This is a genomic window from Rummeliibacillus sp. SL167 (assembly GCF_007896505.1).
GTDB classification, from domain to species: Bacteria; Bacillota; Bacilli; order Bacillales_A; family Planococcaceae; genus Rummeliibacillus; species Rummeliibacillus suwonensis.
In genome coordinates this window covers 115,344-230,686 of record NZ_VCBM01000003.1, presented here as the reverse complement: position 1 = coordinate 230,686, position 115,343 = coordinate 115,344, and the positions used below count along the sequence as shown (strand labels likewise).

Sequence of the window (115,343 nt, the reverse complement as noted above, 5' to 3'; positions counted from 1 at the left end):
GACAACATCTCCATAATGAAGCAGCTCAGTTGAATGGGTGACAACAATGACCGTTTTTCCTTGATCAGCAATATTTCTTAAAATTTCCATTACTTGAATAGAGTTTTCTGAATCGAGAGCTCCAGTAGGCTCATCTGCTAAAATGACATCTGGATTATTGGCAAGTGCTCTAGCGATTGCAACACGTTGCTTTTGTCCACCGCTTAGTTGGTTGGGAAGATGATTTGCATAGCTATCCATACCTACTAGTTTTAGAAGTTCTAAAGCTCTTTTTTTGCTATCAGCAGCATCGTTTAATACCATACTCAATTCCACATTCTCTATGGACGATAAATGAGAGATTAAATTAAAATTTTGAAAGACAAATCCAACCTTTTCACGTCTAAAGTAGGTTAAATCTTTTTCACTGTATGTAGAGATATCTTCATTCTCAAAATAATAAGTACCGGAATCATATGTATCAATTCCTCCAATGATATTAAGTAGAGTAGATTTACCACTTCCTGATTCTCCGACTAGATAAGTTAGAGTGCCAGGTTGAATTTCCAAATTAATATCTTTTAATACTTGAAGTTCATTAGAACCCAGTTTATAAGATTTCTTTATATGTTGTAAGGTAATCATGGATGTTCACTGTGTCCTTTCATCTTTTTAAAATAATTTCTAAGAAGAGGTTAAAAATCTCTCTGGCTATTTATATATCCACTCTAATTTTTCCATGCATTTGAAAAAGTGCAATAATAAGCTTATAGTAAAAGATTACCACTCATCATTTCGACATTGCACCGACAAAATATGTCCTTGCCATTTAGGGATTTTATACTAAAATAATTAAGGTTTTTTGAAATACAACCACGCAAACTTTTCATGACTTTTCTTCCATATTAAAAGACTAAGAATTATAATGCTAAATATAATAAGAAGAAATCCATTATTATAAGCAAAATAAAGCTAATCAAAATATATTTATTTTTCTGCAAATAACTGAATGTAGCTAATATGATTAGTATGATTAAAATTACTAAATAAGAGGTTATTTGTAGAAAATATGTATTGAAATAGTTATTAACTATATAAATAATTAATAAAATGATAAAAAAGAAAAATAAATAATTTTTTTTATTCATTTCTAACTCCTCCTTTACCATCTAACCTATTTTCTGGTTTTAGTATTCCATTTCTGTATAAATATTTGTCTTTTTTTGAGATACTACTTTTCTTTAGAATACTATAAACATCATTAAACGTTAATTTATTATTTAATTTCAATATATTGGATATCATTCCGGTTACTTGGGCTGCAGAAATGGACGTTCCACTATTTTTCTCTTTAAGATCATATATAGAAGTAACATCAATATTTTCACCTTTCACGACAAAATCTATTTCAGGTCCTGTATTTGAAAATTTGGAATGTTTTAATTTAGAATTTACAGATCCTATTGCTAAAACGTTATCAAATTTAGCTGGATAACTAATAGTCCCATTAGGACCATTATTCCCAACTGGAGCAACAATGATTATTCCTTTATTAGTTGCTGTATCAATTGTTGTTTTTAGAGCACTAGAATATTTATAAGAGCTAATACTCATATTAATTACATCCACATCTTGTTTTATAGCCCATTTCACTCCGGATATAACATCTTTTTCAGACCCATTCGAATTCTCATCTAAAACTTGAGCAATATACAATTTTGCATCTGGATTAGCTTTATATATCAAGTTAGTTATTTTTGTTCCATGTCCATTAGAATCATCATATGTATCTTTTGAAATAAATGATGTGCCCTCAGTAATTTTAACTTTACTGTCATAGCTTTTAAAACCTGAGTCTATAATAGCTATTTTAACTATATTTTTTTTTAGTTTCCTCCCTTTTTCCAGTTATTGATAAACATAAGAAAACAGAGACAATAATAATTAGGGACATATTAATTAAAATGTTTTTCATTTTGTTCTTTATTTTAGATGTTCCTTTCTACAACTAACTATTAATAAAAATATGGCATCCAGTATTTAGGAATCCGTAAATACTGGACACCTTGATTGATTCAACCCTTTAATATGGACATTTATTCCAACACTTCATAACCGTACTAAAACCTAAAATTCCTGTAGAATTTACACAGGCATAGCAAGCACCACCTGCCAAACCTGCAAGTGCCGCGGGATTACATACAGCTCCACAAATACCAGCCATAATTCCTATTACCATTAAGCTAACGCCTTTAGAGGCAACACAACTTTGTGTACAACTCCAACGCTTAGCCAAACCTGAACCACTAAATTCCTGATTTTCTATTTGCTTATTTTCGGAAATTTGGTCCATTTGTTCTTCAGCAATTTGATTACCAATTTCTTCTGTTTTATTATCTTTTATTAACTTATCAATGTTTGTATTTATATTATTAGATAGCTTGTCATTAATCCATAATTTCGAATGTATATTATTATTTTCATCTAGAGTACCTTTAACTTCATATACATTATTTAGCATTAATTTTTTATTAAACGTAAAGTTAATAAATTCCACATTATTTACTATACCTTTTTCATTAGTAGAAATTGAATCTACACTTAATGAATATTGAATTTCACCATTTGGCAATACCATGCCTAAAATACTATAATCTGACGGATTATTTTCCTTTACAATGTTTACATTATATTTTTTATTTGTTTGTAATTTTTTATTTAATTCTAAGACGAGTTCATGTTTGGTTTTATCACTTACCTCAAAACTACTTTCTTTTACTGTTTGTGCTTGATTAACTAACTCATCCACTTTTGAAATAGAATCATTTAAGCTAATAGTTTGGGTATTACTTATAGCATTTACAGTAGAATGCGAATATCCAATATTAGCCATCAACAAAATTATTGCAACAAAGACTAAAACTAATTTCTTCATAACATTCTCCCTTTCTATGAATTTTAATCTATTCCATGTACTTGGAAAAATCTTGTTTGCTAGCAATTAAAGCCTACCATACATCATTTCGACATCACACCGACAAAAATTAGACGGTATACCGACAAAAATATGTCGTTGCTATTGTTGGTTTATACTAAAATGATTAAATACGAATAATTGTAAAGATATATTCGGGGGGATAATTTCAAATATGTTGAAATAAAAAAAGACTCTTCAATGTCTGCAAACAGTAAATTAATTAGATAATTTCAAATATGTTGAAATAAAAAGGTATTTGTTCCCCTTTGTCGAATAATTACTATAGAAGGATAATTTCAAATATATTGAAATAAAACTCATATTAATAAAATGGTTTTCCCAAAAGCCGTTAGTCTCCTCAAATTCAATAATATCTTTTATTGGCTTTGAAAGACGCATTATCTAATTTTAAATTTTATAGGAAAGAAACTAGAGGATCTTAGAAAAATGAAACAAAAAGGATAGGTTGGGTAAAGAAAATACTCATAATTCAAATAATTTTTCTATTTTTCTTAGCCTCTGTTTTTATAGTACAAGAAGGAGTAGATTAGTCAATTTTCTCCTATTCAATTATATTTAGTTTCTTATTCACACGTGTTGATTTTACAAAAATTAGGGATACATATTCAGTATAATTTTTGAAAAACTCTGTACTTTTAAGACCATTTATATAGATTGGAGTGGAGGCTTGCTCGAGTCTTCGAAAATGCAAGCGTTTCCTTCGTGCGGTGTGATTCGAGGAAGAAAATTCAACGTCCCGCGGGAAAAGCGAATAGATGAGACCCCGCAGCGTAGCGATTAGAACGGAGTCTAAGGGCGCCATGTCCTGTGGCAACTACTCCGTGACCAACATCCTGTTGCCCCCAGCATCCGCCCACATGAGTCGTGCAAGTCTTCGCTGTAATCAACAAATCCCCCTATTTTCATGGATTAAATTGGATAATCAACACGCTTGTTATTTTTATTAAACTTATTTATATATGATATAATTGGAAATAAAATGTATTAGTTTAATTGTTAAACTTCATACTATGGATCTAATAAGGTAAGTGTCTTTCAGAACTATTATTTTGGAGAATTATTGAAAGATATAAAAAAGGGGTTATTGCCTTGTGATTCTTTTGATCAAACCGAGGATAGAAAAGTAAACCATAAAAAGAGGCGGAAGCCAAAAGGTAACAATCTTTTATAAAAAAACAACAAATCTTTCAGTTGTTTCGGACTAACCGGAAATTTTATTAAAAATAGCTCTTATTACTAATATATGAGGAGGACGGATATAGTATGAATAGTAGTGAAATTGAATGTAAAAGTTGTGGAGGAAAATCATTTGTAAAAGCAACAGATTACATAAACCTCCGCCCGATGAATAAAAAAATGACTATGGGATCTGAGAAAATTTATACAGTCTGTTTAAACTGTGGAGAAGTGGTTTCAATAAAAATTTTAAACCCAAAACAGTTGCAAAGAGATTGATAAGAAGTTTTCATTAGAGAAATAGGCTGAATAAAAGTCATTTTCAAGTAAAATGCAACTTCATTAAAATCCAAGAATGTTGATTTTACAGTATTCTAGGGGAAAGTCCGTATTTAAACAATGCAATATAAATCTCTAGCATCTCCAAGTATGATGATTTTATCAAATAGAAAGGAGGTGCTTTCTATGTCCATCGACAAATTGACTACCGTCCCTGTGACACTCGTGCAATTCCTAAACCTGAACAAGATCTATTCATCACAAACTTCCGCCAATCAAGCTAACTGTATCATTACAATCCATGCATTTTTCGTCAGGAAAACGATGAAAGACAGGGAAAAACACGCAGATTCATATTTTGGAATATTTTATAATATACTTTATTTAGTAAAATATTGATGGAAGAAGAGGAATATATACATTAAATCGTGTTCACAGATTGAAGGCTTTTCGATTTGATGGTCGAATTGAAATCGACAATAAAATGCGATGCGGTCAACTGTGATGGACTAAAAATTAGCTATTCTCTGTGGGTGAAGCTGATATAAATGCAAATGCCATCTATCCAAAAAATTGAAAGATAGATGGCATTCATCGTACGTACCGAAGAGATTCGCCTGTTTTTTTACATTTCGGGCTTACTTCTTGAGTTTTGCTTTTCTTCATTTTTAGACTAAAGTCCGACTTTCTTGACAACCCCTACTAATAGATAAATAAATTTTATTTTATACATTAGTCGCCTGCACTTGAAAAACTTGAGCTTGTAGAAACAGTAGCTGCACAAGTACCTCCTGATGAAAATGATGATGTTGTCGCTGCACTACCGGCTGTTGTGAAACCGGCAAACTCGGAAATATCAATTTGCTCTTCAATATATAAAGTAGTCATTATTTCTTCATTAAGTTTTTCTTTCATATCAGAACTCTCCTTTCTATCCAAATGAAGATGAAGTTGCCGCAGAACTTGCTGTAGAAGCACTACTTCCCAATGTAGAAGCTGAACCAAATGTACTAGCGGATCCCCATGTACCGGCGACTTCGTTTAATTGTTGTTCTTGTTCTTCAATGTATAAGTTCGTGTGTTCTACTTTGATATCATCTTTCTTCTCCAACTTAATCATCCTTTCAATTTTTAGTGCCATTCTCTTAGCCGGCTGTTCCTACGGTAGACACAGTGTTTAAACTTGATCCAGGGCAAGAACCGCTTGAAACTGTACTTAAGGAACCTAGTGAAGCTGCAACTTCATTTAATTCAATTTGCTCTTCAATATAAATTTTCGATTCTTGAATTTCTATAACCTTTTCCTCCATCTCTCATCACCTCCTTTCATAATAAAGTTGTTATTTCAAATATTTGAAGGACTTTTTCGAAACAAAAAATAGTAAAATAAATAACAGAACAAGCACAATTAAATAATTTTCGGTGTTCATCCAAGGTGACTTTGATAATCCTAAAATATACTGTACCGAATCATTTAAAAACAACATTGGATTCCAAATTAAATACTTATAATAGGTTTGTGGGTCATTATCACTGAGAGATACAAATAAGTCTGTCATAGTAACTGAAAATAGAAGTAATAACATGAGTGGCAATAACATACTAGTTGCCATTTTGCCATTTGGAAATAATGTTGAAATTATATAACTTAGTGGGTATAAGGCAAGTAATGTAAAATTGGAAATTAATAAAATACGCATTATATCAGTTAATTCAATTGCTGTAATTGTGCCAAAAGCTAATAAAATCATCGTTAAAAAAATATTAAAAATAATGAAAATACCTAAACCTAAACCCATAAAAAAATCCAAAAATTTAATATCTGTTTTATCTAACCATTCAAAAGCTCGTTCAGTTCGTTTGTCGATTAAATAAACTGTTCCTCCTGAAAATGCCAGTGAGAAAATCGTTAATAAAATAGACATTGAAATAAATTGCCCCCGAATAATAAAGTCAAGTGTTTCTGAATCAATGGATTCCATATTCTTCAAGACAATGGATATAATTAAGAACATAATAGTAGGTAAAATATTTCCGAATACAACACCGATATTTCGCAAAGTCTCCTTAAAATAAATATTGGCTATAGTTAAAATCATTTATATAACACCAGCCTTTTACCAGTTACTACATAGAATAATTCTTCTATTCTAAAGTTACTTGTAATTTTGTATTTTTCTAGTAATTTTTCCAAAGTGTTTGATTCTTTGATAACACCCTCATCTAAAATCGATACTGTGTCGAATAATGTTTCCATTTCGTTCACCTCATGACTTATTACTAGGATAATTTTCTCCCTATCTTTTGTATAATGAGCTAAATATGAACGAAACGCTTTTTTCTTTTTCAAATCTAAATCGGCTAATGGCTCATCTAAAATAACTATTGGTTTATTGAGTAAAATAGTAATAAAAATTGATAAGGCTTTCTTCATTCCTCCAGAAGCATTTTTAATTAGTGTATTTTCAAACTTTTTAAGATCTAACAAGTCATAAAGTTGCTGATCAAAGTCGTATTGTTTAATTGTTTTTTGAAATAGTTTGATGACCTCTTTAATTTTTAAGTATGGAAAAGCTTCAAAATCTTGATACTGAATTGCACAGTCCACATTAGTTTTTTTATCATTATCATTCATTATATATACACGACCAGAATCTACCGATAATTCACCATCGATAATTTTAGTTAATGTAGTTTTCCCTGAACCATTTTCACCTAATAGTAAATGACAATTACTTGAAGAAAGTTGTAAATTTACGCTTTTTAATATTTTTTTTTTATTAAAACTTTTACTGATATTTTCTAAAACTAAATTCATGATTATAATCCTCCTTGAAAGAATTATTATTGAATTGCAAAGGCAAAAAGAGGTAAATGATTCATTTCTCTACTTTGTTGGATTTCTTCTAAATATTCAATTAGAGTTAAACCGGCAAACACCGTTCCTAGAAGTTTTAATTCTGAAGCCTTTAAGCTAAGCTGATGACCAAGTAGTGCACTGATTGCTAACATAAAACGATAATCTATTAATCGATCAAACTCTCTAATAAGGTTCACATCCCACTCGAAGTAAAAAACTCCACTTGCTTGATGCATTTCTTTCTGTAAGTATAGAGTTTCTTCTATATTCAGGTCTGACATTAGCTTACAGCTCTTCTTCCATCCTTGTTGCAAGCGCACATAAACCGAACGTTCTTTTGCTGAAAGCAAGTTTGCTTGATCTATAAAGCAAACGTTCAAAATATGTTGCAAATTAAAATGTTTAATGCATTGTGTTGCATGAGTTGCTAATTCCCCTAGCTGTTCTATTGTTAACTGGCGTTCTTTTACATTAAATAAGCGAAAAGATTTTCGCTTTGAAATTGTATCGATGAACTCCTCTTTTGATAATGGAAATGGCCAATCTTCACTTGTTAGTGTTGGTGATAAAATTGATTCACTGAAATTATTTCTACTCTTTCTTACATACTGTTCATACATTTAGATCACCTCTAAAACAAAGTTAATTATTTCGTTAGAAAGTTCAATACCTAAAAGATGTAGTATTGCTTTCTCATTAAATTGTGTATGGACTTTAATTTGAATATTAGTATATTGTGATAATGACAACATATGTGAAAGTAAAATGCCTGTATTTAAATTTGCAATTTTGAAACTAAACTCATCGTACTTTTCCGCTATGATATCAACATCATTCCCAATAAGAAAATATCCTTTAGCAGATGAAGATTTATTCCCTCCAATAAGTCTTGCGAAATTAGTGATATCATGCATCGAATCATCTAGAAGTTGATAATATGAATCATCATTATTGTGATAAAAATATATACCCTTACCATCGAATGCATCCTCTTCATTATTAACATAGAATAATAAGTTTGAATTAATATTTCCTCCACTAGGAGTAAAACGTTTATACTTGAATTGCTGGTTTTTGTAGCCAACTGTTTTTCGCATGAATAAATCAATTGTATTAGGTACTTTATTGCTTGCTACTACTTTCCATAAGAAGGATATTTGATTATTGGTAGAAAGTTTTAAATTTTTTGGCTTATAGTGCGCTAAGTGTGAAGATGCGTTAATGAATTTGCTTGCAGGAAATTGTATATATTGTTCATATCTAATAAAATGTGGATCTTCATGCTTGTACAATTCATTCTTTATTGAATAATATTTCAGGCCATTCATTTCTCTTTTATAGAAGCCTTCGATTAATGATGTATTTAATAATTTACCAACCTTACGTATGGCATATAAAGTTATATAGTTCAAGAACTCCTCTTCATTCACTTCCTCTGCTATTGAATCTATCTGTAAAGTCTTTATAGCTTGAATATATTGATACGGTAAAATTCCTTTTTTAGAAAATACAGGTCCGATCTGTTGCTTCTCAAGATGAATATAAAACACATCCATATACTGAATAATATTGTTCAGCGAAGATTCTTGAAAATCATTAGCAAAATAAATACATAAGGAATTTTTATTTGACAAATTTTCGATTTCGCTGCTTTCTTGAAGAGTCAAAATACGGATTTTGAATGCTTTAAGCCTTTTTTTTAGAGATTCAATTAACGTTGAATTTTTTCCAATGATGTAAATATAACTATTATCTAAATATTCTTTTAGAGACTTTAAACTATCATGATTTTTATATTTGGCAATATTTCTTAAATAAAAATAATCTGTACGATCTAATAACGAATGGTCCATTTTCTGCATTAAACAACTCTTAACAAATAAAATTTCTAGTAACTGATTAACTTCTTCTTCTGAAAAACAACTTTTTTTATATAATTCTTCTAGAGACATACCCTCTTTTAATAATGGGAATAAATCACTGACAAGTTCTTTAGCTTTTGTTCCGTTTAATCTGAAAGGGCCATCAACACTTCCGGAAATTGTAACAGCTTCTTCCATTATTACAGTGATATTAGGTAAGAATTGTGGCTCAGAGGGAAAATGTACCATTGGATCAGTTAAAAGAAGTGACATATTTTCTCCCACCTTCCATAAAATGTATCAATTCTTCTAAACCGCTATCATGCCTATCACAATTTGGGCAATTTGTATAGCCTGATATTTCTCTAAATACCATACTGAGATAATCAAATGAGAAATTAGCAATGGAGTGATGAAAACTTGGATTTTCAATAAAAGCTTTAAGTTGTTCACAAAATATTGCTATTTCCTCCGGTAGAAAGTATATTTTGGGAAATACATTGTCATTTGAAATTAGTACTTCATACATTTTTGAATGGAAGAAATACTCCTTCATTCGTGCTAATGCACATTCCCAACAAACAATATTCTCCTCTTCTTGTCTCTTAAAATATCCTGGTATCATAATACGATCAATATCCACAAAGATTGGTATTACATCGATACTATGTTTAGATAAAAACTCAGTGCATTGGTTTATTTGTATACCATCGTAAATGATTAACGCAAGATCATCATTTTGTGCTGTAAATTGAGAGTATTCGACTTGCTTTACGTTAAGCTTTGTTCGTTTTAATTCTTCAAAAATAGTATGCTGACTTATTCCAATACCAGAAATTATATAGTTCATAGCTTGTCCTCCGTTCCTTTATTAAGAAAATGGTAAAGGTTCTTTATTTACAAGATTTTCATCATAATAACCATACATTTGGGTAGCAAAGGTTTTTAAACGGTTACTCTTTAAATAACGAGCAGAATAAATAAAGGAAATCGGTTGTAATGAAGGTATCGTTACCTTTACTGCACGCAAATTCTTCTCTCTACATTCACGCGTCGTTAAATCTGTTATATAAACGGTATGACCTTGTTCCTCCAAGCAAGAGAGTAAGTATTGAAGCTCTTCCATATTGGATTGAAAAACTATTTTCTCAGCTGGAAATTGTGAATTTCCGTTTCCTTCCAAAAAAGAAAATTTGTGATCCATTGACTCATGAGCCATTAGTAAGGCTCCTTCATCCACATGATAAAATAAATCATAAGAGCGACTAAGTAGCTCCTCTTGTTTTGGCAAAGAATGTACAAGGCTATAAATAACTGAAATTAACTCTTTTTTAATTTTATGAATGGCTTTTTTGGGACTTATATTTGTTGAGAACATAAATACATTTTTTATTTTTTTAGAATGCCTGGTCTCAGCACGTAAACAAAATGTATGAACACTGTCTATTGTCGATGCTTCATAGAGTGTAGTCCTTCCTAAGAATGGGTTAGCGAATACATTAAGATCTTCTGGATAACTATCTTTAGTCACTTCCTTAAGTGGTCTTTTCAACAGCCAAAATAATGCAATGCCATCACGTTCAATTACTTCATAAATACCGTTAATAACTGCATCAATATAGTTTTGATGAATAGCACAGCCAGTTGAGATCGGGTGTGTAATATTTTCACCTTCATGTTCAAATTGTGTAAATAAATTAATATAAACTTGAGGAATATAACAAACATTATTAATGGTAGCATTATATGATTCACACCATCGAATTTTTTTAGTGCTATTTCCTTGTTGTAAATTACTTTTTGTCTCTCCTTCACTTATTTGAGGAAAGTCATGAAGTGGTACAGCAAGGCCCTTTAATTCCTTTTCAGTCGCTAATATAGTTCGCTTTGTTGGAATGCTATTAGCTAATCGTTCATATGCCTCCATTGTTGCTAAAAACATTGCCTGTTTTGGAGTATCACCTGTCCCAGCACCTGATAAGTTTGAAATTATACCTGGTAATTGAAATTTTTCATTTACTGTTCGATAATGATTGATATTTGTAATGTGTACAATTCCAATATTTGTTTTTTGCATACCTCTAGGTGGTATAAAATTTCGTTTGCTCATAATAAATTTTTCATATTTGTTATCCATATTTTTCTCCTTTATAATAATTTTATTTAATTTAGATTATTTCTAGAATATTCTGATAAAATATTCAGTTCATCTGGAATACTAAATCCACATTTATTGAGTGTCATATGCAGAAACTTAAAGCATAACTCCTTATTTAAATGATGTTCTTCCAAAGAATTTAATGACAACATAACATTCGTAAATGCTGGAATCTCAAGAGTTTCTCTTAATTGCTCAAAAAGTATCCGTTTTTTCTCTTCAGTCTGGAAGCGAACATATCCATCCCAGTATGTTGAATAGTTATAAATAAATTGACTATGATTGCAGTGAAAATAGCATAATAGCTGTTTTATTACATCATTTATATAATGATGTGGTGCAATTTCTCTATTTTCGACTAAAAATTTAGTTAGTTTAACCGAAAATTCTTCATAAATCGATAATGTCTCCATAAATACATTGTATTCTGGATCATAAATCTTTTTTAAAACACGACTATTTATAAATAGAGATTTTATCTCTCTCTCAACACACTCTATTTCAGAGCAACGTACACGTAATCGAAAATGAAATCCTATAGGGTCCAAATATTGAATAAAGAAAAACTCGCTGTATTGAAAATAATTTTGCAAATAATTCAAATTGTCTAAAAATAACGCTCGGTCTTGCGTGTAGATATGATAGCTATACCACATTTACAACGCTCCTTCCGTTGTTAATATGCAAAACTCTTCTACGCGATCTCCTGAAAGTTTTGGTTTTACTTCTTCTATTTCAATAGATTGCTCTTCTAACAATAAGTGTTTCAAAACTTTAACAGATTCTACAGAATATAAGGAAATCCAAATTGGTTTTCTTACTTTGAAATTGACCCATTTTTTCTTGATAAAAAATTCGAATGGCAATTGCTGTTTTGTGAAATATTCCGTAATTGCATAGTAAAAAGTGGTATTAGAAATCTTATCTGTAGTACAAATTGATGACCAGTTTAACTTAGTACAACGCCTTCCGTTTAAACGCTCTAAATTTTCCACATCAATTGTCCAAGGATGAATTAAATGCAATAGATGACTTTTAATACCCGTAAATAAGTGATAAGGGACTGTACCTACATATATTAATTGAATCGGTTTTCCAGCTCGCATAAATGTAATATCATCATCCGTAATTTGAAGTGTTACATCTGAAAAATTGTCTGGCCATCTTAATTTTGGAAATATTGATTTTCCAACATCCATATGATTTGAAATTTCCTCGTCAATCACCAGTTCATAAATTGGATATGATGAGGTAAATAGATTGTTATAATATGTTTTTAAGTTTGTTTTAATATTGTCATCAAATAGATGCCCATAGCGGTGAAATACGCTACCTCCGCCAATATTGAGATTATTTAAAATTAAAGAGTTGTCTTTTTCCTGTTGTAAATAAAGAAGAGCGTTTTTTTTCATTGTTGTCCTAAATGGGCGAGGATTAATTGGCATTTTCGATTTTTTATACTGTAACTTTTCATGTAAATCAATAAGGAGAGACAATACCGTTTGTCCATCATATATCTTCTTGTTCGCAATTAATAATTGATGAAGCATATAACATTGTCTGTTGACAATTATGTAATTATCGAAAATATTTTGAAGAAATTTTTTATCTATCTTTGGAATATTAAAATTTTCTAATGCAATATTATCATGATAAAATAGAGGTAGTTCCTGCAATTTTTCTTCAAAACTCTGTCCATAATAATCACTACTATATTGCTCTATATAACCTATTAACAGCTCTTTTAATTTTTCATAATTTACTTCTTGTATTGATGGTGGATAAAATAATGCTTGCTCACTATCGGTAAAAATTTTTTGTAAAAAAACGTAAAAAGAATTATCATTACTATAATAAAAATTAAAGTCGGGAATAACCAGTCCGTTATTAATTAATAACTCATAAGTTAAGAATGGATGTCGAGTAACATGTTTCTTTACTTGGGCTGGATTTTTGCAATGTTGTATAGATAACATAAATTTAACAATATCTTTTTGGTGTAATAAATCATCTTGTTTTAGCACCCAATCTATATCTTTTAACAAATAATTTTTCTCATAGTAGATAGCTTCTACTCCATTACATTTTTTTATTGGTGGACGTACCGTAATTTGGAGTACTTGATCTAGATTTTCGTTGTGTAAAGATGCCATCAACAGTAAATACTTCACTACATTATTTAACTTTATTTGTTCGATTTCTGCGGGATGATTACTTAAATAGGTAGTTTTCCCTAAGTAACTTAGAGGACTGGTTTTCACAGTTGCACGTTGAATAAAGCGATATCGCGCTCGGTTAATCGATTCCTTTGTGATTTCAGGATTGGTAAGCTGTGCATATGCATCGAAAGCAGTAATAAAAAGTGCTTGCTGAAATTTTATCTGATTTAAAAATGGTTTATAACGATTTACCTTCACTGAAAATGCTTGTTCAACCTTTTTTGTTATCGATTCTACTAATTCAAATATCTCATTATAAGTTCTACATTGTACTTGTATTTGTTTATCGTTTAAATTGTTAACAATTTTTTGTGGGATATTGCGATGCTTTTTTAGCGTTTTTTTAACATTTAGAAAAGCCTTTATCTCTTGTAACTGATTCTGTTCGTAAAGTTTCTTAGTTTTTGCGTGTAACATCTGTAGAAGTTGTATATTATTTTGTTCGAGTTGATTTTTAAAAGACCGCCACTGTGTATACATTTGTAAAGCGTCGTCCCTCAATAATTGCAAGGATTCTGTTTTAAATAAAGTCTCTCGTTTCATACAAAGAGTTTGATTCATTCACTACCACCTCGCATAATCCAAAGCATTACATTTAATGCCGACATAACTATAAAAAATACTAAAATTCCATAAAAAGATATTCCATATATTAACTGTATCAAATGTTCCTTTCTTTTAAGTTTAGCTTTTTTGGTAAGGACTAGCTTAGTAAATTTTACTGATTGGACACGGAAATTAGGTTTTTTTAATATAGAAAAAAGACCAATATAAAAATCTGTTGGAAAAAAGATATTATAATTTAATAAACTCATAGTAGATTGGAGCGATAATACAACTAACCACATAGGATTTTTAGTTGTTATAAAAATACTGATATAAAGTATTATTAGGAAAAAGTCTGCGATATTACCTGCGAAAGCAATATTGGCTCTCTTTATATCATTTCCTGTTGGAATAATTTTGACGTAGCAAATGGGAATAAAATAATACTTTAACTTAAATGATATCGAAAAAACTTCAATATTTTGAAGTCTAGCACTTATAACGTGAAACATTTCATGAATTAAAATAATGCCAATTATAAATATCATAGTCGCTTTTATAAAAGTCTGCTTATCTATCCTAAGCGCTGACATTTCCCTTATAATAGGCCATGCACACCAAATTGAAATAATAGTACCCATTAATCCTAGTGCCATTAACCATAAAGTAATAGAAAGTAGAATTTGCTCTTTTATAGGGTATCGGAATGATATTAATTTATTAATTAAATGCGGTCTCTTATATATAGCTTCATCATAGAATCCAATGGTAGTGAGTGATTCTATTCGTTGTTCAGTTAAACATGCTATTTGTTCCTCATTTAAATAAATATAGTAACCTTTGCATGATTTTCGATTACTTAGAAATATTTTATTATCTTCACAGGATTCTATAATAAAGTTTGGGTTAACCTTCATTTAATAACACCTCTTTTCTGACAAAAGATAGTTAATAATCATAACCATAATTTTTTATTTTTGTCTTTTTTACAAATTTTCATAAATTTTTCCTCTTTTGTTTTCATACCTTCTTAACTTTCTTTTCATGCATTAAGAATTAAATAGAAATTTATGATTAAAGTCTTTTTAAGGTACACCAATAAATATCATATGTATAAACTTGATTACAACATTGGTAATTTTATACTCAATTTTAGTAAAAGTTTAACATCCATCATTCCTACATCGCAACGACAAAATTCAGACGGTACACCGACAAAAATATGTCCTTGTCATTTGGACATTTTGTGCTAAGATATGTAAATAATTATAAAGGTGTATTATTTTTGGTAATAGTATAAGTATACTGAAATAAATTTCGTGATTTCGTCGTTCAATCAATCGAGGATGACATAGAGGATTCAGTGCTAAATACTTTCATTGACTTAGAGATTTTGTGGGAATATTGCATAGATCTAACGTGTAGCGGTATATGACAAAAGATTGGGCAGTTCTACATATACCTCTAGTAAAGGGTTTCGAAAGAATAATGAGTAGATCGATATTTAGCAATAAATGATGGATATCTGGGCTTAAAATTCGTTTTTCAGCCTTTCAAAATGTGATATATCAACTTTTATCTTGCGTAGCGGGCAGTAAGACCCCACCACAAGCTTTAGAGAGAAACGAGAAAATAGGTGGGGGAGGGGATCAACTTCCGCACGCGTCCGATTAGTTCGGGCGGGCAGAATGTTGGTCACTCAGGTGTTGCCACAGGACACAGGACGTGGCATTTTTCACTTCTGTTTCTCTATTAAAGTAATTAATACCATATTTTTCTTGATAAACATTTCAATAAATGGTACAATTTTTAATTTATGTAAGATATACGGGGCTATAAAGGGGATAATTGTATGAATAAAGCTAATGATTTTGAATTTAACTTAAATAAGAATGATTTTGAATTGGACTTTGAAATTTCGTCTGATGCAATGGAAGCAACTGGAGAACTTGAAACGTGGGAAGCAGTTACAAAGCTTGTCACTAAAGTAACTTGTAAAACAAGTTGTACTTGTCAATGCACAATTTTCTGTGGAGCGTAATCTGTACTTATTTACTTAAATAAACACATACTTATTAATAAATAATTAACTTAAAAAATAAAAAAATTCCGTATTTTCTTACATTATTTTTATAATTTATCTAAAATCAATATTGAGGTGGAAAAATGTTAGACAATTTATCTGTAGAGTTAGGTGAATATGCTTCAATTAGATTTCCTAATAAACCAATATACGGTTTTTTCGAATTAGAAAAAATGGTGAAAAAAGGTTTTACTAAAACGGAAATTATAAAAGAGTTATTAAAAGATGAAGATTTTAAAATAAGCTTAAAAACTGCAAGTAATTCACTTTATAATAATTTACATAATTTATCTAAAAAAAGAGAAAATCAGATAGAAAAAATATTTTTAACTGTAATTAAATATTTTATAAGATTTCATACACGTGCAACGCCATTTAGTACTTTTTCAACAGTTGGGGTTGCTAGTTTTAATACTACAAATGAACAATCCATAGACAGAATAGACAATGATCTAATTCAATATAAAATTCGAATTAGTGAGGAATGGTTAGGACAATACATAAATTTAATAGAAAGTGATTCACAAGTATTTAGATATTTAAAATTACAAACAAATGAATTATTATATGAAACAAAAACAGGTTTTTATTTAAGTTATCATACAGGCGGAGGAATTAAAAAAGATAATTCGATCGAAGAAATATATATTAATACACGTGTGTTGATTAACCAAAATTATACAGTTTCATCATAAACCAAACGATGCCTTTCGATGATTTCTTTGAGTGTCAGCCGCCATTCAAAAAGCAAAGCATCACAAAGAAGCAATCGCTGAAATCCTGTGAGTGACAAGGGTTTTCGGTTGATTTGTTTACGAACTTGAACGTACAACCATTTCAATAAAACATACGCAATGAGCGCTGCGAATAGTTGGTTGAACACCGCATTTTTCGTCGTGCCAAACAACACAGGTACGTTTAAATTTTGTTTGATCCAGCGGAAAAACGTTTCAATCGCCCAACGAGACTTGTACATATTGGCTATTTCTTCCGCCGTGACATTCATCAAACTCGTCACCACACGCATTTCTTTTCCTTCATAATCCGTAAATTGAACGACACGATGACGCTTTTGTGTTTGTTTTTGTGATGTACCGATGATGCATGTGAAATCAGCCGTCACGTTAGAACTATTGGTACGACTGCCTTTGAGTGATTTTTTACGACTAAATTGTATGTTGTCTTTCAAACGAAAAACAAAATCTTGCCCGTCTTTTACGTACGAATCCACTTTATCAATCGAAAAATAAGCGCGGTCTCCGACAAGAATAAAGCGCTTGTCTTCGAGTTGTTTACCTATGGGTCCATCATGCTTTAAGCCTGTTGTTTCAACGATTTGAAGAGGCATACCGGTTTCATTCGAGAAGCTAACGTGCAATTTAATGCCGGAACGTTCACCGTGATAAACCGCCCACGGTAAGCGTGTCTTCCCCACCGTAATCGTTGTGGAATCAATGGACAAAAGGGTTTTCGGCATCTTCAAAGACCGTTGTGTAGCACGATTCAACTTCCCAATGAGGACTTCAAAAATGCGCTTGATGATGGCATAATCGAGCGCCTTCATATGCTTAGAAAGGGACGAATGGTCGACGGAAACTAATCCAAAGCTGGCACCTACATCAGCCGAATGTCGTAAGCTTTTCCACTCATTCGCCGCAGCTGCGACAAGATATGAAAGGAGTGTAGAAACGGTGCATTTGCGCGCTGTCTCTGCATAGTTGAATTCTTTTAAAATGGATTGTAGCTCGGTTTCTGAAAGAAAGTTTTGAATCATATTTTGGAACATGGTATGCTTGTTCATAAGAGATTCCTCGTTTCGTAAATGTTTGGTCGTACTTACATTTTACAAGAGGAATCTCTCTTTTTGTCTATATTTAATTGGAATAAAATAGATAATCAACACACCTGATATTTCTCAATATCATCTAAAAGAATGGCGGAGCATCATAGGTTATGTCATGCAAGAAAATGCCATGATAAATGGGACTATTGAAGAAAATCTCACTTATGGCTTAAGTAAAAAATACACTCAAGAAGAATTGGATAATGCTTCAATCATGTCAAATTCGAAAAACTTTATTGATAAACTTAAGAATGGCTACAGCACAATTATTGGAGAAAGAGGCGTCAAATTATCAGGGGGGGCAAAAGCAGCGTATAGCAATTGGAAGAGCATTGTTACGACAACCCAAAATTTTATTATTAGATGAAGCCACTTCTAGTTTAGATAGCGAAAGCGAAAAACTTGTACAAGAGGCAATCGATAATTTAATTAAAAACCGCACTACAATCGTTATTGCACATCGACTATCAACGATTAAAAATGCTGCACAAATTGTTTTTTTAGATAATGGCGAAGTTACAGGTATTGGTACACACTCAGAATTAATGAAACACCATAAAAAATATGCTTCTTTTGTAAATACACAATCTATTAACTAAATAGGAGGTTTTTCAATGATTATTATTGAACTTGTATGGGATTTACTTTACAATTTTTTCACTTCGGTTGATTTCAAAAGTGATGAGAAAAAAATAAAATCTAAAATGAAAAAGATTGGGAAATCACACCCAGCACTTTTAAAAAAATATGAAGAAAATAATCTATTATTTGAAGATGGTGATGTCGCTCAAATCATTTTAGACTCACCTGTTAAAAAAAGAGCCCAAATTGATGAACTCGCTGACAGAATCATTACGCAAATTAATGCTTCTGTACCGAAACATAAGAAAGTATGAAGAAATTTGAAAACTTGAATTTCAATTCTTTTCAATGGAACATTAAAAAAATTACACAAGATTTTAAAAGTTATAATGTTTTAGATTTACATGAAAAAATTAACATTGCAATAATTGATAGTGGAATAGATTACACTCACGAAGAATTTAAAGGGAAAATTGATCATAAAAATTCGTATAATTTTATTGATAACTCAAAAAATATTTTGGATAATAATGGTCATGGTACTATGGTTGCAGGGGTTATATGTGCAGATAAACTAATAAATGGTGTATATCATCAGAGCAATTTAATTATATGTAAGATTACAGATTACTCTCACTATAAATTTAGGTTATTATTAAGAGCTTTAAAGTATGCTATTGATTTAAATGTACATATTATTAATCTAAGTATGTCTTTTCCGATGAAAAAGCTATCAGAAGAAGCTTTAAGTGCTCTTGAAAATATAATCGCTGAGGCGTTTAAGAAAAATATAATTATTGTTATGGCGGCTGGAAACAAAAATTATATTCTTAAAAGAAATAAACTAAATTCGTATCAAAATTTTTTAACTATTGGTTCTACTGATAGGTTAGGGAATAAGAGTACATTTTCTAATTATGGGTATGTAAAGTATTTGGCACCTGGAGGAGAATTTAAATTAGAAACTTTAAATGAATCGATTTTAACTACATATCCTACGTATCTTTCTGACTTTGATGCTTTAAATTCTAATTTGGGTTTACCAAAAGGATATGTACTTTGTTATGGTACAAGTTTATCAGCGGCTCATGTTACAGGAGCTTTGGGGTATATTATTTCATATATATATTCTGTCACAAATACAAAACCTAAGGTAGAGAATATATTAAAATATTTAGATGCTGGAATTCGTGAGGAGTCGAGGTTAGAAGAGTTTAATTATGCAGGAGAAATAAATATTTATAATAGTTTAATGAAAATTTTGAAGTAAACTTTAAAACTTAGATATATTTTGGATCTACGTCAAGTTTCTGGTCACACAAAAGTTTATTTTTTTGTTCTGCGCAACCTCCATTTTTGAGTGTTTCACATCCCAAGTAGCCCGTCAAAGTGAAAAGAGCCTTGACCGCCTACTTGGGATGTGAAGCGAGTAGTTCATGGAAGTTGCGTCCAAAAAATATGGAAGGGGTTATCTCTAGCCTTGATTCTTATGCTGAAAGTCGGCATATCTTTTCGAATTCTTCTGGCGTGAGGTAACCAATTCCACTATGAATTCGTTTGCGATTATACCAACCTTCAATATATTGAAATAATGCGATTCTTGCCTTTTCAAAGGTTGAATATCGTTTTCTATAAATCTCTTCTTTTTTGAGTGTTGCATGAAAAGATTCAATGTCCAAAACGTTGCTGAATTTCAACGAGTTTATCATGCAGTACTCCTTCCTGTTTGATAAAATTATTTAATTCATTGGGTGATCCTTCAAAGTGAGTAAGAGTGCCATGACGCATTAATCGAATATCACTAGGAAATTTATCCAGTGTATTTTGTTCGTGTGAAACAACGATTATTATTTTCTTCTTACTTAAAATGTCAAAAATTTCCTGAACTAAAATAACCGTTTCAAAATCTAGACCTCCAAAAATTTCATCTGCAATAATATAGTCAGTATTTGACGCAATAGCGATAGCAATTTGGATTTTCTTTTTCATACCAAAAGAGTAGGATTCTAGCATTTTATTTTGACTTGGAACTAAATCCAACAGTCTCAAAAATTCTGGTAATAGATTATGCTTGCTGGATTTGTATCTACTTAGTACAAACATTAGCTTTTACAAAAATCCTACCATTCATCATTCTGACATCGCAACGACAATATTCTGTCAGGGTACCGTCAATTTTTTGACGGTGCAACGTCAAAAAATGTCCTTGCTATTTGGGTATTTTGTGCTAACATTATTAAATGTAAATAATTATAAATACATATTGTTTTTTGGAAACAGTTGAAATGCATTGAATTGAACCCATTCACTGTTTGATTTATCGGTAGAATGACGCAGAGAAGTTAGTGTTCATAAAAGCATTCGACTTAAATTTTTTTGGAGGAGCATCGTAGAGATTCACCATCACTCGTTTTAGCTCTATCAATGACTGTGTAAGAGTGATAAGTACACATCAATGGTTAGAAATAATAATGGATATATTGGGTTGAAATTCATTTTTCAGCCCTTCAAAATGGTGTGAGCCATGATATATCAACTTTATAGAGCAACGGAGGGATTCAATGGATATTGTTGTCATACAGAATAAGATTAATTTTTTTTAGAAGAAATCATCCAAAATGATAAAGATCTTGAAGAAGACTTAAAAGTATTAATCTCTAATTATGTGCGCACTAAATCTGTAGAGGAGCGTCCTTTTGGCACTTTATGTGTGCTCCATTTTGAAAGTTTTTCACAGGAGGAAAATTTAGAAATTTATTTAGTGGCTGCTGCCATTGAAATGCTCATACTATCCTTGGACATTGTGGATGATTTACAAGATAAGGATTCTCAAGAAATTTGGATGAAAAATCCTTCTTATTCTTTGAATACCGTTTTATATATGTTGCATAAATGCATGTCGATTATTTTAAAGACATCTTTCAAATACAAACATCAAGCATTAGAGATCATATGCAAATATGTCATGCGTAGTGTAAATGGACAACAACTAGATTTACAAAATGAGGGCAAAAAAGAAGAGGTTTATTTGAAAATGATTGAAGATAAATCGGGCTCTTTGACAACTCTCAGCTGTCTTACTGGCAAAGTATTAGCGGATGGTCACATTGACGATCATTGTATATCTTATAGTATGGCGTTAGGGGCCATACAGCAAATGAACAATGATATGCATTGCTTAAAAACATGGGATGAAAAGAATGACTTCCTAAATGGGCGATTTTCTCTCCCTATACTCTATATTTTAAACAGATATTCCTTTTTCACTGAATATTTGATTAATGTTTATAAGTGCAAAGGAAAATTATTCATACCCTATAGCAACCCTGTAGATATATTTAACAACAGCTTAGCTTTTCAATACAGTAATATTGTAAAGAAAAATTATCAAAATAAAGCTAAACAAGCTTTAGAAATGGTCTCTTTGCCTAAATCTACAAAAGAATATATTTTAAAGTATTTAAAATAATGAAAAGAAAGAGGGATTTGGACATGTTGGAATTAGTTCAATATATTGAAGAAAATAATTTGTTACCATTATTAAGAGAAGAGAAGATTTCACTTATTGGATACGATCAAGAGCAATTAAACGATATTATAAATACCTTCAAAGAAGAAGAACCAACTTCATATGAGAGTATTTGGAGATAAGTATTTATTTGTAGGTCTAGCTGTTTATATATTCTTAAGTAGTTTTATGTTATTACATATGTACCAAACTCCTTATTTTGGACTAGGTTTAGATAAAAGTCATGGTCAATATTTGATTGAAGAACCTAAAAACCCTATTTATGAAGATTGGATGAAAAAAAATAATATACAATCTGGGGATCAATTACTTTCTGTGAATAATCAGAGCGCTCTAAATAATGTGCCAGAGATTAAAAACAACCGAATTATAACAGCAAGATTTATCCTCATTCAAGATAAAAATGGAAAAGAGCATATAGTTAGATATCATTTATTGGATATCCCATATTTTTTATTATTATTAGGCGTATTTCCTACTTTATATGGTATTTTCAGTTTTATCATTGCTATTTATCTTATGCGAAAAAAGCTAGCCCTTCCTTTAATGAGGCATTTAATCTTTCTTTTATTGGTGACTTCTTTAGCTTATATTAGTATAAATTCATCTAGCAGTCATAATAGTAGTGGAATTATCATTAATTCCATGTGCATGATTTTTTGTGTTGTATTATTATGTGACTTCATCATTCGTTATATGGCGTATCTTCAAGAGAAAAAAGTAAATACTGGAGGTACTAAACTTTTTTATGTAGCACCATTTATTCCTGCTGCAATTATATGCTCTATTAAGTTTAAAATGTATGAACCAATCGTTACGCTAACGATTTTCTCTGGTTTCCTAGCTTTAACCATTATTCTTATTTTATATGGATTTCTAATTTTTAAATTGAAGCCATTAAAATTATTATTCATTGGTATCGTAATTCCGTTTTTCCCTATCTTATTTCTTTACGCATTGCCAATAATATTATCAGAGAAGCCAATAGTAGATGCTGAGATTTGTGCATTGTTTTTATTGTTTATTCCTTTAAATATGATTACCTTACATATAACTGAGCGTTTATTTAATTTAGATTATTATATAAGTCGTATTATTTACTATGGATGGATTAGTTTATTTTATGTTATTTGGATCATTATGGGGATATCTTTTTTGGTAGATGTGTCTATTGTTGAATTAATTTCATTAGGAATTTTTATTTTCTTATCAACGATTATTTCATTGTATATAAAAGAACACTTAGATTTTAAAAACAGAAGTGTTTTATTTACGATGAAAGGGAATCATATGCATGATTTATATAAAAATATTCGTATATTAAGCAAGAGTTATACATTGGAACAATCTTTGCAAAATGTAAAGCAAGTTGTGGAAAAATATTTACATATAAATGATGTGACGATTAGACAGACAGACACCTCCTGTGAAGAAGGCCACCTAGTTATTGGGAAGATGATAATCGAAAAAGAAAAGTACACAAGTTTGATTCATTGTGAGCATTCCAATTCTCTATATATTGATATTCCTAAGAAGTCGATTCATCTACAAAATGAACAAATCGTTTGGCTAGAGCTTTTTTATTCATATGTTGATAATTTTCTGACTAGCACGAAAATTATTGAAGAGCTAATGGAGCAATTACAAAAAGTATCTACAAAAAATGATTTTTTACCGGACTGGCTTAAGAAACTTATTTATATACGGGTGGATGAGGAAAAGTATAAAGTGGCGCAAGAATTGCATGACACCATACTACAAAAGCATTACTATATTGCACGGCAATTAAATATGGTTGTATCTTCTCAACCAGAGTTGAGTTCTATCTATCAGCAATTCATCGAAAGTATTACCAATTTACGTATTTATTGCGAAACATTAAAACCTCCACTTCTTGCAAAGCAAGGATTGCAGCCCGCACTTGAACAGCTTGCAAGAAAAATGGCTCTTGAAAGCGAATTTGATTTGGATTATTCTTTTGATCGGCTCTATATAGAAAACGAAGATTTACCATTAACCATTTATCGCATTATTCAAGAGTTATTAAATAATGCTCAAAAACACGCCTGTGCTACGAAGATCATGATTCACTTAGAAGAGCTGGAAAATGAATGTATGATTCACTATGAAGATAATGGTGTTGGATTTGATATAGAGCAGGTGAAAAAGGGCGAAACATTTGGATTGCAAGGAATTCAAGAACGTGTAGAAGCTTTTAATGGTTCATTTGACATCATGACTAAGCGATCAGAAGGAGTTAAAGTGCATATTGTATTTGAGGAGGAGTTTATAAAAAATGATTAGATTGCTTATTGTTGACGATCATCCACTTATTTTAGAGGGGACAAGAACCCTCTTTCAAAACGAAAAAGAAATATGCATATCAACGCAAATCAATCCCCAAAAAGTCATTTCTCAAATAGCAATCGAAAAATACGATGTTTATCTTGTAGATGTTAATATGTCGCTCATTGATGGTCTAACACTAGCTAAAAAAATCCGAGGATATCAACCCCAAGCAGCAATCATCTTATATACAGGTGATGATATTTCCAATTATTATCCATTCGTTTTAAATCAACAAGTGAATGGTGTTTTATCAAAAACGGCTTCCCAAAAAGAATTAATACGAATGGTTTATGAGGTGATGGATGGGAATATCGTCATTTCTAAAGATTTTTTAGACTTTGTGAATCATCAGGTAAACCGTGCTCAAATAAAATTGAATCTATCCAAAAAAGAACAACAGCTTCTAAGGTATTTAAATCAAGGATATACAAATAAACAAATTTCTGAGAGTCTGTTTGTTGCACAACGAACCGTGGAACGTTATCTTCAACAGTTATATTCGCATTTACAAGTTTCAAATCGCGACGAGGCCATACAAAAAATGCATCAAGAGAAGTTACTCGAAAATAAGTAATAAAAGCATTAGAAAAAACAAGCACTGAATAATGTCTGTTTAGGGAAGGGGGTTTAGAGTTGAGGAATCTATTGAAAATTGCTTTAAAAGTTAGCTTTGGTATTTATTTGCACTAGCAGTCATTTTGTTTATGAGTTCAAGGGGATTAGGATTTGCACATGAGTTGACTTTACTTGAGTACATAAAATATAGTTCGAATTTTGTCCCTTTTAAGACAATTAACACCTATATCAATGCTCTTCAAGATGGAACCATGAATCGAGATATCGCTGTTAAGAATTTGTTAGGCAATTTCGTATTATTTTTAACAATGGGAATTTTTCTGCATAGGTTTTGTCCAGCTAACATATGGATCGCAACAGCTAGTGTACCAAGGATAGAGAGAAAATCGCCATATAAAGCAGTAGAAGATAATCCAATATCTCCAGAAGCGATAATGATTGATCCAGTAATGGCTAAACAGACACTGAGTAATCCGATGGGACTTGTCTTTTCTTTAAAGAGAAAGTATGCACCAATCATTACGAAGACGGGCTCAAGCGTTGTTAAAATCATGGAGCTTGCAACCGTAGTATGTTTTAAAGAATCCATCCAAAATAAAAAGTGAAGGCCTAAAAAAATGCCTGAAATAAAAAGCAACGTCCAATCTTTTATTGTTAGTTTTTTAGAGATATGTTTCATTTGCTTCCAAGGTAGAAAGAGGAAAAGAATGATGATTGTGAAGAACAATCGATACATACCTAAAATAGAAGCAGGGGCTTCAGACCATTTAACTAGAATGGATGAAAAAGAAATGGCAACAACACCGATTAATAATGGTATTGTTGGAGAAACAGGTAACTTGTTTTCAGTCATTTAAATCCCCCTCAATAATAAAGGCGATGCTGAAAACACTGCCTTGTTTTATCTAGCTTTAACGGACAGTAAGACACCCACCTCAAGACATAGAGAGAAACAAGAAAGATAGGTGGGGGATCAACTGCCCATAAAAGTCCGATTGGTTCGGGCCAACAAGATGTTGGTTCCTCAGGTGTTGCCACAGGACGTGGCGCTTTTAACCTGAGTTCTTCTAGCTCAGTGGGGGATGAAGAAAACCCCTACTGATGGTTATTTTGATTTTTAATTATTCTATCGTTGTTGATCTTCCATGAAATCCAGATTTTCTTCAATCCCTAATTAATATGATTCCTCTTTTAAGCCATCGATCCTAGTGATCATTGTACTTAGCTTGGAAGACCTTGTAGTATCTTTTTATTTACTCAATTCTAACATATCATGTATAAATTTGACTCCTATATCTACAGGTAAAAGAAAAAGTTCAATTATTAGGTTCATTAAAACCAATCCCCTCAGATATCCAATCTGTAAGAGGTTGTTTTTTATTTTTTAATAAAGGGTACCTAAAAATGCAAAGTTATTTTTAGATAGTGAGTACTAGTCAGCCTAATTAGAATAAAAACCTTCAAATATATGCTATTGTCAGATTTTTTAAGTATCTGGCATAGATTCTGTCATTGACAATAAAATTAAAAACGGGTATTATATTTGAAAATGATAATCATTTACATGATAGAGCAGGGGATGATTCTCCATCTAGTTTATGTTTCATTGGTTACCATCACAAATGAAAACTGAAAGGAATTAGATTACATATGCAAAAAAAACGAAAAGTACCCTTCATACTAATGTTAGTATTTTCAATAGTGGCTATCCTATCATTAGTAGGTTGTTCAAACGATTCATCTAAATCAGATGACAATAAATCTGCTTCTAAAACAGATTCTAAAGCAGCAGATGCTGAATATCCAATTACCATCAAACACGCTTTTGGCGAAACCGTTATTAAAAGTAAACCAAAACGAGTTGCTACGATTCAATGGGCGAACCAAGATGTGGCTTTAGCACTTGGCGTTGTACCTGTAGGTTTCTCGGCAGCTAACTACGGAATTAAGGATAACGACACAGGTATCTTACCTTGGACACAAGAAAAATTAGATGAACTCGGTGCTAAAAGTCCGAACGTTTATCAAGATACGGACGGTCTAGATTACGAAGCAATTGCTGATTCTAAACCAGACGTGATTTTAGCTGCGTACTCTGGAATTACAAAAGAAGATTATAAAAAGTTAAGTGAAATTGCTCCCGTAGTCGCATATAAAGATCAACCATGGGTAACTTCATGGCGTGATCAAGTGAAATACGATTCAATGGGTATGGGTATGGAAAAAGAAGGAGAACAATTAATTAAAGATACTGAAAAATTAATTGCGGATACTGCTGCAAAATATCCAGACATTAAAGGTAAAAAAGCCGCTTTCGGTATGTTCAATACAACAGATTTATCTAAATTCTACATCTACACACCATCAGATCCACGTGGGGAAATGTTAGAAGAAGTAGGGATGGAATATCCTGAAGGTATTAAAAAACAAATTAAAGATGATAGTAGCTTCTATCTTGAATTAAGTGCAGAAAATGCAGATGCATTAAATGATACAGAATTATTAGTTGTATACGGCAATAATACAACATTAAAAACGCTTCAAAAAGATCCTATTTTAGGTAAAGTTCCAGCTATTAAAAAAGGGAATGTTGTTGTCATTGAAGACAATACACCTCTAGCAGCCGCTGGTACACCAAGCCCATTATCAGTCAAATACACAATTGATGACTACTTATCTAAAATCTCAGACGTGGCAAAAAACGTTAAATAATTATGAAAAATATTCCTGAAAAAGGAAATAAGCAAAGGTTACTACCAAAGCATTTAGCAAAGGTAGTAGCCCTTTTGCTCATTTTACTTATTGTTAGTATTGGCATGTCTCTTGCATTTGGTTCTCGTACAATTGGTCTAGAAGGGCTTATAGATGGCTTGTTTCATCCTTCTGTAGAAAGTCATGAAGCAAGTGTTGTGCGGCAACGTATCGCAAGAACAATATTCGGTTTAATTTGTGGGGCAGCTCTCGGTGTATCTGGGGCACTGATGCAATCTGTCACACGAAATCCAATTGCAGATCCGAGTATTTTAGGTGTCAATACGGGTGCATCTTTATTTGTCGTTTGTGGGATTGCTTTTTTAAGCATTCATTCTCCAAGTGAATATATTTGGTTAGCTATTGTTGGTGCGATGTTGACGGCAGTATTTGTCTTCGGAATTGGATCGATGGGAGCAAGTGGCGCTACACCACTGAAACTCGTATTGGCGGGAGCAGCGACGACAGCCATCTTGTCATCACTCGTTACGGCTATTTTAATTCCACGCACGAATGTCATGGATCAATTTCGTTTTTGGCAGGTTGGGAGTGTAGGATCTGCTAACTGGGATTCGGTACATATTTTTATTCCATTTTTCATTGCAGGTATTGTTATTGCGATATTAGTAGCACCTGCATTGAATGCGTTGGCACTTGGTGATGAAGTAGCGACAGGCTTAGGTGTGCGAACAGGAGTTATTCGCATGTTAGCGGCTTTTGCCGGTGTTTTACTTTGTGGGGCAGCGACGGCACTGGCTGGTCCAATCGGATTTATTGGTTTACTTGCTACCCATTTGATTCGATTGGTCGTAGGACCAGATGTTCGTTTCCTGATTCCTTTAGCGGCAGTGTCTGGAGCCATCATTTTATTGATTTCAGACGTATGCGGACGTTTCCTTGGTAGTCCAGGGGAATTAGAAGTAGGGATTTTAACGGCCTTTATTGGCGCACCAATTTTAATATTAATTACAATGAAAGCGAAAATGCGTACAATATGATGAATGAAACGATGAATAAAATTATAAAAGCAAGAAAAAAACGTCGAAATCGCTATGTCGGCGTCACGATCATTTTAGCTATTATTACCATTGTTTTATGCTGTACGATGATGATACTCGGAAATACGATTTATCCGGTAGCAGATGTCATCCACGTTTTACTTGGTGAGACAATTCCAGGTGCCTCTTTTGCCATTAACGAAATTCGATTGCCACGAACAGTAGCTGGGTTATTTGCGGGATTTGCCTTTGGAGCTGGGGGCTATATTTTCCAAACAATGCTACGTAACCCATTAGCTAATCCAAATGTTATTGGGATTACAACAGGCTCTAGTGCAGCTGCAGTTTTTTGCATTATCGTTCTGCATACAAGTAGTACGGTTGTTTCGCTCGCTGCAGTTGTCGGAGGACTCGTAACGGTTGCTATCATTTATGGATTATCAAAAGGAACCTCTTTTTCTATCGGTCGATTAATTTTGATTGGTATTGGTATTCAAGCGATGTTAAATGCATTTATTTCGTATTTAATGCTAATTGGAAAAACGAATGACTTACCGAATGCTTTACGTTGGTTAAGTGGGAGTTTAAATGGGGCAGAACTTGAAATGACGTATCCATTAATCATTGCCGTCGTGATTGTAACACCTGTGCTCATTTATTTTGCGAAACAACTTGAAATGTTAGAGCTAGGTGAGCAAGCGGCGACTTCTTTAGGCGTCAATACGAATAAAACCCGCGTTATATTAATGATTAGTGCGGTATTGATTATCGCTTTAGCTACAGCAACAACCGGCCCAATTGCGTTCATAGCCTTTTTAGCAGGACCTATCGCTCAACGTCTTGTTGGGGTTGGGTTTTCAAATATTCTTCCAGCAGGTTTAATTGGGGTTATTTTAGTGTTAGGTGGGGATCTAATTGGTCAGTTTGCCTTTGAAACCCGCTATCCGGTAGGTGTTATTACAGGGATTATCGGTGCACCATATTTAATTTACTTGCTAATTCGTATTAATCGAAAGGGAGATATTTAATGACAACTCATACATTTGAAACGAAACATATTCAATCCGGATATGACAATAAAACGATTTTAAACGACGTCAACTTATCGATTCCAAGTAATCAAATTAGCATCATTATCGGTGCTAACGGTTGTGGGAAATCAACACTACTAAAAACAATGGCACGTTTAATAAAGCCAACGGGTGGGGATGTGCTATTAGACGGTAAATCCATTCATAAAATGGCACCAAAACAATTGGCGAAAGTATTAGGACTGCTTCCTCAGTCCCCAATCGTTCCAGAAGGCATTACGGTAGCAGATCTCGTCGGTCGCGGCCGTTTTCCACATCAAAGCGTCATGAAGGGCTGGACGAAAAAAGATTATGAAGCAGTAGCAGAAGCGTTAGAAATGATGAATATTACCGAATTTGCAGATCGTCATATCGATGAATTATCAGGTGGTCAAAGGCAACGTGTTTGGATTGCAATGGCTCTAGCGCAACAAACGGATATTTTATTTCTTGATGAGCCGACAACGTTTTTAGATATTACTTATCAAGTAGAAATTTTAGATTTACTCACAGATCTTAATCGAAAATACGGTACGACCATTGTAATGGTTCTTCATGATATCAATCTATCAGCTCGTTATGCGGATTATATTTTTGCAGTGCAAAAAGGACAACTCGTGGCAGAGGGAAAGCCATCTGATATTGTTACAAGTACATTAGTGAAGGATATTTTTGGGTTGGATTGTGCTGTGATCAATGATCCTATTTCAGCTACCCCTTTAGTGGTGCCAAAGGGGAGATATCACGTTAAATCGTAGGTTTTAATGCAAATAGCCTTTACTATCCAAATAATCATCCGAAAAATTTCATAATTTTACCGATAAAAACCTTCAAGTTTGAGAACGAGTATGAAAATACTTAAAAACATGCTTGGGGTTTTTTTATTTTTTTAACCAACACTTATTTCGAGGAAAGCTTATGAACAATTTGGATATTCCAAATCTTAAGAAATTCTTCAGTTTTTTAATAAGAAATTATTAAGATATTCCATTTATACTGATTGTTAAAAAGGGGGAAGATCTATTTGATACATATACAAAATGTCAGCCACACATTTACAATTGGCAAAAAGGGAAGCGAGAAAAAAATTCCCGTATTAAAGAATATTTCTTTTGAAGTTGCTAAAGGAGAGATTATTTCGATTGTTGGGAAAAGTGGTTCCGGTAAGTCGACATTACTCAATGCGGTAGCAGGATTTTTAAAGCCCAAGGAAGGGTCAATTATCATACAAGGCAAAGAAACCACTACACTGACAGAATCAGAGTATGCAATATTTCGTTCTGAGAACATTGGTTTTATCTTTCAAAACTTTCAGCTGATGCCGGGGCTAACGGCTTTCGAAAATATTGAATTGCCGCTGAAGATCCAAGGTATAGATAAGCATAGACGTTTTGAAATAGTGAATAAGATCATTAGAAAGGTAGGTTTGGAAACTGTTTTTGATCATTATCCGAATGAACTGTCAGGAGGTCAACAGCAACGTGTATGTATTGCAAGAGCGCTTATAACAAATCCACCAATCATTTTAGCAGACGAGCCGACTGGAAATTTAGACTCGGAAACAGAACAAGAAATTTTACAATTGATCGCGTTATTAAATGAATCTATGGATATTACGTTTATCATTATTACACATGATGAGGAAGTAGCCAATATAGCACATAGAAAATTTCTTATGCATGATGGTGTATTAAAGGAGGTTGTGCAACATGCTGTTTAGAGATCAAATTGATTTTGTCAGACAACATGTCAAGAGAAACCGTATGCGTGTTTTTACAACCATACTAGCTACAACGATGGGATGTGCCTTTTTAATCGTATTGGCATCCATTGCATTTGGATTACAGGAATCTTTAAAAAATGACATCTTATCTGATAGTGCTGTGACGAAAATCGAAGTTTATGGGAATGATGAAAAAGGCATTGATCAAAAAGCTGTAAAGGCTATCCCAAATGTTCAAGCATTAGTTGAAACAACACAATTCAATGAGCCACTTACGGCAAATGTGAAACTCGAAAACCGCTCCGGATCTGGTGAAATGGTATTTACAAATTTTAAAGAACAACAAAAGGCAAAAATCAAATTATCGGCAGGTACATATCCGACAAAAGCGGATGAAATTATTGTGGGGTATAACTTAGGACAAAACTTACTGACGAAAAAGGAAGAACAGAGTGCGAAAGAGGAAGGGAGGAAGGAAGAAAAAAATAACAAAGGTTACCAGCATTCCTTATTAGGTAAAACGATTTCCCTATCCTTTACACTGGAGAATGAAAAGCATACAAAAGTACGACAATATAAAATTGTTGGGATTGGTGAAAAGCCTTCTAAAGAATGGGCTATGGATACCAGTATACAAGTCAGTGATGCTATGAAAATCAATATTTTAAATGATTATAATGATATTGCTGATAAAAAAGTGCAAGAAAATGACTTTTATAACGTAAGTTACAATGCCTATGCAACTGATATGGAGGCAGTTAAGGGTGTACTGAAAAAGTTAAAAGCGATGAATTTATCTGTCTATTCAGTAACAGAACAATTAGATCAACTTAATGTATTTTTCTTAGCATTAAAAGTAGGGCTTATTTTTGTAGGAACCATTGCAGTGCTCATTGCTTCTATCGGTATTTTTAATACAATGACGATGGCCGTTACGGAACGTACGCGTGAGATAGGCGTCATGAAGGCGATTGGTGCTGGTCCAAAGCTGATTCAGCGATTGTTTATAATGGAAAGTGCGTATATTGGTGTGTTGGGGACGGTTATTGCCATTATTATTTCTTATATCATTAGTTTTTTGGCCAATTTAGCATTGCCGAAAATTTTAGATGCGGTGATATCTGATGGTGGAATTGAAGAGGCAGGAATTCGCTTTTCAACAATTCCTTGGGAGCTTGTAGTCATTGCTTCACTAATTAGCATTGGTGTTGCCGTTCTAAGTGGTTGGCGGCCAGCTCGAAAAGCGACGAAAATAGATGTTATTCAAGCACTGCATCAAGAATAGATGTATTTTAATGATAGATTGAGCCTTTATACAATGGAGATTTTCCTGCTCACGAATGCAAGGGCAGCTTTCATTTGAAATAGAAACTCATTTGAAAATATTAAAAGAGATTGGGGTACAGCCCTTTTAAAATAAACCGCATGAAATCAAATGTAAACATCATGATTTCATGCGGTTTTATTTTTAAGTAGCTATCAACTCATGTCCGCGTGTCTCTTTTTACTTTTGGAAAGCCCTTATCTACCTCGCCTATTTATGTTGGGTAATTCCGTTTACAATTTGAGTAAGTGCCTCTTTGATCGGTGTAGCTGGGCGACCAAGGATTTTTTCGAAATCATGGCTAGCGACATTTAATGAGTCTTGTCGAATACTTTTTTGAATGTCAACAAGGATAGGAATAACAAAATCTTGTATACCAGCAGCCTTCATTATATCGGCGTAAGTGGCATCATCAACTTGTTGAATAGGGACTTCTTTGCCCAATACATCTCCAAGGATAGAAACCAATTCTTCCTGCTTCAAAGGTTTTCCAGAAAGCTCGTAAATCGTATTTTCATGTCCATTACCAGATAATACTGCAGCCGCTGCTTCAGCATAATCTTGTTGTAATGCCCACCCTACTTTTCCATTTCCTGCTGATGTTACCCAAGGAGCTCCTGCTAAGACACCTTGAATGCTTGGGATTTCATTTTCCAAATACCAATTGTTGCGTAAGAAGGAATAAGGAATGCCAGTTTTTTTAATCGCTGCTTCAGTAGGTTTGTGAGCTGGGGCAAATAAATTTTTACTTTCTTGTGCATTCGCTATGCTAGTATACGCAATGAATTGGACGCCTGCTCTTTCTGCTGCTTCTACCGCATTGGCATGTTGGCGGATTCTGGTTTCATTGTCGCCATCCGCAGAAATGATTAATAAGCGGTCAACACCTGCAAAAGCAGAATCCAATGTTTTTGGAACATCGAAATCTCCATGTCGAACTTCTACTCCACGAGCCTGCAAATCCTTCGCCTTTTCTGGATTACGGACACTGACAGCCAGTTGATTTGCTGGTACAGTCTTCAATAACGTCTCTACAACTTTGGTACCAAATTTTCCTGTTGCACCTGTTACTAATAATTTCATGATGATCTCCTCCATTTTTTTATTTCATTTTTAGTCTTAATTTCATATTATAGTCTTAGATGTTTTTTTAAAAGTAGTCATTTTTTTATAACATAGTCGTAAAAATAGTACTATTAAGAAGGAGACGTAGTTATCATGGCACGAAGTCGGTTCATCGGTGATCCCCCAGAGGAACAAATAGAGGTTTGTCCAGTTACACAAGCCCAGGATATCATCGCGGGAAAATGGAAAATCATTATCCTATGGCATTTAAGCAAACAGACAAGAAGATTTAATGAGCTTCAAAGGTTGTTACCTAAAATTTCAAAAGGAATTTTGACAAGGCAATTGAGAGAATTGGAAGAAGACCAAATGGTTCACAGAGAGGTTTATAAAGAAGTGCCTCCTAAAGTAGAATATTCGTTAACACCTTTAGGTCAAAGTTTTATTCCTATATTGAATAGTATGGGCGAGTGGAGCAAAAAACATTTAAAGAGTAGATAAAGTGAAATTTCCATCAGTGGGGTTTTCTTCATCCCCCACTGATGGAGAAGAACTCAGGTTAAAAGCGCCACGTCCTGTGGCAACACCTGAGGAACCAACATCCTGTTGGCCCGAACCAATCGGACTTTTACGGGCAGTTGATCCCCCATCTATCTTTCTCGTTTCTCTCTCAATCTTGAGATGGCGGTCTTACTGCCCGTTAAAGCGGGATAAAGTGAAATTCCACACAATGGAGGTTTTCCATATCTCATTTTTAAATTTGTATTTTTAGGAGTTGAAGAAAATGAAGGATTCAGCCCTTTGTCGTTTTGGGGTATCGATGGATAAAAAATTGTTAACAGAGTTTGATCAATTAGTGATTAATAAAGGCTATTCAAATCGTTCGGAAGCTGTCAGAGATTTAATTAGGGAGGCACTAATTCTTGAGGATTGGAAGGACCCTGAACAATTCGTGGCAGGTTCCATTTTACTGTTTTATGATCACGGGCAAAAAGGATTATTAGAACAGTTAACGGCTATTCAACATCATTATCATCATGAAATATTAGCTACTACCCATTTTCACTTGGATGAGCACAATTGTTTAGAATTGATCATCGTTAAGGGAAAAGCTGGTAGTTTGCAAACATTAAGTGATCAACTAGTTTCGATGAAAGGAGTCAAATACGGTAAATTTACCGTAGCACCAGTAAGTGATCTGAAATAATTATTTAGGCGTGTTGATTATCTAATTTAATCCATGAAAATAGGGGAATTTGTTGATTTCAGCGAAGGCTTGCACGACTCATGCGGGCGAATGCTGAGCCTCCTCGCTACGCTGCGGGGTCTCATCTATTCGCTTTTCCCGCGGGAGTCGAGCAAGTCGCAGCGAAGATCTATATAAATGGTCTTAAAAATACAGAGTTTTTCAAAAACTATGCCAAACAGACACCCCTAATTTTGTAAAATAAACACGTGTGATAATTATTCAACATATTGTCATTTTTCTTTGCGTGTTACGAATCATCTATTTTGTAACACATGTTATAATTATCTTAAACAAAAGGTAATTAAAGATTAACCTCATCAATAGATTTAATCTGTTTATTACCCATCTGTTTTGTAAAGTTTGAATATTAATTATGAAGGAGGATAATGATGCATATTCCAGATAATTATTTGAGTCCATCTACTTGCATAGTCATGGGGGCAGCAATGGTTCCTGTGTGGGCTATTGCCGTACATAAGGTAAAAAAAGAGGTAACAAGAAGTAAAATTCCGATGATTGGTATTGGTGCAGCATTTTCATTTCTTATGATGATGTTCAATGTCCCACTCCCTGGTGGAACAACGGGTCATGCTGTAGGAGGCACTTTATTGGCCATTCTACTAGGCCCCTATGCCGCCTGTATTGCTATAACTGTTGCTTTATTAATTCAAGCATTACTGTTTGGTGATGGAGGAATACTGTCATTCGGGGCGAATTGTTTTAATATGGCTTTTATCATCCCGTTCCTCGGTTATTTTATTTATAAATTTATTAAAGACCGAACTAAAAGTGAAAAAGGTGAATATGTAGGAATCATAGTGGGATCTTATGTTGGTATTAACATGGCTGCATTGGTGGCAGCTATAGAATTTGGCGTTCAGCCACTTCTTTTTACCAATTCACAAGGACAGCCTCTTTATAGTCCTTATCCGTTATCAATATCTATTCCTGCGATGATGATTCCACACCTCTTGGTTGCAGGTGTTGTAGAAGTTCTGTTTACGACTGCTATCTACACTTTCATCAAAAAGGTTTCTCCCGGCACCATATTTGAAGGGGCAAAACAAAAGATTCATACAATCTATGGCTTGATTGTTGCTTTAATTTGTTTGACGCCACTGGGTCTTCTTGCTACAGGTACAGCTTGGGGAGAATGGGGAGCTGACGAAATCAAGAATGTGGTTCATGATGGCAAGCAATTAGGCTATACGCCGGCTGGTATGAAGAACGGGTTCAGTTTTAATGCGATTATGCCAGACTACTCAGTAAAAGGCTTGCCAGAAATAGCGGGATATATATTATCAGCTATTGCCGGAGTCGCTATTATGGTTATTATCTTTAAAATCATTAGTAGTTTTAGTAAAACAAAACCTAAGGACATTTCGAATGAATCATAAGGACAATCAAAGGAACCTACCTGACTGGCTATTAAAAGATGAAAATTATATTCCTCAGTCAGATAAAGATCAGTTTATTGGCAAAAGTATCCTGTCTATATTAAGAATCCTGTCTAAAATAAAGAGCCAAAGTGAGTATAAAACTGATAAATTTCATGTAAATGCAGCTTTGAAGGTTGCATTTACTTTTTTGCTTGTTGTTCTTCTGTCGTTATCAACGAGTTATACATTTATATTTGTGGTAGATGTATATCTGCTTGTCGTTCTCAGTTTTATGGACGGAAAAGAAATGGTCAAAATTTTGAGTGTCAGCTTGGCTATGGCGTTTTTTACATTCATTATTCTCTTTCCATATATACTTTTAGGGAATACTTATACGAGTATGATCATTACTTTGAAAGTACTCTCGACATTGATCGCTGTCAATATTCTATCTCATTCCACAAGATGGAATACGATTACGGGTGCATTAAGAAGATTTTATGTTCCAAATATTTTTATCCTTGTCTTAGATATTACGATCAAATATATTTCCATGCTCGGGGATTTTTCTCTGAATATGCTTTATTCATTAAAGCTCAGATCTGTAGGTAAAAATAATAGTAAATATGGATCGATTGCAGGAATCGCAGGGACAATGTTTATGAAGTCAAAGGAAATGGCTGAGGAAATGTACGCCGCTATGGAATGTAGGGGATTCACTGGAGAATATACGGTTCGAAGCAAATGGAAATTAACCATTGCGGATTTTATGTATATGCTATTAACAATCGGAATGATTGCTGCATTTATTTTATGGGGAAGGATTTAACCTATGATAGATCTAAAAGATGTTTCCTATTCATACGAAGGAATCAATGCCTTGAACAATATCAATCTTCATATTGAGAAAGGTGAAGCTGTGGCATTAATGGGAGCAAACGGCACCGGCAAGTCTACTCTACTGAAATTGATGAACGGGCTTTTGTCCCCAGACCAAGGTGTTTATCGATTCGATCAGGAGGAGATAACGCCCAAAAAGCTTAAAAATACAAAGTTCTCAAAGGCCTTTCATCAAAAAATTGGTTTTGTGTTTCAAAATTCTGATACACAGCTATTTTGTGCGGATGTATACGATGAGATTGCTTTTGGCCCTAGACAGATGGGGATGAATGAAGATGATGTTGAGAAAAGAGTCAATGATTGTTTAGATTTATTAGGTATTCAAAATTTTAAACATAGACAACCTTATCATCTATCAGGTGGCGAGAAACGGAAAGTTGCGATTGCTTGTGTTTTGGCATTAAATCCAGAAGTTTTAGTCCTTGATGAACCGATGAATGGATTGGATCCCAGAACGCAAAGATGGCTGGTTAATTTTCTGAATACATTAAATCGATCTGGAAAGACATTAATAATATCCACCCATAATCTCGATTTAGTACAAGAACTATCCAAAAGAGCCATATTATTTGATGAAAACCACGGGATTGCTGCCGACTTACCAAGTGAAAACTTATTCCAAGAAATCGATCTGCTAAAGGAAATCAATCTCGTTGATGAAAATTATCAACATCATTGAGTGTTGTAAATAATTTAAGGAACGGAGTCTAAGAAAGCCATGTCCTGTGGCAACAATCAGTGGGGGATGAAGAAAGCCCCCGCTGATAAAATTTTCACTTTATTGAATATTTTTCTTCTTTTGGGCAAAAAATAATAGGCCGTATAAGCAACTTAAGGCAATTGTAAAGAATATAAATACATCTTTAATCCCCTTTAAAATGCTGATTTTGTCTTGATATGTGTCCAAAGTTAGCCATTCTGTGACAGGAACAATAGCAGAATAATTGACGATCGCTATTCCAAGTGCTGTGCCAATCACCATTCCTAAATTTCGTAATAATGCTATAGTCCCGCCAATTTCCCCCATTGCATATGCTGGAACGTATTTCATGATCAGATCATAATTTGGAGAAGTTAACAATCCCATGGAAATTCCCAACGTAGCTAAAATGATAAAAATAAAATATAAGGAAGTATTCATAGATATCATTGATAAAATTCCAAATGTTCCAATCATGAGCAATAAAGCCATTTGCACAGATTTAAAGGAGCCAAATCGAGCAGTCAATCGCCCGCTTAAAGGTCCGAATATAGACAAAAATAGGGGATATATCATTAAAAATAAACCGGCAACAGTAGCAGAAGTTTGTAAAACGCCTCTGAAATAAAAAGGAAGTACAACGATAGCTGCAAAACAAGCTGCATAGCTGCCTATAATAATGAAAGAACCTGATTTAACGATAGGATGCATAAACATTTTGATATCTATAAAAGGGTTTTTATTTGTTTTGGATCTATATAAAAACAAAACGAAACAAATGATCCCCAATATAGAAATCATCAATTGATTTCTGTAAAATACACCTTCCCCGATCTCGTTAAGTATATATATAATGCATACTAATGAGACACTGAATATGGATGCTCCCATTAAATCAAATTTACTCTTTTGAGTAGGTGCATCTTTAGGAATAAAAAATATGGCAATTATAAGCACTGTTAAAATAATGGGCAGCTGAATAATAAACAAGGTATGCCAGCTGAACCAACCTATTAATATTCCCCCAATAGGAGCGCCTAAAAAGCCACCCATTCCAACAGCTGTTCCTATTAATCCTAATGCTTGTACTCTTTTTTCTTTAGGGACGTTATCGACAATGATGACCATGTTTACAGACTGCAACATGGCGGCACCGATCCCTTGAATAATTCTCGAGATTAAAAGAAATACAATAGATGTAGATAAGTATGAAAATAGAATACCTACCCCAAACATAACATAGCCCATATTGTGAATATTTTTTCGACCAAATCTATCCGAAAACTTCCCCATTATGGGCAAAAAAATCATGACAGAAAGTAAATAGCCCGTAACAATCCACTGTGAGAGACTTAAAGAAATATTAAGATCTAATGAAATATCAGTAAGTGCAATATTTACTAATCCTGCAGAAAAGTGTGATAAGAAGGATCCTGGAATAACAGCAAGTAATATAGGGTATATCGAACCGTTAATTTTCTTTTTAGAAAGTGTGGAATCCATTCCTAAAGCGTCAATGGTATTCCTCATAGATAATAACACCTCTTTGTCTTAAAAAATACGAATCATTCTATGGATGATTGATATTTTCATTCACTTCTATACTTGAATAATTGATTTATTGGATTTTATCAATTCTTCGATAACTGAATCAGTGTTTGCTACTTCTCCGAAAAAGTCACTGATTGTTTTTAAGGTCATTTCATGTGCTTCTTTTGAAAATGCAGCTGTTCCATCTTCTAAAACAGTTATTTTATAGTCGCGCATAAATCCATCTCGAATAGTACTGTCGACACAAACATTAGTAGCTACACCTGTTATGTACAGATGATCTATTTTTAAGGTTCGTAGTACAGAATCGAGCCGAGTATTATAGAAAGCACTATAGCGATGTTTGTTGACTATGATATCTGTAGTATCTGGAGATAATTGATAAAAATCACTTCCCCAAGTATCTTTACGACAAACACTATTATGTTCTGTATCATTCGATTTTCCTCGAGTTAACCAAACTTCCGAATCTGTAGCATCTTCGTGAATGGTTTGAATAAAGATAACAGGTAATTTAGAATCATGAAATGTAGAGATTAATTTTTTTATATGAGGAATGATACGATCGACACCGGATGTATCTAATCCTTGACTACCTAAAGCACCTTTTTCATCACAATAATCATTTTGGACGTCCACTATGATAAGGGCTGAATATTTGTTTGTGTTTAACATATTTTTCACTCCAGTATCTATTTATTCGTTTTGTTCACAAATTGCATATCTACTAAATCATCATAGGAATAACCTTTTTTATAAATGCCTGTTTTCTTAACAACATCCAATGGTTTAGCAACGGATTCTTTGCTAATAGATCCATCTTTACTCCATAATTTATCTTCATAGGCTCTATCTAAAGCTGCTTGTAAACTTGCTTTATCTGTAGTTGAAAATTCTTTTTGTAATACTTCCATAGCGATATCGTGATCATCATTTACAACTTTCAATGCTTTGACAATTGCATCTACAAAAGCTTGTACAGTTTTAGGTGATTTTTTTATGGTAGATTCTTTGACACTTAAAACTGAATAAGCATAATCCCCTAAATCTGTAAATTTATAAAATGGTTCATTCCAAGCACCTGAATCAAGCCCATTTTTAATTTGAGGCTCGGCTCCATTCGCTATATCTGCTTTACCAGATTTAACGAGAGATACTACAGCAGCTGGATCAGCAGGTTCCTCTAACTTTACATCTTTATTTGGATCTAATCCTATATCCATCAATAGCCATCTAGTCAATGCATTTAAACTCCCACCGTATCGACCAGCAGCAATCGTTTTTCCTTTCAAATAACTTTTCAACTTTTCAGGATCATCTGTTGGTTGTAAATTAAGAGAAGTTGCTCCCATCAAATAGACATTGGCTCTATTCACGACATTTACTACAGACTTGATAGGATCTGAACTTCCTGAATTTCCCATTGCATTAGATTCTGGACCACCTATATTTCCCCAAGCATCACCACTAACAACGGATGTCACATGTCCACCACCAGTAGCAGTCATTACTTCAACATCAAGACCATTATCTTTAAAATAACCTTTTTGAATCGCTAGATATAATGGAAGATAGCCAATTGAATGTACTGGCTCAGCAATTACGATTTTTTTTGAACTTTCTCCTGTACCTTTCGAACTTGAATTTGTTCCACAAGCTGTCAAGCTTATCATCATTCCCAAACATAATAAAGTTATAAGAATTTTCTTTATTTTTTTCATAAAATCGTCCCCATTCTATTTAGACTTAATTCCTTTAGTTAAAATTTTTTCTAAGTATATGGTTGCAAAATACATGGTTGTTGATAAAACAGACAGTGCGACTACGCCTACCCAAACTAAATTTGTATCCATTATTTGTCCAGCATATAAAATCATTCGACCAACGCCGAAGCGTGAAGAAATAAATTCACCTACAATGGCACCAGCCAATGCTAAGGAAATATTGATTTTTAAGCTGTTCACAATCCATGGCATAGCAGAAGGAACAACGACTTTTGTAAATACTTGAATTTTCTTAGCGCCTAAAGAAAATAGCAACTTTTCAAGATCCGGATCGATAGACTTCACGCCGCTATAAGCAGCTATTGCTGTTACGATGACAACCATTAAGAAAGCAAGTACCACTTTTGAAGAAAATCCGATGCCTAGTAAAATAACTAGAACAGGAGCTAATGCTAATTTGGGTACAGCATTAAAAGCGATTAAATAAGGCTCTGAAATGCGAGAATATAGAGGCGACCACCAAAATGATAATCCCAATAAGGCTCCAACGATAGTTCCTAAAATAAATCCAAGTATCGTTGCTCCAGAAGTGTATAGCATATCAATGAATAGATTTCCTTCAGTTAAAGAAATCCATCCTGTTTTTAGAATCGTTGAAGGCTTACTCCAATAATAGGAATCTAAAATACCTAATCGTGTCAGGATCTCCCATAACAGAACAAATAAAATTCCTATAGAAATTTGTCCTATAATGGTTTGTTTTCGTTGCCTTTTTTCAAGGACTTCTTCATCTTCAATTTGGATGCTATTTTCTATTTCATTCGTAGGGCTATTAAAAATAGGTTTTTTAACAGTTATCTCTGCTGGATTTTTCATATTTATACCTCCTCTAGATAATCCTTTGTCTATTGTCTTCTGGATTATCCTCATCTTTAAGTAGTGCCAATAATAATTGTTTTAGCTCTACATAACTTGTAGATGACATCGTTTCTGCTGTACGCGGTCTAGGTAAATCTACTGTAATTTTTGTTTTGAGACGCCCAGGTCTGGGTGATAATACATAAATGTCATCTGATAGATAAATAGCTTCATCAATATCATGTGTAACAAATAAAATCGTTTTCTTTAAATCAGCCCAAATTTGTAATAGCCAGTTTTGCATCATTAAGCGAGTTTGAGCATCTAAAGCTCCGAAGGGTTCATCTAAAAGAATAATTTCAGAATCATATAAAACGGTTCGTAATAAAGCCGCACGTTGTCGCATTCCACCTGATAATTCATTTGGATAATGATTTTCAAAACCTTTTAATCCATATTTATTAATAAGCGGCATGGCCTTTGCTATATTATCTTTGCGCTTGCCACCTTTAACCTCCAAGCCTAATACGATATTTTCTAATATGGTCCTCCAAGGTAAGAGCAGATCTTTTTGAAGCATGTACCCAACATGCCCTGTTTTTCCCATAATATCTTGTCCATCTAATAAAACCTGTCCATAGGTTGGTTTAGTTAAACCAGCTATGATATTGAATAGAGTTGATTTGCCACAACCACTAGGACCAATAATGCTAATAAAACGACCTTCTGGAATTTGCAATGTGGTATCTTTTAACGCTACAAATTCTTTTCCGTTCTTTTTGAATATTTTCGTACTGTGCAAAATTTCTAATTTGTACGGATCCTTCATTCATCCATTCCTCCTCGTGTTATTTTTTATAACATGTGATAAGCTTAGCATAGGCTCTCTTATTTTGAAATTTCATAATTTTTATATATTTTATTCAAAAATCGAATAAGAAAGATAGAATGTTAGATGATAGACAATTTTATTGTGAAAAAATATAACATTAAAAGGGGCGGGGAATATGGACATAAGATATCTGAGCCATTTTATAACAATTGTTCAAGAAGGGGTAAATATGTCAAAGGCAGCTAGAAAATTGCATATTTCGCAACCCCCATTAAGCCAACAAATGAAGATCATTGAAGAAACATTAGGAGTTAAAATTTTTGAAAGAAGGGGGAAAAAGATTAGCTTAACACCAAGTGGGGATATTCTTTATAAACGTGCTATGAATATCGTGAATTTATATGAAGAATTGCAACTTGAAATGTTTGAAATGGGGCAGGGAGTAAAAGGACATCTCACTATCTCTGTTTCTATATTTTATAGTACGATTTTTCAGTCTTCTATCGTATTTGATCGTATCAAAGCCTTTTGCAAGGATTACCCAAATGTCAAAATAAAGATCGTTCATACAGATGGCACTCGCTTGATAGAGAGAATGGAAGCGAAAGAGATTGATTTAGCGATCCTCAACTTGCCGATCCAAGAGGAAATTTTTGATTTCATCCGTTTGGAAAAACAAAATTTTTCATTTATTATGCCTGCTAATTTGGATCATGATCATCATAACGATCAATTGAAGTTTGAAGATATCGAGAAGTATCCTTTGATTCTATTAAAAAGAGATATAGGTTATGGACTTTATGAAAAAGTATTGGAGCATTGTGCGAAATTTGGTTTTGAGCCTAATTTAGTAGCTGAAAGCAATAATATTAATACAATTATTTCAATGGTGGATGCAGGAATGGGTACAACCATTTTACCAATCAGTACTTTAAAGCAATTTAAAAGTAAGAACTTAAAAGTAATGGAATTTTCAGATACACAAATATTTTCTGAATCTGTTTTAATGTATTTAAAAGACCGATATCTTTCCAAAACAGCATCGGAGTTTCTGAAATATTTTTAAAAATGGTGTTTTTATGTGCGTATTCAATTCATATAGACGAGAGTTGATAATAGGGGAGCTTCCCTATTTATATGCACATATTTATCCTGATTTTAGTCAAGTCCTAATACCACCCACTTGGGATGTGAAGCGAATCATTCATGGAAGTTGCGCACCAAAATATGGGTAGGGGTTAATCGTTTGCCTTAGTTATTACGCTGAAAGTCGGCATATCTTTTCGGATTCATCTGGATTAAGATAATCAATTCCACTATAAATCCGTTTGTGATTATACTAACCTTCCATATATTAAAATAATGCGGTTCTTGCCTTTTTAAAGGTTCTTTTTTTTAATTTCTCCCTTAATATCTATTAATAGGCTAATTGTAAAAGCCAATAAAGAAACAATTATCAGACCAAGTGAATTTACAGAGCTTAAAAAATTACCAGCAATAATTAAGTAAACAATAATACTGGAACAAACAATTAATATTGATATAATTATATTCCTTTTCATACATTATCCTCCTTTTTTAATAATATATCATAGATAAATTAATTAGTATATATCATGCTACCGTTGTATATCAATTGAATAATATCTAAAGTGCATTTGTATCAATACAGTATAAAAATAACTTTGTTGAGTAGGTAATTTGAGAAACTGTATATCGAGTAGTATTTATGGGAGCAACCGAATTTTTACGATATTCAAACATCTATTAATTTAAATGGATGAATGAGGAAATCAAGCCATAGAATATAGAAAGTCAGAGGTCAAAGAAGCGTCATATCACGAATGAAACTAACTCCTCAACCAATTGTGGAAGTGGCGATTTTTTTACGATGGCTGTACTGCATTACCAGAGGCTTCAAGGGTTTTTAATAACAATGGTGACATCTGAATTAATACATACTCTAGATTAGCATTCATCAATTTACGGTCCTGGATGTATTAAAAATAAGTGTCTAACTTGATATTGTAATTTTTTATTTCTATTTTTTACCTAATTTTAAAGAATTGATAAAGCCTATTAAAATTGAGATTACACCCAAAATAAAACACGCAATTGCATAATAAGTAAACCTGTAATCTTTTAGAGCAACAGCCTCTATACCATGAACTAATTCAGAATTAGCCGTAAAAATGGCAGTAGAATAGAGGATAATAATACCTACTAAAATAGCTACTCCACCAAAAATAACATATCCTTTTTCCATAGTTTCATCTCCCTTTAAAATTAGTTGTTTATAACTTAGAGTATCTGATCATAAAAATCCTCACTAAAAGGATGTAAAAATAAATTAGATCTTCATAAACCGAATAATTTACCTTTATAGAATAAAAAAATTTAAACTAATTTAAAATCCTAAGTGGAATTTTAAATTGGTTTGGATTTCTAGCTACTGAAATACTTTTGCATTAACCTTCTATTTGGCTAAATGCTAATAAATAAGCCATACTCCATATGATCAATAAAAATGATATAGATAGCCATAAAGTGTTTTTTAAAATCTCTTCATTTTTATTCACCTTTTTTAATATAGATACTAGATTTATACAGAACACAATACTTAAGATAGGCGTCAAATATATTGCGATGTATTGGAATAATGTATACATATTCCCACTCCTTACTCATTAGTTATATTTGTTTAAAGAGGTACTTAAATTTAAACATTAAAACAACATAAACTGAGGCTGAAATTACGAAGATAAGTACAGATATTAAACCGAATCTCCCCTCCGTTTACATTCTCCTTTTTCTATATACTATTATAAACAAAAATGTAAAATACGTTTATTAATATTGGTGTTCTTTCATGCATCTGTGCTGAAAATTATATTTATGTGTATATAAAAGTAGTGATTCAAGGTGATATTTAGTTGCTGAACGAGCTCGGTGAATATTCTAACATTGGGAAGAGGAATTCTCTTTTTTCATTATCTGTATAATTCGTAACCAGTAGTGATTAAAAATTTTATTTATGGATCCCCAATGTAATTACCAATAATAATTACCACACCAATAAATAACAATAAAAGCAGTATTATTACAAAATCTCTTTCTAGTTCTTTCTTTTCTTGTAATCGTTTCCTATAAAGATTTTGAATATATTTATTGTACTTATTTTTCATCATGATTTCTCCTTTCTATACGGTTATTGATAAATATCATCCCTTTATTTCTTTTAATATATCTTTTTCATCACTATAAATGCGTAATTTGTAGTTTGAGCTTTTCATCATTTTCTTAGTAGATTCTTTTGAAAAATATTCCTTAAGGGCTTTTTCCATATTATTTACTTTAATTAGTGAATCTTTGTTATTACCTAATTTGGTATATATTTTAATCAATACAGCATTTTCTTCCTTACTGTAGCTTATGCTTTTGATTTGATAAGTTTTTTTCCCTCCTAAAGCAATATATATATGACTGACGATTTTAGGCCATTGAATATTTTGAGTAGGTTTCACTGTGGTGCTTTTGTTTTTGATACTTATATTCTTTTCCTTCATGGTTTTCTTTTCACTAATGTTGATTTTATAATCATCAATATGTTCCTTTTCTAAGAATTCATGAATCTTAGGTAATAAAACTTCCTTTTTTTCTTCTAAATTAATTTCAGACGGAGTAAGTACAATTCCAAGTGTGAACGGGTTTGGCGATATATTCACACTTTCAAAGTCGTAACCCGATTGCTTTATCAGTTTAATGATATTTATATCTATTCTTGATTGCTTGTCATTATTGATATTAATAGGGATTATCTTTTCTACAAACTTGGCAGCTGTAGAGGAATATAGAGGAGATGTTATGATTAAAAGTAAGATACTCACAACCAGACTTATTTTTAATTTGTTTTTCTTTTTTGTAGGTTTTCTCTTTTTAATAGCAGAAATAATCTTTCCTTTTTGCTGCTCACGAACTTTTGGCTTTAGTTGCAATTCAAAGTGTTCTAAATTTGTATTTAGTTTATTTATATCGTTGGATTTCTTCATAATTGAATCCTCCTCTAACCAACTGTTCTTTTAATTGTTCTAAACCTCTTTTTAAATTTGTTTTTACCTTACTTTCGGACCATCCTAATATACTAGCCGTTTCTTTAGTTGAAAAACCCTTAATTTTTCTTAATAGTATAACTTGACGATAGTCCAATTTAACTTTTTGTAATGCATAGTACAATTGCATTTCGTTTTCATTCAATTGAACCACTTCGTCTGGCAATGGTTGTGTGTCTTGTATATTGAATGTGAGTTCTTTAAAATACTTAAAAATATTTTTCTTTCGAAGATAATCTACAGTCGTATTTTGAGTTATTGTAAAAATCCATGTTTTCAAACTTGATTTCTCCTTAAATTCCCCGTAATTTTTATATGCTTTTATAAATACTTCTTGAAGTATATCTTCTGCTAAGTAGTAATCTTTGGTGTTGAAATAAATATATGTAAATATGCTATTTCCAAATTCTTCATACCAATTTGAAATTTGTTCTTCTAAATCCAAACGATTCATCTCCTTTTATAATCGCTCTATAGTATTAGACGGAATTTACTCGAATCGGTGACAAAAATAAAATGAGGCTGAGATGTAAGTTAAAAACTAATTGATTTTAGTACAAATCCTGAAAATAAAACCGTATGAAATCAAGATTTATAAATCTTGATTTCATACGGTTTTTTAGTTTCAAAAGGGTGTGTCTAAGTTCCATTTTTTAAACCCTTTAACTAATCTAACCAAATGGTATAGACACTTTCTGTTGGATAAAACAATTTACTTAGATATAGTTCAGCTTTTTTATTATCTCCATCAACCCAATCTCTAACATCAAAAACCACCTCATACGCACCTGCTTCATTTTCTAAGTAAAATGACGAAACTACAGATTCCCATGTAGGGCTTTTTTCATATAATTTATACCACCATTTAGAGCCTAAAAGACCTCCATACGGTTGTTCAATATAAATCATTAGATCTCCTCCACCTGAGTGAAAAATTTTAGACTGAGATTTAAATGTGTCTTCTCCAATATAATCCCATTGACCCGCTCCAAATGGAGTTATTGTATTACCAAAAAAGTTGAATTTTTGTTTTTTTAAATAATTAGGATCGTCAGAAATTTTTCTTATTTGTGTCTTGGCTAATGGAATATTTTTATTAATTTCACCTTTTTCTAAATTTACATTATTAGGGGTTTCTTTTAAATTATCCTCCTCAACAGAATCATTATTTGTACTAGCATAAGCGTTATTTGTATTCATCCCTATAAATATAGCAAATGATAGAACAAAAACTAATATTTTTTTATTCATAATTTATACCTCTTTTCATTATTAGAATTATGAGTTTATTATAGTAAAAAGAATATAAAATGTAAAATTTTTTTAAAATTACATATTTTAATGATATAGAATTATTAAGAGTAATTTAAATAAACATTTCAGAATCAATTTCATAAATCATTTTCTTCTTGAAAAACACGAACATTTATTTTGATAATTGTGGAGCGAAGGACAGCGATTCTTCGAAAATGCATGTGTATTTTCTTTGTATGATGTTTATTCGGTGAAGCAAATTCAATGTCCTGCGGAAAAAGCAAGCCATAGCGGAAATCAGCAATACTCTGTACTTTTGTGGGTGAATTTGGATAATCAATACGCCTGTTATGTAAATTTAAAAGGTAATATGTTAAAGGATTTCATCATGAAGTTGGAAGTTTCATCAATCTTATACCAGATGTGGAACTCACCATATGAGTAGTAACACTTTAAATATTTTGTTGGATGCCCAGTAAAGACCGTTGCCTAGTACATATTGTTTTTAAAATAGAAGGAATTTAACTATCGATTATCCAATTATATAAGAGAGATATGCTCGTATAAATTTTAAAAAAATAACTATTCTGATAGACAACCACTATCATTGCAAATTTTACTTGATTCCACTTGAAAAGCAGTATAAAACAAATAGTTTGAAAATTCACTTATTTATCGTGTGACTACTACATTTGTATAAAGAAATCATGATGGCAGAAAACATATACGTATCAATAAGGGAGGAGGATTTGGTAAAGACATTCTGCTGTGTATGTAGGGAGATGAACTTATGAAGCTGACAGCAAGAGAGCAGGAAAAACTAATGGTCGTACTGGCAAATGATTTAGCAAGGCGACGTATGAAGCGGGGATTGAAATTAAATTATCCAGAAGCAGTTGCCATTATTACGTATGAGGTCATGGAAGGAGCGAGAGATGGAAAATCGGTGTCAGAGCTTATGCAATATGGCAGGCATATTTTAAAAAGGGAAGATTGCATGGAGGGGATACCCGAGATGATCTCGGATATTCAAGTCGAGGCGACCTTTCCTGATGGGACTAAATTAGTAACCGTGCATGACCCAATTCAATAAGACTATAGAAGAGAGGGTGGAAGATGATACCAGGTGAATATAAATTAAAACAAGCCCCTATTATTTGTAACGAAGGAAAGCTATCTATTCAAATAGAGGTATTAAATAGAGGAGATAGACCTGTACAGATTGGCTCCCACTTTCATTTTTATGAGATTAATAAAATGCTTGATTTCGATCGGGAAAAGGCATTTGGAATGAGGCTAGATATTCCAGCAGGTACGGCAGTGCGGTTTGAACCAGGAGATAGCAAAGAGGTGCAGCTGATTCCATTTTCGGGCGAGCGTAAAGTGTATGGTCTGAATAATTTGACCAATGGTGTGTTAGATAAGGAGGAATAAACATGAGTTTTAAACTGTCTCGCCAGCAATATGCTGATATGTTTGGACCGACTGTAGGCGATCAAGTAAGATTAGCCGACACAGAACTGTTTATTGAAATTGAAAAAGATTATACCACTTATGGTGATGAGGTAAAGTTTGGCGGCGGAAAGGTAATACGAGATGGGATGGGGCAGCATCCACTAGCGTTACGATCTGAGACAGTCGATGTTGTTATAACGAATGCACTGATTATTGACTATACCGGGATCTATAAAGCGGATATTGGTGTGAAAGATGGCATGATCGCAGCAATCGGCAAGGCAGGCAACCCACTATTAATGGACCATATCGACATAGTGATTGGTGCATCGACCGAGGTCATCGCGGGAGAAGGAATGATTTTAACAGCGGGCGGAATCGATACCCACATCCATTTTATTAGCCCGCAGCAAATTCAAACAGCGACTGAGTCAGGTATTACAACGATGATTGGCGGCGGAACAGGTCCTGCAACGGGGACAAATGCAACGACTTGTACACCGGGAGAATGGAATATACACAATATGCTAAAAGCAGCGGAGGCATTTCCGATGAATATCGGATTTTTAGGAAAGGGGAATTCTTCTGGTAAGCAAGCACTTATTGAGCAAATAGAGGCTGGTGCGATCGGTTTAAAACTGCATGAGGATTGGGGGTCAACAGCTTCCAATATTGACACTGCATTATCCGTTGCTGATCAATATGATGTTCAAGTGGCTATACATACTGATACCCTCAACGAAGGCGGTTTCGTAGAGGATACGCTTCGTGCCATCAATGGACGTGTGATTCATACCTACCATACAGAGGGGGCTGGAGGCGGGCATGCACCAGATATTATGAAAGCTGCATCTTTTCCAAACATACTCCCTTCTTCAACAAATCCAACGAAACCATTTACTGTCAATACCATTGCAGAGCATTTAGATATGCTGATGGTCTGCCATCATTTAGATCCATCCATTCCAGAAGATTTGGCGTTCGCCGATTCAAGAATTAGAAAGGAAACCATTGCCGCAGAAGATATTCTTCATGATCTTGGGGTGTTTAGTATGATCAGCTCTGATTCTCAGGCGATGGGAAGAGTGGGCGAGGTCATCATCCGAGCTTGGCAAACTGCGGACAAAATGAAACGTCAGCGTGGGGAACTTGTTGCTGGAGAAACAAATGATAATGCAAGGGTCAAAAGATATATAGCGAAATACACCATCAATCCTGCGATTACTCATGGAATAGCTGATTATGTAGGTTCGGTAGAAGTAGGAAAATTAGCGGACTTTGTACTATGGCAGCCGGCCTTTTTTGGCGTTAAGCCAGAATTGATTATCAAAGGCGGCATGATCGCATGGAGTGTGATGGGCGATCCGAACGCTTCCATTCCAACCCCGCAGCCAGAGATCTATCGCCCGATGTTTGGCAGCTTTGGACAGGCGAAGTATACGACATCACTTACATTTCTTTCAAAGGCAGCCTATGAATTAGGGATACATGAAAAGCTGGGATTGAAGAAGCGGATCGCTGTTGTCCATAATACGCGCCAATTAACAAAAAAAGATATGAAATTTAATAGTGAAACACCCAATATTGAAGTGGACCCGCAAACCTATGAGGTGAAGGTAAATGGTGAACTAATCACATGTGCACCAGATGCAAAGGTTGCTTTAGCGCAAAGATATTTTTTATTTTGAGGTGATCCAGATGATAATTGAAAAAGTAGTGGGAAATATTCATGAACTCAATAAACCAACAACGCATATCGAACGGATATATGTAAGAAGTGACGATCTGCTAAAGAAAATCCTGCGAGTAAAATCCGATCATGGCAACGAATTAGGCATTCGTCTAAAAGAAGGAATCGTACTAAAGGATGGAGATATTTTATATCAGGACGAAAAAAATACAATCATTATTAGTGTGTTAGCGGATGATGTTCTTGTCATTAAACCCACCAGTCTAACGCAAATGGGTAATATCGCTCATCAGCTTGGCAATCGCCATTTACCCGCACAATTTGAGAATGATGAAATGATCGTTCAATATGATTATTTGGTAGAAAAGCTATTGCAAGATTTAGAAATTCCGTTTGCTCGAGAAAACCGTAAAATGAAGAAAGCCTTTAAACATATAGGTCATGCCCATGACTGATCGACTGTTTCAATTACTGCAAATTTGTGATTCCAATTTTCCATCAGGGATTTTTTCGCATTCCTTTGGGCTAGAAACGTATATTCAAGAAGATAAAATGACCGATAAGGAGTCATTTTTATATGCGTTAAAGCAATATGTTTATAGTCAATGCATTTATACAGATGGTTTGGCTTGCCGATTAGCCTATGAAGCGATTCAAGAAAATCAATTCCAAAAAGTATGGGAGCTTGATCAAGCCTTATATGCATTGAGTGCTGCGAAAGAAACTAGAGAAGGCAATAAACGAATCGGGCGGCAATTAGCCAAAGTGATGAATGCACTTTATGATATCGAATTGCTCCAACTATATGAGTCGAAAATAAAACAAAAAGAACGACATGGTCATAGTGCGATCGTTTTTGCTATTGTGTGCGAGGCGTTGGAAATCGATCTAAAGACAACGCTATCTGTTTATTTATTTACGACGATATCCTCGCTTATCCAAAATGGAGTAAGAGGTATCCCACTTGGACAAACGGATGGACAAAAAATATTACTGGAAATGCAGCCGTTTTTAAGAAAGCAAGCAGAAACGATTTTACATGCAAAAGAAGAAGACTTTGGAGGTTGTGCACCAGGGTTAGAAATCGCTCAAATGAAACATGAACAACTTTCTGTCCGGCTTTTTATGTCGTGAATTATCAAACGAAAGGATGAAAATTATGGGGGAACCTATCCGAATTGGTATTGGAGGGCCTGTTGGGGCTGGAAAAACACTTTTAGTCGATCAATTGACGCGTGCATTAATGAAGGATATCGAGATCGCCGTTATTACGAATGATATTTATACGAAAGAGGATGCCTTGTTTCTGATAAAAAATGGAGCTCTGCCAGAAGACCGCATTATCGGGGTAGAGACAGGTGGATGTCCACATACAGCTATTCGTGAAGATGCTTCGATGAATTTTGCGGCAATAGATGAATTGAATGAACGTCATCCCCATCTAGAGTTGATCTTTATCGAGAGTGGGGGTGATAATCTTGCTGCGACCTTCTCTCCAGAGTTAGTCGACTTTTCCATTTATATCATTGATGTTGCTCAAGGGGAAAAAATCCCGCGAAAAGGCGGACAAGGGATGATCAAGTCAGATTTATTTATTATCAATAAAATTGATCTAGCCCCATATGTAGGAGCAGATTTGGAGATCATGAAAAGAGATACAATTACGACACGTGGCGAGAAGCCGTTTATTTTTACAAACTTAAAGGATGGTACAGGGGTTGCCGAAGTTGTGGAATGGATCCGTCGTGAAGTATTTCTTATGGGATTAGAAGCATGACATATACAGGCTATTTGCAAGTAGAAGTAGGAAATAAAAACGGTAAGTCGATCATGACCAATAGTTTGTTTGATGGGGTATTCAAAATCACAAGGCCTTTTTACTTATCGAGCGGTATGCCGCTTCTCATCTTGATCCATGTTGGCGGCGGCTATGTAGATGGCGACACGTATCATACAGATATGACTGTCCATGAATCCGCTCGCCTTGCCATTACGACACAAGCTTCAACCAAAGTGTATAAATCAAAAAACTTTGGCGTTAGGCAATCGACCAATTATACGTTAAAAAACAATAGTGAATTATTTGTGAAGCAAGATGCATTGATTCCTTATAAAGACGCAAATTTTATACAGCAAACCCATGTACATATGAGCTCTTCTGCTACGTTCTTTTACTCGGATACCATCACGCCTGGATGGGCTGAGGATGGTAGGATGTTTCAATATGAGAGGGTCACATCCAAAATGCAAATCTTTGTTGATGACACGCTTGTTGTGTTTGATCACCTGTTATTAGAGCCAGACGAAAAGTTTGAACAGCTAATGTATTTAGAAGAATATTCTCATATCGGCACACTTTTTTTCATTCACCCCAAGGTCAATGAGCACTTTGTGGAAGATCTTAGAGATAAGCTCGAAGCTTTTTCAAATCAGGCTAGGATTGGCGTAAGTATGTTAAGTGTGAGAGGAATGACCATGAGAATTTTGGCATCCAGCACGACGATCATCGAGAAAATATTTTCAGCTTGCGAAGAGCTGATTGGCGAACGTTTTTATGTGAATGATGTGATCGAGTGGAGAAAGTGGTAATGGGTTCTGGGAGTTGTGGTTTGCACTATAAAAATATTTTCAGCCTTTTCCCCTTATTTTCTAATAAATTTCAACAAATAAGAATATGAAGATATGCCTATGGCGTGAAATGCAATAAATAGATCGTATACGTTGAATGAGATGTTGATATTAACGTTCATGATCCAAAAGCTAACGTTTAGTATATAAAAGCAGGATAAAAAATCATGATCGTATTAAGTGAAGCTTTTATTTGTAGTTGCTTGTGTAAACATGCTATTATATTGATTACATATTAAGGAATTTTTATAAAATATTTATTGAAAAAACAATACCTAGTCCTTGAACAAATAATTTATTGAATCAACAAAAATAATGGTATTTGTAAATTTGGTACAGATAAATTAATTCAGGACAATATTAATGTATCAGTATCCGTTAGAACGGCCAGAAACCATGAAATGAACGGGTCAATTCATTGTTCTAGCGTACTTCAATCAATCGCAGAGCGCCAAAGCGAATCACCTAGCGCATCAACCGACGAAATCAATAGTGACGGGCTTTATCAGGTATTAGAATTATTAACTAGCAAAATGGTGCTATAAGAGATTTAGAAACCAAGTAGGATATGGTTTTAAAAGCGATTGAACACCAGAAGGAAAGCGCTGAGCTTAAGAGTATGCAAGAACAGATGGATACTATGGTAAGACATCAAACAAAGTTAGCTGAAACTGCACCAGATACCAACGCTTTAATGGCTGAAATTCGCAAATTAAATTCTAAGATTGTTGAATTAGAAACATTAGCAACAATCGAACGAAATAAAGGTGGTTTTTGGTCGAGACTATTTAAAAAATAAGATAAAAAAGTCAGGATTTTGGCTAAAGTCCTGACTTTTTATTTTCAATTTACCCTATATTATTTAAATCAATATAGGGAGCTTCAATAATAGCGGTTAATTCATCATCTGTTTAGATGATGAACCTTTTGAATTGTGTTCATTATTCGTCGGAATTGTTCTACTAAATTCCCTTCAAGATGATTTAAATAGGCAAAAAAGAACAGTGATTCTAATTGATCACTGTTCTTTTTATGGTATTTTTTATTTGTGAACAAATGTATAGACTCCTTTTGCTTCACCATTACTAAGCTTAATTGGATTTCTGCAATAAACCGCTCTTTGCTAGACAATAATCCATCCCAATTAGAGTATTTTTTTAGTGTTCCAGATGATTTTCTTTTTGATGGTTTAAATGCTATATAACCTTTATCACCCTTTTTAAGACTGAAAGTATATGTGCTAGTGTCAGAAGCACTGGATACCCAAGTATAAGAGACTCCGGACTTAATAGCAGATTTTTCAGCCGAAAGGTTTACATTAGCACTATAAGAAGATGATACTGTTGATGATACTGATTTAGAAATGCTACATCCTCCTGATGTATTACAGGAAATCGTTGATGTTACTTGGATAGGATCACCAGTGTAAGTAGTAACGGACGACTCAGAATACTTATAATACTCATAGTAATTATCCATTGGAATGACTATTCCATCTGTATTCTTAACGCTACTTGAGTCATCTGAAGTTTCCAGTTCTAGTTCCTCTTTTTCTTGATTCAGGGCATTGTATTCTTCTTGAGTAAGAGGTACAAGGCCCTCTTCAGTATTTGCGTAAGCTGAGATTTCCGCATTGAATTCTGGATCATAAAAAAGTTCTGCTTGTTTTATATCTGTTTTTTCTTCAGCAAAGGCAGATGTAAAACATAAAGATAATCCCAACGCAAACGAGGTAGACACGACCAATCTTTTTATAATTTTTTTATAAATATTCCTCCATTTCAATTTATTGTATTTCAATTTCTATTTTAGATGTTAAAAGGAGGTTTGTACATATTTTTCGTTCGACAAATTTTTATTTATTCTGGATTATATAATAGTACATCCCGGTATCTTGATCTATTTTAGGTTTAACATTTAATTCTGTATCTGTATTTATTGTGAAGTTTGATCCCTCCACTACTCCCATATATAATTTATATTTTTTTTGTCCTTTAATAGTTTTAAAATCAGCCGTTACATTTAAATTTCCTACATTAGGATTGTTTGATTTTAAAATAACTTTTTGTAAGTCTCTATACCATTGATATTGATTATCTTTGCGAATCAAATGAGCAATGCAAATACCTTTTCCATCAGAGTCGTCAAACTTAAAAACTACAACATTCTCATCCTTTAAATCTATAATTTCTAAAATATCGTTTTTTTGAATTTCCTCATATTTTAATCCATAATCTATGGCCTCATCTTGACTCTTAAACCATTTAATTTCTTCATTTGTTTTACTTGTACATCCAGCAAGTAAAAATAGTAAAAATAAGAATATCATTAATTTTTTCATTTCTAAACCATTCCGTTCCATCTTTGACATTACTGTATATTTTCGATGTATCTGTTTTAAATTCCTTTTTTTAAATTCCTTTTTTTAAGTTTCTTTTTAAAAAGTGTACTCTTAAAACAAGATAGGGACAATTTTGATAGCGATACCGTTTCATTTTTGAAACGGTATCTAAATGTATGATTTTAGATACTTTTATACGTTTTTTTGTGTTGTTTTACTGAGTTCTCCTTTTTGATATATAATAAGATGCATATTATGTATAAAATTGGATATAATGAGGAATTTAAATGACCAAAAAAAGAACGTGTAGCCATTGCGTACAAAGGCAGAAATTGAAGATTTTCGGTGGGCGCTCTCCAAATATGCGAGTGCCAGAGATTTGTTTTTATTTAATTTAGGAATTAATGTGGGGTTGCGTGTGAGTGATCTGGTGCCTTTAACGGTCCAAGAAGTGCGAGGGAAAACACATTTAGTGATTACGGAGCAAAAAACGAAGAAAATGAAACGATTTTTGATTCCGAGGGCTACCCGAGAGATGATCGAGGACTATACACGCGATATGAGCCTTTCTGCGTGGCTTTTCCTGAGTCAGAAAGGAAATAGCCAAATAGCCATATTTTCATATTTCCACCACACAAGGCCTATCGAGTGCTTCAGAAGCACTTGGAAGGGACGACATTGGCACGCATACGATGCGAAAAACGTTCGGGTATCATCATTACAAACAACATAAAGACGTGGCAGTGTTGCAGCAATTATTTAATCATTCTGCGCCATCATCCATCACCATGAAGTATATTGGGGTGACTGAGGATGAAGTGGATGCAACGATGGAAAGTTTTTGTTTTAAACTTAATCATTAAAAGATATAAGCGGATATAGTTCATGAGCCCTAAGTAATCTGTTAAATAGAAATATTATAAAAACCTAAACAAAAGAATTTTAATTTATCTTCTTAAAAAATAATAACAATACAAAGGGGATATATGGTTAAATAATATAATAATAGCTATGTTTTACGAAATGAGGTAGGAAATTGTATAGACTCTTTATGAAAAATTTTAAATCTGCTATTATAACTGGAGCTAGTATAGCTTTGTTTGTTCTTATATTAGATCCGTTTTTTCTTAAAAATCAACAATTTTTAGTTCAAGAATCTATTATTCAATCCATGTATCTTTTATTTACACTAATAATTATATGCAGTGGATTATTTTTAATATTTAGTTTCCCTGCAAATTTTATTACTAAAGTATTGAGTGGATTAAACCTAAGTCGTAAAAATAGTAACTACCTATCTTTGCTTCTTCATATGTTTGTGTATATTACTATTTTATATATTTTATTTAAATCTTTATACACAGTAAATATTTTTAAACAAGATAATATTATTTCTTATTTATTTTTAATATATCCTCCTATATTATATTGGGGATTAAATTTATATTTTGAAAAAAATAAATAAATCTTAGACTTTTTATATCTTAAGATTATTTGGATTATTAATTTTATTAAACATTAAGGAAGCGTATCTTTTTCTGATATTAATTTTTCTTTGGGTATTTAAAAAATAAAGAGGTTGGGACAAAAGTATTTTAGCTAATAAATAATCCAAACCATAATGTGAAATTCTATTTAAAATTTCACATTTGTTCGGATTTTCTTTTTATTATAATTTTATAAAGTTCAATTATTCGGCTTTAGGAAAGGTTCATTTAGTTCTGTCCCAGCCTCTATGTCAAGTATGTTTCTATTTTCGCTAAGCATTCTTCAATTATTTCATCCATTTCTTCAATTTGTGCATCTTCTGGATTGTACTTCTTTAACACTTTTAGATTACGTGCTGTCCAATCTAATGATTTAACTTGATCAGTTAAAACCACTCCTGTTATTGGAAAGCCACCGTTATCAAGTGATATTCCTTTTTCTGGTAAAGAAACTTCGAAAGGATATCCTTTCTTTTGATTAGTAATCGGACAAATAGCTGCAAATCCTGTCACTTCATTGAACTCTTTGGGAGATAAAACAATAGCATTTCTTCTACCGGCTTGTTCATGACCAGCTTGTGGGTTGAAGCTTAAAACAATTAAATCTCCCCTTCTTGGTGGCTCTACTGACATTAAATCAATTCACGTCCTTCGATACCCAAATCAATTTTCTTGTGTCGATTTTCAGGAGTTATCTGTGATAATAGTTCTTGCAAAGTGTATTTCTTCCGTGTTTTTTTTGGCTTTAATATGATGATATTTTCTCTTCCAATCACACTTAATTCCATTTCGGAACCTTGGTTGATTCCTATTTTATCAGCAGCATCTTTTGGAATACGAATACCTAAACTGTTCCCCCATTTTTGTGCAGTAACTGTAGACACGTAGTCAACCCCTTTACTTCGGCTTATTTTGTTTTCTAAATGCTCTTCAGAATACATTATATCACCTCCAAGTCAAAGAGTATATACATAGTATATACAATTAAATTGAAAATGATACGCGTTTTAAAAATGTATGATTTTGTATATTTCCATGCGTTTTTTGTGCTGTTTTACTGGGTTTTCCTTTTTATGTATAATAAGATGTATATTATGTATAAAAATGGATGCAATAAGGGACTTAAATGACCAAAAAAAGAACGTGTAGCCATTATGGACAAAGGCAGAAATTGAAGATTTTAGGTGGACACTCTCCAAAAAGAAAGATCATAAGGGACAAATGCCCCAATTCTATTATGGGATTAGGCAAAGTCTAATTTTTCAACGGGTACACGATGTGGAGCTAGCCCCCACATAACAAAATAAAATCGGAACCTAATTTTAATAAAGATTCAATTTTTTATTTTTAAATGTAATTTATGCTATAATTAAATATGTACAGTAAAAATGACAATATTAGGATGAATTATAAAAAATGAAAAAAACACTTATTTTAGGGATGACAACAATGCTATCTTTAGGAGCTGTAGGAGGATCTTTTGGATCTTTAACAACTACTGCTCATGCAAGTGAAAACTCTTCAAATAAAATTACAGAATTACCAAATACTATATAATTTGAAGAATATTCAACTTCAATTTTAGAAGTAGGGTCTTATGTTCATAAAAATGATCAAGGTTTTATATATGTTGATAGTAGTATTTCACAAGATATATATATTAAATATAATGTAGATATGTTAGAAGAATCTTTTAAAAAAATTAATAAACAAGTAGCAAGTGGGCAAGTAATAGTTAATGACGATTTATCTATTACTAATAAAGGTAATATACTTTTCAAAAGGTTATACTTCTAAAAATTATTGGTGGGGAGTAAAAGCTACATATTCAAATGCACAAACTAAATCAGCAGTTTCATCATTAGAGGATGCAGCATTTGATGTAGGAGCTATTGCTGCCGCAACATTTTGGCTTCCTGCAATTGCAGGAGTTACAGGAATTACAGGAGTATATTGTGGAGCCCTTGCTAAAAAAATGAAGTCAAAAAATAAAGGGAAAGGCGTTATTTTAAATATGACTTGGGCTTTAGCATACACAGTTAAATCTAGATAAAATAAAGTTGGTGTTTATATGATATTTAATTTGTTTCTATTATTTTTTGTTATTTTGAGTTTTATATATATCTATCTATTTTATTCTAAAAAAATTAAATTTAAAAAAAGATATATGATAGCGTATCTTTTTCTGATATTAATTTTTCTTTGGGTATTTAAAAAATAAAGAGGTTGGGACAAAAGTATTTTAGCTAATAAAAAATCCAAACCATAATGTGAAATTCTATTTAAAATTTCACATTTGTTCGGATTTTCTTTTCATTATTATGCTAGTGTAAAGAAAAAGGTGACTATTAATCATTGCTGGCGGTTTGTCGCACTATAATGTACAGTCCTTTTTCTTATCAAAGTTTTTCAGGATTCTTCAATGCTGAATTCTAAGAAGGAGGCAGGTGACGGTATGAACAATCACTATATAAAATGGAAACAAGCATTCAATGTAATTAGCTTGATGGTTTGGAGCGTCTGCATTACGGCAATCATTGCTAATTATCAAGCTTTACCTGATCAAGTGCCAAGTCATTATAATGTATTTGGCAAGGCTGATGCATGGGCACAGAAATGGTTTATCTTTTTTATGCCCATATTAGGATTGGCACTTTGGATATTCCTTCATCAATTAGAAAAACATCCAAAATATTTCCATATGCCAGGGTTTGGACCGAAAGCAAATGAAGTACAAGTAGCGAATGTACAGTTAATGGGTAATATCATAAAGAATGAAACACTCTTGTTATTATCAGCGTTTTCATTAAAGGATACATATGTATTACTTGGAAATCGCTTATCTTTAGGGATTTGGGAGATAATCATCTTTCTAGGCGTCTATGTGATCACAATCGTTTTCTTTGTTATTCGTAATGTACGATTAAGATAATGCAATCATAAGATGTTAGCAGCTGTGCTAATACCCTTTTTTTGCAGGATTATTATAGATTGAACTATAAAGCGAGAATTAAAGAGATCATTGAGATGGGAAATGGATGAAAAACGAATCATTGTTTTAACGGCAAATGTTTCAATGACTTGTGCAAACACATAAAAGAAAATGAAAAGATCCAAGTCCGGTTGAACCCCGAACTCAGATCTGAGAAATTGCCCGAAATGATGTGCTTCATCTGATGGAGTTAGACCATGATCTTTGCGCGAACCCTACTTTTTCTCGTTCATTTAAATACAACTGCCATTTAAGGGCGTATCATCAATCATCTTGCTTCGTCGATCTTATCATTTTGCTGTCACAAAATTATTTTGAAATAACGTGGTACCCTTCATACGAATTACAACAATGATGTTCGTATTGGTCTAAGTTAGCACTTTTGTTTTCCACTTGGATGGTCGCATGTTCTAAACCAAAAATATCGTGTAATGCTGTTAACGCTTCCTTTAGAACAACATCATGTTGAGCGCTGGAGATCACTAAATGACAGCTGATCGATGGAAAGTCAGATGTAATATTCCATATATGAAAATCGTGAACGCCTACAACATCAGGTATTTGGAGTAACCTTTCTCGAATCATTTTTACATCTAAATGCTCTGGTGTGCCTTCCATTAGCACATGAACAGCGTCCTTTGATACACCGAATCCGCCTTTTAAAATGATGAGTGCTACGATTAAACTAGCGATCGGATCGGCAATTTTCCAATCGAAATACATGATCAGCAAAGCGGCGATAATAGCACCAATTGAGCCGAGTAAATCTCCCAATACATGTAAGAATGTAGCTCGTATGTTGATATTCTCTTTTGTATCAGCCCTCAATAAAATCCAAGCAACTAGTATATTCACTACGGCTCCAATAGTAGCAACAACTAACATACCATTACTTGACACGCCTTGCGGATTACCGAATCGCTGAAATGCTTCCCACATGATCAATATAGAAATGACGATCAATAAAACACCATTGAATAAAGCTGCTAAAATCTCCATCCGCTGATAACCAAATGATTTTCTGTCATTTACAGCTTTTTCCCCGAACTTAAATGCTAACAGGCCTACTCCCAATGAAATCGAATCACTTAACATATGTCCGGCATCTGAAAATAATGCTAAACTATTAGTCATTACTCCGCCGATAAACTCTATAATCATAAATGCTGTAATAATGACAAAACTCATCAGCAATGCTTTTTTATTTTGCATATGATGTTCCATACATCATCCATCCTCCCAAATTCAATCTCTCCGAATTTAATTGATCCCGCTTTAACAGGCAGTAAGATCTCCATCTCAAGATTTAAAAAGAAACGAAAAAGATAGCTGGGGGATCAACTGACCGTAAAAGTCCGATTGGTTCGAGCCAACAAGATGTTGGTCCCTCAGGTGTTGCCACAGGACGTGGCGTTCTTAACCTGAGTTCCTCTAGTTCAGTGGGGGATGGAGAAAACCCCCACTGATGGAGTTTCACTTTATCGATCTAATGCTTATAGTAAGAAGAAAATGTGGAGAAAGTATGGAAAATATAAAATATGGCACTATTTTTGGGGCTTAGGTAAAACAAATTGGTAGCCTAATCCCCAAACGGTTTTGATAACCTGTATGTCTGGATCCATTTTTTTGAATTTTAATCGGATATTTTTGATTTGTGAATCTACAGATCGTACATCTCGAAAATCTTTATCCGCCCAAATGTGATCAATTAGTTCTTCTCGTGTAAATACGCGTTGTGGCGATGCTGCCAATAATCCCAACACTTCAAATTCCTTTGCTGTTAATGCTATTTCCTGTTGATTGATAGAGACTGTTCTTCGATTGAAGTCTAATACAAATGTGCCATGATTATACGTAATAACACGGTTTGTATCTTGTTCTCTAGGTGTTAGCCCTGTTCGATGTAATAATGCTTTAATCCGCGCTTGTAATTCTAAAAGTTCAAAAGGCTTCTTTATATAATCGTCAGCCCCTAATTTGAACCCTTTCAGTAGATCCGCTAATTCGGTATATTCTGAAAGTAGAATGATGGGTGTTGCAAAACGTTTTCTCACTCTCTCACAAACGGTCCAGCCATCAATATAGGGAAGTGTGACATCTAATAATATCAGGTCAAAATACTGTTCATCTATTATTTTTAAGGCTTGTATTCCATCCTCAACAAGTGTTAGATGATACATTCTTCGAAGGTGGATATTAAGTAAAGTCCTCGTTTTTTCTTCATCCTCTACTATTAATATACGTTTCATATGATTCCTCCTAGCTGTGCAAAAAATATTTCAAAAGGTTTAAGACACTGCACCAAAATTTGTTCTTGACATAAAAAATAGATGGACTATTGATTTCCGCTTCAATCTATATAAATAGAGTTAATAAACTATCAGGCGTGTTGATTATCCAACTTTCCCCACAAAATATAGTGTATTCGCTGATTTCCGCTACGGCTTGCTCGCTTTCCTGCGGGCGAATGCTGGGGGCAAACAGGATGTTGGTCACGGAGTCGTTGCCACAGGACGTGGCGCACTACAATTCCGTTCCTTCAATCGCTTCGCTGCGGGGTCTCAACTGTTCGCTTTTCCCGTGGGACGTTGAATTTTCTTCCTCGAATCACACCGCACGAAGGAAATGCTTGCATTTTCGAGGACTCGAGCAAGCCGCAGCGAAGATCTACATAAATGGAGCTAAAAATACATGTTTTTTTAGAATTTTGTCCAATTTATCGCCTATTTTTTTCCTAATCAACACGCCTGATAAACTATCTTTTACCAATAAATATGCCTATTCATTATGTCAAACACATTTTTTGGCAAAGAACAAGTTTTTAAGTTTATTTATTCATGTAAAATTGAAAGACCTTCTATTTTTTTTACTTATCTTTGAAGATTTCGTTCAAATTTCACATTTGTTTTATATAATGATACTGCTTTTCAATTAGTTTTACCTCTCAATAACAAGCAGCAAGACTCTAGTCACCAGCACAGAGGATAAATAGGAGATAAACTGCCTATATATGCCCATTTGGCTTAGCTAACTTCCAGTGGAATCACTATGGGGCTTATTGGAAATCAATTTTCATGAAAGTGATTTGGTACCAGCTATTGCTGATTTAGGAGAGGGCTAGAAAGGATGTGTGGCATATTGTCAATAGACAACGGAAAATTTTCAAATAGAGCGATAAGGATGAATGGTGATGGCCGATGTCCACAGTGAAAAGTAAAAAAAATAATTTTTATCGATTAACCAGTCTAATTGGTTTGTTCATGCTGTGTATATATGTAATAACCTTATTTCCAAAGGTAGCATCGGCACACGCTTTTGTCATAGAATCAACCCCTGCGGAGAATGAAATCTTATCTACTTCACCATCAAGCATTCGCATTCAATTTAACGAATCGCTTCAAAACGGTTTTCATTCCATTATTGTGTTGGATTCTTTGGGAAAGAAAGTGCCATTACAGAAATCACAGATCAACAAGGAAAATCAAGCAATTCTTGAGACGAAGATAACTAAAAAACTTCCCAAAGGGTCCTATACGATGCAATGGAAAGTTGTTTCAGCAGACGGTCATCCAGTACAGGGTGTCATCCCATTTAGCATTGGCACCTCTCACAACAGTTCTAGTATGGTGAAGGCCGAAACTTCGAACTACATACCAAAGTCTGATATGATTCTTTTGCGATGGCTCTTGTTCAGCAGTTTAGCATTATATATCGGAGGCATTATTTTTAATCTTTTCATTTATCAAGCAAGGCAAAATGAGGTTTTTCAATCCATTCGTTCGTGGAGTAAAAAAGTGATTTGGCTATCATTGCTTGGAATGTTTATCAGCTTGCTGTTGAATCTACCATTGCAGACAAAGATTGATGCAGGTGTACCATGGTCAGAGGCATTCAATGTGGATTTGCTAACAGAAACATTGAAACAAACGTCATTTGGTTTTATATGGGTCATCCAAATGGCATGTATAGTAGGGCTTTCAATCACGACCTATTTTGCTAGCCGAAACAAATCTTTCTATTCATACAAAAATGGAGCTCTTTGCATACTCTTTTTCATAGCCTTACTTATTACAAAATCTTTAACAAGCCATGCTGCTGTTTCTACGCATAAAATAATGACTGTTTCGATGGATTTCCTTCATTTATTGGCAGCATCTATTTGGATAGGAACACTTTTCTATTTAGTTTTTCTTTTACCAAAGAGACGTAAAACAGCAATGGATCCAATCGAAAAAGATAGCTATTGGCATGTCATCAATCGATTTTCATTTTTAGCAATAGGAGCGACTGCCCTTATTTTATTAACAGGGATTTACGGCAGCTTGTTATATGTCCCTACATTCTATTCCTTATTCCATACTTATTATGGGAAGGCATTGATCGGCAAAGTCTTATTGTTTTTGATGATGCTTATTCTAGGTGGCTTCCACTATATGAAAAGTAAAAAACGTGGCAATAAAGGTCTTGCGCGTACAATAACTGTTGAATTTGGAATTGGTTTGGTGGTTATGATGGTGGCAGCAATATTAACAAATTTACCAACATCTATGTCATCACCCGGACCTTTCAAACAAACGATTGTCCTGGATAACGGAGATACGGCAACGTTACAGATTAGTCCTAATATTGCGGGCGTCAATGCATTTAAAGTGGTATTGAAGGATTCAAAAGGTAAATCGGTTACTGATGTTGAAAAGGTGCAACTTACATTTACTTCTTTAAATACGGAGCTAGATGCAAGTAACATCGATGTTCCCAAACAAAAGCAAGGCGTATTTCAAACAAAAGGTATGTATATCAATATAGCTGGCAATTGGAAAATAACCGTGCATTTGTTAACAACATCACTAGACAGCTATGATATCGATTTTAGTCCCGTTGTGGGCAGCCAATAAATTAGTTGTTTCTTATTACTAATATACGAGGAGAGAAATAAAATGAAAACAGTATTTAAAAAATGGACAGCAGGCCTTATGTCATCAGGTCTAGCTTTAATGATCTTTGCGGGAACAGCGAGTGCACACGTAACTGTCAAACCAGAAGTTTCTGCACCAGGAGCATGGGAAACTTATACAATCAAGGTTCCTGTGGAGAAGGAAATCAATACAATAAAAGTTACGCTAAAGGTTCCCGCAGGCACTGAATTTGAATCATATCAACCTGTACCAGGATGGAAGGTTACACTAGCTAAAGATTCATCAGGAAAAACAAAAACAGTTACTTGGCAAGCAACTAATGGAGGAATCACAGCTGGTCAATTCCAACAATTTTCTTTTGTTGCGAAAAACCCTGAAAAAGAAACAGAAGCTGCATGGGATGCCTATCAATACTATAAAGACGGTACTGTTGTAGAATGGACAGGTGACGAAAATGCAGATACGCCCCACTCCATTACTCAAATTACAACAGCAACTGATCATGCGGCGCCAGCAAAAACGACTCAAGATGATACAAAAGCAGAAGTAGAACAAACAAAAAAAGCCGAATCTGCTACTGAAAACGAAAAATCTGGATCCCAAACTACTACCTTAACATTATCAATAGTGGCACTCATTCTTGCTATTATTGCGGTGATTCGATCATTTACAAGAAAAAAATAATTAGAAAAAAACTATAGTCAAGGTACAGGACATTATCTGATCGTTATATGATAGGCTACCATTCTCCAAAATCTAGTTGGAAAGTGGTAGCCTATTTTTAATGCGAAACTTGTCTGAGCAGTTGCGAATATAGAATGAATAAAATAAGCAAATTGGTTTCATAATTTCTTATTCAAAAGGATCAAATGTAAGATATAAATCTTTGATCTGTAGAGAAATTGATGAGAATTTGAAAAAGCTGACTCAAAAAAGAGCCATCTTTCTTTAAAAGAAAAATGTGAAATTTCATATGATTTTTGGATATCATTTAGCATCATAAAGGTATCAGCAGTTGGTCATGTAACTAAAGACAAAGGGTGAAAAATATGATATTTCTTAAATATGATATAAATGAAGATGAGATAGCAATGTTAAAAAAGGTGTATCAATCTGTTGGATGGATGAAGCATGATGAAAAAATCATAAAGAAAGTATTTGATGCAAGTACACATCAAGTATTTGCAGTAAACAATCATCAAGTTATTGGCTTCGCAAGAGCTTTGTCTGATGGTGTGTTTAATGCTGCGATTTATGATGTCGTTGTACATCGGGAATTTCAAGGACAGGGAATTGCTCGAATGCTTATTGAAGATATGCTGCAGCAGTTAGATTTAGTATCTTGCATACATCTGATCTCAACGGTTCATAATGATACTTTTTATAAAAAATTTGGTTTTAGAAAATTGAAAACCGGAATGGCAATTTATAAAAACGAACAATTAGCTAAAGAATATTTAGATTAAAACTGTAATTTTTTTACGATTCATAAATATGATGATAAAGAAAGTGTGTTAGTGATTAGGCTAACGCGCTTTTCTTTTGAACAGGAATTCATTCAATATAAAGGGTAGCGGAGTGAGGAAAGAGGGATTATCGGATGTGTTGAAAGGGATTTTGTGATTGAACATCCGGTATTTGTTACTTTTGAGAAGGCTAATAACAAGGAATTTAGGGCTTTAATTGTTCGGCTATTGTCAGAATTGTTTGGGTGCTTGGTATGTGTTGTGAACAAACTGTGAAAGTGTATAAAAAGACTTGCCATTTATAGAAATCCGAGTAGAATAAGGATTAGAAAATATGTTGTATAACAGATTGCAAAAGTCATGGGGAAAATAATGATTGTTTTAATACACAATAAATAAAAAGGAGAAATGAAATCATGTGGGTAGTCACTATCTTTAATGATATTAACGACATTCGTATGTTTGAGTACACTAATAGAGAAGCTGCAACAGCAAAAATCGAAGGCTTAGACAATGCCATTTTATCTTATACAAATTATTAGGAGATACCTTATCCAGCTGTAGATAAAGTAGAACTATTGAATAGAGCATCTTTTGAAGTGAAATATTAGAAATTGAAAAGGCGAAAACGTGTTCAATCGACGTTTTCGTCTTTTTTATGCCAAAGTTTTTAACTAAAATGATCCATTTAAAACAATAGCACTTTATTTTTATTAAATTGCGATCAAACCATCAAAGTATGAGAGTAGAGTGCCTAGCACATTATTGTCTATTTTAAGAAATGCACCAAAAATGCCCTCAGGAGAAATTCTCACCTGGGACATTTTTGTATCTATGAAAGGAATTATGCTTGCACGGGTTCCTTTACATCAGAACGAATCATATAATCGAAAGCGCCAAGAGCGGCTGTTGCACCAGAGCCAATGGAGATGACGATTTGTTTATAAGCTGAATTTGTGCAGTCACCAGCTGCAAAAACACCTGGCATGCTTGTTGCACCGTGTGGATCAACAATAATTTCATTCAATTTATTTAGTTCGAGTGTACCTTGTAAAAATTCTGTATTTGGCAATAAACCGATTTGAATGAATACACCTTCTAGTGTAAGATGGTGTTCCTCATTTGTTTGACGATCAATATATGTTAAACCATTGACAGTTTTATCACCGGTAATTTCCTTTGTTAAAGCATTCGTTAAAATCGTGACATTTGGTAAGCTGCGTAAACGATTTTGTAGAACAGAGTCAGCCTTTAACTCCGGACCACGTTGCAATAATGTTACATGATTGACAACACCCGCAAGGTCAATAGCAGCTTCTACACCAGAGTTACCGCCACCAACAACTGCCACATCTTTTCCTTTGAATAGTGGTCCGTCACAATGTGGACAGTATGCGACACCTTTTGTCTTGAATTCTTGTTCACCTGGTACACCTAGTTGACGATAGCGAGCACCCGTTGAAAGAATCACGGTTTTACTTTTTAGGACACCGCCATTTTCTAATGTCACTTCTATTAGATCATTTTTGGCTACTTTCACCACACGTTGATCTTTCATGATATCAACTGGATAAGCTTCCACATGTGCCTCTAGACTTGCCACAAAAGCAGGGCCTTCTGTTTCTTTAATGCCAATAATATTTTCAATCGCTAATGTGTCATTTACTTGCCCACCGAAACGTTCTGCTACAAGACCTGTGCGAATTCCTTTACGTGCTGTATAAACCGCTGCACTTGCACCAGCAGGGCCGCCACCAACAACAAGAACATCAAATGGTTCTTTATCATTAAATTCAGATGGATCGGACGCGGCACCTAATTTATTTAAAATTTCTTCAAGTGACATACGACCGCTTTCGAAAAACTCACCGTCCGCATAAACAGTTGGAACACCCATAATATCTTTTTCTTTCACTTCTGATTGATAAGCTCCTCCCTCAACCATCGTGTGTGTAATATTAGGGTTTAACACAGACATAATATTCAATGCTTGAACTACATCTGGACAATTATGACATGTAAGGCTGACATATGTTTCAAAATGGACAGGTTTCGTAATGGCTTCAATACGCTTAATCGTTGTATCTTCTATTTTTGGCGCACGACCTGATACTTGTAAAAGTGCTAAAACGAGCGAATTAAATTCATGACCAAGTGGTACACCGGCAAACACGACGCCTGATTCTTCAGAGCCTGCTTTATTGATGCTAAAGCTTGGCGTGCGTTCTAATTGTGTATGTTCCAACGTAATCCGTGGTGATAATTCCGCTAGTTCGTTGACAAGTTCCAATGTTTCCTTTGAAACTTTATCATCTCCTACACTCACTTTTAATACTAAATCGCTTTCAAGAAGTGCAAGTAATTGCTTTAATTGACCTTTAATATTTGCATCTAGTGCCATTATCATATCGTCGTTTTACTCGTTGTGCCAGTATCGATGCATGTATTCCACAATGCTTCATGCCATCGTACAAAGTCACGCGTGATGTATTCTCGAAACGACGACTTCTCACCTCTCTTTTATGATTTACACAGAGAATCATGTGCCTATTTTCATGCTCTTCTCTTATAAATAGAGCGACAAATACTAAGGAATCCCTAGTAATTGCCGCCCGCTTGATTGATATATTGCTGTGAAGTTACATTAGTGATTTAGAAAGAAACGAATCAGTCGAATTAGATTTTACCTACTAAGTCGATGCTAGGTGCTAAAGTTTCGCCGCCTTCTTTCCATTTAGCTGGGCAAACTTCACCTGGATGATTACGTACGTAAGTAGCTGCTTTGATCTTATCGATTAATTGAGAAGCGTTACGACCGATACCATCGTTATTGATTTCTAATGTTTGAACAACGCCATCTGGATCGATTAAGAATGTAGCACGTTGAGCAGCACCTGCTTCTTCATCTAATACATCGAAGTTACGAGAAATTGTATGGTTAGGGTCACCAATCATTGTATATTCGATTTTAGAAATAGCTTCTGAATGGTCATGCCATGCTTTGTGAGTAAAATGAGTGTCTGTAGATACAGAATAAACTTCAGCGCCAAGAGCTTTTAGGTTTGCATATTCAGATTGTAAATCTTCTAATTCAGTTGGGCACACGAAAGTAAAGTCTGCTGGATAGAAGCAAACTACAGCCCATTTACCTTTTAAAGTTTCGTCTGTAACTGTTTTGAATTCACCATTTTGGAATGCTTGTGCAGTGAATGGTAAGATTTCTTTGTTTACTAATGACATAATCGAATTCCTCCTGTATACGTTCATTTTTCCAATAATTATTTTTTAATTAGAATAATTATTGTTTGTACTTAAATTATTATACGAAAAAGGATTTCTGTCAACCCTTTTCCCTTATAGTATCAAATTTCTGTATTATACGTCCAGAAATGTTGATTTAACAATGTTTCAGTACCATTCTCTTTTATAGCATCCAGCCCTATAGCAGCATAATGAAAAATAAAATAAAAAGCTAAAAAACACACCTCATGTATATAAAATGCTACAAAATCATTTTTTTATGTTATAAAAAAGAAATAATAGATTTTATTTTCCCAATCGCTGTCATAATTTTTTCATTTTTTCAATTAAATTTCACATTTCTCAAAGCAAAAAAGTTGACAATGGAAAAAAGAGTTATTCTATCAATATTTTTATAAAAAGCTCAGCTGCCACAAGCATAGCTTTGATTAAACACCTTAAGGTCTAGAGCAAATGCTGAATTTTTGAATTCATTATAGATTGTCCAATCTTTGAAAATGCTATACAATCTAACCGTTGTTCATTACTGGAAACATAATAATTCGCCATCTGAAGTATAGTAATCTATTGTTTCTTATCCTGCCTAATGGAAGTTAGATATTACTGTTGGATGTGCACAATTGATATAGAAAAAATATTTCAATATGAGTATGAGAGAAAAAAGGTAGCTAATTTGTATAGATAGGATGTGTAGCATGATTTTGGTCAGTTCTTGTTTAGCCGGAAATCCGGTAAGGTATAATGGCACTTCTTGTATGAATGATATCGTTCAAAAATTAATTGATGAGAAGAAAGCAGTTCCAGTTTGCCCAGAGCTTTTGGGTGGTTTTGTGATACCAAGAGAACCTGCTGAAATTATAGGTGGAGATGGGTTTGATGTTTTAGATGGCAAAGCAAAAGTTATCGAATGCTCAGGGAATGATGTAACAGAATTATATATAAATGGTGCTAGAAAAACTTTAGAGATGGCGAAAGAAATAGAAGCGACACATGTAATATTAAAAGAATATAGCCCCTCTTGTGGAAGTCAAAAAATTTATAATGGAGAGTTTATGGGGAAAAGAAGAGATGGTGCTGGAGTAACAGCCGCTTTGTTAGCAATCAATGGCATCAAAGTTGTATCTGAACAGGAGTTAGAAAATTGGAAAGATGAAGTCTAGACAATGATGCCTAACTCTTTGGCTTTGAAATGAGCAAACTGATGATCCTCTAAAAAGGCAAAAGTTATTTTTTATGTTAGTTTTGTATTTTTATCTTTATCTTCATCTTCATTCAGTAGAGAACACTCACAGGTGAACGATATAAATGTGTCCCCATTGTTCACTGAATGAAGGGAAGGTCTTATAAGAGTAATTGTACAAGCCTATTCAAATCCGGATGCAATTACACCAAGGGACAGTGAATAATCAAGCATCTATTTTATGTGAATCAATGATTAAATAATAATGGCACTCCGTGTTTAAAAGGTTTACAAATCGATGTTTTAAGTCTGCCTCGTAATAGATTGAATCCCCTTTTTCTAAAATATAACTTTTGGGTTCCTCGCCTAATTCGATTTTCAATTTTCCACGTGCTACATAAATATGTTCCTGAACACCTCTTTTGTGAGGAGGAAATGTACCTGTCTCTTTTAAAGGGGGAATGATATTTAAGATAAATTCTATACCAATGGCTGAAAAAGATGGAGACAAAAGATGCCTTTCTACACCTGTAGTTTCATCTCTATAGATCAACTGCTGATTGGAACGAATAACAATCACCTCATTTTCCTGCTGTTCACCTAATAATTTTGAAATAGTTACTTCAAGACCTTCTGCAATTTGAGACGCCACTTGAATGGTCGGGTTTTTTTCACCTCTTTCAATCATAGATAGCATGGATTTACTCACATTGGATCGTTCAGATAATTCCTCTAAAGTAAGCCCCTTCCGCTTTCTTTCTTTTTTAATATTGTAACCAAATTCCATTTTTTATAGCCCCTCTTTTTCAATATAGTGAATTTCTTTATTGACTTTTGACAGGTAAATCAAATAATATAAAATTTACTATAGTGGATTTTTGTTAACTAAATCATAACAGGAAGGGAGAGGATCCACAAGAATGATATAGGGTATGAGCAAATAAAAGTGAGGGATAAAGAAATAGTGGTCCCCACTGGGTGAAGTTTCACTTTATTCCGCTTTAACGGGCAGTAAGACCCTCATCTCAAGATTTAGAGAGAAACGAAAAAGATAAATGGGGGATCAACTGCCCGTAAAAGTCCGATTGGTTCGGGCTAACAAGATGTTGGTCACTCAGGTGTTGCCACAGGACGTGGCGCTTTTAACCTGAGTTCTTCTATTTCAGTGGGGGATGAAGAAAACCCTCACTGATGGAGTTTCACTTTATTGAAATGGAGGGATTTTCCATGATGCTTTTAATGGCTATAATACCGATTTTAAGTGTTCTTATCTTCTTGTTTTTTTTAAAACAGACATCATTACGGGGAGGGGTTTTTTCGCTTATGGTAGTTATTATGATTACTTTTCTCTACCATGGCTATAAGCTTACACCAGAAAATATGGTTCATTCATCCCTTAAGGGGTTATTCATTTCATTTATAGCTGCATACGTTCTCTTTTTTGGCATATTGCTTTTCCACTTCATTGATGGCGTAGGGGGAATTCAATCAATAGCTTCCTTCATATCTCAGGCAACTAATGATCATATTATACAAGTTTTGATCCTAGTGGCTGGCATTTCTCCGCTTATTGAATCAACAAGTGGATTTGGAATAGCGTTTATGATAATTACACCAATATTTGTTGCTCTAGGATTTCACCCTGTAAAGGCTGTTCTATTAGGGCTTGTTAGCTTGCTAGCTGTTCCTTGGGGAGCATTAGCTACAGGGACAGTCATTGGCGCACAATTAGGAGGGATTTCACTTCAAAAACTAGGAACTGGAACGGCTCTTATAAGTATTCCTATTTTTATCTATTTTATGGTTATTGCCGTTTACATAGCTGGAGGGTTCAAGGCTATTAAGGCAAAATGGAAAGAGTTAATGTTGTTTTCTATTATTTTTTCTATCTCGATTCTTCTTTTTAATACTTATGTAAGTGTTGAATTGGCAGGTGTATTAGGTGCATTGGTTACAACTGGGATAGGTTTAATGATCATTAAAATTTCTTCACTAAAATTAAATAAAGAAGATAACAATACAGTTATTTCACAAGTATCGGCATCAAAAGAAAAGTACACTAAGGTAAGTATGCTGAAAACAATGAGCCCCTATATCATCTTAACTGTTCTTATCTTCATTTCCCGTTTATGGGCACCCTTTAGACAATTTTTAGAGTCTCATTTTGTTGTGACATTCCCGTCTTATGACTTTTCGATGGCTCTACTTTATTCACCAGGCTTTTGGTTATTCGTTACTTGTCTATTGACTATTTTTATCTTCAAAATTAATAAAGATAAGATATTCATCTCATTGGTAAAGACATTCAAACAATGGATACCATTTGTCATTTCAACTGCCGCCTTTGTTTGTATATCTGAAATCATGTCGGAAGCTGGAATGATATCGACTCTTGCTAATACAGCAGGGAATATATTCGGAAATAGTTTTTTGTTGATCGCTCCTTTAATAGGAGGAATTGGAGGTTTTCTCACAGGAAGCAATACGGGGTCTAACGCTATGTTTATGAAATTACAAGTTCAAACGGCACAACAAGTTGGACTATCATCAGACTTCATTACATTTGCACAAAACGCGAGTTCCTCACATTCAACTATGGCAAGCCCCGCCAGAGTAACATTAGGTGCAGCACTATGCGGTATTCCATCTCAAGAAAATAGAATATTGAAAAGTATATCTTTCATTGTTTTAGGGTCAATAGCCCTAATTATAATCGCTGTTCTTTGTCTATCGATATTAAAGTAGATGACATGAAAGGTCAATATAAGAGCATGATCCTAAGCGTGTTAAAGGTCCAATTTTATTCCTTAAAATATAAATAATTGGGTAAGATTTCATTTCAATTCATATAAATGAAAGTTAACAATAGGAAATTTACACATTCATGTTCACATGCTTAACTTAATATTTTCCAATCAACATGCTTGACCTTTTTATGTAATAAATCTATTTCACTTTTATTTTATTCAGAAGTAATAATTTGAAAACATACTTGACCACTTAGTTTTATATACATTATAATTGGAATACATTTTCATTATTGGACTGACTAGACAACTAGAGGCCTTCTAAATATTAGAGGGCCTTATTTTTTTATAGGAATTGACTGGAGTAACGAGAGATTCTTAGAAGAAAATTTAAAAGTGAATTTTTGTTGTTATTGTTTAGACGTTCAAAAGTCTTTTAAGTTCAGGAAAGGGGTGTCCAAAGATGGTTCAACAAAATGAGCTGCAGACAGCAAAAGAACAACCACTGAATAAACTACCAGTGAATTTAAAAAGGAATAAGAAAAAGAGTCTTAAATTTTGGAAAATAGAAACCTTGATTACGATCACTACTTTTTTATTGATCGGGATTATCTGGTTTTTAGTAACGGAGTTTAAAATGGTATCGCCGTTAATTGTACCTTCACCAGCAATTGTATTACATAGTTTTCAAGAGGTATTGTCGACTGGATATAAAGGTATTCCATTATTGGTGCATGTCTTCGATAGTATGAAACGTTTATTATCTGGATATGTTCTAGCAGCCATTTTGGGGGTGCTATTGGGATTAGCGAGCGGATATAGTAGCAAAATCCGTGCTGTTTTTGATCCTATTGTTGAATTCTATCAATCATTACCACCACTTGCCTATTACACAGTATTAATTATTTGGTTCGGTATTGGGGATGTATCTAAAGTGGTATTGCTATTTTTAGCCGCTTTTGCACCCATGTTTATTTCGTCCATGGCAGGGGTGAAGAATGTTAAAACGGAGTATATTCAAGGGGCTTTAAATTTGGGCGCCAATCAATGGAAAACTTTTTATTACGTTATATTACCCGCGAGTTTACCATTTATTTTTACAGGTTTACGAACATCGATGGTCGCATCCTATAGCACACTTGTGGCGGCAGAAATGGTAGCAGGTGCAAGTGGTTTAGGCTGGATGGTAATCGATGCAAGCCGATTCTTACGAAGTGACATCATTTTTATGGGATTAATCGTTATGGGGATTATCAGTATTATTTTAGATCGTACATTACGATTTGCAGAAGTAAAGATAGTTCCTTGGAAAGGAAAAGATTAATAAGCAAGGAGCGATTAGATGGTACAGGTTGAAGTAAACGAAAATGTGTTAGAACTCAAAAATATTCAATTAGCATATGAAACACAGGGAGAAGATGTACTAGCACTCCAAAACATTGATTTAAATATAAAGGAAGGCGAATTTGTCTGTATTTTAGGACCATCAGGTTGTGGAAAAAGCACATTGTTGAAAATCTTAGCTGGTTTTATAACGCCGACGGAGGGCTCTGCAAAAATTGATGGTTCTGAAATTAATAGTATCGATTGGAATCGTGGTGTTGTCTTTCAGCAAGCGGCGCTATATCCATGGTTAACTGTTGAACAAAACGTGAACTTTGGATTGAAGATGAGAAAAAAGAAAGATGCTACGACCGTACGGTATTTTTTAGATAAGGTCGGGCTATCACAGTTTAGCCATAACAAGCCATATGAATTATCGGGAGGAATGAAACAACGTGTTGCCATTGCTCGTGTATTGGTAAACAATCCTCGGGTCCTATTGATGGATGAACCATTTTCTGCGCTTGATGCGTTAACGCGAGAACAAATGCAAAACTTGCTTAGAGATATTTGGAGAGAAACGAAAAAAACAATTATTTTCATTACGCATGATGTGGATGAAGCTTTACTATTGGCGACAAGAATAATTGTCATGTCTAGACGCCCAGGCCGCATTGTAAAAGAAATAGATGTAGCTTTTACCAATCATATTACGACTGAAGATAATAGTGTTCGTTTTACCAAAGAGTTTCAAGAAGTTCGGGAACGAATTTTACAGATCATTAATAACCAATCATAAAGTGAAACTTCAACTAGTGGGGGTTTTCTTCATCTCCCACAGAACTAGAGGAACTCAGGTTAAAAGCGCCGCGTCCTGTGGCAACACCTAAGTGGCCAACATCTTGTTGACCTGAACCAAAAATAGGGGTTTTACAAGCGGTTAACCTGCTTTATTTGGGGTGGGGATAATCGTCCTGCCTGTTACTGCAAGATAAGAAAACTCAGGAGGCACAAAATGACGAATTCGAAACATTGGATAACAATAACTTTTTTAGCTTTAATGACTATACTATTAGTTGCATGCAATAATTCAAAATCCGTGGGTACAACATCTAAAGCCGAAACAACCAACACAGCAGCTAAAGAAGAACTACCGAAAACTGTGAACATCGGTTTTTTTGAATATATTGATGACAATTTAATCGTAAAACAACAGGGATGGCTGGAAGAAAAACTAAGTAAATTAGGAGTCAACGTCAACTGGGTAGCTTTCCAAGCGGGACGTGATGCGAATAACGCATTATTATCAAAATCTATAGATATTCAAATCGGTATTGGTGATCCCCCCGTTAGTATTGCTGTATCCTCAAAGATTCCATACGAAATTTTTTGGGCAGGCCAGACAGTGGGTGAGGCGGAAGCATTAGCCGTTAAAAAGAATAAAGGAATATCAAAGATAACAGATTTAAAAGGAAAACGCATTGCAACAACATCTGCATCTACTTCACATTATAGCTTATTGAGTGCTTTAGAAATTAACGGTCTAAAAGCTGCGGATGTACAAATCATTGATCTGACCCCGCCTGAAATTTTGTCGGCTTGGAAGCGCGGTGATATTGACGCAGCATATACTTGGGATCCAGGTCTAACTGAATTATTGAAGGATGGGACAAAACTTATTTCAAGCGCTGATTTAGCAAAACAAGGTCATCCGACAGGGACTTATGGTGTTGTCCGTAAAGAATTCGGAGAAAAATATCCAAAAATCGTTGAATTATATATAGAACAATTGATTCGTGCACAAAAATTATATGCAGAAAATCCAGATGAAGCAGCAAAAATTTGGTCAGAAGCATTACAAATTACAAAAGAAGATGCGGCAAAACAAGCAAAAGGATCAAATTGGTTAACACCACAACAACAGTTATCCGATACGTTTTTAGGTACAAAAGAAAACATTGGAAACACTGCAAAATCATTAAAAAAGATTGGCGATTTTTTAGTAGATCAACAATCGATACCAGCAAAATCAGAGGTGCCTTCATATGAAGCGATTATTAATCCTACCTATTTAGAGAGTGTCGTAAACAAATAAAGGGGGTGTTAATGAGATGGTGAAAAAACGATTAAAATTAGGCGTATTCTTCATGTTACCAGGACACCATGTTTCAGCATGGCGTTATCCGGGAACGAAAAAAGAGCATTTATTTAACCTGAAGTTTTTAGCACAACAAGCAAGGCTAGCGGAGAAGGGAAAACTTGATATGATCTTTCTAGCAGATCAGCTAAATAGTGATGATCCGACAGCTACAGGCTTTGAACAAACACTAAATCTTATGTATGAACCATTTACACTATTAGGGGCATTAGCTGCTGTGACAGATAAGATCGGATTAGTAGCGACTGCTTCTACTACACATAATGAACCATACAATATTGCGCGTAAATTTGCGTCACTTGATCAATTGAGTGAAGGACGTTTAGGCTGGAATGTTGTAACGAGTGGTTTGCCATTGGAAGCTCAAAACTTTAATAACCAACCATTAGAACATAGCAAACGATATGAACGTGCAGATGAATTTGTTGAGGTCGTCAAAAAACTTTGGGACAGCTGGGAAGAAGATGCCATTGTTTATGATCAACAAAATGGTGTAGTAGTTGATGCCTCTAAAGTACATATGATCAATCATAAAGGTGATTGGTTCTCTGTACGAGGTCCATTACCAGTGCCAGCATCGAAGCAGCATCGGCCGATTATCGTTCAAGCAGGTTCTTCACAATCCGGTAAAGAACTAGCTGCAAAAACAGCAGAGGTGGTTTTTACTGCAGCACAAAGTATTGAAGATGCTCGACAATTTTATACTGATTTAAAAGGGCGTCTAGCCAAATATGGGCGTCAACCGGATGATTTGAAAATCATGCCAGGTGTATTTCTAATCATTGGTAAAACAGTAGAAGAGGCGCAACGTAAAAGACAGCAATTACTCGATTTAATACCGGAGGAAGCCGGCCTAGCAAGACTGAGCGCACATTTAGAATTTGATTTGACAGGCTATCCCTTAGATGAGCCATTACCACCATTGCCACCCATTGAACAGGTCACAGGAACAAGAAGCCGAGTTGAGTTATTAAAAAAGGTAGCAGACGAAAATCATTTTACCATTCGTCAATTGTATCAGCATATTGCGGGCGCACGTGGTCAACGAGAACTTGTTGGGACTCCTGGGCAAATCGCAGATGACTTACAATTATGGCTTGAAACAGGCGCGGCTGATGGGTTTAACATTTTACCATCCCATTTTCCAGATGGTTTTCAAGATGTCGTGGAATTATTGATACCTGAACTTCAACGACGAGGCCTTTTCCATACAGAGTATGAAGGTGATACATTACGTGACCATTTAGAACTCAAGACTCCTACACATTATTATGCGAAAGTACCACAATCATAGTGGCAGCAATTGTCCTTAGGTACTAATACTCAATATTGCGATCGATATTCTCGTAAAAACTCTAATATTATTTATAATGAAGAGAAATAAGTTATGCTTCATAAGGAAGAATAGCTATTAGGAGGTGTTCACTTGGATTCTCGAAGTGAGACAGCTGAAGAAAAAAGGGAACGCTTAAGGCAAGAGGAATTAAAAAATAATCCTTCTGGTACGTTGAATGATGGAGTGAATCGTACTGAAAATGGAAATTTGGTAGATTTAGCCGGCAGTTTAGGATGGAAAGGAACTGATATCTTAATATTAGTATTGTTTATAGGATATGTAATCTATCACGCGTGTTGATTTTACAAAAATCAGGAATATATGTTTGGCGTGATTTTTGAAAAACCCTGTATTTTCAGGACTATTTATATAGATTGGAGCGGAGGCTTGCTCGACTCCCTCTTAAAATGTTGTTATATCAACGTTTGCTAGAGTTTTTTCGTGTGAAAAAAATTTTTTCTTGGCCAAGATAGAGTGAGAACCAGTTTGATATTCCCATTTGTTTAAATAAATAACAATGTCAGTGTACGCTACGCTAAAGTTAATTGGAAATGAATTAACTCTATTGCCATTATTTGATGCACATTAGATCTCTGCGATGCTTATGATGACGTACCCTCCCATGTCTCTTGGCGTCTAGCGCGTACATTCCTTCGTTCGGTCTATTCATAAGGCAGAGGCGGCTGGTTTGCTCCCGCTGGGACTCAAGGTCTATTGTCGTTTATAGCGCCTGCTTCTCTGTGTCATCTTATTGTCATGAATTTTCTTGAAGAAAAGTTACGCTAACTGTTCCAGACAAGTGAGGTCCTTCATCATGGTTTGCGCATCAAAGTACACCTTTTTCTGACAAAGCGCATGGGCAATTTTTAGTAATTTCCCACAAAGAACGACCATCGCTTCTTTCTTTCTCAATGGGTTATTAGGGCGTGTAATATAGTACTCGTACAAGGCTTGAAAGGCAACGTTATAACGAATCATGGGTAGAATGGCTCGAAATAAGAGGCCACGTAGTTTTCTTCTACCACGTTTAGAAATCTTCTTTTGTCCTTTATGTTGTCCTGAAGAGTTCTCTCGTAAAGTTAACCCCGCTAGTTTTAATAATTGGCGTGGGTGCTTGTAATTTGTGAGAGGACCTGTTTCAGCTAGTAGTTCGGCTACCGTATTTTCACCGACACCAGGGATAGACAGGAGATATTCGTAATCCGTCATTTCTTTAGCTAATTGCGTTAAACGCTCAGCTAACACCTCGTATTGTGCCTGTAATTGTCTGTATTGTTCGAGGAGACAGTGAATCTCGAAACGAGCCATTTCATGCCCTTCAGATAGGCCAATAGAGGTATGGGCATATGGTTGTAATTGTTTTATTTTTGGAGAAGAAGGATATTTTAATCCTTCTACTTGTCGATAGAGTTGTCATAATTCCTCTAAACTTTTATCTTGCATATCTGTTGGAAAAGGGGTTTGCTCCAGAACAGCTAAAGCATTTTTCCCTATTTCTTTAAAGACCCATTGAAATTCAGGGAAATAACGATCTGTCCAACGAATGATGCGATTTTTCAGTGCAGCTATATCTTCCTGCAATTTTAAGCGGAAAGAGGAGCCATTGCGAAGCTCTGCTTCCACGCCTTGTAGAATTCGTGGAAAACTGTATCGACCATCACGGATGAGTTGAGCAATGACACGGGCATCTTTCGCATCGTTTTTCGTTTGAAGGTTATCGTCCAATTCTTTGGTGCGACTGACATGCATCGGATTAACCATCACAAAAGGGATATCATTTACCATCAAAAAGTCCGCTAAGTTCATCCAATAGTGACCAGTGGGCTCAAAGCCAACAAGGATATTAGATTTAGCGTGTGTTGTCTGTAAAGTACCGATCCGCTGTAAAAAGTGCATAAATCCATCACTTGATTGATGAAAAGGAAACGATTTTTGTAACACGCGTCCACGATCATCCATCGCACAAGCATAGTGTTTACGCTTAGCAATATCAATTCCAATCACTAAAGTGTCTTCATTGACTTGATTAATTTTCTCATTCATATTACGATTCATATATGTCCTCCAGTAGATGTATGTGATTGATGTGATGGTTGATACACATGCATTCTACTAGAGGACATTTTTATTTGCAATACCTTGAAAACTTTCTAAACAGGAATGCTCCCGCGGGAAAAGCGAATAGATGAGACCCCGCAGCGTAGCGATTAAGGAACGGAGTCTAAGGGCGCCACGTCCTGTGGCAACGACTCCGTGACCAACATCCTGTTGCCCCCAGCATTCGCCCGCAGGAAAGCGAGCAAGCCGGAGTGGAAATCAACAAATCCTCTTATTTTTATGGATTAAATTGGATAATCAACACGCTTGTTTTTTAAATGTAAAAGTTTATTATGAACTTAGAAATAACAATCTTTTGATAAGAAAGAACGAAGTTAATAAGAAAGGGAGTATTTAGATGGTCCCATCATTGTTTATTGGACATGGTTCACCATACTTAGCAGTTACTCAAAATGAGTATTCAGATTTTCTAAAAGAATTAGGTAAACGTATTAAACCAAAAGCAATCGTCATCTTTAGTGCACATTGGGAAAGTCAAACATTATCACTAACGTATACAGATGATATTTTAGATACAGTGTATGACTACTATGGTTTCCCGGAAGAAATGTACAAAATAAAATATCCTGCAAAAGGATCTAAAATGGTAGCAAATATCTTGGAAGATCGTTTTGAAAAAGCTGGCATACAAACAAAACGTGAAGAAGTTCGAGGCTTAGATCATGGTGTGTGGGTTGCGCTTAGTCATATGTACCCGGATGCAGATATTCCAGTCGTCGAATTATCAGTCAATCCATTCTTATCACCAAAAGAGCAGTTTAACATTGGAGCAGCATTAAAAGGTATTGAGGAAGAGAATATACTAGTAATCGGTAGCGGTACAACCGTACACAATTTCCAATGGATGTATCCTGAAGCAACAAGCCCAGTCAAAGAAGCAGTTGAATTTGATAATTGGATTTTTGATCAAGTCCAAAAAGGTGATATCGATACTTTAGATCAATATCGAACTCTAGCACCAAATGCAACCCTTGCAGTGCCAAGACCTGAACATTTTGTTCCATTATTTATCGCAATGGGGAGTGCAAGTGATAAAACAACAAAACCGATAAAAATTAACCAAACATATGATTTTGGAACGATGAGTAATATGTGTATAGAGTTTTAAAGTAGTAAATGTTTGGATATAAAAATTATTAAGTGATTAAAATAAATAGCAACCAATAGAAAAAGGGGCTGTCCGAACAGTTGATTTTTGTCGACTTTTTGGGACAGCCCATTAATATTTATCAACTCAACTTCAGGAAACCGAGCAAGCCGTAGCGGAAATCGGCACATACACTATATTTTGTGGAAAATTGGATAATCAATACGATTGATTTGCTACTTCTTAAAGAAAAAGCCTTATAGATTAAAATAATCGTATACGGTATGATTAAATATAGAATCTTCCGTTTATAGGAGTGAAATAGTATGAATGCAAAGGAATTCCAAGATTGGATTAACGATTATTATCAACAACGTGGCTGGCATGATTTAAATATTTTTATTCGAATTGGGTTTTTATCAGAAGAGACAGGAGAAGTTGCTAGAGCTATCAGAGCACTTGAAATTGGAAGAGATCGACCAGATGAAGCAGATGAGTCATTCGAAGAAAATAAGAAAAATTTAGTGGAAGAATTAGGGGACGTATTAGGAAATGTAGCAGTTATAGCAAACAAGTACGATATTAGTTTAGAGGATATTTTTTTACAACATAAGAATAAATTATCAAAAAGATATGACTGAAAGAAGGTAATTTACGAATGATGCAAAATGTAGCAGTATTTTGTGGTTCAAGTATTGGTAAAGATCATATTTATCTAGAAAGTGCAGAACAGCTAGGAAGGGAATTAGCTGTTCATGGTAAAACCCTTATTTATGGCGGCGCACAAGTTGGATGTATGGGGGCTATAGCTAATGCGACTTTGGAAAATGGTGGACAAGCGATAGGTGTAATACCACAAAAATTAAAGGATGTCGAAATAGCGCATGAAAATTTAACAAAATTATATATTGTTAACTCTATGCATGAAAGAAAAGAGAAAATGGAGAAATTGGCAAACGGTTTTATTGCCCTTCCTGGTGGCGCAGGTACATTAGAGGAATTGTTTGAAGTTTTTACTTGGGCACAATTAGGCTACCATAAAAAACCATGCGGCTTATTAAATGTAAATGGCTTTTTTGAACCGTTGCTGTCGATGTTGGATTATATTATTAGTCAAGAATTCATGAAGAGTGAATATAAAGAATTGTTTATTGTTGATTCAGATCCTGAAAGATTATTGAAAAGAATGGACAGCTATCAACCGACCGTTTTAGCAAAATGGTCATAATATATTATTTAATTCACTGTAGATAGATTTCTGGAATTTTAATTCTGAAAAGATAATGTGAACCAAATGAGTAATTGCTTTAAACCTATACATGAAAACATATTCTACATAGAAAAGTAGAAATATATCATTTTTAAGGGACGGTGCATATTTAATTTGAAACTTGAATGATTCATCATTAAAGAATCTATAGGTATAAATTTCAGAGAAATAGGATGGTATACCATATATAGTTTATAGTTCCTCCTGCTATTAGTACTCCAACTATTGTTAATAGACTTAAAATCATAACAAGCTTGTTATTCATACTTGGACTTTTTTTATTTAACCTAGAATATTTTTTTAATGTATATAAAGACGTTGAGATGAAAAGAAGAATAAATAAATTAAAAACGATTATTTTAATAATCATGGTGGTTAACCCCCTTTTATATTCTACTAGCTATCATACATGATACTTTTCAACTTTTGAAGTTTTTTGAAAATCCATATAAAAAGCAAAAACGCGGTAAATAAACGTTTTTGCTTTTTACCATTTTTCAATCTTATTACCTATTATTCAATTGCTAGTTCATAATTAAGTTTTACATCTTTATAAGCTTGATAAACTTTTACACCTACACCAACTGCAGTGGCTATAACACCAGCAGCTACTAGCCCTGCCACAACAGCCCCAATACCAGTTGGTGCTGTTAATGCAGTTACTATTCCTGCTGTATAACTAGAAACACCAGCAGCTGCAAATTCACCTTCTGTAGTTATCAACTCTTTAACGCTATTTTTAAATGTTTGTAAACTATCTAAGTTTTTACTTGTTTCTTTTTTAGTTGTAACATGCTTTGAATCTTTTGCTATAGTCCACGTTCTAAAAGGTTTAATATTGATATCTTTATAACTTACTCGTATAACTTTACAACTTACACCAAAAGCTATATCTGCTGCTGAATAAACCGTTTTTCTAATTGCTGGATTAGTAGGATATTCTACAGAAAAAGTAATAAATGGAGGAGCCGATATTGAAGAAGCAACATTAGAATTAGATACTTTTACACCATTTTCTATAATAGTTAACTCTGTATTTAATTTGTTGTATGTTGAAATTGCAGTTTCTCCATTGAAAGTAGTTTGTACAACTCTTTCGCTAGCATTGTCTTCAAGAATTTTTACTTTTACACCTGAAGATTCTTCTATAAATTCTTCATTTTGCTCATTGGCAGAGCTTGCACTTACATTATTCCCAAATGGCAAGGCTATCCCTATTAAAAGGAAAAACACAATTAAAATACTAAATTTTTTCATAATAAAATCCCTCTTTAAATGTTAGTTTATCAATGGTCTGATTTAAAAATTTTTGCCACATGTAATTTAATAGATTAAATTAAACTATTAAATTCATATATGATTAGAGTTTATTTCTTTTTCCTCCATTTCTATTTAGTAGGTTTAGCGAATGCTAGTGATATAATTTGGTAATTACCTAAGTGATGATCTACATATAAGTTAATATATCTAATGCAATTTGCTTGACCTGTTACTATTTTAACAATTAAAAATCCCAAAAATGGGACTTTGTCTTAAAATATAATTAATGGATCATTAACGTCAAATTGCTTCTTTTAACATTACGGTTAAGATTAAAAAGTTAACGTTCATGATGAAGAGAAAAGCATTTAAACTTAACAATTTGTTTAATACGCGGAATCGTAAAAATTGGGTTTCAGTGTAATGGAACTTGAAGCTGATTAAGAAATAAATAATTCTTATTTTTTAGGAGTGTGTTGTAGATGAGTCATCTAGCTAATACATTTAAAATACCTTATTACGCAGTGATCTTTGCTTCGGAACGAACAGAGGGGGACAATGGACATCGCGTTATGGCATCAAAAATGGCTGAACTAGCTAGTCAGCAAAAAGGTTATTTAGGAGCTGAAAGTGCAAGAGGTGACGATTTAGGAATTACGGTTTCATATTGGGAAACGCTTGAAGATATTGCTGCATGGAAAGACCATGCAGCTCACCAAATCGCTCAAGAGCATGGTAAAAAAGAATGGTATAGTCGCTTTGCATTACGCGTATGTAAAGTAGAGCGTGATCATGTATTTGAAATGTGATCATGTGAGTTTGACCAAAGAGATTATTAGATTTTTTTCTTACAATAACGGGACAATTTATAGAATAAAATATAAACCTTCTCCTAGTTCGAAAAATAGTTGTTTTAAAATAGAGGTTTTTTAATCGCATGAATGGGCAGTAAATCTTTACTTTAAGATTCTATTAGAAAGCAGGAGGATAAGTTGGAAGGAGCAAATGCCGTAAAAGCCCCGATTCATTCAACTAACACTCAGTGGGAATTGAAGAACCCTTCCACTGGGTGAAGGTTTATTTTATAAGATGATATAATTATTATACGAGATCACCTCAAAACACTACTCTGCTCCGTCTCTCCATGATGATAGTATCTTGCCATTCCCCATCGCGTTTGGCGATTTTTTCTCTAGTGCCAACGACTCGAAATCCTACTTTTAAATGAAGAGCTAGGCTTGCTTGATTTTTGGAAGATATTGATGATTGTAATGTCCAATAGCCGGCTTCTTCGCTTTTTTGAATCATTTTATTCATAAATGCTGTTCCAATGCCTTTCCCACGAGCTAACTCACTGATATAAATACTAATTTCCCCTACACCACAATATACCTTTCGATTGGAGACTTGAGAAAGTGCAATCCAAGCAATAATTTGGCCATTCGTTTCTGCAACAAAGCGTAATGTTTTATGGTGAGATGCGTGCCAATCTCCTTTTGTTGGAACGATTGTTTCAAAAGTAGCAATTTTGGTTTCTAAACCTTGCCTATATATTTGAAGCACTTGTTCTAAATCAGAATGTTGCATTTGTCGTATGATCATAGTAATAACCTTCCCTAAGACTTGCTTCTATTTTTATCCCGCATTAACTGGGCAGTAATACTCACACCTCAAAATTCAGCGAAAGTAAAGAAGTTAGGTGGGAGATAAACTGCCACATGCGTCCGATTGGTTCGGGTCAACAAGATGCTGATCAATCAGGTGTTGCTACCACACGACGTGGCGCTTTTCACTTTCGTTCCTCTAGTTCAGTGGGGGATGAAGAAAACCCACAGATTAAAGTTTCACTTTATCTTGCTTAACAACAGCCGCCAATGCCGCTATTACATACACCTGTTTCTGGGAGATTTAATTCCACATGCCTTGAACTATCGATATCACCAGTTAGGTAGGCAACGATTGAGCGAACTTGTTCGTAACCTGTCGCCATTAAAAACGTAGGAGCTCGACCATAGCTTTTGGAACCTACCACATAGAAGTTTGATTCAGGTTGCCGTAATTCAGCTTCACCATGTGGTTTTACGGTTCCGCAGCTATGCTTATTTGGATCAATTAAAGGAGCCAGTGCAGATACACTCTCAGTAGTAGCATCTATGTCAAAACGAATTTCTGCATTGATTGAATAATCTGGACGATTGCCAGTGTTAACGATTAATCGATCAAAGCCTTTTAACGTATGAGCTTCGTTACATTTTGTACCGATAATTGAGATTTTATCTTCTTCTTTTTTCAAAGAGGAGATAAAGAAGGGTGTTACAACTTGGATTTTATCTTCTTCAACTAATTGCCGAATATGCGTTCCAAGAGATCCACGTGCAATAAGTTCGTCTTTCTGCTCCCCACCATATGCCATTTCAATATGCTCTTTACGTAAAATCCATGTAATGTCAGTTGCTGACTCATCTTCTTTTAATGCAGCCAAATTTAATAAGGAATTGATGGCTGAATGACCACCGCCAATTACCGCTATTTTTTTATTTGCATAAAGAGAATGTTTTTTTTCTATATTGGGTATATGGTAATCAATGTATGGCTGTAATGCCTTTTCACTAGGGAGCCATACACCATTTCCTTGTGCTGGATTTGGATTTCCCCAAGTACCTGTTGCATCTAATACAGCACGTGCTTCAAAAGATTTGATTTGGCCATCTACATTTACATAAAGTACAAACGGATTTTGACTGCGATTTTTTGATTTCATTTTATCACTGAATTTGCGTGTAATTGCAATGATTTGATGGTTTGTATAGATAAAAGGCTTCAGTTCTTTTAATGCGGCCAAAGGTTTTAAATATGAATCAATTAGTTGGTTACCTGTTGGAATATCATCTGCATGTGGCTCTTGCCAATCCGTTTTTTGCAACATTTTTTTTGCAGCGGTATCCATGTTATATTTCCATGGGGAAAATAATGTAACATGCCCCCATGTACGAATATTGGCCCCTACTTCCTTGCCTTTTTCCAATAGTATAAATGCTTGTTTTTTTGAGACTAGCTGTGCCGCTGCGGCTAAACCGACTGGACCAGCACCAATGATGGCTACAGGTAATGTGGATTCGGCAAATGTACAACAATTACTTGAAGGATCGCAACAGGCCGATTGGTTTAAAATTTTCAATGTTTTCATGGAAAAATGCCTCCTATTCATAAGTATCTGCTTATATATCTTTTGAAAAAATATTTAAAAATGGATTTTCAAGCAAATCAAGACGTTTCTGTAGCAGCCATCATCCTTGACTGTAATCAAATTAAGAATGTGAAAATTTAGTTTCTAAATAGTGCGCAAGTTTTTTAACAACAATGCGGTACGTAGCCAATTAATAGTAAACCGATTTCGCCATTTTCTTCTTCAGCATGAATGGTTACTTCTTCTAACTCATTTTTTACGAGCGGATCAATCGCTAATGGAATACCGTCGATTGTTAGAACTTCATCAGTAGGATGTGCATCTTCTAAAACTACGCCTAGATTGATACTGCAGCATCCTTGTATTCCATAGAAACGAAGTGTTTTTACTTCAGATTCTTCCATAACTTGTGATAAATACTTTTTTCCATCAGCTGAAATTTTCATTCGTCAAGCTCCCTTACAAACTGTTTTACACGTTTACCAATCGCATCTCGCACCTCCTGAAACACTTGCCATTTTTCCTGCTCGTTTCCCTGTGCTTTGGCAGGATCTTCAAAGCCCCAATGTTCGCGTTTGACAGATGGTGGTGTCATAGGGCATTTATCCGCTGCATCACCACAAAGTGTGACAACGAGTGTAGCATGTTGCAATGCGTTTAGATCGATAACATCAGAAGTATGGTGAGAAATATCGATGCCAATTTCTTGCATGGCTTTAATAGCATTTGGATTTACGCCATGTGCCTCAATACCAGCGCTCTTAACAGTCCAATCGGAAGGGAGCAGTTTTTCTGCCCATCCTTCTGCCATCTGGCTACGGCATGAGTTTCCTGTGCATAGAAAATACAATGTTTTTGTCATGAGAAGACTCCTTATAATTTGATGGTTTGAAAATATTTTTTCTGCCATTTTAGTGCAACACGAACAAGTCCGATTAATACGGGTACTTCAACAAGTGGTCCAATAACCGCGGCGAATGCCTCGCCACTATGAATACCAAATACAGCGACGGCTACAGCGATGGCTAGCTCGAAATTATTGCTTGCAGCTGTAAAGGATAAAGCAGCTGTAACAGGATAGCTCGCACCTACTTTACGTGAGGCAAAGAAAGAAATGACAAACATGATGAAGAAATAGATCAACAAAGGTAATGCGATACGAAGCGCGTCAAATGGTAATTCTATGATTTGATCGCCTTTTAATGAAAACATCATCACGATCGTAAAGAGAAGCGCCACTAACGTTAATGGTGAAATTTTCGGAATAAATCTTTCTTGATACCATTTCACACCCTTTAATCGGATACCAATCATACGTGTTAAAATTCCTGCAATAAATGGAATTCCCAAATAGGTCAAGACACTTTTCGTAATTTCCCACATAGAAATGGATATGGATAAATTCTCTAAGCCAAACCATCCGGGCATGATATTTAAAAAGAAATAGGCAAATACAGAATAGAATAAGATTTGAAAGATCGAATTAAAGGCAACCAACCCAGCTACGTACTCGGCATCACCTCGTGCTAAATCATTCCATACAATAACCATCGCGATGCAGCGGGCAAGACCTATCAGTATTAAGCCAGCCATATATTCTGGATAATTGTGAAGAAAGAGAATAGCTAGGAAGAACATTAAAAAAGGTCCTAATAACCAATTTTGGATAAGAGATAGTAATAATACTTTCCAATCTTTAAAGACACGCCACATTTCCTCATATTTCACCTTTGCTAGAGGGGGATAGAGCATAACAATCAAACCAATAGCAATGGGTATAGATGTTGTACCAACAGATAAAGCATCTAAAGTATCTTTCAAATGAGGCGCGCCCACACTTAGTAAAATTCCTAGCCCCATTGCAAGGAAAATCCAAAGTGTTAAATAACGATCTAAAAAAGATAACTGTTTTGTTAAGGATTTTTCCATTATTGATGACCTTCTTCTGAGCAGCAAGAGGGCCCGCAATGATGAATGGATATGGGTTCCAAAATATCAAGAATACTTTGAATATAAGGAGACTGCTTTTCATTTAGTCGGTAATGCTTCCAAGTGCCCTTTTTTCTTTCCAAAATAATGCCAGCTTCTTTTAGCTTTCGTAATTGCTGACTAACTGCTGGTTGTGAAACTTCTAATATATCGACTAAATCACATACACAAACTTCGCCTTGCTTTAAACAAGCCAAAAGCTTTAAGCGGTTCGTATCACTAACAGCCTTTAGCTGCTTTTCCATGTTTAACAACGAATCCATGAGAACGCTCCTTTTATATAATTATTTTATTATATAACTATATACTTATATATAGAAGATGGCAACAGATAAATTAACGTCGTTGTTATTTATTTCGTATTAACAGGCAGTAAGGCCCCCCCACAATCACTACAAGATGTTGGGGGAAGCTACCTGTAAAAGTTCGATTGGTTCAATTACAATCCCTGTATGAGATCCCACTAGGTGAGGGTTTATTTTGAGACAGGTGTGCGGCTTAAGAGAAAATCAGGGTGAAATTGGATAATCAACACGGCTGATTTTTATTATTACTTTAATTTTTAAGCTCGCACGCAAGCTGATTGGTCAATTACGTAATGGCTGAAATTTTTAAGACAGATGATGTGCGTGATCTTAAGATGAAAGAATCTTTAATTAGTAACATCCGCATCTGTAGTGAAGGCACTTTTATCTTTCAATTTAAGTATACTCCGTAAATTTTCACTTACTTGTTGCAAACTGCTCTGTTGTGGGATAAAGTATGAGCCGCCATCTACAGTTTGATCGGCTCCATCAATTTCAAGTGTACTGATAGATGGGTTTTTTAACTCTGAGTATTGTTTTTGCAATGCAAAAATATCCTTTGCGCTTAAATCTGTTTCTACATTTTTACCGAGAATATCTGATATTTGCCCAACTTTAAAAATCGTTTTGGCAGACATGGCTTGATCAATTACCGCTTTTAAAAATTGTCTTTGTCTTTCATCTCTAGAATACGTGGCATTCACGTCTCTTTTTCGCATACGTACGAAGGCAAGAGATTCCTCCCCATTTAGAAGAGTTTTTCCCTTTTTGAATTCTATTTTGGAATTATCATAGATATTTTTTTCCCAAAAACCCTCTTTGACATCAATTGTGACACCACCTAAGGTATTAACAATATCGCGAAGTCCATCGAAATTTACTGCAACAAAATGATCGATTGGGATATTAAGGAGTTTTTCGACTGTTTCTATTTGTAGTTTGACAGCCCCATAGCCTGTGATATCTCCATAGGTATAAGCAGCGTTTATTTTATGGATACCAGAGTATTCTCCAGCATTTTCAATACGAACTCTTGTATCTCTAGGTATGGTAACTAAATGGATTTGCTTGGAATTAGGATCTAGCGTAACGACTATTTGGGTATCTGCTCTACCGCTATCTGTGTTTTTGGCATAATCTTCAACCCCTATTAACAAAATAGAAATAGGGTCTTTACTAAATGTGATATTATTTTCCCTTAACTCAGATTTATCCCCCTTCCTACCTAAGTCTACCGTTGAATGATCCAAGGCGCTTTTCACCTGTACAAAGGTGTAAATCCCATAACTAGATGCAAGTAAAACAATTATTATAGTAGATAATAAAAACCATTTTAGAATTCTTTTTTTAGGTTTCTCTTTTGTTATTTTAGTTCTATGTTTTCTCATAGTATGATCCTCTCTCGAATGAGCTGAAAATAATGTAAAAGATTCATTTAAAATATAAACTGAACAAAATAGAAGCCCTTTTTAAATCCAAACGTCTTTTAGAGGTAATATTTGCTGGTATACTGGTATAAATGAAGTCTATTAATCTTCATAGATCGCTAAATAAAGTCATAGCTATGACCTGATCAATCTTCATCTGAAATAAATTAGTTTGAATCTTTTTCGGGCTATTTTTCAAAGTAATATTTCATAAATTTATATGATACATGACGCCAATAATGTGCCCATTGTTCCAACAATAAAACTTTTGCAAATAAAAGCATAGCTAAGCCTTTTTTGCATATTTTAATAGCTTTCAAAAGTGCATTTCTTTTGTTTAACAAGATTTATCCCACGTTAACAGACGGTAAGGCCCCCACCTCAAGGTTTTAGAGAGAAACAAACGAAGAAAGATAGGTGGGGGAACAACTGCCGCATGCGACCGATTGGTATAGCTAACCATGGGGGATGAAGAACCCCCACTGATGGAGTTTCACTTTATTTAAGAAATGATTTCCAATCATGATGGGAGAAAATTAGAGAGGCTAGGATAGAAGTCTATAATACAAGGGAAAGAGAGAAGAGGGATTCTAGTAATGATTTGTCTTATAGGGGAGTGAGTATTGTTTTATCGATAGAATGATGAAAAGACAGCTATTCAGCTGCCTTTTTTTCTTTTTATATTTTTTTGCTAGCCGCACTTTTTTACTGATGTCTCAGTATATAGATGGCATCGTAAAAGAAATCAGCACATAATGTAAAAATGTGATTCCGCATAATGATGCAAGCGTTTGTTCTGCTTGTCTACAATATTAAAAGTGGTCCATAATCGTGTCAATATTAAATAAAAAGACATTGGAAGATAAAATTTTAAACCCTTTTAGATCAATTCAGCGACTTTGTTCTGCTTGTTAACAGTTTAAATATGGAAAAAGAGTGTTGTCGTGTAATGGAAATTCTACTGGTATAGCTGCTGAATCGATTTTTTGAGAATTTGATGAAATTGAATTTATCTCTTTATTATGAGATAAATCGAAAGATAGTGCCACAAATTCATTATAAAAGGATCTATCTTTACACAAGTGATGATTCAAATTGAAAACTTACGCTACTTTTACAAGAAGCCTCATCCAAAATCTGCAATCAGTGAAATTCAGTTCATCAGAGATGAAGCAAAATGTGTTAAATTTTTTCGCCTATAAACTTAACGAATCAGCTTCAATAGATTACTACCTAGAGCTACAAGGAAATTGATAAGTAGAGTAGTTTATGATAGATCGTCTTCATATGAACCATTGTGTAAAAAATTTATCTTCTCAATGTAAATTTCTTCACATTTCTATTGTAACAACTAAAGCCTTAGGAAAACGATTTTAGTCGTAAATTGCAATAAATTGATCTTAAACGTCAAATTGCTATCATTCCAATGACGATTATGATGAAAAATCTAACGTTTATGACATGGCGAAGGGGGGTGATTTAATCTTTAGAATAATTTTCTAACAAAAGATGTTTTACTTTCTTAAATAATTGCTCTATACAGGTTCTAGGACTCGCTTCTCCTAAAAATTTTAAAAAATTTACTTTTTAATAAGCACTATCTAAAAGCGGAGTATATGCATTTTCGATAAGTCGAGTAACCTCTGTTTCAAACATAACTGGTGTTAAAAAAGAGTATTTCTCCGCTTCTACTCATGTTCACCCTATTTGTTTTTTAATCAGCACGTACAGCTGAAAAGTTTGTAGTATATTTATTGTAAAATTCTAACATTGTTTGACATAAAAGAAAAGCTACTTCATAATAAATCTATTATGTAGAAACTGGAAAACAAGACATATATCTATATTCAAACATAATATAAAAATTATTTTATATTATGTTGAAGCACTTTTTTGAGGAGGATTTTTTGAATGAAGTTAAAAAGCCGAATCGCAGTTTTTTTCTTGATCATACTTGCTTTATTTGCATCAATGGGCATGACGATTACCGGAATCTTAAAAGATATTAATCTAGGTCTCGATTTACAAGGTGGCTTTGAGGTTTTGTATGAAGTACAACCACTAAAAGAAGGTGGACATGTAACGGAAGAGGATGTAAAAGCAACTAAAGATGCGATCGAAAGACGTATTAATGTTTTAGGGGTATCTGAACCAAGCATTAATATTGAAGGAAAGAATCGTATCCGTGTACAACTTGCAGGTGTTAAAAACCAAAACCAAGCACGTGAGGTTTTATCAAATCAAGCAAATCTAACATTTCGTGATTACAATGATCAGTTATTACTAAATGGTAAAGACTTAAAACAGGGTGGAGCAAAAGCTGGATTTGATGAACAAAATAAACCGATGGTAACATTAACACTAAAAGATGCAGACAAATTTGCGAAAATTACATCAAAGCTATCTCAACGTCCCTCTCCTGAAAATATAATGGTCATTTGGTTAGACTATCAAAAAGGAGACTCATACATAAAAGAGGCACAAAAAGAAAAACCAGCTTATGCCTCAGCAGCAACGGTTGACCAAACATTGAACACAACGGACGTTCAAATTACAGGTAACTTCACTGTCCAAGAAACGAAGGATTTGGCAGGTATTTTAAATGCCGGCGCACTTCCAGCAAAACTGGTTGAAGTTTACTCCACTTCTGTTGGTGCACAATTTGGCGATGACGCGTTAAAAGCAACGGTATTTGCGAGTATCATTGGTGTTGCGGCAATTTTTATCTTCATGTTAGCAGTTTATCGATTACCAGGTTTAATCGCTGATATCACATTAACCGTATTCACATTTATCGTGTTGTGGATTTTTGAGATGATCCATGCGGTCTTAACGCTTCCTGGTATTGCAGCACTTGTTCTTGGGATTGGGATGGCTGTAGACGCCAACATTTTAATGTACGAGCGAATCAAAGAAGAATTACGCGTTGGTAAGTCATCGAAAGTGGCTTTTAAAGCTGGTTCAAAATCTTCATTCACAGCTATTTTTGATGCGAACATTACAACACTTTTAGCCGCGGCTGTTTTATTCCATTTTGGTACAAGTAATGTAAGAGGATTTGCTACAACATTAATCATCAGTGTCATCGTAACATTTGTAACAGCTATTTGGGGGACACGTATTCTATTAGGCTTGCTCGTTAATTCAGGCTACTTGGATAACAGACCTTGGTTATTTGGTGTCAACAATAAACGCATTCACAAACTATCAGAAGGTATCGATACGCTCGATTTAAAAACAAAGTTTGACCGTTTTGATTTCGTCCACAGCCGTAATAAATTCTTCACATTATCAGCTGTCTTGATTTTAGCGGGCATGATTATTTTAGGTATTTTCAAGCTAAACCTGGGTGTGGATTTTACAAGTGGTTCACGTGTTGAAGTACAGACCAATCAAACATTAACGTCTCAAGAAGTTGAAAAAATAGTTATAAGAGATGGATACTCACCAAAAGATATTTCAATTGCTGGTGAGAAATCAGAAACGGCTGTATTACGTTTTACAGATAACTTCTCAAAAGACCAAGTAAAAGATTTTAAAGCACAAATGCAAAAAGAATACGGTGAAGATATACAAATCGCAGTCAGCACAGTATCCTCAACCGTTGGTAAGGAACTTGCAAAAAATGCGATTTATGCATTATTGATTGCAGCGCTTGGTATCATTATCTATGTGGCAGTTCGTTTCGAATGGCGCATGGGTGTTGGAACGATTGTGTCATTACTCCATGATGTATTCTTTATGGTAGCTATCTTCAGTTTATTCCGTATTGAAGTGGATATCACGTTTATTGCTGCAGTACTGACGATTGTCGGCTATTCTATCAACGATACGATTGTTACATTTGACCGTATTCGCGAGAATCTTCATCGTAGCGGCATCATCAAAAACAAAGAGGATTTAGCGAATATCGTTAATAAATCCCTACGTCAAACACTTGGACGTTCTGTTAATACAGTCGTTACGGTATTAGTTGTCGTAATTGCATTAATGTTTTTTGGTGCATCAGCAATTCAAACATTCTCATTGGCGTTACTAATCGGCTTAGTTACTGGTGTTTATTCGTCTATTTATATTGCCGCTCAAGTTTGGTACGTACTTAAAGTGCGCCAAATGAAAAAACAAAAAGGTAAACTAGATGTAGGTAAAAAAGAGCGCAAATGGGGTTCAGACGATCCAGTCGTTTAAAATATAGGGTGAACACCTATTTCTAGTTCATTTTCTAGCGCTGTATAAGTAAGTCTAGATCTATCATACCTCCTAATCATTTACTTGTTATGTAATCACCACAGCAACATTCAATGATTAGGAGGTTTTTTAATGTCAACAACATTCCTTCTATTTGTATCTTAAAGGATTCAAAATGACTTTTTTAGAAATGATTTTTGCCGATATAAACGACGCGATGAAAAAAAGCCACTTAATAAAATCTTAGTTACAGCTTGATAAAGTTCCATTTGGAATAGATTAAAATGAATTTGTTCAAAAACATTTTTTCAAAATAATATTGAGCGTTTCACAAAGTCTCCATAATACAATGACAGCGATTGCCCTGCCTAATGTTCCAATGGCAAAATCCTCACAGATAAAAATGCGGCGAAGATCCTTTCTGTATGCACCAATAGTTTTCAGAATTATTCATTTTACAACATTCACATAAAGAAATAATACCAATCATGATAAAAAACGATTAAGGAGATGACCAATAACCAGCTTAGAAACAAAAATAAATATTTTGATATATTAGTAAATTATATTAAAAATATATATAAATATATCTAATGGATATTTTTAAAAATATTACTATTCTATCGATTAAAATTCCTAAAAAGGGTTTTTTGTAGTAAAATGTAATTAAATAATTATAAACGTTAAATGACTTCATTTTTTACAACGATTATGAATAAAAATTAACGTTTATGATAAAAGAAACAAGTATAAAAAACAACGCCTAATCTTGTAAGCATATTAATTTTTTATGAAAATTAATATGAAAATGGTTGCATATGGTAGATTTGGTGCTATTTTATTAATTAAGTAGAATTTTTGGTGCTATTTTCTGGGACAGTGCTTGTTAGGTACTCCATAATTTTAAGACTTCGTAGTGCAACTGTCATATGTACTATCAATTAAGTATAAAAGGGGATGAAACACATAAATGTCTGGGATGGAGTCCGCTATTGTAAGTGCGCTTATTAAGCAACAAAATTATACATCCTTAGATCAGGCTAAAATCCGCTATGGTGTTCATATTATTTTAAGTGAACTATATAAAGCAATTATCGTTTATGGAGTTGCTTTGTTGCTCCACTGCCTAGTGCCAACTTTGATTGCACATCTAACGTTTTTGGTACTTCGTCAAAAATCATTCGGCTATCATTTTGCGGGCAAGTTAAGCTGTATAGCATGGAGTATTATTGCATTCCCTTTTCTAGCTGCATTTTTAGGTATTTTCCAACTTCCATATGGGCTTATGCTGGGGATTAGTATGGTTTCAGCAATCATTATTTTTGCATACGCACCTGCTGGAACTTTAAAACACCCTATTGTCAATGAAAAACATCGTAGCTATTTAAAAAAGCATACACGCATACGATTATTGGCAATTATCCTATTAATCATTGTTTTACCTTCATCTATCCAACTATTTGTTGTTCAAGGTTTATGTCTTCAAAGTTTAGCGATTCTAATACAAACCATTAAAGGAGAAGATTCAAATGAATGTAAAATTTAAACCGTTCCAATCCACTAAAAGTTTTGTTCTTACGAAATTGTCCAAATTGGCTATGATTGTAGGAGGTCTTGCAGTAGTAAATTTATGTTATATGTTCTTTTATGAAGAAGAAGTGCCGAAAGAGCTTAAAGAGAATCATCCATTTCTAAAATAACCTATTGGGAAGGAATAATAATGAATCAATTCTTTGCCTCAGTAGTTGAACTGTGTGCTATATTTTTTGCTTTAGCCTATACATTGAGGATTCATATAAATCGACGAATTGTTTTATTTTTTATAGGTCTTGTGGTTTTACCAACAATTAGTGTTTATGTATTTGTTACAAGTTGGATAGGAATTATAACACTATTTTTTACCACGGGCCTATTTTTTTATAGAGTTTCAAGAAATTTTCGAGCATTATTAGATATATGTATAGTATTTTTTAGCGGTGTACTAGCAGACACATTAGCTGAACTTATTGAGCGTTCTTTTATAGCAGATAATATGAATACGTATTTACACTATATTTTATTTAGTTTTTTTTATGTGTTATGTATTTATGTCTATAAAAATATAATAGTCGATAAAATATTGGCTCGTATAGATATTCCGCTACTCATACAAATATCCATTTTTTTGATTGTCAGTGCCACGATCCTTGTTTTTTATTTAAATATCTTTGTGCCTGATAATCGGGATGAAATAGAATTGGTGAAAATCAATTTAGCGATCCAATTGAGCTATTTTTTATTGATGCTTTTGTTAGTTGGTCTCCTTTTGTATGGCATCAAAAAGGAAAATCGCTTAAAACAGCGCGCGATAGAGATGGAGCAATTCTCCATGTATGTAGAAGGGCTCGAACAGATCAATCGTGATATGCAGAAATTTCGTCATGATTATGCAAATATTTTGCTGACGATGCAAGGCTATTTAGATGATAATAATTTAGAAGACTTGAAGGAATACTTTCAACAACATATTTTAAAAGTAGAGTCGAATACTTTATTTAAAAATAAGGTATTGGCGAATTTGGATAATTTAAAAATAACAGGACTAAAGGGGCTTATAGCGACAAAAGCGCTGCAAGCAAATGAGCAGGAAATCGATGTAAGTATTGAAATACCCGACAAAATTGATAACATCCATATGAATATCATTGATTTAACGCGAATGATAGGCATTTTGATCGACAATGCGATTGAAGCAAATCAATCAGTAGATCATAAAATAATGAACATCGCTTTCTTTAAAACGAATACGGGTTCTTTGATTATTATCATTCGAAATACAATGGAAGAACAGATCCTAAATGTAACAGATATCTATAAAGAATCTTTCTCTACAAAGGGCAAAGATCGTGGCTTTGGTTTGGCAAATGTTAAGCAGATTGTCGAAAGGTATCCGCAAGTAACGATGAATACAAGAATCGAAGACAATTGGTTTATTCAAGAAATTGAAATTCAGAATTGGGGGCAAATAAATTGAAGGTAATTATTTGCGATGATGATGAAAGACAACTTCAGCTTATTTATACAAAGTTAAAAAATTATGCACTGATTGAACACCCCAGTATAGAGTTTGTTTTAGTAACTTCTAAACCTGAAGATGTTATCACTTATATAGAAAAGGAACGAGCGGATTGTTATTTTTTAGATATTGAACTGAGCAGCCAGATCAATGGGTTAGAGTTAGCAAACAAGATTCGCCAATTTGATCCGCAGTCGAGTGTTATTTTTGTGACAAGTCATGCAGAAATGCTTCAACTCACATTTACATATAAGCTAGCAGCACTCGATTATATCGTGAAAAGAGAAGGGGAAGAGTTAAGTTATCAGCTAGTCACTGCATTAGAAGCTGCATATCGGAGATACAAGCAATTAGGTGCTGTTGATGAGGGTCATTATTTTCAAATTAAAATTGGCGAGCTAATCAAAAACATTCCATACGATGAGATTTATTGCTTTTTGACATCTACTCAAATCCATAAGCTTCAATTACAAACTAAAAATGGGCACTATGAATTTTATGGGAACTTAAAAGATATTATTGAACGTCTCGATGAAAGATTCTATCGTTGCCATAAAAGTTGCATTATAAATACAGAGCATATTCAGCAAATTGACAAAAAAGGTCGAATGGTAACAATGGCTAATGGCGAGATTTGCGCAGTTTCTTTTAGAACTATGCGGGGTTTACTCGAAAAAGTAAAGGAAAATGAAACTATAAGGGTATTATAGATGTAAAGAAGTAGAGTGTCATCTTTGGAAGCGTACATAGAAATTTTTAAAAGTTATTAGATCCATTTATAATACAAAATATATATAGAAGAATGTACTAATGTTTTTAATATAATATTTCATGAAGCTAGTTTTACCCGCGAAAAGTAAAACTAGCTTTATATCTATTTAATGAGTAAAGCATGCTTTACATACAGTAAGATTTATATTATTAGTGGGGTGACTACATGAAAAACCGTATAAAGGAGTTCAGAGTTCAAAATGTTTTAACACAAGATCAGTTGGCAGAAAAGTTAGGTGTATCAAGACAAACGATTATTTCTTTAGAAAGAGGACGATATAATCCTTCTATTATACCCGCTTTCAAATTAGCAAGTATTTTCCAATGCCAAATGGAAGATTTATTTATATACGAGGAGGGGAGATGAGGGATGAAAAAAGCACGTGAAAATCAGATGATATATCTATTTGTAGGTGTATTATTAACGGGAGTAGGGACTTATATCAACTATGATGATATCCTACATCTTCGCTTTCCAGATGGTATGATGAGTTTGTTTTTAGGAACCAGTTCATTGATGATGGCTTATTTATCGCCACATTTATTTCCGAGGGATGAACGGACAAGTGAGATTATTGGAAAAAGCATGAGTGTAAATTATTTTGTATTATTTGGGACGATACTGATCCTATTTTTAGTTACGGGATCGCTTGGCCCATTATCGCTTACTGCCACACAAGTATTAATAGTTCTATTTTGTGTAATGATTACTTCTATACCTGCGACGATGATTGTTTATTCTAAACGAATATAAGGGAGGAATTCAGTTATGAATCAGAAACGAAATATAGTAGCGTTTATTGCTGCAAGTCTAGATGGTTATATTGCTACCAAAAATGAGTCACTTGATTGGTTATTTAAAGTAGAAGGCGACGGGGATAACGGATTTTCTGATTTTTATGAAACAGTGGATACGATTTTAATGGGAAGAAGAACTTACGATTGGATAATGAAGCAGGACTTAAAAGGATTTCCTTATAAAGGTAAAGAATGCTACGTTTTTACGAGAAATTCTATCGAAGATACGGAAGATGTAAAGTTTGTTCATGGTGATGATTTAACTAAACTTATAACTAAATTAAAAGGACAACATGGCAAGAAAATATGGATGGTTGGTGGGGGAGAGTTGTTACACACTTTTATCCAAAATAAATTCATGGATGAATTCATCATAACAATTGCTCCAACGATACTTGGGCAAGGAATCCCATTATTTCATGAGGAGGATGAAGAGCTAGATCTTATATTGAAAGGGACTAATACCTTCAATCAATTTGTTGAATTGCACTATGAAGTGAAAAAATAATATTTTAATAAAGTTTTTTCAGGATAGGAGGAAGGAAAATTATTGCTTAAGATGAAGGAAGAAATAGTGGCTCACTATTTTAAAACAATTGAATGGGTGAAGAAATTAGAGAATTTATCCGAGATTGTTTGGAGGACCCCTATCCAAAAGGATAAATGGACAATTGCAGAAATAATTGGTCATTTTAAAGTGTGGGATACATTTGTTCTTTATCAACGTTTACCATATATTTTTGGAGAGAAAGAGCTGCCGAAAGCGCCAAACACCAATGAAGTAAATGCAGAATCGGCAATTCTAAGTAGAAAAAAAGCTATAGAAGTGACGAGTGCCGAATTTATAAAAATTAGAAGAAACCTTATTACAGCGATCATCAATTTAGAGGATCATCTTTGGTGTAAAGAATTTTATATAGGTAGTAGCAAATACACTTTGCAAAGGTATTTTAGAGGACAGATAGAACATGACCTGCATCATTTTGAACAGGTTCGATGTCTATTAGAGAAAAAAGGATCTTTTGTGGATGGCAAGCTCACTATGGATTAATTTCAACATTCAATATTACACTGACCAGAGAAGTAACATGTGTTTTTTCGCTGTCGATAAAGAAAAAGGTTCACCATCGAAGGTTTCGATGAAGAAATTTTTCAGTGCTATTTTAATTATATTATCGTTGATTGCAGTAGGATTGGTGTTTATCAAATATAAATAATATTCTGTTGAAAAGGCTGTAGTAGAGTGCCGTGAGTTTACGTTTACATAAGAGAGGAAAAAATATATGATAACGATAAAAGCGCCCTTTCTTTTTACTTTTCTAGTAGTATTAATAGTAGTGCTAATAATTAATTTTATAACCTGGACTTATCTAATAAAAAGAAGCAGTGATAAAAATGAATGGAAAACTTTTATAATAATAGTATTAATTCAAAGTGCTTTAATCACTTTGTTGCTGAACTGGTTATAAATCTTTTCAATATAGTAAGATTTATAGAATTGGTTTGAATCACTATGGGGATAAATTATGAATGCTATTGAATCACAAAGAGCATTAACAAGAATATTTAAAAAGATGCTATTTTAGCGAATAAATGAGTTATAATCATCCATTTTGCAAAAAAGGACTTAGAGTAAACGAGAGAATTTTCGAATAGTGGTTGGATTTTTCTATGAACGCTTTGAAGGACAAAATTCTGCGTATATTCAATACAGGTTCATTAGAAGAAAAAATACCATATGTAAAAAGTGGAAGATTGTCATGTGCTATATTATGGGTTTATGAAGAAAACTGGGGATGGAACCACCGATCGTGGTTGGAGCTTGTGTCATTATTCTGAATGGAAAGCCATCAACCAAATTAATTCTATTAAATGTTAAAAATTGATTTATAAAAGCATTTATAAAAAATAGGAAATTTTATAAATATATATATTTATTTGCCGATTTATAATATGAAAGCCAATTTGATCATGAGGAGGAATTAAATTGAAAAAATTTATGCAATTTTCTTAGTTTTTTTCTTTTCTGTAACCGTTTCAGGTGTTAAAGCATCTGCGACAGTAATTGATGAAGTGGAACCAAATAACATTTCAAACGAAGCTCAACAAATTGAGAGAAACAATCATAATCCATCTCAAACAATTGTAGGGAATAATACAAGCCAAAAAGTTTTAGTTGGAAATGTTGAAGATTCTAATGATGTAGATTGGTATAAAGTTAATTTGCCAGCTAATTTAGAAACGATTCTTGCAATCAATCCAACACTTGGGGTTTTAAAGTTTGAAGTTCATGATGAGTATTTTAATCGTATATTTAATGAAGAGGTTTCTAAAGACCCTAATTTTTTAGGTGCTAAACCACATTATGTCCAAATTCAAAGTGAAGGTACATATTATGTGAAAGTATCTAATGCAGCAGGGGCGAGTGGAGAATATCGTTTCACAATCGGAAGCCCAAACTATTCTGTTGCTAGTTATCAATATAAAGCAGTAAATCCTTTAACACTAACAACAACTATTAAAATAGCGACAGACACATATAATTTAAGTCATATTACAGAAGTTCCTGAAAAAGCTGTTGTCTATAAAGTTACCTTTGATGGTACAAAAGTTAATTCAGCGACAAGTGAAACAAGAAAATTAAAATTACAATCAGATTCTTCTTGGATCAGCACAGCAAGTTATACATGGGTAGCTAATGTACCGATAAGTAGTGATCCTAGCAGTAGTCTGAATAAAAAATTTCATAGTATTTGGAGCGTACAACTCGGTGGAAATGTTTCAAGTATAAATAAAACATATAGCTTAACACCGAAAATTACTTTTTCTTATTACTACCCCGTTCTTCCACAGTAAATAGGAGTTGATGAGGATGAAAATTCAAGATTTAGCATTAATGCAGGTATTGCTGAACAATCGAACATCTAAGACAGACAAACTTTCTTCATTGGCACAACTCAGCAAATACAATTCTATATCGAGCAATACGCTAAAAAGACTAGGACAACTCGATACGATTGAAATATCAGCAGCCAGTAAAAAGCAACTTGCCGCAAAACAGGCTGTCACATCGAAGTTAAATGTTGTAGGCAATCAAGCAATCCAGTCACTAAAATCTATAGATGGAAAAGAAATCAAGGAATTACGGGCTGTTAATAATGTTTTGGAAATAAAAGCGGGTAATTATTATCGTGTATCATCGAATGGAACATCAACTATTTTAACAAACTTTGGTGGCTCGCATGTGGGTGTTGCTTATGGTGAAATAGGTAATGCAATTGGTGTCGGTTCATCACAAGTATATACGGATAATTCGGGTGCTGAGAGATTAGCTACATTCTTTGACGACTTGACCTCAACAGCAGGTTACTTTGCATCGAATTTTTCAAAGGAAGAAAATTTGCAGTTATTAGGTAGCGTGGGTATACAACCAGGCTGGTTTACAGTAAAAACAGATGAACGTACATTTACACATTATCTACGAGAAGATGGAGCTATCTATCCGCAATATCAAGTACAAGGGCAAAGGGACGCCTTTATGAAAGAAAATTTGTTTGATATTGGTTATAAACCAGGAGAAAAGATTACATTCAATAAAGTGGAGTACGTTGTAGATGAAACAGGACATATTAATTTGCCAAAAGACGCACCTGTTTTCTTTGATACGAATGATGTAGATCCTGTCTATCGAAAGCGACAACAGCATGCTACGATTAAAGAACAGTTAAATTTAATGGGTGGCATAGGACAAGTATTGACAACATCGAAGTACGAATTTAGCTTAGATAAAGATGGCAATGTTGTTGAAAAAGAGTTATAAGGAAGAAGAGTCCTCCACTTTAAACGGCTCCTTTTCGTTTTTGTTCTTTTCCTTTAACGATAGGATCTTTTTGATTCATGGTTTTAACATATTGATATATTGCTTTTTTAAATTGTTCTGCTGAAATCACTTGTTGAATGATTTGGCTTACCAGTTTCTTTTCGCCTATACGTGTAGAAAATATACGGGGAAATTGCAAAATGATGAAGATGAGGCGATTGATTTAAAATTTTTTAGTTTAAAAGAGCTTCCGATAAATATTAGTCCTCCAGATAAGCTTGTTTTAGATTATTATTTGAACGCTTCGAAACAAAAGTTGGAACAATTGGATACTCGTACTGTTTAAATAGCCTACTATCGATCAAGATGACAGTAGGCTATATCTGTATGGATAAGAATTGTGAGGGAAAAGATGGTCATCTTCAGTAATAAAGCATGATTATAACAACTGTTTGTTTCTATTTTGGTAGCAAAGTCATTAACAACAAGGTGTTTAGGAAACTACTTAATGACGTGTTTGATTCACCAAAGATTGTAGCCATCCATTGAGCCATTTTACCTCACTCAATACTCTTGAGTTTGATAGTACATCGCCGGGACGGTTGCCTTCAGCTAGAATATAATGTTCAAATGATGTACCTAGAAACTCAAAAATGTATTGGAATTGTTGAATCATAGGCAATCCTTTTATTTTTGGATTGTCTCCGCCTACAGCTAATACGATTGCTTTTACTGTTCTTAAGTGCTCTGTTAATTGTGGGTAGCGTTCGTCACGAATAGCTTGGCTTAAGCGGTCAATCATGACTTTCATCGTGCCGCTCATACTATACCAATAAATAGGTGTAGCAAAGACAATAATATCGCTTTTTAAAATCTGCTGAATGATTTGATCATAATCATCATCAGGTAATGAAAATCCTTCGAGATCATGCCGTTTATCTTCAATTGGGACAATCTTCATATTTTGCAAATGAACCGCTTCGAAATTCAGTCCATTTAATACCTTATTCGCTAATAACGAGCTATTGCTATTTTCTCGAGAACTTCCGTAAAATACAGTAATATTCATATAAAACATCCCTTTCACTTCATTCGCATGGTCAAAATGAAAAAATATTAACTATGGTGTTAATCATCACATTTAAAAAATATATCATTGCTATATCTGATATTTATCATAAAAGTTGAAGTTAGAGACAGTCACATGATCCTATTGCTGAATTGCAATCTCAATCATAAGACTAAATTTTTGAGAGGCTTAGTCACAACTATATTACTTTATCACTAAAAGACTATGGTTTATATTCTTCTCCACTTTCAATATATTTTGCGATAAAAGCAAAGGCAGATTCTAATGAGTGGATATCGTAGTTATCTTTTCTTTGGTGTCGATTGTAAGGCACATGGTGATGATGATGTGGTTCGGAATTTACCTTATATTCTTCGGGTGTACTTGGATGATCATGAGGTTCATTTTCCCATGCAGAAATATGACTATAAATGATTCCATACTTTGGAACAAGCACTTTCCATTGATAGTGATATTCTTTTACATAACCATTGTCATCATATTTCTCAGTAGCTTGCAAACCTGTAATTCCATGAATTGGATGTTCCTTTAATGGAAATAAAACGGATAGTTTATTTGACGTACGTTTATAGCTAGAAAAGATAGAATCTCGTTCTTTTAAATTGGAATATGATTGAAGTAAATGACCATATTGATTGAGAATGTTAGAAATGTCAGCTGGAAGAAGAGTTTCAGATACTTTTTTAGTCAAGGCTCGTGCGGGAATCCTCGATTAGTTTTGAAAGTAAAAAGTCTTTTTCTTCTTCTAAATCTCGCCATTCATAATATTCACTAGGATCATCTATTCCATCTATATCATATCCATTAAATGCGTCTTGTGGATTTTTGGCTTTATATTTTTTCTGGAATTCTAGTAATTCTTGATTAATTTCATTAATACGTTTTTCAGGAGATTGATGTTGTAACTTTCTTTTTTGCGCAATCATTTGCATTTTTATCGCATAAACGGGATCTTTCCATATGGCTACTGCATGTTTTGGAATTTTGTGATGACTTGTGGTATTTGTACATTCGAATCCTTGTTTCACATATTTATTAAGTGTAACTGTGGAAATTCCCAATTGTTCAGCAGCTTCTCTTGGTGTAAGAAGATAACTTTCTTGATATTCAAAGTGAATTTCTTTACCACCTAGTTTGTCATACCAATTGGCTAAATCAATGATTAGTTTTCCCAGTTCTAAATCTGAAATAGGGAGTATCAATCCATGGATCCGATCTAGCCAGGTTGATAATTCTTGCTGATTTTCTTGCGATAAAATATAGGGTGATTTGAAAGTGAAAGGTTCAATTGAAATACCTTTTATACGACTTTTACAGAGACTTAACATTGTTACAATTAATTGGTTTAAGATAAAACTCGTTTCTTTTTCAATTTTGGCGATATTATTATTGAGATAAGCTTGATCAATGTCTCTTTTGGTTTCCTTATAAATAGCAACTGTCATCAATATCACTCCTTTCACCTCCAGTATAAAAATAAATTAATGATAAGTCAATTTCATTAATTAATGATTATTAAATATCGTTAATTTATTATATGTATTTCCCCAAAAAATATTTCTTAAACATGAGTGAAATAGGTGAAGACAAAATACTTTAAAAAGTATATAAAAAACCTCCGCTTCAAATGCTTGCAAGCGGAGGACGTTTTTAGAGAATATTATCTTTTTATAAGAATAATATTTTGGTAATGTATCATATCTGAATCAATTTCATAAATCATTTTCTTCTTAAAAAATACGAACATTTAATAATAGCTAATTTTATAGTTGTGGAGCGGAAGACGGCGACTCCTACGGGAAAAGCTTGAGCTAAAAGCCCCGCAGGAACGTTTTAAGGAACAAAGCCTAAGTCCGCCACGTCCTGTGGCAACGGCTTCGGGGCCAACGTCGTGTCGACCCGAGGAGATTGAAGCCAAGCCCGTGGAAAGCGCCGTCTGGAGCGGAACAAAAATTTCTGAATATTAATATTCATGTTGACTTAAAATGTTTGTATTTTTTATCTGAATTTTACATTATGAAATTGATTCATCTATACTTATTTTGCTAAACCTTTGTAAATATGATCTAAATTCCATTTCATCATAGAGTAATAGCTATCGCCATCATTCCCTTTTTCTGCAATGGAGTCTGTAAAGATTTTTGCATAGATTGGAATGTCAGTGTCTTTCGCTACCATCTTCATTGGTCGGTCGTCTACACTACTTTCGACGAATAGTGATTGGACATCTGTTTTCTTTAATTTATCTACAAGATTTTTGATTTGATCGGGTGTTCCTTCTTCTTCCGTATTGATTTCCCAGATATAAGCAGATGGTACATGATAGGCTTTTGAAAAATATTTGAAGCACCCTTCACTTGTGACGATCATTTTCTTACTATCAGGGATGGAGTCAAATTTTCCTTTTGCGGTATTGTCTAACTCAGTCAGTTTTGCAACGTACTCTTTCAAATTTTTCTTGTAAAATTCTTTGTTATCAGGGTCCTTTTCCGATAAATATTTTTCGATATTTTGTGCATAGATCATACCGTTTTCTAAATTCAACCAAGCATGTGGATCCTCTTTTCCTTCCTCGCCTTTTCCTTCTAAATGTAATGCCTCTACACCTTCACTTACAGCATAATAATCTTTGTTTTCTTTTTTATTGGCATTTTCCATTAATTTTGTGAACCATGCATTTCCGCCTGTTTCAAGATTAAGACCATTAAAGAAGATCAGGTCTGCGTCAGTTGATTTTTGGATATCCTCAGGAAGCGGCTCATATTCATGTGGGTCTTTTCCGACTGGTACAATACTGTGTAGGTTAATCTTATCTCCTGCAATGTTTCTAGTCATATCCCAAAGAATTGAATTTGTGACAACAACGTTTAACTTCTCGTTTTTGGATGAATCATTCGCACTTTTCCCATCTTTTGTTCCACATCCAGCTAATAGAAAAAGTGCGGTCATAACGATACTAACGAAAAATGTAGATTTTTTGAATATACTCATACACTTAAAACCTTCTTTCTTAAAATTTGTTGTTTTGGAGAGATAAAGAAACTGATCAAAAATACGATGGCTGATGTAATCACAATGCTTGAGCCAGCCGCAATGTTAAATGAATAACCGATAAATAATCCTATGACAGATGTAGCTCCTCCTAATAAGGATGATAGGAGAATCATTGAACTTAAACGTTTTGTATATAAATAAGCAGTAGCTGCTGGTGTAATAAGCATGGCAACGATTAAAATAGTCCCTACGCTCTGCATAGCAGTAACAGAAACAAGTGTTAGTAAAATCATCAATAAATAGTGGTATGCGTTGACGTTCATGCCAAATGCTTTTGCCATCATAGGATCAAATGATGTAATCAATAGTTGTTTGAAGAAAATAGCGATAATGGCAAGAACGAGAACTGAAATACCAATTGTTAGCCACTTATCAAAATCTTGTACGGCCAATACGTTCCCAAACAGAATATGGAATAAGTCGGTCGAACTGTTGGCAACACCAATCAGTATGACCCCTAATGCTAGGAACGAACTAAAGGTAATCCCAATAGCGGTATCATTTTTGATCGTACTGTTATTCGAGATAAAGGTGATGATAATAGAGGCCAGTAATCCGAAAGCAATGGCACCTATAAAAAAGTTCATCCCCAAAATATAAGAAACAGCAACACCGGGTAATACGGCATGTGAAATGGCATCTCCCATTAACGACATACCTCTTAAAATGATGAAACATCCAACTGCACCAGAGACAATTCCAATGACCGTCGCTGTGACAAGTGCATTTTGGAGAAAGTGATACTCTATTAACCCATCTATAAATTTGGTAAACATTGTTTTTCACTGCCTTTCACAATAATGGAGCTGCCATAAGCTCTAATTAGATTTTCTTCTGTGAATACATCTTTTGTAGCGCCGCAAGCGATCAGGCGTTTATCGATAATCACGAGTTGATCGAAGTACTGTTCAACTTTGCTCAAATCATGATGAACAATCATAATTGTTTTCCCTAGATTTCTAAAACCATAAAGAATATTCATAATGATCTTTTCACTGGTTGCATCGATGCCAACAAATGGTTCATCTAAAAAAATCAAATCTGCACGTTGGATCAGCGTTCGAGCGATTAAAACCCTCTGAAATTGCCCTCCAGATAACTCTCCAATTTGCTTGTTTTTGTACTCCAGCATTCGAACTTTTTCCAATGCTACATCTACTTGTTTCCAATCGGCTGTACTAATTTTTTGAAACACTTTTTTGGAGGGATAGAGACCTAAAGAAACACATTCCTTCACGGTGATCGGAAAGGTGTAATCGATAGCGCTCTTTTGTTCAACATAGGCAATTTTTTTCTGTACTTTTTTAAGAGGAGAATTATTGTAAAAAGTTTCTCCCTGACTGGGAATCAATTTTAAAATTCCCTTGATCATCGTTGATTTTCCTGCACCATTTGGTCCAAGGATTCCCACTAAAGATGGTTGATCAATACGAAAAGATACATCATCGACTGCATTGGATAAACCGTCATATGTAACGGTGATATTTTTGACTTCTAACATTCGTATTACCTCCTAATAATCGTATTTTTAATCATTTAAAGACATACTCAGATGATAAATTCCTTGGAATGATTTAAGTGATGGCAAAGATAGAAGCAACTCCTAGGAATTATGAAATTTTCTAAACAAGCTCCTTTTTAAAATAGTTTTAGTAATAGTCACGATGTAAGTAAGGTACAGATATTTACTTTCTTTAAAGACAAAAAGTTTCTTTCGTACTTTACTTTTTCTTTTATAAAATAAAGTTTCCTTTAGGAAAGTTAAGGATAGTGTACTATTAATCTTTTTATTTGTAAAGGGATTATTGATAACTATTATCATGTAATATTATTTAATTTTATCCATTATAATACATATCACAAACGGATAAGATGAAGTAAATATGAGGTTTTCACGACCATAATCCATATAGTTCCTGATCTTGTCCGGATCAGCACATCTGAAATTTCGTACTTCCTTTGAAGGACAATATATTTTGCTGTTAGGTAGGAATAGATATTTTTTGAGGAGAATTGGCGGCAGACCTGTGCACATGAAACAGTGAGAATTCTGCTACAAGGCACAAGTAATAAACAGGGGATCAATTGTCTGTAAAAGACCGATTCGTTTTCAAGAATACACATTGCAGAATTCAGTCTGAAGCTTCATTTTATAGTTAGATGGTCAGCGGAGGATAGTAATTTTGCGATCTATGTGGTAAATATATAAAAACATGTACGGAATGACTCTTGTTATAAAAAAATAAGAAGCACCAGATAGGCACTTCTTAATCCTTCATTATTTTTTATTTGAACAGGTATTTATTCCGAATAGAGTATATAATGGGCAAAATTTAATGAATGCTGTAAGCAAAAGAACGATACCTACTAAACCAATGTACTTCCATCCACCATCTAAAATGAAAAATAAAGATAGTACAATAAGACCTAACACAATCCTTACAATCCGATCGGTTGTTCCCACATTTGCTTTCAAAGTAAACAACTCCTTTATTTTTTCTACCTTTATCATAGATAAAAAAGCTGTTTTCTTCAGTGACTTAGTCACATTGTCAATAACTAGACAATTTTTCTTCCAAACCTGAGCGGTGCATGATTTTCACTTTGCCGCGCGAAAGCTGGATCAATCCATCTCGTTCAAATCCCTTAAGAAGCCTGCTGATGACCTCTCGCACTGATCCAAGTTGAGAGGCTAATTCTTCATGTGTGATTTCGATAATATCTTCATCATTTTTACTGTGTCTTAACAAATATTCGATTAACCGTTCATCCATCTTGTGAAAAACAATCTCATCGACCAGTGTCATCACTTCAAGTAGTCGTGCTGCTAGTAGTTTATAAATATATTGTTGAAATTCAGGATTGATAGTCATCAACTCTTTGAACTGTTGAACAGATAATAAGATGGCTTCTGCATCTTCTTCTACAACGGCTGTTGCAGGATAAGAAATATTAGCCAATACACTGGAAATCGTTAAAATACACGAATCTCCACTGCCTAACCGATATAACACAATCTCTCTCCCATTTTTTCCAATCTTAGATATACGGATGGAACCGCTTAACAAAAAGGCAACTGTTCCACATTCATCTCCTTCATTGAAAATAACCGTATCTTTTGGAATGGTTTTCTGAATAAATGCGATTGTAGGACTTTCAAAAAACGGAAAAAACTGATGCACTTTTAAAATATCCAAACAGATCCCTCCTTTATCTCACATTAATAGGTAGCAAGATTCTCACACAAGATGTGAAGTCATTGAAAAAGGTCAATTCATCTCCAAAAACATAATAAAAATAGCTGGCTTGGTTTATAAAATGAAAGAAAAGATAAATATTTATAGCGATATTATGGTTCTTAACGACCTCCACCAAGATGAGAGAAAAAACGATGGAGAGTTGGGTTTAATTGCCACTGAGATCATTGGTTCAACTAAGTAGTAGATGAAGTTGGTCCTCTTATTTTATCTTAAACTAGATTTGAGCGAAATGATCGTAATTTGTAATCTTTTATGTTTAATGGGATTGGGAGGGAGTGTATTGTAAATAGATTGATAGATGTCATGAACTACAATCACTTATGTTTTTAATATATTTGACTCAAATTTTAAAAAATCAAGACTTTTTAGTTGCAATTTTTAAAAGAATGGTTGAATAAGCTATTGATTTACGAAAATATAATTGCTATAATTTATTTCATTAATTCATAGTTAAATGATAAGAAATATATTTATAATAGTGTTAGAGTTTCTACAGCTATTTTAAGTAATATTTAGCATTTAAAATAGAGCATCGAACATATTGACTATTCATAAGTATAGATGGTCAAGCCTGTAAAAGCCGATTGGTTCAACTAATACACAGTGGAGGATAAAGAAAATCTCAACTGTATGGAGTTTCACTTTATTCTCTTCGGAGGGATACATCTTGATAGAATTTGATCATATCGTAAAAGAGTTTCATCAAAAGAAAAAGACAATCATAGCATTAAATGATGTTTCCCTGAAGGTTGAAAAAGGAGATATATTTGGTGTTATTGGTTATAGTGGTGCGGGGAAAAGTACATTGATTCGCTTAGTGAATGGTTTGGAAGAGCCATCATCGGGAAAAGTTATTGTTGATGGTCAAGATATACAACAGCTTAAACCAAATGAAAAGAATTTAAATAAGAAAAAAATTAGTATGGTTTTTCAGCATTTTAACTTATTGGAATCAAAAACGGTTTTTGATAATGTTGCCCTACCATTAAAATTGAAAAACGACAGCAGAGAAAAGATTAAAGAAAAAGTAATAGAAATGCTCTCCTTTGTCGGATTAGAAGACAAGCAAAAAAATTATCCTAGTCAACTATCAGGAGGTCAAAAACAACGTGTCGGCATAGCGAGAGCTCTTGTCACAAATCCTGAGATTTTATTGTGCGATGAGGCAACATCCGCACTAGATCCTAAAACGACAACTTCTATTTTACAGCTTTTAAAAAGAGTCAACGAACAATTTAAAATTACCATTTTATTAATAACACACGAGATGGAAGTTATTCGTGATCTATGTCATAAAGTAGCCGTAATGGAAAATGGGCAAATAATCGAAAAAGGAAATGTCATAGATGTTTTTGGTACGCCTCAACAGCCAACAACAAAGGACTTTGTAAAAACTGTTATTCCCAATAGTATTCCAAAAAATATTGTTGAGAATTTACGAAATAGTCCCAAAGCTTATCAATTATTAAGATTAAAATTTTTAGGTAACAATACATCTGATTCTTTATTGTATAAAATCAACCAGAAATTCAATATTGAAAATAATATTGTATTTGCTAATGTAACGGAATTACAAGGCACAACATTAGGAATTTTTACAATTGCCTTTTATACAGATGAACAGGGGATTAAGAGGATAAAAGAGTTTATTCAAAGCCATAATGTAATTGTTGAGGAGGCGAGTATATGAACCAAGTTACACCTGATATCATATGGCAAGCCATTATCGAAACCGCTTATATGGTTTCAGTATCATTGTTAATTGGTACATTGTTAGGATTACCACTCGCTTTATTGCTGGTATTAACAAGACCAAATGGTATTAAAGAAAATAAATTTTTCTATGCCATTTTAAATACGATCATTAATATTATTCGTTCTCTGCCATTCATTATTTTACTGGTAGCTATTGTTCCATTTACAAGATTGATTGTAGGAAAGACATATGGGACGGAAGCTGCTATTGTACCCTTGATTATATATATTGCACCTTTTATTGCCCGATTAGTAGAGACTTCTCTATTAGAGGTCAACCCTGGAATAATTGAATTAGCCAAGTCTCTTGGTGCAAAGCCATTACAAATTGTCCGGTATTTTCTAGTACCAGAGGCATTAGCCTCAATTATTTTAACACTAACAACAGCTACAATTGGTTTGATTGGGGCGACCGCAATGGCAGGAACAGTAGGTGGAGGAGGTATTGGTAACCTAGCTATTTCATATGGTTATCAACGCTTTAATACAGTCGTTATCATTTTGACAGTCGTGATTTTGATCGTGATTGTACAAATTATACAAAGCTTTGGAAATTTCTTAGCTAAAAAAATTAGACATCAATAAGGAGACTCATTTATGAAAAAACTAGTTGCAGCATTTTTAACATTGTCTTTAGTAGTTTTTCTAGCTGCTTGTGGCAACAACAGCTCGGATAAAGGGGAGGAAAGTAAAGAAACCAAAACAATTAAAGTTGGTACTTCACCAGGTCCTTATAGTGAATTATTTTTAGACGTGGTAAAACCAATTCTAGAAAAACAAGGTTTTAAAGTAAAACAAACTGAATTTACAGATCTGCAACAAGCAGACGTAGCATTAGCAGATGGTGGTGTTGACTTAAATGTGGATCAACATACCGCTTATATGAATAATTTTAATAAAGAAAGTGGTTCAAAACTAGTATCTTTAACACCAATCCCAACTGTACCAGCAGCGCTATTCCCAGGTAAAAAAGCATCTTTAGATGATGTAAAAAAGGGTGATGTTGTTGCGATCCCACAAGATCCTTCAAATGCAGCACGCGCATATGCTATATTGCAAAAAGCTGGTTGGATTAAAATCAAAGATGGTGTAGATCCAATTAATGCGACAGCTAAAGATATTGTTGAAAATAAAAATAATTTAGAGATTAAAGAAATGGATTCTGCTCAAATCCCTCGTATACTACAAGATATCGATTATGGTGTAATACCAGGAAGTATTGTATATTCTTCTGGCATTGATGCGACAAAATCATTATTACAAGAAGATGTTGTAAAAGACTATGAATTAGTTGCCGTAGTAGACGAAAAGAACAAAGATACAAAATGGGCAAAAGCAGTAAAAGATGCTTATAATTCAAAAGAATTTAAAGATTATATAGATAAACATAATAAAGACAATTA

Annotated in this window: 121 protein-coding genes and 2 pseudogenes (2 of these 123 cut by a window edge); 66 read left to right on the top strand and 57 right to left on the bottom strand. The window is 34.0% G+C overall.

Annotation, left to right across the window (positions count from 1 at the left end; genetic code table 11):
- The 4 genes from FEZ13_RS14485 to FEZ13_RS19660 form a co-directional block, all read right to left on the bottom strand.
- Positions 1-624 carry the start of an ABC transporter ATP-binding protein/permease gene (locus tag FEZ13_RS14485; RefSeq protein WP_146553277.1) on the bottom strand. 1,302 nt of this gene lie to the left of the window's left edge, so the window shows 624 of its 1,926 coding nt (coding positions 1-624); its start codon is at positions 622-624; its stop codon lies off the left edge, out of view.
- Positions 625-1,119: 495 nt separating this feature from the next.
- Positions 1,120-1,842 (bottom strand): S8 family serine peptidase, encoded by a 723-nt coding sequence (locus FEZ13_RS14480; RefSeq protein ID WP_255473205.1) that lies wholly within the window; start codon positions 1,840-1,842, stop codon positions 1,120-1,122.
- A gap of 220 nt (positions 1,843-2,062) precedes the next feature.
- The gene (locus FEZ13_RS14475) at positions 2,063-2,914 is read right to left on the bottom strand and encodes a hypothetical protein (protein ID WP_146553275.1); all 852 of its coding nucleotides are present in this window, start codon (positions 2,912-2,914) and stop codon (positions 2,063-2,065) included.
- Positions 2,915-3,705: 791 nt separating this feature from the next.
- A complete protein-coding gene (locus FEZ13_RS19660) occupies positions 3,706-3,864 on the bottom strand; it encodes a hypothetical protein (RefSeq protein WP_186725937.1) in 159 nt (52 codons plus the stop codon).
- 376 nt (positions 3,865-4,240) lie between these two features.
- On the opposite strand from FEZ13_RS19660, the gene FEZ13_RS14470 reads away from it, so the two are divergent.
- Entirely contained in the window at positions 4,241-4,432 is a 192-nt protein-coding gene (locus FEZ13_RS14470) for a hypothetical protein (RefSeq protein ID WP_146553274.1), read from the top strand.
- 732 nt (positions 4,433-5,164) lie between these two features.
- On the opposite strand, the gene FEZ13_RS14465 is transcribed toward FEZ13_RS14470, so the two are convergent.
- Genes FEZ13_RS14465 through FEZ13_RS14410 form a run of 12 tightly spaced genes read right to left on the bottom strand, consistent with a single transcriptional unit; the run spans position 5,165 to position 14,994 of the window.
- Positions 5,165-5,347, bottom strand: coding sequence for a thiocillin family RiPP (locus FEZ13_RS14465; protein WP_146553273.1), 183 nt, complete (start codon positions 5,345-5,347; stop codon positions 5,165-5,167).
- A gap of 16 nt (positions 5,348-5,363) precedes the next feature.
- The gene (locus FEZ13_RS14460; RefSeq protein ID WP_146553391.1) at positions 5,364-5,552 is read right to left on the bottom strand and encodes a thiocillin family RiPP; all 189 of its coding nucleotides are present in this window, start codon (positions 5,550-5,552) and stop codon (positions 5,364-5,366) included.
- 25 nt (positions 5,553-5,577) lie between these two features.
- Positions 5,578-5,742, bottom strand: a complete 165-nt coding sequence (locus FEZ13_RS14455) for a thiocillin family RiPP (RefSeq protein ID WP_146553272.1) — start codon at positions 5,740-5,742, stop codon at positions 5,578-5,580.
- 30 nt (positions 5,743-5,772) lie between these two features.
- Positions 5,773-6,531: an ABC transporter permease gene (locus FEZ13_RS14450; RefSeq protein WP_146553271.1), complete on the bottom strand. Its 759-nt coding sequence runs from the start codon at positions 6,529-6,531 to the stop codon at positions 5,773-5,775.
- Positions 6,528-7,250 (bottom strand): ATP-binding cassette domain-containing protein, encoded by a 723-nt coding sequence (locus tag FEZ13_RS14445; RefSeq protein WP_146553270.1) that lies wholly within the window; start codon positions 7,248-7,250, stop codon positions 6,528-6,530. The genes FEZ13_RS14450 and FEZ13_RS14445 overlap by 4 nt, the downstream gene beginning before the upstream one ends.
- Positions 7,251-7,276: 26 nt before the next feature.
- Positions 7,277-7,912, bottom strand: coding sequence for a hypothetical protein (locus tag FEZ13_RS14440; protein WP_146553269.1), 636 nt, complete (start codon positions 7,910-7,912; stop codon positions 7,277-7,279).
- The gene (locus tag FEZ13_RS14435) at positions 7,913-9,427 is read right to left on the bottom strand and encodes a cytoplasmic protein (protein ID WP_146553268.1); all 1,515 of its coding nucleotides are present in this window, start codon (positions 9,425-9,427) and stop codon (positions 7,913-7,915) included.
- On the bottom strand, positions 9,408-10,004 hold the full coding sequence (locus tag FEZ13_RS14430) for a hypothetical protein (protein WP_146553267.1): 597 nt from the start codon (positions 10,002-10,004) through the stop codon (positions 9,408-9,410). The genes FEZ13_RS14435 and FEZ13_RS14430 overlap by 20 nt, the downstream gene beginning before the upstream one ends.
- A 21-nt stretch (positions 10,005-10,025) precedes the next feature.
- Positions 10,026-11,291, bottom strand: coding sequence for a YcaO-like family protein (locus FEZ13_RS14425; RefSeq protein WP_146553266.1), 1,266 nt, complete (start codon positions 11,289-11,291; stop codon positions 10,026-10,028).
- A 26-nt stretch (positions 11,292-11,317) separates the two neighbouring features.
- Complete coding sequence (locus FEZ13_RS14420) at positions 11,318-11,968, bottom strand: lantibiotic dehydratase C-terminal domain-containing protein (protein WP_146553265.1); 651 nt, start codon at positions 11,966-11,968, stop codon at positions 11,318-11,320.
- Positions 11,969-14,092 carry a hypothetical protein gene (locus tag FEZ13_RS14415; RefSeq protein WP_146553264.1) on the bottom strand — a complete coding sequence of 708 codons (2,124 nt, stop codon included), beginning with the start codon at positions 14,090-14,092 and terminating at the stop codon, positions 11,969-11,971.
- Positions 14,089-14,994: a zinc metalloprotease gene (locus FEZ13_RS14410; protein WP_146553263.1), complete on the bottom strand. Its 906-nt coding sequence runs from the start codon at positions 14,992-14,994 to the stop codon at positions 14,089-14,091. Before FEZ13_RS14410 ends, FEZ13_RS14415 begins: the two co-directional genes overlap by 4 nt.
- 935 nt (positions 14,995-15,929) lie before the next feature.
- Between FEZ13_RS14410 and FEZ13_RS14405 the strand changes: the two genes are divergently transcribed.
- Both FEZ13_RS14405 and FEZ13_RS14400 read left to right on the top strand, forming a co-directional pair.
- A complete protein-coding gene (locus FEZ13_RS14405; RefSeq protein WP_146553262.1) occupies positions 15,930-16,118 on the top strand; it encodes a hypothetical protein in 189 nt (62 codons plus the stop codon).
- Positions 16,119-16,243: 125 nt separating this feature from the next.
- A complete protein-coding gene (locus tag FEZ13_RS14400) occupies positions 16,244-16,855 on the top strand; it encodes a lantibiotic dehydratase (RefSeq protein WP_146553261.1) in 612 nt (203 codons plus the stop codon).
- Here the strand turns inward: FEZ13_RS14400 and FEZ13_RS14395 are convergent.
- Complete coding sequence (locus FEZ13_RS14395) at positions 16,837-17,961, bottom strand: IS4 family transposase (protein ID WP_146553260.1); 1,125 nt, start codon at positions 17,959-17,961, stop codon at positions 16,837-16,839. The genes FEZ13_RS14400 and FEZ13_RS14395 overlap by 19 nt on opposite strands.
- A 245-nt stretch (positions 17,962-18,206) precedes the next feature.
- On the opposite strand from FEZ13_RS14395, the gene FEZ13_RS14390 reads away from it, so the two are divergent.
- The 3 genes from FEZ13_RS14390 to FEZ13_RS14380 are packed head-to-tail and all read left to right on the top strand — an operon-like array spanning position 18,207 to position 19,855.
- Positions 18,207-18,602: an ATP-binding cassette domain-containing protein gene (locus FEZ13_RS14390; RefSeq protein ID WP_255473184.1), complete on the top strand. Its 396-nt coding sequence runs from the start codon at positions 18,207-18,209 to the stop codon at positions 18,600-18,602.
- Between the two features lie 15 nt (positions 18,603-18,617).
- Positions 18,618-18,899: a hypothetical protein gene (locus FEZ13_RS14385; protein ID WP_146553259.1), complete on the top strand. Its 282-nt coding sequence runs from the start codon at positions 18,618-18,620 to the stop codon at positions 18,897-18,899.
- Positions 18,896-19,855: a S8 family peptidase gene (locus FEZ13_RS14380; protein WP_146553258.1), complete on the top strand. Its 960-nt coding sequence runs from the start codon at positions 18,896-18,898 to the stop codon at positions 19,853-19,855. The genes FEZ13_RS14385 and FEZ13_RS14380 overlap by 4 nt, the downstream gene beginning before the upstream one ends.
- 217 nt (positions 19,856-20,072) lie before the next feature.
- Here the strand turns inward: FEZ13_RS14380 and FEZ13_RS14375 are convergent.
- Positions 20,073-20,258, bottom strand: a pseudogene (locus FEZ13_RS14375) (IS3 family transposase); the annotation flags it as partial.
- Entirely contained in the window at positions 20,254-20,625 is a 372-nt protein-coding gene (locus FEZ13_RS14370) for an ATP-binding cassette domain-containing protein (RefSeq protein WP_255473183.1), read from the bottom strand. The pseudogene FEZ13_RS14375 and the gene FEZ13_RS14370, both read right to left, overlap by 5 nt.
- A gap of 625 nt (positions 20,626-21,250) precedes the next feature.
- On the opposite strand from FEZ13_RS14370, the gene FEZ13_RS14365 reads away from it, so the two are divergent.
- Genes FEZ13_RS14365 through FEZ13_RS14355 form a run of 4 tightly spaced genes read left to right on the top strand, consistent with a single transcriptional unit; the run spans position 21,251 to position 25,037 of the window.
- Positions 21,251-22,054, top strand: coding sequence for a polyprenyl synthetase family protein (locus FEZ13_RS14365; RefSeq protein ID WP_370467709.1), 804 nt, complete (start codon positions 21,251-21,253; stop codon positions 22,052-22,054).
- Between the two features lie 23 nt (positions 22,055-22,077).
- Positions 22,078-22,236: a hypothetical protein gene (locus tag FEZ13_RS19655; RefSeq protein ID WP_186725935.1), complete on the top strand. Its 159-nt coding sequence runs from the start codon at positions 22,078-22,080 to the stop codon at positions 22,234-22,236.
- Positions 22,217-24,418: a sensor histidine kinase gene (locus FEZ13_RS14360; protein WP_146553256.1), complete on the top strand. Its 2,202-nt coding sequence runs from the start codon at positions 22,217-22,219 to the stop codon at positions 24,416-24,418. Before FEZ13_RS19655 ends, FEZ13_RS14360 begins: the two co-directional genes overlap by 20 nt.
- Positions 24,411-25,037 (top strand): response regulator transcription factor, encoded by a 627-nt coding sequence (locus FEZ13_RS14355; protein WP_146553255.1) that lies wholly within the window; start codon positions 24,411-24,413, stop codon positions 25,035-25,037. Before FEZ13_RS14360 ends, FEZ13_RS14355 begins: the two co-directional genes overlap by 8 nt.
- 240 nt (positions 25,038-25,277) lie before the next feature.
- Here the strand turns inward: FEZ13_RS14355 and FEZ13_RS14350 are convergent, their stop codons facing one another.
- Positions 25,278-25,892: a DMT family transporter gene (locus FEZ13_RS14350; RefSeq protein ID WP_146553254.1), complete on the bottom strand. Its 615-nt coding sequence runs from the start codon at positions 25,890-25,892 to the stop codon at positions 25,278-25,280.
- Between the two features lie 797 nt (positions 25,893-26,689).
- On the opposite strand from FEZ13_RS14350, the gene FEZ13_RS14345 reads away from it, so the two are divergent.
- The 6 genes from FEZ13_RS14345 to FEZ13_RS14320 all read left to right on the top strand — a co-directional run bounded on the left by FEZ13_RS14345 (position 26,690) and on the right by FEZ13_RS14320 (position 32,866).
- The gene (locus FEZ13_RS14345) at positions 26,690-27,751 is read left to right on the top strand and encodes an iron-siderophore ABC transporter substrate-binding protein (RefSeq protein WP_146553253.1); all 1,062 of its coding nucleotides are present in this window, start codon (positions 26,690-26,692) and stop codon (positions 27,749-27,751) included.
- Between the two features lie 2 nt (positions 27,752-27,753).
- Entirely contained in the window at positions 27,754-28,788 is a 1,035-nt protein-coding gene (locus FEZ13_RS14340; protein ID WP_146553252.1) for a FecCD family ABC transporter permease, read from the top strand.
- Positions 28,785-29,816, top strand: a complete 1,032-nt coding sequence (locus tag FEZ13_RS14335; protein ID WP_146553251.1) for a FecCD family ABC transporter permease — start codon at positions 28,785-28,787, stop codon at positions 29,814-29,816. The genes FEZ13_RS14340 and FEZ13_RS14335 overlap by 4 nt, the downstream gene beginning before the upstream one ends.
- Positions 29,816-30,616, top strand: coding sequence for an ABC transporter ATP-binding protein (locus FEZ13_RS14330; protein ID WP_146553250.1), 801 nt, complete (start codon positions 29,816-29,818; stop codon positions 30,614-30,616). The genes FEZ13_RS14335 and FEZ13_RS14330 overlap by 1 nt, the downstream gene beginning before the upstream one ends.
- A 266-nt stretch (positions 30,617-30,882) precedes the next feature.
- A complete protein-coding gene (locus FEZ13_RS14325) occupies positions 30,883-31,578 on the top strand; it encodes an ABC transporter ATP-binding protein (RefSeq protein ID WP_146553249.1) in 696 nt (231 codons plus the stop codon).
- A complete protein-coding gene (locus FEZ13_RS14320; protein WP_146553248.1) occupies positions 31,568-32,866 on the top strand; it encodes an ABC transporter permease in 1,299 nt (432 codons plus the stop codon). The genes FEZ13_RS14325 and FEZ13_RS14320 overlap by 11 nt, the downstream gene beginning before the upstream one ends.
- Before the next feature lie 249 nt (positions 32,867-33,115).
- Here the strand turns inward: FEZ13_RS14320 and FEZ13_RS14315 are convergent, their stop codons facing one another.
- The gene (locus tag FEZ13_RS14315; RefSeq protein ID WP_146553247.1) at positions 33,116-33,988 is read right to left on the bottom strand and encodes an SDR family oxidoreductase; all 873 of its coding nucleotides are present in this window, start codon (positions 33,986-33,988) and stop codon (positions 33,116-33,118) included.
- Positions 33,989-34,123: 135 nt separating this feature from the next.
- On the opposite strand from FEZ13_RS14315, the gene FEZ13_RS14310 reads away from it, so the two are divergent.
- From FEZ13_RS14310 to FEZ13_RS14290, 5 genes are all read left to right on the top strand, one after another.
- Complete coding sequence (locus FEZ13_RS14310; RefSeq protein WP_146553246.1) at positions 34,124-34,471, top strand: winged helix-turn-helix transcriptional regulator; 348 nt, start codon at positions 34,124-34,126, stop codon at positions 34,469-34,471.
- Positions 34,472-34,754: 283 nt separating this feature from the next.
- Positions 34,755-35,177, top strand: coding sequence for a nickel-responsive transcriptional regulator NikR (gene nikR / locus FEZ13_RS14305; protein WP_146547646.1), 423 nt, complete (start codon positions 34,755-34,757; stop codon positions 35,175-35,177).
- Positions 35,178-35,608: 431 nt separating this feature from the next.
- A complete protein-coding gene (cbiM, locus tag FEZ13_RS14300) occupies positions 35,609-36,616 on the top strand; it encodes a cobalt transporter CbiM (RefSeq protein WP_146553245.1) in 1,008 nt (335 codons plus the stop codon).
- A complete protein-coding gene (locus FEZ13_RS14295) occupies positions 36,606-37,427 on the top strand; it encodes an energy-coupling factor transporter transmembrane component T (RefSeq protein WP_146553244.1) in 822 nt (273 codons plus the stop codon). Before cbiM ends, FEZ13_RS14295 begins: the two co-directional genes overlap by 11 nt.
- A 3-nt stretch (positions 37,428-37,430) precedes the next feature.
- Positions 37,431-38,177 carry an energy-coupling factor ABC transporter ATP-binding protein gene (locus tag FEZ13_RS14290; protein WP_146553243.1) on the top strand — a complete coding sequence of 249 codons (747 nt, stop codon included), beginning with the start codon at positions 37,431-37,433 and terminating at the stop codon, positions 38,175-38,177.
- 99 nt (positions 38,178-38,276) lie between these two features.
- On the opposite strand, the gene FEZ13_RS14285 is transcribed toward FEZ13_RS14290, so the two are convergent.
- The 5 genes from FEZ13_RS14285 to FEZ13_RS14265 form a co-directional block, all read right to left on the bottom strand.
- Positions 38,277-39,728: an MFS transporter gene (locus FEZ13_RS14285; RefSeq protein WP_146553242.1), complete on the bottom strand. Its 1,452-nt coding sequence runs from the start codon at positions 39,726-39,728 to the stop codon at positions 38,277-38,279.
- A 69-nt stretch (positions 39,729-39,797) separates the two neighbouring features.
- Positions 39,798-40,424, bottom strand: coding sequence for a cysteine hydrolase family protein (locus FEZ13_RS14280; protein WP_146553241.1), 627 nt, complete (start codon positions 40,422-40,424; stop codon positions 39,798-39,800).
- 17 nt (positions 40,425-40,441) lie between these two features.
- Positions 40,442-41,470, bottom strand: a complete 1,029-nt coding sequence (locus FEZ13_RS14275) for an ABC transporter substrate-binding protein (RefSeq protein ID WP_146553240.1) — start codon at positions 41,468-41,470, stop codon at positions 40,442-40,444.
- Between the two features lie 15 nt (positions 41,471-41,485).
- A complete protein-coding gene (locus FEZ13_RS14270) occupies positions 41,486-42,349 on the bottom strand; it encodes an ABC transporter permease (RefSeq protein WP_146553239.1) in 864 nt (287 codons plus the stop codon).
- Positions 42,350-42,362: 13 nt separating this feature from the next.
- Positions 42,363-43,160: an ABC transporter ATP-binding protein gene (locus FEZ13_RS14265; protein ID WP_146553238.1), complete on the bottom strand. Its 798-nt coding sequence runs from the start codon at positions 43,158-43,160 to the stop codon at positions 42,363-42,365.
- 178 nt (positions 43,161-43,338) lie between these two features.
- Here FEZ13_RS14265 and FEZ13_RS14260 point away from each other — a divergent pair, with 178 nt between their 5' ends.
- A complete protein-coding gene (locus tag FEZ13_RS14260) occupies positions 43,339-44,229 on the top strand; it encodes a LysR family transcriptional regulator (protein ID WP_146553237.1) in 891 nt (296 codons plus the stop codon).
- Between the two features lie 975 nt (positions 44,230-45,204).
- Here the strand turns inward: FEZ13_RS14260 and FEZ13_RS14255 are convergent.
- The 5 genes from FEZ13_RS14255 to FEZ13_RS14240 form a co-directional block, all read right to left on the bottom strand.
- Positions 45,205-45,429, bottom strand: a complete 225-nt coding sequence (locus FEZ13_RS14255) for a hypothetical protein (RefSeq protein WP_146547660.1) — start codon at positions 45,427-45,429, stop codon at positions 45,205-45,207.
- A 766-nt stretch (positions 45,430-46,195) separates the two neighbouring features.
- Positions 46,196-46,348: a hypothetical protein gene (locus FEZ13_RS19650; RefSeq protein ID WP_186725934.1), complete on the bottom strand. Its 153-nt coding sequence runs from the start codon at positions 46,346-46,348 to the stop codon at positions 46,196-46,198.
- A 36-nt stretch (positions 46,349-46,384) separates the two neighbouring features.
- Complete coding sequence (locus FEZ13_RS14250) at positions 46,385-47,212, bottom strand: hypothetical protein (protein ID WP_146553236.1); 828 nt, start codon at positions 47,210-47,212, stop codon at positions 46,385-46,387.
- A complete protein-coding gene (locus tag FEZ13_RS14245) occupies positions 47,187-47,717 on the bottom strand; it encodes an RNA polymerase sigma factor (RefSeq protein WP_146553235.1) in 531 nt (176 codons plus the stop codon). Before FEZ13_RS14245 ends, FEZ13_RS14250 begins: the two co-directional genes overlap by 26 nt.
- A 221-nt stretch (positions 47,718-47,938) precedes the next feature.
- Positions 47,939-48,523 (bottom strand): hypothetical protein, encoded by a 585-nt coding sequence (locus tag FEZ13_RS14240; protein ID WP_146553234.1) that lies wholly within the window; start codon positions 48,521-48,523, stop codon positions 47,939-47,941.
- Between the two features lie 793 nt (positions 48,524-49,316).
- Here FEZ13_RS14240 and FEZ13_RS14235 point away from each other — a divergent pair.
- From FEZ13_RS14235 to FEZ13_RS19645, 8 genes are all read left to right on the top strand, one after another.
- Positions 49,317-49,619 carry an urease subunit gamma gene (locus FEZ13_RS14235; protein ID WP_146547663.1) on the top strand — a complete coding sequence of 101 codons (303 nt, stop codon included), beginning with the start codon at positions 49,317-49,319 and terminating at the stop codon, positions 49,617-49,619.
- 23 nt (positions 49,620-49,642) lie between these two features.
- Positions 49,643-49,960 (top strand): urease subunit beta, encoded by a 318-nt coding sequence (locus FEZ13_RS14230; RefSeq protein WP_146553233.1) that lies wholly within the window; start codon positions 49,643-49,645, stop codon positions 49,958-49,960.
- Between the two features lie 2 nt (positions 49,961-49,962).
- Entirely contained in the window at positions 49,963-51,669 is a 1,707-nt protein-coding gene (gene ureC / locus FEZ13_RS14225) for an urease subunit alpha (RefSeq protein ID WP_146553232.1), read from the top strand.
- Between the two features lie 10 nt (positions 51,670-51,679).
- Positions 51,680-52,126: an urease accessory protein UreE gene (gene ureE, locus FEZ13_RS14220; RefSeq protein WP_146553231.1), complete on the top strand. Its 447-nt coding sequence runs from the start codon at positions 51,680-51,682 to the stop codon at positions 52,124-52,126.
- Complete coding sequence (locus tag FEZ13_RS14215; RefSeq protein WP_146547667.1) at positions 52,119-52,805, top strand: urease accessory protein UreF; 687 nt, start codon at positions 52,119-52,121, stop codon at positions 52,803-52,805. The genes ureE and FEZ13_RS14215 overlap by 8 nt, the downstream gene beginning before the upstream one ends.
- Positions 52,806-52,830: 25 nt before the next feature.
- A complete protein-coding gene (gene ureG, locus FEZ13_RS14210) occupies positions 52,831-53,448 on the top strand; it encodes an urease accessory protein UreG (RefSeq protein WP_146553230.1) in 618 nt (205 codons plus the stop codon).
- Positions 53,445-54,260: an urease accessory protein UreD gene (locus FEZ13_RS14205; protein ID WP_146553229.1), complete on the top strand. Its 816-nt coding sequence runs from the start codon at positions 53,445-53,447 to the stop codon at positions 54,258-54,260. Before ureG ends, FEZ13_RS14205 begins: the two co-directional genes overlap by 4 nt.
- 670 nt (positions 54,261-54,930) lie before the next feature.
- Entirely contained in the window at positions 54,931-55,098 is a 168-nt protein-coding gene (locus FEZ13_RS19645; protein ID WP_222434427.1) for a hypothetical protein, read from the top strand.
- 104 nt (positions 55,099-55,202) lie between these two features.
- On the opposite strand, the gene FEZ13_RS14200 is transcribed toward FEZ13_RS19645, so the two are convergent.
- The gene (locus FEZ13_RS14200) at positions 55,203-56,039 is read right to left on the bottom strand and encodes a hypothetical protein (RefSeq protein ID WP_146553228.1); all 837 of its coding nucleotides are present in this window, start codon (positions 56,037-56,039) and stop codon (positions 55,203-55,205) included.
- 115 nt (positions 56,040-56,154) lie between these two features.
- Complete coding sequence (locus FEZ13_RS14195) at positions 56,155-56,640, bottom strand: hypothetical protein (protein ID WP_146553227.1); 486 nt, start codon at positions 56,638-56,640, stop codon at positions 56,155-56,157.
- 406 nt (positions 56,641-57,046) lie between these two features.
- Between FEZ13_RS14195 and FEZ13_RS20180 the strand changes: the two genes are divergently transcribed.
- From FEZ13_RS20180 to FEZ13_RS14185, 3 genes are all read left to right on the top strand, one after another.
- Positions 57,047-57,373 carry a site-specific integrase gene (locus FEZ13_RS20180; protein ID WP_370467715.1) on the top strand — a complete coding sequence of 109 codons (327 nt, stop codon included), beginning with the start codon at positions 57,047-57,049 and terminating at the stop codon, positions 57,371-57,373.
- Complete coding sequence (locus FEZ13_RS20175) at positions 57,333-57,503, top strand: site-specific integrase (RefSeq protein WP_255473182.1); 171 nt, start codon at positions 57,333-57,335, stop codon at positions 57,501-57,503. The genes FEZ13_RS20180 and FEZ13_RS20175 overlap by 41 nt, the downstream gene beginning before the upstream one ends.
- Positions 57,504-57,676: 173 nt before the next feature.
- Positions 57,677-58,105 (top strand): hypothetical protein, encoded by a 429-nt coding sequence (locus tag FEZ13_RS14185; RefSeq protein ID WP_146553226.1) that lies wholly within the window; start codon positions 57,677-57,679, stop codon positions 58,103-58,105.
- Positions 58,106-58,373: 268 nt separating this feature from the next.
- On the opposite strand, the gene FEZ13_RS14180 is transcribed toward FEZ13_RS14185, so the two are convergent.
- Both FEZ13_RS14180 and FEZ13_RS14175 read right to left on the bottom strand, forming a co-directional pair.
- A complete protein-coding gene (locus FEZ13_RS14180; RefSeq protein WP_146553225.1) occupies positions 58,374-58,760 on the bottom strand; it encodes a type II toxin-antitoxin system PemK/MazF family toxin in 387 nt (128 codons plus the stop codon).
- Positions 58,760-59,068 (bottom strand): AbrB/MazE/SpoVT family DNA-binding domain-containing protein, encoded by a 309-nt coding sequence (locus tag FEZ13_RS14175; protein ID WP_146553224.1) that lies wholly within the window; start codon positions 59,066-59,068, stop codon positions 58,760-58,762. The genes FEZ13_RS14180 and FEZ13_RS14175 overlap by 1 nt, the downstream gene beginning before the upstream one ends.
- A 475-nt stretch (positions 59,069-59,543) precedes the next feature.
- Here FEZ13_RS14175 and FEZ13_RS19640 point away from each other — a divergent pair, with 475 nt between their 5' ends.
- The 3 genes from FEZ13_RS19640 to FEZ13_RS14165 all read left to right on the top strand — a co-directional run bounded on the left by FEZ13_RS19640 (position 59,544) and on the right by FEZ13_RS14165 (position 61,059).
- The gene (locus FEZ13_RS19640) at positions 59,544-59,684 is read left to right on the top strand and encodes a hypothetical protein (protein ID WP_186725932.1); all 141 of its coding nucleotides are present in this window, start codon (positions 59,544-59,546) and stop codon (positions 59,682-59,684) included.
- Between the two features lie 181 nt (positions 59,685-59,865).
- Positions 59,866-60,180: a hypothetical protein gene (locus tag FEZ13_RS14170; RefSeq protein WP_146553223.1), complete on the top strand. Its 315-nt coding sequence runs from the start codon at positions 59,866-59,868 to the stop codon at positions 60,178-60,180.
- Positions 60,181-60,582: 402 nt separating this feature from the next.
- Complete coding sequence (locus FEZ13_RS14165; RefSeq protein ID WP_186725931.1) at positions 60,583-61,059, top strand: DUF1648 domain-containing protein; 477 nt, start codon at positions 60,583-60,585, stop codon at positions 61,057-61,059.
- Positions 61,060-61,428: 369 nt separating this feature from the next.
- Here the strand turns inward: FEZ13_RS14165 and FEZ13_RS14160 are convergent, their stop codons facing one another.
- Both FEZ13_RS14160 and FEZ13_RS14155 read right to left on the bottom strand, forming a co-directional pair.
- Positions 61,429-62,343: a cation diffusion facilitator family transporter gene (locus FEZ13_RS14160; RefSeq protein WP_146553221.1), complete on the bottom strand. Its 915-nt coding sequence runs from the start codon at positions 62,341-62,343 to the stop codon at positions 61,429-61,431.
- Positions 62,344-62,663: 320 nt separating this feature from the next.
- Positions 62,664-63,368, bottom strand: coding sequence for a response regulator transcription factor (locus tag FEZ13_RS14155; protein ID WP_146553220.1), 705 nt, complete (start codon positions 63,366-63,368; stop codon positions 62,664-62,666).
- Positions 63,369-64,316: 948 nt separating this feature from the next.
- Between FEZ13_RS14155 and FEZ13_RS14150 the strand changes: the two genes are divergently transcribed.
- From FEZ13_RS14150 to FEZ13_RS20170, 4 genes are all read left to right on the top strand, one after another.
- On the top strand, positions 64,317-66,014 hold the full coding sequence (locus tag FEZ13_RS14150) for a copper resistance protein CopC (RefSeq protein ID WP_146553219.1): 1,698 nt from the start codon (positions 64,317-64,319) through the stop codon (positions 66,012-66,014).
- Positions 66,015-66,056: 42 nt separating this feature from the next.
- On the top strand, positions 66,057-66,719 hold the full coding sequence (locus FEZ13_RS14145) for a YcnI family copper-binding membrane protein (protein WP_146547674.1): 663 nt from the start codon (positions 66,057-66,059) through the stop codon (positions 66,717-66,719).
- Positions 66,720-67,084: 365 nt separating this feature from the next.
- Positions 67,085-67,501: a GNAT family N-acetyltransferase gene (locus FEZ13_RS14140; protein ID WP_146553218.1), complete on the top strand. Its 417-nt coding sequence runs from the start codon at positions 67,085-67,087 to the stop codon at positions 67,499-67,501.
- A gap of 416 nt (positions 67,502-67,917) precedes the next feature.
- Positions 67,918-68,043, top strand: a complete 126-nt coding sequence (locus FEZ13_RS20170; RefSeq protein ID WP_255473181.1) for a hypothetical protein — start codon at positions 67,918-67,920, stop codon at positions 68,041-68,043.
- A 302-nt stretch (positions 68,044-68,345) separates the two neighbouring features.
- Here FEZ13_RS20170 and ahpF read toward each other — a convergent pair whose 3' ends face one another.
- Together ahpF and ahpC are read right to left on the bottom strand one after the other, a co-directional pair.
- Positions 68,346-69,902, bottom strand: a complete 1,557-nt coding sequence (gene ahpF / locus FEZ13_RS14135) for an alkyl hydroperoxide reductase subunit F (RefSeq protein WP_146553217.1) — start codon at positions 69,900-69,902, stop codon at positions 68,346-68,348.
- Positions 69,903-70,177: 275 nt separating this feature from the next.
- The gene (gene ahpC, locus FEZ13_RS14130; protein WP_146547677.1) at positions 70,178-70,741 is read right to left on the bottom strand and encodes an alkyl hydroperoxide reductase subunit C; all 564 of its coding nucleotides are present in this window, start codon (positions 70,739-70,741) and stop codon (positions 70,178-70,180) included.
- A 716-nt stretch (positions 70,742-71,457) separates the two neighbouring features.
- On the opposite strand from ahpC, the gene FEZ13_RS14125 reads away from it, so the two are divergent.
- On the top strand, positions 71,458-71,922 hold the full coding sequence (locus tag FEZ13_RS14125) for a 2-thiouracil desulfurase family protein (protein ID WP_146553216.1): 465 nt from the start codon (positions 71,458-71,460) through the stop codon (positions 71,920-71,922).
- 246 nt (positions 71,923-72,168) lie between these two features.
- On the opposite strand, the gene FEZ13_RS14120 is transcribed toward FEZ13_RS14125, so the two are convergent.
- The gene (locus tag FEZ13_RS14120) at positions 72,169-72,729 is read right to left on the bottom strand and encodes a helix-turn-helix domain-containing protein (RefSeq protein WP_146547679.1); all 561 of its coding nucleotides are present in this window, start codon (positions 72,727-72,729) and stop codon (positions 72,169-72,171) included.
- A gap of 404 nt (positions 72,730-73,133) precedes the next feature.
- Between FEZ13_RS14120 and FEZ13_RS14115 the strand changes: the two genes are divergently transcribed.
- The 6 genes from FEZ13_RS14115 to FEZ13_RS14090 all read left to right on the top strand — a co-directional run bounded on the left by FEZ13_RS14115 (position 73,134) and on the right by FEZ13_RS14090 (position 79,806).
- Positions 73,134-74,687 (top strand): L-lactate permease, encoded by a 1,554-nt coding sequence (locus FEZ13_RS14115; RefSeq protein ID WP_370467708.1) that lies wholly within the window; start codon positions 73,134-73,136, stop codon positions 74,685-74,687.
- Positions 74,688-75,152: 465 nt separating this feature from the next.
- Positions 75,153-76,013, top strand: coding sequence for an ABC transporter permease (locus FEZ13_RS14110; RefSeq protein WP_146547681.1), 861 nt, complete (start codon positions 75,153-75,155; stop codon positions 76,011-76,013).
- Positions 76,014-76,031: 18 nt separating this feature from the next.
- Positions 76,032-76,811 carry an ABC transporter ATP-binding protein gene (locus FEZ13_RS14105; RefSeq protein ID WP_146553214.1) on the top strand — a complete coding sequence of 260 codons (780 nt, stop codon included), beginning with the start codon at positions 76,032-76,034 and terminating at the stop codon, positions 76,809-76,811.
- Positions 76,812-77,027: 216 nt separating this feature from the next.
- Positions 77,028-78,107 (top strand): taurine ABC transporter substrate-binding protein, encoded by a 1,080-nt coding sequence (locus tag FEZ13_RS14100; protein WP_146553213.1) that lies wholly within the window; start codon positions 77,028-77,030, stop codon positions 78,105-78,107.
- A 16-nt stretch (positions 78,108-78,123) separates the two neighbouring features.
- Positions 78,124-79,464, top strand: a complete 1,341-nt coding sequence (locus FEZ13_RS14095; RefSeq protein WP_146553212.1) for an LLM class flavin-dependent oxidoreductase — start codon at positions 78,124-78,126, stop codon at positions 79,462-79,464.
- A gap of 132 nt (positions 79,465-79,596) precedes the next feature.
- On the top strand, positions 79,597-79,806 hold the full coding sequence (locus FEZ13_RS14090) for a DUF6366 family protein (protein WP_146553211.1): 210 nt from the start codon (positions 79,597-79,599) through the stop codon (positions 79,804-79,806).
- Positions 79,807-80,283: 477 nt separating this feature from the next.
- Here FEZ13_RS14090 and FEZ13_RS14085 read toward each other — a convergent pair.
- Positions 80,284-81,561, bottom strand: a pseudogene (locus FEZ13_RS14085) (IS110 family RNA-guided transposase).
- A gap of 400 nt (positions 81,562-81,961) precedes the next feature.
- Between FEZ13_RS14085 and FEZ13_RS14080 the strand changes: the two are divergent.
- The 3 genes from FEZ13_RS14080 to FEZ13_RS14070 all read left to right on the top strand — a co-directional run bounded on the left by FEZ13_RS14080 (position 81,962) and on the right by FEZ13_RS14070 (position 83,939).
- Positions 81,962-82,732: a DODA-type extradiol aromatic ring-opening family dioxygenase gene (locus FEZ13_RS14080; protein ID WP_146553210.1), complete on the top strand. Its 771-nt coding sequence runs from the start codon at positions 81,962-81,964 to the stop codon at positions 82,730-82,732.
- Between the two features lie 305 nt (positions 82,733-83,037).
- Positions 83,038-83,352, top strand: coding sequence for a MazG nucleotide pyrophosphohydrolase domain-containing protein (locus FEZ13_RS14075; protein WP_146547688.1), 315 nt, complete (start codon positions 83,038-83,040; stop codon positions 83,350-83,352).
- Positions 83,353-83,369: 17 nt separating this feature from the next.
- On the top strand, positions 83,370-83,939 hold the full coding sequence (locus FEZ13_RS14070) for an LOG family protein (protein WP_312755577.1): 570 nt from the start codon (positions 83,370-83,372) through the stop codon (positions 83,937-83,939).
- Positions 83,940-84,494: 555 nt separating this feature from the next.
- Here the strand turns inward: FEZ13_RS14070 and FEZ13_RS14065 are convergent.
- Complete coding sequence (locus FEZ13_RS14065; RefSeq protein ID WP_146553209.1) at positions 84,495-85,238, bottom strand: geobacillin-26 family protein; 744 nt, start codon at positions 85,236-85,238, stop codon at positions 84,495-84,497.
- Positions 85,239-85,723: 485 nt separating this feature from the next.
- On the opposite strand from FEZ13_RS14065, the gene FEZ13_RS14060 reads away from it, so the two are divergent.
- Positions 85,724-86,050 (top strand): antibiotic biosynthesis monooxygenase family protein, encoded by a 327-nt coding sequence (locus FEZ13_RS14060; RefSeq protein WP_146553208.1) that lies wholly within the window; start codon positions 85,724-85,726, stop codon positions 86,048-86,050.
- Between the two features lie 307 nt (positions 86,051-86,357).
- On the opposite strand, the gene FEZ13_RS14055 is transcribed toward FEZ13_RS14060, so the two are convergent.
- Positions 86,358-86,843 (bottom strand): GNAT family N-acetyltransferase, encoded by a 486-nt coding sequence (locus FEZ13_RS14055; RefSeq protein WP_146553207.1) that lies wholly within the window; start codon positions 86,841-86,843, stop codon positions 86,358-86,360.
- 116 nt (positions 86,844-86,959) lie between these two features.
- On the opposite strand from FEZ13_RS14055, the gene FEZ13_RS19635 reads away from it, so the two are divergent.
- Positions 86,960-87,103 carry a hypothetical protein gene (locus FEZ13_RS19635; RefSeq protein WP_186725930.1) on the top strand — a complete coding sequence of 48 codons (144 nt, stop codon included), beginning with the start codon at positions 86,960-86,962 and terminating at the stop codon, positions 87,101-87,103.
- Here FEZ13_RS19635 and FEZ13_RS14050 read toward each other — a convergent pair.
- The 6 genes from FEZ13_RS14050 to FEZ13_RS14025 form a co-directional block, all read right to left on the bottom strand.
- Complete coding sequence (locus FEZ13_RS14050) at positions 87,100-88,428, bottom strand: NAD(P)-binding domain-containing protein (RefSeq protein WP_146553206.1); 1,329 nt, start codon at positions 88,426-88,428, stop codon at positions 87,100-87,102. The two genes, FEZ13_RS19635 and FEZ13_RS14050, sit on opposite strands and share 4 nt — an antisense overlap.
- A gap of 164 nt (positions 88,429-88,592) precedes the next feature.
- Positions 88,593-88,874, bottom strand: coding sequence for an iron-sulfur cluster assembly accessory protein (locus FEZ13_RS14045; protein ID WP_146553205.1), 282 nt, complete (start codon positions 88,872-88,874; stop codon positions 88,593-88,595).
- Positions 88,871-89,290 (bottom strand): arsenate reductase (thioredoxin), encoded by a 420-nt coding sequence (gene arsC / locus FEZ13_RS14040; RefSeq protein ID WP_146547692.1) that lies wholly within the window; start codon positions 89,288-89,290, stop codon positions 88,871-88,873. Before arsC ends, FEZ13_RS14045 begins: the two co-directional genes overlap by 4 nt.
- 11 nt (positions 89,291-89,301) lie before the next feature.
- Positions 89,302-90,360, bottom strand: coding sequence for an ACR3 family arsenite efflux transporter (gene arsB, locus FEZ13_RS14035; protein WP_280524848.1), 1,059 nt, complete (start codon positions 90,358-90,360; stop codon positions 89,302-89,304).
- Positions 90,357-90,680 carry an ArsR/SmtB family transcription factor gene (locus FEZ13_RS14030; protein WP_146553204.1) on the bottom strand — a complete coding sequence of 108 codons (324 nt, stop codon included), beginning with the start codon at positions 90,678-90,680 and terminating at the stop codon, positions 90,357-90,359. The genes arsB and FEZ13_RS14030 overlap by 4 nt, the downstream gene beginning before the upstream one ends.
- A 389-nt stretch (positions 90,681-91,069) precedes the next feature.
- Entirely contained in the window at positions 91,070-92,110 is a 1,041-nt protein-coding gene (locus FEZ13_RS14025; RefSeq protein WP_146553203.1) for an LCP family protein, read from the bottom strand.
- Between the two features lie 1,950 nt (positions 92,111-94,060).
- Between FEZ13_RS14025 and secDF the strand changes: the two genes are divergently transcribed.
- The 11 genes from secDF to FEZ13_RS13970 all read left to right on the top strand — a co-directional run bounded on the left by secDF (position 94,061) and on the right by FEZ13_RS13970 (position 104,781).
- Entirely contained in the window at positions 94,061-96,337 is a 2,277-nt protein-coding gene (secDF, locus tag FEZ13_RS14020; protein ID WP_146553202.1) for a protein translocase subunit SecDF, read from the top strand.
- A gap of 970 nt (positions 96,338-97,307) precedes the next feature.
- Positions 97,308-97,883 carry an accessory gene regulator ArgB-like protein gene (locus tag FEZ13_RS14015; protein ID WP_146553201.1) on the top strand — a complete coding sequence of 192 codons (576 nt, stop codon included), beginning with the start codon at positions 97,308-97,310 and terminating at the stop codon, positions 97,881-97,883.
- Positions 97,867-98,037 (top strand): cyclic lactone autoinducer peptide, encoded by a 171-nt coding sequence (locus FEZ13_RS14010; protein WP_146553200.1) that lies wholly within the window; start codon positions 97,867-97,869, stop codon positions 98,035-98,037. Before FEZ13_RS14015 ends, FEZ13_RS14010 begins: the two co-directional genes overlap by 17 nt.
- A 20-nt stretch (positions 98,038-98,057) precedes the next feature.
- On the top strand, positions 98,058-99,350 hold the full coding sequence (locus FEZ13_RS14005) for a sensor histidine kinase (protein WP_146553199.1): 1,293 nt from the start codon (positions 98,058-98,060) through the stop codon (positions 99,348-99,350).
- Positions 99,347-100,102 (top strand): LytR/AlgR family response regulator transcription factor, encoded by a 756-nt coding sequence (locus FEZ13_RS14000; RefSeq protein WP_146553198.1) that lies wholly within the window; start codon positions 99,347-99,349, stop codon positions 100,100-100,102. The genes FEZ13_RS14005 and FEZ13_RS14000 overlap by 4 nt, the downstream gene beginning before the upstream one ends.
- A 227-nt stretch (positions 100,103-100,329) precedes the next feature.
- Entirely contained in the window at positions 100,330-100,530 is a 201-nt protein-coding gene (locus tag FEZ13_RS13995; RefSeq protein WP_146553197.1) for a helix-turn-helix transcriptional regulator, read from the top strand.
- Positions 100,531-100,533: 3 nt separating this feature from the next.
- Positions 100,534-100,917 carry a hypothetical protein gene (locus FEZ13_RS13990; RefSeq protein WP_146547702.1) on the top strand — a complete coding sequence of 128 codons (384 nt, stop codon included), beginning with the start codon at positions 100,534-100,536 and terminating at the stop codon, positions 100,915-100,917.
- Positions 100,918-100,932: 15 nt separating this feature from the next.
- Entirely contained in the window at positions 100,933-101,469 is a 537-nt protein-coding gene (locus tag FEZ13_RS13985; protein ID WP_146553196.1) for a dihydrofolate reductase family protein, read from the top strand.
- 51 nt (positions 101,470-101,520) lie between these two features.
- Positions 101,521-102,012 carry a DinB family protein gene (locus FEZ13_RS13980; RefSeq protein WP_255473203.1) on the top strand — a complete coding sequence of 164 codons (492 nt, stop codon included), beginning with the start codon at positions 101,521-101,523 and terminating at the stop codon, positions 102,010-102,012.
- Between the two features lie 1,022 nt (positions 102,013-103,034).
- Positions 103,035-103,817, top strand: coding sequence for a beta-propeller fold lactonase family protein (locus FEZ13_RS13975; RefSeq protein WP_146553194.1), 783 nt, complete (start codon positions 103,035-103,037; stop codon positions 103,815-103,817).
- 16 nt (positions 103,818-103,833) lie between these two features.
- Positions 103,834-104,781 (top strand): hypothetical protein, encoded by a 948-nt coding sequence (locus FEZ13_RS13970; RefSeq protein ID WP_146553193.1) that lies wholly within the window; start codon positions 103,834-103,836, stop codon positions 104,779-104,781.
- Between the two features lie 505 nt (positions 104,782-105,286).
- Here the strand turns inward: FEZ13_RS13970 and FEZ13_RS13965 are convergent.
- From FEZ13_RS13965 to FEZ13_RS13930, 8 genes are all read right to left on the bottom strand, one after another.
- On the bottom strand, positions 105,287-105,850 hold the full coding sequence (locus FEZ13_RS13965; protein WP_146553192.1) for a flavodoxin family protein: 564 nt from the start codon (positions 105,848-105,850) through the stop codon (positions 105,287-105,289).
- 223 nt (positions 105,851-106,073) lie between these two features.
- Positions 106,074-106,562: a DUF6516 family protein gene (locus FEZ13_RS13960; protein ID WP_146553191.1), complete on the bottom strand. Its 489-nt coding sequence runs from the start codon at positions 106,560-106,562 to the stop codon at positions 106,074-106,076.
- Positions 106,555-107,316 carry a MerR family transcriptional regulator gene (locus FEZ13_RS13955; RefSeq protein WP_146553190.1) on the bottom strand — a complete coding sequence of 254 codons (762 nt, stop codon included), beginning with the start codon at positions 107,314-107,316 and terminating at the stop codon, positions 106,555-106,557. Before FEZ13_RS13955 ends, FEZ13_RS13960 begins: the two co-directional genes overlap by 8 nt.
- A 592-nt stretch (positions 107,317-107,908) precedes the next feature.
- Entirely contained in the window at positions 107,909-108,862 is a 954-nt protein-coding gene (locus tag FEZ13_RS13950; protein ID WP_186725929.1) for a metal ABC transporter substrate-binding protein, read from the bottom strand.
- The gene (locus FEZ13_RS13945) at positions 108,859-109,701 is read right to left on the bottom strand and encodes a metal ABC transporter permease (RefSeq protein ID WP_146547708.1); all 843 of its coding nucleotides are present in this window, start codon (positions 109,699-109,701) and stop codon (positions 108,859-108,861) included. Before FEZ13_RS13945 ends, FEZ13_RS13950 begins: the two co-directional genes overlap by 4 nt.
- Entirely contained in the window at positions 109,683-110,426 is a 744-nt protein-coding gene (locus FEZ13_RS13940) for a metal ABC transporter ATP-binding protein (RefSeq protein ID WP_146553189.1), read from the bottom strand. The genes FEZ13_RS13945 and FEZ13_RS13940 overlap by 19 nt, the downstream gene beginning before the upstream one ends.
- A 777-nt stretch (positions 110,427-111,203) precedes the next feature.
- Complete coding sequence (locus tag FEZ13_RS13935) at positions 111,204-111,401, bottom strand: YgaP family membrane protein (RefSeq protein WP_146553188.1); 198 nt, start codon at positions 111,399-111,401, stop codon at positions 111,204-111,206.
- Positions 111,402-111,477: 76 nt separating this feature from the next.
- A complete protein-coding gene (locus FEZ13_RS13930; protein ID WP_255473180.1) occupies positions 111,478-112,122 on the bottom strand; it encodes a Crp/Fnr family transcriptional regulator in 645 nt (214 codons plus the stop codon).
- Between the two features lie 730 nt (positions 112,123-112,852).
- Between FEZ13_RS13930 and FEZ13_RS13925 the strand changes: the two genes are divergently transcribed.
- The 3 genes in view from FEZ13_RS13925 to FEZ13_RS13915 are tightly spaced (at most 12 nt apart) and all read left to right on the top strand, a layout consistent with a single transcriptional unit that may run on beyond the window.
- On the top strand, positions 112,853-113,875 hold the full coding sequence (locus tag FEZ13_RS13925; RefSeq protein ID WP_146547712.1) for a methionine ABC transporter ATP-binding protein: 1,023 nt from the start codon (positions 112,853-112,855) through the stop codon (positions 113,873-113,875).
- Positions 113,872-114,525 (top strand): methionine ABC transporter permease, encoded by a 654-nt coding sequence (locus FEZ13_RS13920; protein WP_146547713.1) that lies wholly within the window; start codon positions 113,872-113,874, stop codon positions 114,523-114,525. The genes FEZ13_RS13925 and FEZ13_RS13920 overlap by 4 nt, the downstream gene beginning before the upstream one ends.
- Positions 114,526-114,537: 12 nt before the next feature.
- A protein-coding gene (locus FEZ13_RS13915) for a MetQ/NlpA family ABC transporter substrate-binding protein (RefSeq protein WP_146553186.1) crosses the window boundary here: on the top strand, positions 114,538-115,343 show its 5' portion. Its footprint extends 22 nt past the window's final position; the window shows 806 of its 828 coding nt (coding positions 1-806); the start codon lies at positions 114,538-114,540; its stop codon lies beyond the right edge, outside the window.

Coding starts and splice junctions, on each gene's coding strand:
- FEZ13_RS14475 (WP_146553275.1), bottom strand. CDS start 2,914: ATGAAGAAATTAGTTTTAGTCTTTGTTGCAATAATTTTGTTGATGGCT.
- FEZ13_RS14470 (WP_146553274.1), top strand. CDS start 4,241: ATGAATAGTAGTGAAATTGAATGTAAAAGTTGTGGAGGAAAATCATTT.
- FEZ13_RS14465 (WP_146553273.1), bottom strand. CDS start 5,347: ATGAAAGAAAAACTTAATGAAGAAATAATGACTACTTTATATATTGAA.
- FEZ13_RS14460 (WP_146553391.1), bottom strand. CDS start 5,552: ATGATTAAGTTGGAGAAGAAAGATGATATCAAAGTAGAACACACGAAC.
- FEZ13_RS14455 (WP_146553272.1), bottom strand. CDS start 5,742: ATGGAGGAAAAGGTTATAGAAATTCAAGAATCGAAAATTTATATTGAA.
- FEZ13_RS14450 (WP_146553271.1), bottom strand. CDS start 6,531: ATGATTTTAACTATAGCCAATATTTATTTTAAGGAGACTTTGCGAAAT.
- FEZ13_RS14445 (WP_146553270.1), bottom strand. CDS start 7,250: ATGAATTTAGTTTTAGAAAATATCAGTAAAAGTTTTAATAAAAAAAAA.
- FEZ13_RS14440 (WP_146553269.1), bottom strand. CDS start 7,912: ATGTATGAACAGTATGTAAGAAAGAGTAGAAATAATTTCAGTGAATCA.
- FEZ13_RS14435 (WP_146553268.1), bottom strand. CDS start 9,427: ATGTCACTTCTTTTAACTGATCCAATGGTACATTTTCCCTCTGAGCCA.
- FEZ13_RS14430 (WP_146553267.1), bottom strand. CDS start 10,004: ATGAACTATATAATTTCTGGTATTGGAATAAGTCAGCATACTATTTTT.
- FEZ13_RS14425 (WP_146553266.1), bottom strand. CDS start 11,291: ATGGATAACAAATATGAAAAATTTATTATGAGCAAACGAAATTTTATA.
- FEZ13_RS14420 (WP_146553265.1), bottom strand. CDS start 11,968: ATGTGGTATAGCTATCATATCTACACGCAAGACCGAGCGTTATTTTTA.
- FEZ13_RS14415 (WP_146553264.1), bottom strand. CDS start 14,092: ATGAATCAAACTCTTTGTATGAAACGAGAGACTTTATTTAAAACAGAA.
- FEZ13_RS14410 (WP_146553263.1), bottom strand. CDS start 14,994: ATGAAGGTTAACCCAAACTTTATTATAGAATCCTGTGAAGATAATAAA.
- FEZ13_RS14405 (WP_146553262.1), top strand. CDS start 15,930: ATGAATAAAGCTAATGATTTTGAATTTAACTTAAATAAGAATGATTTT.
- FEZ13_RS14400 (WP_146553261.1), top strand. CDS start 16,244: ATGTTAGACAATTTATCTGTAGAGTTAGGTGAATATGCTTCAATTAGA.
- FEZ13_RS14395 (WP_146553260.1), bottom strand. CDS start 17,961: ATGAACAAGCATACCATGTTCCAAAATATGATTCAAAACTTTCTTTCA.
- FEZ13_RS14390 (WP_255473184.1), top strand. CDS start 18,207: ATGCTTCAATCATGTCAAATTCGAAAAACTTTATTGATAAACTTAAGA.
- FEZ13_RS14385 (WP_146553259.1), top strand. CDS start 18,618: ATGATTATTATTGAACTTGTATGGGATTTACTTTACAATTTTTTCACT.
- FEZ13_RS14380 (WP_146553258.1), top strand. CDS start 18,896: ATGAAGAAATTTGAAAACTTGAATTTCAATTCTTTTCAATGGAACATT.
- FEZ13_RS19655 (WP_186725935.1), top strand. CDS start 22,078: ATGTTGGAATTAGTTCAATATATTGAAGAAAATAATTTGTTACCATTA.
- FEZ13_RS14360 (WP_146553256.1), top strand. CDS start 22,217: ATGAGAGTATTTGGAGATAAGTATTTATTTGTAGGTCTAGCTGTTTAT.
- FEZ13_RS14355 (WP_146553255.1), top strand. CDS start 24,411: ATGATTAGATTGCTTATTGTTGACGATCATCCACTTATTTTAGAGGGG.
- FEZ13_RS14350 (WP_146553254.1), bottom strand. CDS start 25,892: ATGACTGAAAACAAGTTACCTGTTTCTCCAACAATACCATTATTAATC.
- FEZ13_RS14345 (WP_146553253.1), top strand. CDS start 26,690: ATGCAAAAAAAACGAAAAGTACCCTTCATACTAATGTTAGTATTTTCA.
- FEZ13_RS14340 (WP_146553252.1), top strand. CDS start 27,754: ATGAAAAATATTCCTGAAAAAGGAAATAAGCAAAGGTTACTACCAAAG.
- FEZ13_RS14335 (WP_146553251.1), top strand. CDS start 28,785: ATGATGAATGAAACGATGAATAAAATTATAAAAGCAAGAAAAAAACGT.
- FEZ13_RS14330 (WP_146553250.1), top strand. CDS start 29,816: ATGACAACTCATACATTTGAAACGAAACATATTCAATCCGGATATGAC.
- FEZ13_RS14320 (WP_146553248.1), top strand. CDS start 31,568: ATGCTGTTTAGAGATCAAATTGATTTTGTCAGACAACATGTCAAGAGA.
- FEZ13_RS14315 (WP_146553247.1), bottom strand. CDS start 33,988: ATGAAATTATTAGTAACAGGTGCAACAGGAAAATTTGGTACCAAAGTT.
- FEZ13_RS14310 (WP_146553246.1), top strand. CDS start 34,124: ATGGCACGAAGTCGGTTCATCGGTGATCCCCCAGAGGAACAAATAGAG.
- nikR (WP_146547646.1), top strand. CDS start 34,755: ATGAAGGATTCAGCCCTTTGTCGTTTTGGGGTATCGATGGATAAAAAA.
- cbiM (WP_146553245.1), top strand. CDS start 35,609: ATGCATATTCCAGATAATTATTTGAGTCCATCTACTTGCATAGTCATG.
- FEZ13_RS14295 (WP_146553244.1), top strand. CDS start 36,606: ATGAATCATAAGGACAATCAAAGGAACCTACCTGACTGGCTATTAAAA.
- FEZ13_RS14290 (WP_146553243.1), top strand. CDS start 37,431: ATGATAGATCTAAAAGATGTTTCCTATTCATACGAAGGAATCAATGCC.
- FEZ13_RS14285 (WP_146553242.1), bottom strand. CDS start 39,728: ATGAGGAATACCATTGACGCTTTAGGAATGGATTCCACACTTTCTAAA.
- FEZ13_RS14280 (WP_146553241.1), bottom strand. CDS start 40,424: ATGTTAAACACAAACAAATATTCAGCCCTTATCATAGTGGACGTCCAA.
- FEZ13_RS14275 (WP_146553240.1), bottom strand. CDS start 41,470: ATGAAAAAAATAAAGAAAATTCTTATAACTTTATTATGTTTGGGAATG.
- FEZ13_RS14270 (WP_146553239.1), bottom strand. CDS start 42,349: ATGAAAAATCCAGCAGAGATAACTGTTAAAAAACCTATTTTTAATAGC.
- FEZ13_RS14265 (WP_146553238.1), bottom strand. CDS start 43,160: ATGAAGGATCCGTACAAATTAGAAATTTTGCACAGTACGAAAATATTC.
- FEZ13_RS14260 (WP_146553237.1), top strand. CDS start 43,339: ATGGACATAAGATATCTGAGCCATTTTATAACAATTGTTCAAGAAGGG.
- FEZ13_RS14255 (WP_146547660.1), bottom strand. CDS start 45,429: ATGGAAAAAGGATATGTTATTTTTGGTGGAGTAGCTATTTTAGTAGGT.
- FEZ13_RS19650 (WP_186725934.1), bottom strand. CDS start 46,348: ATGAAAAATAAGTACAATAAATATATTCAAAATCTTTATAGGAAACGA.
- FEZ13_RS14250 (WP_146553236.1), bottom strand. CDS start 47,212: ATGAAGAAATCCAACGATATAAATAAACTAAATACAAATTTAGAACAC.
- FEZ13_RS14240 (WP_146553234.1), bottom strand. CDS start 48,523: ATGAATAAAAAAATATTAGTTTTTGTTCTATCATTTGCTATATTTATA.
- FEZ13_RS14235 (WP_146547663.1), top strand. CDS start 49,317: ATGAAGCTGACAGCAAGAGAGCAGGAAAAACTAATGGTCGTACTGGCA.
- FEZ13_RS14230 (WP_146553233.1), top strand. CDS start 49,643: ATGATACCAGGTGAATATAAATTAAAACAAGCCCCTATTATTTGTAAC.
- ureC (WP_146553232.1), top strand. CDS start 49,963: ATGAGTTTTAAACTGTCTCGCCAGCAATATGCTGATATGTTTGGACCG.
- ureE (WP_146553231.1), top strand. CDS start 51,680: ATGATAATTGAAAAAGTAGTGGGAAATATTCATGAACTCAATAAACCA.
- FEZ13_RS14215 (WP_146547667.1), top strand. CDS start 52,119: ATGACTGATCGACTGTTTCAATTACTGCAAATTTGTGATTCCAATTTT.
- ureG (WP_146553230.1), top strand. CDS start 52,831: ATGGGGGAACCTATCCGAATTGGTATTGGAGGGCCTGTTGGGGCTGGA.
- FEZ13_RS14205 (WP_146553229.1), top strand. CDS start 53,445: ATGACATATACAGGCTATTTGCAAGTAGAAGTAGGAAATAAAAACGGT.
- FEZ13_RS19645 (WP_222434427.1), top strand. CDS start 54,931: ATGGATACTATGGTAAGACATCAAACAAAGTTAGCTGAAACTGCACCA.
- FEZ13_RS14195 (WP_146553227.1), bottom strand. CDS start 56,640: ATGAAAAAATTAATGATATTCTTATTTTTACTATTTTTACTTGCTGGA.
- FEZ13_RS20175 (WP_255473182.1), top strand. CDS start 57,333: ATGCGAAAAACGTTCGGGTATCATCATTACAAACAACATAAAGACGTG.
- FEZ13_RS14180 (WP_146553225.1), bottom strand. CDS start 58,760: ATGTCAGTAGAGCCACCAAGAAGGGGAGATTTAATTGTTTTAAGCTTC.
- FEZ13_RS14175 (WP_146553224.1), bottom strand. CDS start 59,068: ATGTATTCTGAAGAGCATTTAGAAAACAAAATAAGCCGAAGTAAAGGG.
- FEZ13_RS19640 (WP_186725932.1), top strand. CDS start 59,544: ATGAAAAAAACACTTATTTTAGGGATGACAACAATGCTATCTTTAGGA.
- FEZ13_RS14170 (WP_146553223.1), top strand. CDS start 59,866: ATGACGATTTATCTATTACTAATAAAGGTAATATACTTTTCAAAAGGT.
- FEZ13_RS14165 (WP_186725931.1), top strand. CDS start 60,583: ATGAACAATCACTATATAAAATGGAAACAAGCATTCAATGTAATTAGC.
- FEZ13_RS14160 (WP_146553221.1), bottom strand. CDS start 62,343: ATGGAACATCATATGCAAAATAAAAAAGCATTGCTGATGAGTTTTGTC.
- FEZ13_RS14155 (WP_146553220.1), bottom strand. CDS start 63,368: ATGAAACGTATATTAATAGTAGAGGATGAAGAAAAAACGAGGACTTTA.
- FEZ13_RS14150 (WP_146553219.1), top strand. CDS start 64,317: ATGTCCACAGTGAAAAGTAAAAAAAATAATTTTTATCGATTAACCAGT.
- FEZ13_RS14145 (WP_146547674.1), top strand. CDS start 66,057: ATGAAAACAGTATTTAAAAAATGGACAGCAGGCCTTATGTCATCAGGT.
- FEZ13_RS14140 (WP_146553218.1), top strand. CDS start 67,085: ATGATATTTCTTAAATATGATATAAATGAAGATGAGATAGCAATGTTA.
- FEZ13_RS20170 (WP_255473181.1), top strand. CDS start 67,918: ATGTGGGTAGTCACTATCTTTAATGATATTAACGACATTCGTATGTTT.
- ahpF (WP_146553217.1), bottom strand. CDS start 69,902: ATGGCACTAGATGCAAATATTAAAGGTCAATTAAAGCAATTACTTGCA.
- ahpC (WP_146547677.1), bottom strand. CDS start 70,741: ATGTCATTAGTAAACAAAGAAATCTTACCATTCACTGCACAAGCATTC.
- FEZ13_RS14125 (WP_146553216.1), top strand. CDS start 71,458: ATGATTTTGGTCAGTTCTTGTTTAGCCGGAAATCCGGTAAGGTATAAT.
- FEZ13_RS14120 (WP_146547679.1), bottom strand. CDS start 72,729: ATGGAATTTGGTTACAATATTAAAAAAGAAAGAAAGCGGAAGGGGCTT.
- FEZ13_RS14115 (WP_370467708.1), top strand. CDS start 73,134: ATGGAGTTTCACTTTATTGAAATGGAGGGATTTTCCATGATGCTTTTA.
- FEZ13_RS14110 (WP_146547681.1), top strand. CDS start 75,153: ATGGTTCAACAAAATGAGCTGCAGACAGCAAAAGAACAACCACTGAAT.
- FEZ13_RS14105 (WP_146553214.1), top strand. CDS start 76,032: ATGGTACAGGTTGAAGTAAACGAAAATGTGTTAGAACTCAAAAATATT.
- FEZ13_RS14100 (WP_146553213.1), top strand. CDS start 77,028: ATGACGAATTCGAAACATTGGATAACAATAACTTTTTTAGCTTTAATG.
- FEZ13_RS14095 (WP_146553212.1), top strand. CDS start 78,124: ATGGTGAAAAAACGATTAAAATTAGGCGTATTCTTCATGTTACCAGGA.
- FEZ13_RS14080 (WP_146553210.1), top strand. CDS start 81,962: ATGGTCCCATCATTGTTTATTGGACATGGTTCACCATACTTAGCAGTT.
- FEZ13_RS14075 (WP_146547688.1), top strand. CDS start 83,038: ATGAATGCAAAGGAATTCCAAGATTGGATTAACGATTATTATCAACAA.
- FEZ13_RS14070 (WP_312755577.1), top strand. CDS start 83,370: ATGATGCAAAATGTAGCAGTATTTTGTGGTTCAAGTATTGGTAAAGAT.
- FEZ13_RS14065 (WP_146553209.1), bottom strand. CDS start 85,238: ATGAAAAAATTTAGTATTTTAATTGTGTTTTTCCTTTTAATAGGGATA.
- FEZ13_RS14060 (WP_146553208.1), top strand. CDS start 85,724: ATGAGTCATCTAGCTAATACATTTAAAATACCTTATTACGCAGTGATC.
- FEZ13_RS14055 (WP_146553207.1), bottom strand. CDS start 86,843: ATGATCATACGACAAATGCAACATTCTGATTTAGAACAAGTGCTTCAA.
- FEZ13_RS19635 (WP_186725930.1), top strand. CDS start 86,960: ATGCGTCCGATTGGTTCGGGTCAACAAGATGCTGATCAATCAGGTGTT.
- FEZ13_RS14050 (WP_146553206.1), bottom strand. CDS start 88,428: ATGAAAACATTGAAAATTTTAAACCAATCGGCCTGTTGCGATCCTTCA.
- FEZ13_RS14045 (WP_146553205.1), bottom strand. CDS start 88,874: ATGAAAATTTCAGCTGATGGAAAAAAGTATTTATCACAAGTTATGGAA.
- arsC (WP_146547692.1), bottom strand. CDS start 89,290: ATGACAAAAACATTGTATTTTCTATGCACAGGAAACTCATGCCGTAGC.
- FEZ13_RS14030 (WP_146553204.1), bottom strand. CDS start 90,680: ATGGATTCGTTGTTAAACATGGAAAAGCAGCTAAAGGCTGTTAGTGAT.
- FEZ13_RS14025 (WP_146553203.1), bottom strand. CDS start 92,110: ATGAGAAAACATAGAACTAAAATAACAAAAGAGAAACCTAAAAAAAGA.
- secDF (WP_146553202.1), top strand. CDS start 94,061: ATGAAGTTAAAAAGCCGAATCGCAGTTTTTTTCTTGATCATACTTGCT.
- FEZ13_RS14015 (WP_146553201.1), top strand. CDS start 97,308: ATGTCTGGGATGGAGTCCGCTATTGTAAGTGCGCTTATTAAGCAACAA.
- FEZ13_RS14010 (WP_146553200.1), top strand. CDS start 97,867: ATGAATGTAAAATTTAAACCGTTCCAATCCACTAAAAGTTTTGTTCTT.
- FEZ13_RS14005 (WP_146553199.1), top strand. CDS start 98,058: ATGAATCAATTCTTTGCCTCAGTAGTTGAACTGTGTGCTATATTTTTT.
- FEZ13_RS13995 (WP_146553197.1), top strand. CDS start 100,330: ATGAAAAACCGTATAAAGGAGTTCAGAGTTCAAAATGTTTTAACACAA.
- FEZ13_RS13990 (WP_146547702.1), top strand. CDS start 100,534: ATGAAAAAAGCACGTGAAAATCAGATGATATATCTATTTGTAGGTGTA.
- FEZ13_RS13985 (WP_146553196.1), top strand. CDS start 100,933: ATGAATCAGAAACGAAATATAGTAGCGTTTATTGCTGCAAGTCTAGAT.
- FEZ13_RS13980 (WP_255473203.1), top strand. CDS start 101,521: ATGAAGGAAGAAATAGTGGCTCACTATTTTAAAACAATTGAATGGGTG.
- FEZ13_RS13970 (WP_146553193.1), top strand. CDS start 103,834: ATGAAAATTCAAGATTTAGCATTAATGCAGGTATTGCTGAACAATCGA.
- FEZ13_RS13965 (WP_146553192.1), bottom strand. CDS start 105,850: ATGAATATTACTGTATTTTACGGAAGTTCTCGAGAAAATAGCAATAGC.
- FEZ13_RS13955 (WP_146553190.1), bottom strand. CDS start 107,316: ATGACAGTTGCTATTTATAAGGAAACCAAAAGAGACATTGATCAAGCT.
- FEZ13_RS13950 (WP_186725929.1), bottom strand. CDS start 108,862: ATGAGTATATTCAAAAAATCTACATTTTTCGTTAGTATCGTTATGACC.
- FEZ13_RS13945 (WP_146547708.1), bottom strand. CDS start 109,701: ATGTTTACCAAATTTATAGATGGGTTAATAGAGTATCACTTTCTCCAA.
- FEZ13_RS13940 (WP_146553189.1), bottom strand. CDS start 110,426: ATGTTAGAAGTCAAAAATATCACCGTTACATATGACGGTTTATCCAAT.
- FEZ13_RS13920 (WP_146547713.1), top strand. CDS start 113,872: ATGAACCAAGTTACACCTGATATCATATGGCAAGCCATTATCGAAACC.